Here is a 112,219-nt window from a genome sequence, read left to right on the forward strand (position 1 = left end):
ATCGCTCCAGATCGATCCGCCAGGTCTCGTTCACCGCCATCGCAAAGGATCCGTCAGCCTACACTGACACATCCGAATCAATGACGATTCCTGTCGGTTCCTTCAACCTGCCAAAGTAGTGCTAGCTGATCCTCTTCGATTTTGGTCCGGGGCCGATCCGCAGTCACGCCGGCGCGTATCGCAGCCCGTCGTTCACCATCGAGGCCAAGGGCCGCCCCGACGATTTCGTGCTGAAGCCGCAAGAATTCTACGAGATACCGACGGGCTCTGGTATGGGGTCGAGCCGATCTGCCGCGTCCTGCCGATCGCCCCATCCACTTATACCACGAGCGCATCGCGCAGCGACAGGATCCCACACGCCTGTCGGCGCGCGCACGGCAGGATGCGGCCCTCAAGCCCGAGATCGCACGCGTGTTCGCAGAGAACTTCGCGGTCTACGGCGTGCGCAAGGTCTGGCGGTAGATGATGCGGGAGGGCATGTCCGTCACCCGCTGTACGGTTGCTCGGCTGGTGCGCGAGATGGGCTTGGCAGGAGTGATCCGGGGCAAGCCGGTGCGCACGACCATCAGCGACAAGGCGGCGCCGTGCCCGCTCGATCACGTCAACCGCCGGTTCTATGCGCCAGCGCCGAACATGCTGTGGGTGTCGGAATCTACTTACGTCGCGACCTGGGCGGGCTTCGTCTACGTCGCCTTCGTCATTGATACCATGGCAGCGTGACTCACAATCCGATGCCTCTGGCAGACCCGGCGCGGTTCAGTCACCGTCCCTCCGCCTTGTAGAGGCCATTGATGGGTCTCGGCCAAAGCACTGTCGTAGCTATCGCCGACGCTACCGACCGACGGCTCGATCCCGGCTTCGGCGAGGCGCTCCACATAGGCGGTGCAGGCATATTGGGCGGATTCAACCGGTCGCTATGAATGGATGAGGCCGCCCCGATGGGTCGGCCGGCGGCCCGAGGTGAGCAGCGTCCGTGACCAGTGTCTCGCCCGGCGCGCGGTTCCATCGATGGTCGGTCGGAAGCTTGTGGATCGGAGGCGGCCCCGGGGAGCCGTGTCGCCGTCGGTGATCAGAGCTGTGCGGGCAGGGAACCAGCCTTTGCGGGCAGCCGACCCTGACTCTTCGGTCGGCTTCCTATGGGCTGACATACGAGCTTATCGGAGAACCTCATATAGATATTGACACGGTGGTATTATAGACGAATTGTCACATACAAGACGCAGCGTCGGACAGGGTGAGGGAAGTGTCATGCAAATTTTGTCACAGCGCAGCTTAGGGCTGAAACTCAATCAGAGCCAGAAGGCGAGCGCGGTCGCGATGGCGACGCCTGACAGGAAGTTGGCGGCGAGTTTATCATAGCGGGTGGCGACACGGCGGAAGTCCTTGAGACGGCAGAAGGCGTTCTCGATCAGGTGGCGGCCGCGGTACCGGTCTTTGTCGTAGCGGATTGTGCGTTTGCGGTTTCGCCGTCCGGGGATGACGGGAACGGCTCCGGCGTCACGTAGCGAACGGCGCAGCCGGTCGGCATCGTAGCCTTTGTCAGCAAGGAGGTAACGCATCCGGCCAGCACGTTCGAGAAGCGCGGGCGCTGCCTTCACGTCGCTGACATTACCGGCCGTCAGCATCAGGGCATAGGGACGGCCGATGACATCGGTCAGCGCGTGGATCTTAGTCGTCCATCCGCCGCGCGAGCGACCGATCGCCTGGATCTGGCGCCCCCTTTTCCGCCGAAGGCTGCGCGTTGCGCCTTGATATAGGTGCTGTCGATCGCGGTACTCTTCGTGACCACGCCAGCATCCGCCAGCGCGTCGAGAAGCTTGAGCCAGAAGCCACGGCGCGACCAGCGGTTGAACCGGTTGTAGATCGTCGTGGATGGCCCGTAATCAGCCGGGCAGTCGCACCAGCGACAGCCGACCTTCAGCACATGCACGATCCCGGAAATCACCCGCCGGTCGTCTACCCGTCGCGCGCCGGGCTGGTTCTTCGGCAGATGCGGTTCGATCGCCGCCCACGCTCTATCCGACAACCAGAACAGCGCCATGACTCACTCCTCCTGACCCGCGCGCCACTGAATCAGAAAAACCATCATCCCTCAAGATGCTGATTGGGTTTCGACCCTAGTAAAGCGGACCGACGCTAAGCCAACAGCCCCTGCCGTAAAAACCACCATTGGACGTTCAGACCGTCGGCGGCGCCTTCCAAGACAGAATATTTGTTCATCACTACTTTGGCGGCGGCTACGACGGCGCAGACTCGCCCCTGCCTGACAAGTTCTGACAAGCACCGTAGGCCGTAATCTCGATCTTCAATTGCCCACTTAATCCCCGGCGTGAACGGCTAGGAATGACCGGGATTAGGGAGCGAGTCGGACATTAGCGACGCGTCAGCGAACCAGCTGCTGTGCGGAACAATCCGTGAAGATCCGCGGATTTCCAGCTACGGTCTTGCAGCAAATATCCAGTAAGTTGCACGACCGCGCAGATAAAAGGCAGGCTAAGTGCCTGAAGACGCTGGTGACCCCTACGAGAATCGAACTCGTGTTTTCGCCGTGAGAGGGCGACGTCCTAACCGCTAGACGAAGGGGCCAATCGGTGGAAGCGGGCCTCTATCGGGGGGCGGGTTAGGCGTCAAGTGCGGCGTTGCGGTTAATTGTCACCGCTGCTGAAAAATCGGTGTTTCGGTGTAATGATACGGTCGCAATCCGGGCCTAGGCGACCACCGCGGGACATGCGCCTGGCCAATTCGCAATGATGAGGAACCGCCTGTCGATCGGAAGGGGATCGGCATGAGGGATGGCGCGCGTCCCCGATACGCGGCTGCGGCCGCTTTCAGTGAGGAACCTCCGTGACCAAGACCCCCCGTTTCAAATCGATGCTGCTGCTCGGCGCTGCCATCGCCGGCATGACCGTGGCCGCTGCGCCAGTCTATGCTCAGGATACTGCCGAGCCCCAGGCCGAGGACACCGGCCTCGCGGAAATCGTCGTGACCGCCGAGCGCCGCTCCGAAAATCTTCAGCGCGTGCCGCTGTCGGTGGCGGTGATCGACAGCGACCTGGCGCGCGATACCCAGGCGGGCGGCGACGACACGCTGCTGTCGCTCGCAGGGCGCGTCCCCGGCCTCTATGCCGAGACGACCACCGGCCGCATCTTCCCGCGCTTCTACATTCGTGGCCTCGGCAATATCGACTTCTATCTCGGCGCGTCGCAGCCCGTGTCGATCATCCAGGACGACGTGATCCTCGAGCATGTCGTGCTGAAGTCCAACCCGGCCTTTGACGTGCGCCAGGTCGAGGTGCTGCGCGGTCCGCAGGGTTCGCTGTTCGGCCGCAACACCACCGCCGGCATCATCAAGATCGACACGATCCGCCCGAACACCGAGTCGTTCGACGGTCGCGTCACCGCGTCCTATGGCAGCTATAACAGCATCGCGATCGACGCCGGCGTCGGTGGGCCGCTGATCGAGGGCAAGGTCGGCTTCCGCCTGTCCGGCCTGTACCAGCATCGCGACGACTGGGTCGACAATGTCTATGCCGGCCCCAGCGCCGACGGCACGGTCGTCCCGCGCAAGAAGGCGATGGGCGGCTTCGACGAGCGCGATCTGCGCGCGCAGCTGCTGTTCACGCCGACCGAGCAGCTGTCGATCCTCGCCTCGGGCCATGTCCGCGATTATGATGGCACCTCGACCCTGTTCCTGCGCGGCGCGCTGAAAAAGGGTTCGAACGACGTCAGCGGCGTCGCGCGCGACAAGGTTGCGTTCGACGAGGCCGCGAACAATCCGCAGGGCTATACAACCTATGGCGGGTCGCTGAACGCGGCGTACGAGTTCGGCGGCGTCACGCTCACCTCGATCACCGGTTATGAGACCACCGCCGGTTACAGCCGCGGCGATACCGATGGCGGCGCGGCCGCGAATTTCGGCGGCGTCGGCTTCGGTCAGTCGATGGGCAAGGTCCAGGGGCTCGACCAGTGGACGCAGGAACTGCGCCTCGCCAGTGACGGCACCGGACCGTTCAAGTGGCAGGTCGGCGGCTTCTACTTCGATTCGCGCGACACCACCGACTTCTACCAGCGCGCCTGGTTCCTCACGACCAACCGCAACCCGAACAACTGGGTGCGGCTGCACAATGTCAACACCAGCTGGGCGCTGTTCGGTCAGGCAAGCTATGCGGTGACGCCCGAGTTCACGATCACCGCGGGCGGCCGCGTGACCGAGGACACCAAGGAAACCCGCCTGCTCAAGACCGCCGACACCGCGGCGGGCGTCGTGACCTATACCGGCCGCCGCTATGTCCGCCTGTCCGACACCAAGCCGAGCTGGGACCTGTCGGCGCTGTATCAGGTGAATCCGGACTTCAGCCTGTATGCGCGCGTCGCCTCGGGCTTCCGCGGGCCGACCATCCAGGGGCGTTCGGCGGTGTTCAACTCGGACTTCACCACCGCGGATTCGGAAACGATCCTGTCGTGGGAGGCCGGCTTCAAGAGCAACCTGCTGGGCAACACGCTGCGGCTGAACGGCAGCGCCTTCTACTACACCGTCGACGACATCCAGCTGAACGGCAATGATTCGAACGGCAACGGCGTGCTGTTCAATGCCGACAAGGCCAAGGCCTATGGCGTCGAGCTGGAGGCCGACTGGCGCCCGGTCCAGAACCTGACCTTCTCGGCGGGCCTCAGCCTGCTCCACACCGAGATCCAGGACAAGCGCGTCTATGCCCAGGTCTGTGCGCTGAGCGGCAAGGTCGTCTGCACCGTCAACGATCCGACGATCACCCGCACGATCTTCGGTGCGCCGGCGGTCTTCGCCCAGATCGACGGCAATCCGCTGCCCAACGCGCCGGAATATAATATCAACTTCTCGGCGCGGTACGACCTGCCGGTCAGCGATGACGGCAAGCTCTTCATCGCCACCGACTGGACGGTGCAGGGCAAGCAGAATTTCGTGCTGTACGACAGCGACGAGTTTACCGCGAACGGCAACTTCGAAGGCGGCCTGAAGATCGGTTACGCCGGCGGTGACGGCGCCTGGGAAATCGCGGCGTTCGCGCGCAACATCACCAACGAGAAGAATCTAAAGGGCGTGATCGAGAATTATATGGCGGCCGTGCTGAACGAGCCGCGCATCATCGGCGTCTCGTTCAACGGCCGCTTCCGCTAAGCCTCGCGCAAGCGGACAGCCACAATGAAGAAGGGCCGGCGGATCGCTCCGCCGGCCCTTTCTTTTTGCCGTGGATCCGGATCAGGCCGCGGCCTTGCGCCGCTCAGCCATTTCGGCGTTCAGCATCTCGGCCAGCAGGAATGCCAGTTCGAGCGACTGGCCGGCATTGAGGCGCGGGTCGCAGTGGGTGTGATAGCGATCGGCCAGGCCCTGCTCGGTGATCTCGACCGCGCCGCCAGTGCATTCGGTGACGTTCTGGCCGGTCATCTCGGCATGGATGCCGCCGGCGAACGTTCCCTCGGCACGGTGAACCGCGAAGAAGCCGCGCACCTCGGCCAGAATCCGGTCGAACGGCCGCGTCTTGTAGCCGTTGGCGGCCTTGACGACATTGCCGTGCATGGGGTCGCAGCTCCACACCACCGAATGCCCCTCGCGCTTCACCGCGCGGACCAGCGTGGGCAGGGCGGCCTCGATCTTGTCATGGCCATAGCGGGTGATCAGCGTCATCCGCCCCGGAATCCGGTGCGGGTTGAGCGTGTCGAGCAGCTTCAGCAGCGCGTCCGGCTCGAGGCTGGGGCCGCACTTCATCCCGATCGGGTTGCCGATCCCGCGCAGGAACTCGACATGCGCCGATCCCTCGAACCGGGTGCGGTCGCCGATCCACAGCATGTGGGCGCTGGTGTCGTACCAGTCACCGGTCAGGCTGTCCTGCCGCGTCATCGCCTGCTCATAGGGGAGCAGCAGCGCCTCGTGGCTGGTGTAGAAGTCGGTCGCCTTCAGTTGCGGCACGCTGTCGGCGTCGATCCCGCACGCCTGCATGAAGTCCAGCGCCTCGCCGATCCGAGCCGCCATCTCGCCATAGCGTTTCGCCCAGGGGGTGTTGCCCATGAAGTCATGGGTCCATTTGTGGACCTGGTGCAGGTTCGCATAGCCGCCGCTGGCGAAGGCGCGCAGCAGGTTGAGCGTCGCCGCCGACTGCGAATAGCCCTGGATCATCCGCTGCGGATCGGGGATGCGCGACGCCGCGGTGAAGGCGATGTCGTTGACATTGTCGCCGCGGTAGCTGGGCAGCTCCACGCCATCGATCGTCTCGGTATCGGCCGAACGCGGCTTGGCGAACTGCCCCGCCATGCGGCCGACCTTCACCGTCGGCAGCTTGGACGCATAGGTCAGCACCACTGCCATCTGCAGGATGACGCGGAACGTGTCGCGAATATTATTGGGGTGGAACTCGGCGAAGCTTTCGGCGCAGTCGCCGCCCTGCAACAGGAATGCCTTCCCCTCCGCGACACGCGCCAGGTCGGCAGTCAGGCTGCGCGCCTCGCCGGCGAACACCAGCGGCGGGAAGTTGGCGATCTGCGTCGTCGCCGCCTCCAGCGCCTGTGCGTCGGGATAGGTCGGCAACTGGCGCGCTTCGGCCGTTCGCCAGCTGGCCGGGGTCCATTTGGCGTCGAGATCATTGGCGGCGGCGCTCACCTGCACATACCAATCCTGGTGATGCGCGATGCCGTTCGCGGCGATCTGGTTGACGACGACCGCATTCGCGCGCTTGCCATCGTCCTCCCAGCCCTGGACCGTGCTGCCGGGTGTATCATACCAGGCACCGAATGCGGCGCGTGAAAGGGACCGTTCCTCACGGAAGCGGCGGATCTTGGTTCCTGCAAGTGTCGTTGTCATAGCGACACGCTCTTACCCTTATGGGGTAAATGATAGCAAGGGCCAATCTTCACTCTAACCCCATTTGGGTTATTGGTGCTGCAGACGCCAACGGCTAGGGTCACGCCATGAGTGCGAACGTGGTTCAAGCGCGGACCGGAGACATGCCGCCGCTGTTGCGCGCGTTGCTCGTCGAGCGGTTTGGCGCCTCGTCGCTGGCCTATCATAATCTGGGCCATATCCTGCACATGCTGGAAGGGCTGGAGACCATGTTCGCGGACGCGCTGAACGACCGCGACCTGCGCATCCTGCGGTACGCGATCTGGCTGCACGACGCGTTCTACGATCCGATGGCCAAGGACAATGAGCGTCGCAGCGCCGATCTGGGGCTGGCGCTGTTGGAATGGCCTGAGGACGAGATGCGCGATCTGGAGTGCTGCGTGATGGCGACCAAGGGGCATGCCACCGATCACCCGCTCGCCCGGATCCTCGTCGATCTCGACCTGTCGATCCTCGCGGCGGACAGGCCCGACTATCGCCGCTATGCCCTCGCGATCCGCGACGAATATGCGATGCATTCGGAGGATGCCTATCGTTCCGGTCGTATCGCCGTGCTCGACGGCCTGTGCTCGGTACCGCTGCTTCGCCGGCTGTCCGTGGCCAGGGGGCTTGGCGAGACCAAGCTGGAGGGCCGTGCGCGCGCCAACATGCGCTGGGAACAGGCGCGGCTGCGCGAGGGCGGGGCGATCGTCGATGCGCTGGGGCGCGACTGATCCGGCACGTTTGACATGCGGCGCACCGACCCGCATGATCGCCGCCATGTACGCATCAGCGACATTCCTGCGGTTTCGCATGCATTCCGGACAGCTCGCCGCGCGCGGCTAGCCCGGGCTTCGTTCGCGGGCGGACGCCCATGAGGTCCGGGTTCTTCAGAGATATTGACGGTGTCAGGCCCGATCGGCCGCGCCGACCCCCATGACCGAATGGAATTGCCATGCCTGATGTACAGCGGGTGCGGGACGATGATCGTCCCGCCATCCACCTTATCGACCGCGAATGCGACGCCCTTTATGCCCTGGCGCTCGACGCCGGTGCACGCCAGTCGGGACAGGCCGCGTTGCTGCTCGCCGAACTCGACCGGGCCGAGGTTCACCGGCTCGACGCGCTGCCCCCGGACATCGTGACGATGCACAGCCGTGTCGAGTTCGTCGACGAGGGCAGCGGCGCCACGAGGACCATCACGCTCGTCTATCCCGGCGAGGCGGATATCGCCGCCGGCAAGGTTTCGGTGTTCACCCCGATCGGCGCCGGTCTGATCGGCATGCGTGCGGGGCAGACGATCCTGTGGCCGGACCGGGACGGCGCATCGCACCGCTTGCGCGTCGTGAAGGTCGACCGGCCCTGAGGCTGTCGACTCCGTGCTCGCGCGTCGCCGCGTCAGGGGGTGGGCAGCCAATTCCCGTGAAAGCCTGGCGGAATGCGGTGGGGGATGCGGACGGTGGCGACCGGCGCATCCTCGAACCGCTGCGCGTCGAGGATGACGAGGTCGGTGGTCTCTCCCGGATGATTCACCACCAGCCCGATCAGCCAGCCTTCGCCCTCCGCCGCCGCCTCATGGGCGGGCACGAACACGAACTCGCCCGGATAGCGGCCCTCGCCGAGTTCGTGGACGCGCCGAGCGTCCTCGACCAGATCGTGCATGATCAGGTGCGTGGCGGGCAGGAATGACGCATGCTGATCGCGCTCCAGCCCGATGGACCAGGCATAGCGATAGGGCTGGCCGAAGCGGCGCTCGTCGGGGCGGGGGAATTCCTGGGGATGATCGTCGACGACGCGACGCGTAACGGTGCCGGCGACGGGATCGACCGTCCAGCGCTCGAATGCGCTGTGCCGCGAATCCGGCCCGGCGCTGCCGTCGGTAAACATCGTGCGATGCGCCACGACGTCGAGCGTGACGGTGCCGTCCTCGCAATCGAACGCGTTGGCGACGTGAAAGACATAGCATGGATCGACGTCGCACCACATTACCGCGTCGCCCTTGCCCTCGCGCGGCAGCAGCCCGACCCGAGCGCGGTGCGACGGGTTCCAGCGATAGGGAAAGCTCGCCCCGCCGATCAGCGCCTTGATCGAGAAGGTAACCGGCAGGTCCAGGATCACCACATAGCGCCCGGTGATCGCGCAATCATGGACGGATGGCCCATGATCGACCGCGATCGGTTCCTCGCGGCGCACCTTGCCCTGCGGCGTCACCACAGTGTGCCAGATCCGGCCCTGGTCCGCGCCCTTGTAGCAGACGGCGTGCAGTTCGCCGCTCAGCGGATCCAGGTGCGGATGCGCCGAGAAGCTGTGCGTCAGGGTCCCGCCGAACGGATCATAGGCAATGCTCTCCAGCGTCTCGCCCAGTTCGATCGGCGCGCTGCCCGCCTCGACCAGCGCCCAGGTCCGCCCGGCGATCCCGACCACATTGGTGTTCACCGCACCGACATCGCTGCGTGGATTGGCGATCGGGGGCTCTCCAAGCGTTTTCGATACCTCGGCGGATCGCGTCCAGCGGTTGCGATACCAGCGGGCCCTGCCACCCTCGATGCGCAGTCCGTGCACCATGCCGTCGCCGGTGAACCAGTGATGGCCCGCGGTGGCGGGCCGTATCGGGTTGGGGCCAATCCGCAGATAGCGCCCGTCCAGCGCTGGCGGGATCGTGCCGGTCACCGGCAGATCCTCCAGGGTCAGCTCCTCGACCATCGGCTGATGGATACCTTCGACGAACGGACTGGATGCGGAGGGGGTCAGCGCACGGCTCATCTTCGCCAGCGCCAGAACGCCGCCGGTTACTGCCGAGCGGATCGCAGTCTCTACGGTGCTTGCCATTTTCGGGCTCCGGACTAAATGTTGACGTTGTTTACATACGCTCAATGATAACAGTGTCAACATGTTGGATGCGACGTGCGAAAATATCATCATGGCGACCTGCGATCGGCGCTGATTGAGGCTGGGCTGAAGCTGCTGGCGGACCGTTCCGCCGACGAGCTTGGCCTGCGTGAGGCGGCTCGATCGGTCGGGGTCAGCGCGACTGCGGTCTATCGGCATTTCCCCGACAAGGGTGCGTTCCTGGCCGCGCTGGCGGCAGAGGGACTCCGGCAACTCGGCGCGGCGCAGCGCGATGCCGCAGAGCGGGTCGGCGGGGGGAGTGCGGGTTTCGCTGCCACGGGCGCGGCCTATGTCCGCTTCGCCATCGCCAATCCGGCGCTGTTCCGACTGGCCTTCTCCGCCAGCGGGGTCCAGGATGCGTCGTGCCTGGCACCGGGAGGAGGGGAGGCGCCGTCAAACGACGCGGCGCTGCTGCTGCGCGACCATTCACGCAACCTGTCGACCGATCAGGCAGCGTCCCGCCAGATTGCGCTTCGCGCCTGGGCGCTGGTCCATGGCCTGGCGTTGCTGATCCTCGACGGTCAGGTCGTGCTCGACGATGCCGAGATCGATTCGGTCGTCTCCGGCTTCGCGCCGGTGAAAAACTGAAGGGGCGGCGCCGCCCCGCTCAATAGCCCGCGGCGAGGTCCACTTCGTTCTTCAGCGGCCGGCCAGCGACATAGGCCTGGAGATTCTCGACGAACAGGGTCGCGGCGCGCATGAACATCCGCGTCTGGCTGCGGCCCGACAGATGCATCGAGTGGATCGCATTGGGCGCCCGCCACAGCGAATGTTCGGGCGGCAGCGGTTCCGGCGTGACCGTATCGAGAAAGGCGCCGCCGATCCGCCGCCTGGTCAGCGCATCGACCAGCGCGTCCTGGTCGATCAGGTCGCCGCGCCCGACATTCACGATCCATGCGCTCGGCTTCATCGCCGCCAGTTCGTTCGCTCCGATCATGTGCCGGCTGCCGTCGGTCGAGGGGGCGGCGAGGAACACCCAGTCATAGCTGCCCAGCCGCGCCTGCCACTGGTCGGGCGTCAGCGTGCCGTCGGCGCCCGAGCGGGTGACCGCGGTCACCCGCGTCCCGAACGCGGCCAGGCGCTCGCCGATCAGTCGGCCGATCGTGCCGTATCCGATCACCAGCGCATCGCTGTCGAACAATTCCTGCTTGCCCGGCGCGTCGACGGGCCATTGCTGGCGGTCCGCGGCCCGCACCACCTCGTCGAAGCGCTTCGCTGCGACCAGGGCGCCCATCACGGCATATTCGGCCACCGTATGCGCGTTCACGCCGCTGCCATTGGTCACGCGCGTGCCACGCTGCTGCAGCAGGTCGGTGTCCAGTGCGTCGAGCCCGGCATAGATGGTGGACAGCCATCTCAGCTGCCCGGCAGCCTCGACGCTGCGCGCCCATTCCTCCGGCCGGTTGTTGTCGAGCCAGCCGATCTCGGCATCGGCCACCATGGCGCGCGCCTCGTCGGTCGTGGCGAACCAGTGGACCTCGATTCCGGCAGGGATGTGGGACTCGACGAGCGGACGGGCGAGCGCGGGGAGGACGGCCTTCATCGAGAGAGGGTAGCGCAGCGGTCGCCCACTGCAATCCTCTCCCCGTGAAAGCGGCCTCGATCAGTTCCTTCCGTCTCCGCTCGGACGGGTATCGGAGGGCTGGGGCGTCGGCGACGGACTTCCGCTGCGGTCGCCGCGGCCGTCCCGGTCGCGATCGCGGTTGCCGTCGCGGTCCCGGTCGCGATCCCGGCCGCGCGGCGTTGCCGAAGGTGTCGGGCTGGGCGTCGGGCGAGCATCGCGGTCGGGCCCGCGATCCCGGCCCTGACCTGCGCGTTCGCCGCCCCGGTCGGGACGATCGCCGTGCTGACCGGCCTGCTCGCGGGCGCGATCGGCGCGTTCGCGGCGGTCGCGCGCCTCCCGCGCAGCCTCCTCGGCCTCGCGAACGCGTCCGGCGTCGGGCGTCCGGCCGCGGCCGTCGCGATCGAACTCGCGCACCGGACGGTTGCCGTCATACGCATAGGCGCGGCCGTCGCGCTGCACCAGAAAGGGGTTCTGCTCGCCGCGACGGAAATAGGCGACGTTGCCGCCGTCGCGATCGGCGGTCCGGACGATCCTGCCGTCGCGGGTCCAGGCCCAGCCATCGCCGTGCCGGATCCGCTGGACACCCGTCCCGCTCCGGATCTCGTCCTCGATATCGCCCGCCTCGACCAGGGGTGCGCTTTCCGCCGCCGATGCACCGGACGCCGGTGCCGGCACTGCCGCCACGGTGACCGCTTCGATCGTCTGGTCGTCGGCATCCTCGACGACCGGCGCCGCGTCGTTGAACGCGGCGTCGTTCAGCGCGGCGGCGTTGCCGGTATCGACCATCGCATTGTCGGTGGTCTTCTCAGCGCCGCAGCCGGCAAGCGCCAGCGCGGGTACGAGTGCAATCAGGGGAAGGCGGGGCAGGGGCATGTCAGTCTCCACATGGACCGACCGAATCTGCGGCGGCCTTCAGGCAGGGAGTGAATGCGCCAGCACCCGCTTCTATCCCTGCGCCGGCATGTCGCCGTCGCTCAGGGCGGGCTTCCAGTCCCATCCCAGCGGATCGCCGTCCATCACCTCGACCCCCGCGGTGGACAGTTCGTCGCGGATCGCATCGGATCGGGCAAAGTCCTTGTCGGCTCGCGCCTGCTTGCGCTCGGCCAGCCGCGCATCGACCGCGTCTGCGCTGAGGGTCGCGCTGTCCGGCCGCACGCGCAGCGCGGCGCGATCCAGCTCGAGCAGCTTCAGGCCCAGCACGCGGTCGAACGCGCCCAGCGTTGCCAGGCGATCCTCGACCGACAGCGCCTTGTCGTCGATCAGCTCGTCGAGCAGCGGCAGCGCGCGCGGCGTGGCGAGATCGTCCGACACCGCCTCGTCCAGCCGGGTCAGATAGGATTGCGCGGCAACGCCGTCGCCCGCTGCCCTGGCCTTCAGCTTGCCCACCGCCATCACCAGCCGCTTCAGCCGGGTCAGCGCGGCACCCAGATTCTCGGTGCTGAACTCCAGCTCGCTGCGATAATGGGCGCTGATGCACATCAGCCGATAGGCGATCGGATGCACGCCGCGCCCGACCAGCGCGTCCAGCGTGGCGATGCCGCCCTTGGACTTGGACATCTTGCCGCCGCGGTCGACCAGGAAGTTGTTGTGCATCCACACGCGCGCGCCGCTGTCGGCGCAGCCGCAATGTGCCTGGTTCTGCGCGATCTCGTTGACGTGGTGGATCTCGCGGTGGTCGATCCCGCCGGTGTGGATGTCGAACGGCAGGCCCAGCAGCTCCTTGCTCATCACCGAGCATTCCAGGTGCCAGCCCGGTGCGCCGCGGCCCCAGGGTGAGTCCCACTCCATCTGTCGCGTCTCGCCCGCCGGCGTCTTGCGCCAGATGGCGAAGTCCTGCGGATGGCGCTTGCCCGCGACCGGATCGATTCGCGCCTCGCCCTGATCGTCCTGCGATCCGGCCAGTCGCCCGTAATCGGGGACGGTGCTGCTGTCGAAATACAGTCCCGAGTCGAGTTCGTAGCAATGCTTCGCCGCGATCTCCTCCGCGAACGCGATCATCTTCGGCACATAGTCGGTCGCCAGCGGCATGTGGGTCGGCGTGCGGATGTTCAGGTCGGCCAGGTTGCGGCGAAACACATCGGCATAGTGCCCGGCGATGTCCCAGGCGCTCTGGCCGCGCTTCTTCGCCGCCGCCTCCATCTTGTCGTCGCCCGCATCGGCGTCCGACGTCAGGTGGCCGACATCGGTGATGTTGATGACATGGGTGAGCGGATAGCCTTTCCAGCTCAGCACCCGGCCCAGCGTGTCGGTGAAGACATAGGCGCGCAAATTGCCCAGGTGCGGATCGGAATAGACCGTCGGTCCGCACGAATAGACGCGCACGCCCTTGTTGCTGTCGAGCGGTTCGAACCGCTCGAGGCTGCGGGTGATCGAATTGTAAAGCGTGAGTTCGGCGCCGTGCATGGCGCGTGTCTTACCGGCGTGCGCGCGCCGCGCAATGGCGTATCCGACGCGGGACCTGCCGCCGGGTCGGCGTCAGCCGGTCAGGCAGCCGCGGATTCGAAGGGGCGGGGTGCGATGATGCCGATACCGGGACGCTGGCTGGCGATCAGCGGCAGCGCGGTCGAGCAATAGGCGCATTCGACGGTGGAGCGCCCGACCAGCCAGTGGGTCTGCCCGCAATCGGGGCAGCTGGTGGCCTGGTCCTGCCGATATCCGATCCGGGATGACGTCTGCGACTGTCGAACACCGAAATCGTACATGCCAGATCTCCGTTATGACCTCTGCCGAAACGGAAGGAATCGGCTTTTGTTCCGCACGTGCCGGAGGTGAGTCGGTTCGAAGCGTCGATGAAGCGTGTGGCGAAGCTTCGAAGGAAAGGTGAACCCTGGATAACGGCTGCATTCAGCGAAACTGCATGAACGATTCGCTAGACCGCTCGACAACGGGAGCGATCATCGCACCCCTGGGAGCTTGACCATGAAGAAGATCCTGTACTCCGCGGCGATCGCTGGAACTGCCCTGATGGGCGCGCTGACCGCAACTCCGGCTTCGGCACAGGCCTATGGCTATTACGACGCGCCGTCTTCCTATTATGACGAGGGCTATCGCGGCGACTATTATGACCGCGGTTACGATCGTCCGGCATATCGCGAGGACTATCGCGAGGTGCGCCGTGACCGTCGCCGCTATTATCGTGGCGACCGCTGCACCTCGGGCACGACCGGCACGATCGTCGGCGGCGTTGTCGGCGCGCTGCTGGGCGGCGAGATCGGCCGCGGTTCGAGCCGCTGGAGCCGCCGCAGCACCACCGGCACGATCATCGGTGCGGGCGCAGGCGCGCTGCTGGGCAACGAGGTTGAGAAGAGCAGCTGCCGCGACAATTATTACCGCCGCTGAATCGTCACGCTCAGTGGCAAGGGAAAGGCGTCCGGGGATGACCCGGACGCCTTTTCCGTTTCGCCTCGCGAAGATGGAGGCCCGACCGGGAATCGAACCCGGGTGCAAGGATTTGCAGTCCTCTGCGTCACCACTCCGCCATCGGGCCTCGGAGCGAGCGGGCGGAATGCGCAGGACGGCTGCGTCCTGTCAACCACAGTTGCGATAAAATCGGAGCGGACATCGCTTGGCGTCGGCCAAGTCGCGTTATACATAGCCCCGAACCCAACAAGTGTATTGCATGGCTAATACGGCTGTGCCAGACAGGCGGAGTGAATATGACCCCGACGACCGATGCCGCGCACGCGATGCGCCACGCCATGGTAGCCAGCCAGCTGCGCACCAACTCGGTCAACGACGCGCGCATATTGGAAGCGATGTCGACCGAACCGCGCGAGCGTTTCCTGCCCGAGCAGCATCGCGAGATCGCCTATCGCGACACGCTGCTGCCGCTGAACGGCGGACGGCGCCACAATTCGCCGCTGGTGATCGGCCGCCTACTGACCGAGGCGCACGTCGCCTCGGGTGAGAAGGTGCTCGTGATCGGTGCGGCCGGCGGCTATTCGGCGGCGATCCTGGCCGATGTGGCCGGCAGCGTGACCGCGCTCGAATCCGATCCCGAACTCGCGGCGCTGGCGCGTGAGGCGCTGGCGGGCAAGGCCGGCGTGACGCTGGTGGAGGGACCGCTGAACCAGGGCTGGGCGGCCGACGCCCCCTATGACCTGATCGTCATCGACGGCGCGGTCGAGGAAGTGCCGGAGGGCGTGATGGCGCAGCTCAAGGATGGCGGCCGCGTGGCGACCGGCATCGTCGATCGCGGCGTCACCCGGCTGGCCACCGGTCGCAAGTCCGGCAGCCACTTCAGCCTGGTGCCCTTTGCCGACATCGAATGTGCGGTGCTTCCGGGGTTCGAGAAGGCGAAGACGTTCCAGTTCTGACCAGTTTCCGAGCGGTGCAAAGATGAGGCTCATGCGACTTTCAACCCTGTATCTGGGCGTGAGCCTGGCGGCGATCGCGGTTCCCGCGGCGGCGCAGACCAGCACTTCGCGGACACCGGCCCCGGCGCGCGTTCAGGCGGAACCGCCCGCGCCCGCGCCTCAGCCGACCATGTCGCTGCGCGATGCGCTGATCATGGCTTATCGCGGCAACCCCGACCTGCAGGGCGAGCGCGCGAACCTTCGTGCGACGGACGAGGGCGTGCCGATTGCCCGGTCGGCGGGCCTGCCCGGCGTGAGTTCCTCCGGCGGCTTCAATGAGACGCTTCACAACACCAATCAGGGCCTCGGCCCCGCCCGCACTGCCCAGGCGGGCCTTGACCTGTCCGTGCCGGTCTATGCCGGAGGCGCGGTGCGCAACTCGGTCCGCGCGGCCGAAACCCGGGTCGAGGCGGGCCGTTCGCAGCTCCGCGCGACCGAGGCGGACATCTTCACCCAGGCCGTGACCGCCTATGTCGACGTCATCCGCGACGAGGCGATCGTCCGGCTGAACCAGCAGAATGTGCGCGCGCTGGAAGTCAACCTCCAGGCCAGCCGCGACCGGTTCGAGGTGGGCGACCTCACCCGCACCGACGTTGCCCAGTCGGAGGCACGACTTGCCCTGGCGCAGGGCCAGTTGCGCACGGTGGAGGCGCGGCTGATCGGCAGCCGCGAGACGTTCATCCGCGTCATCGGGACCCCGCCGGGGGTGCTGGCCCCGCCGCCGCAGCTGCCGGGCCTGCCGAACGACGTCGAGGCCGCGGTCGATATCGCGATCGCCAACAACCCGAATCTCCAGGCGGCGCAGAAGCTGCGCGAGGCCAGCGGCTATGACGTCCGCGTCGCACGGGCAGGCCGCCTGCCTCGGGTCAGCGTCGTGACGAGCGGCGGCTATTTCAACAATCTCGGCTCGCTGACCGATCAGGCGGTGCGCGCGGGCGTCGCCGGAGACGGCTGGTCGACCACTGCAGGCGTCAACCTGACCATGCCGCTGTTCCAGGGCGGCCGCCCGGCCGCCGAAGTACGTCAGGCCCAGGCGCGCCAGGAAATCTCGATGGAACAGGTGACCTTCGTCGAGCGCGGCGTGGTTGCCCAGACCCGGTCGGCCTATGCCGGCTACCAGTCGTCGCTCCGCGTGATCGATTCGTCGCGAGTCGCGGTCGATGCCAATCGGCTGAGCCTGGAGGGCGTCCGTGCCGAGAACAGCGTGGGGACCCGTACCATCCTCGACATCCTCAATGCCGAGCAGGAATTGCTGAACTCGCAGGTCACCTATGTCACGGCCGAGCGTGATGCCTATGTCGCCGGTTTCACGCTGCTTGCATCGATGGGCAAGGCCGAGTCGCAGGATCTCGGGCTGGACGGCGGTCCGCTCTACGATCCCCTGTCCAATTATCGCGAGGTGCGGGGGAATATCTCCGACTGGGCGGACGGGCCGGCACCCAAGGCACGCGGGACGCGGACCAATCAGACGCCCCCTCAAGACCCGACGGTTACGCCCGTCTCGGATCCTTTGTTGACCAGGCCGGTTGACAGTCGCGCCAACAATCCCTGATCAGGGGTTCGCGTCGCGTCTGTCGCACGAAAGATGCTGGTGACTATGGGGGATGTCAGTTCCGAACCGTCGATGGAGGAGATTCTCTCGTCCATCAAACGCATCATCGCCGAGGAAGGCGATGCGGCAATCGGGACCCGTTCGCGCCGGTCAGCCCCTGCACAGCGTACCGATCCACCGCGCGATCCGAGTTCCTCGATCCTGGACGAAGTGCTCGAACTCAATCAGCTGGTCGAGGAGCGGCTGAAGCCTTCACCCTTGCCGATCGGGTCCGCGGCCGCTTCGGCTGCGGAGGCATCGCGGCGGTCGTCGCCCGACCCGATCCTGTCCGATCGCGTCGCCGAGGCCAGCCGGGTGCCGCTGGAGGCGCTGTCGCGGATCGCGGTCAAGCCCGAGTCGGCCGGCGCGATGACGCTCGAGGACACGGTGCGCGAGATGTTGAAGCCGATGCTGCGCGACTGGCTGGACCAGAACCTGCCGCAGATCGTCGAATCGATGGTCGCCCGGGAAATCTCGCGCATTACCGGGCGCTGATCCCGGCCCGGTCATCGGGCCATCTTGTTTCAATCGTCACCATCTGCTTCAACCGCAGGTCATGAAGCACTTCCTGCTCGCGGGCGTCGCGCTCGCTTTCGCTGCCGCGCCCGCCGCGGCCCGTGACCTGACCATCGAGGATGTCGCCCAGCTGTCGCGCGTCGGCGCGCCGGTGGTCTCGCCCGACGGCCGCTGGCTCGTCTGGCAACAGCGCGAGACCGACCTTCCGAACAATCGTGGCAGGTTCGACCTGTGGAAGCTCGACCTCAACACCAAGGGGGCGGTCCCCGAAAAGCTGGTGGCGGAGCCCGACGTGAACGAGACCGGGCCGCAGTTCGGCCCCGACGGCCGCGTCTATTTCCAGTCCGACAAGGGCGGCACCGACATGATCGTGTCGGTCGCGGTCACCGGCGGTCCGCAGACGGTGCTGGTCACTCCGCCCGGCGGCTTCAGCGGCTTCAAGCTGTCGCCCGACGGCAGCCGCGCGCTGGTCTGGGCCGATCGCAAGCCGGGTGCGCCGACGATCGAGCCGGCCATGGTCAAGAAGGACCCCAATGCCGGGTCGGCGCGCGTCTATGACAAGATGTTCGTCCGCCACTGGGATACGTGGTCGAACGGCGATCGCTCGCAACTGTTCGTCGTGCCGCTGAACGGGCAGGGCAACGCAGTCCCGCTCAGCGGCACGCTGGACGGTGATACCCCGTCCAAGCCGTTCGGCGGTGGCGAGGAGCTTGCCTGGTCGCCCGACGGCAAGACCGTCTATTTCGCGCTGCGCGAGGCGGGCCGGATCGAGCCGCTGTCGACCAATCTCGACATCTTCTCGGTCGCGGCCGACGGATCGGCTGCGCCGGTCAACCTGACCGCCGACAATGACGCGACCGACACGTTGCCCGCGGTCTCGCCCGACGGGAAATGGCTCGCCTGGGCGGCGATGAAACGTCCCGGCTACGAGGCCGATCGCCAGGTGCTGATGCTGCGCGAGATCGCCACGGGCAAGGTGAGGGCGCTGACCGAGGCTTGGGACCGTTCGGTCGCGTCGATCGCCTGGTCGCCCGACAGCCGCAAGCTCTACGTGACCGCGCAGGACACGCAGGAGGAGCCGATCTTCTCGGTCGACGCGAAGAGCGGCAAGGTCAGCCGGCTGACGCAGGAGGGCGTGGTCTCCGCCGTCGTCCCGACGAAGAAGGGCGTCGTCTATTCGATGAACAGCCTGCTGGCGCCCGACGATTTCTACAGCCTGTCGGGCAAGGCGCCGGTTCGGCTGACCCAGGTCAATGCCGCGCGGTTGCAGGGGATCGACCTGCCGGCCGTCAGCCGGTTCAGCTTCCCCGGCGCCAATGGCGACACGGTCTGGGGCTATGCGGTGAAGCCGGCGGCGCTGAAGGAAGGCACCAAGGCGCCGATCGCCTTCATCGTCCATGGCGGTCCGCAGGGATCGAGCAACAACAGCTGGTCCTATCGCTGGAACCCGGCGGTGTTCGCGGGTGCGGGCTACGCCGTCGTCTCGGTCGATTTCCACGGGTCGACCGGCTACGGCCAGGCCTTCACCGACGCGATCAACAAGAACTGGGGCGGCTGGCCGCTCGAGGACCTGCAAAAGGGGCTGCAAGCCGCGACCGACAAATATGGCTGGCTCCAGGCGGACAATGCCTGCGCGCTCGGTGCCTCCTATGGCGGCTATATGATGAACTGGATCGAAGGCCAGTGGCCCGACCGGTTCAAGTGCATCGTCCAGCATGACGGCGTGTTCGACGCGCGCGCCATGGCGTACGAGACCGAGGAACTGTGGTTCGACGAGTGGGAACATGGCGGCAAGCCCTATTACGAGGCGGCCGAGGAATATGAGAAGTGGAACCCGGTCCACCATGTCGCCAAGTGGCAGACGCCGCAGCTGGTGATCACCGGCGAGAAGGACTTCCGCATTCCCTACACCCAGGGGCTGGCCGCCTTCACCGCGCTCCAGCGCCGTGGCATCGAGTCGCGACTGGTGGTGTTCCCCGACGAGAACCACTGGGTACTCAAGCCGAAGAACTCGATGCAATGGTATCGCGAAGTGCTCGGCTGGCTCGGCAAGTACACCGACACCTCAATGTGATCTGACGACCGGCCCGGTGGAGCAGGCTCTGCCGGGCTGGGCCGCTAAGCCTTGCACCACCGTGCTCCGGCGAAGGCCGGAGCCCAGTTTCAGTACCTGCGAGGTTCGTCGGCGCCAAACGCTCTCCCGACTGGGTTCCGGCCTTCGCCGGAACACGGGATATCCGATAGGGCAGCGAAATCGAACGGCCACTGCGCTGGCCGGTGAGTGCGGCTCATATTATCACCACCTTTGGCCGTTCATTCGAACGCTCGCGCCGGAAGCCGCCCTTCCAGTGAAACCAGGAAGCATGCTCCAAAGGATGACCGAAAGTGGTGGAAAGCGGTCATCATTGCGCCGGTGCCCAGGCCGCTTCACAAAGAGCAGATGGGCGTCCAACAAAACCGCACGGATCAACATCCCCGCGTTGCTGAGTGGCTCCAGATTGAGGTGGCACTGGAGCGACAACTGCAACCTCTTGGCAATGCCGCCATAGCGGCATTGGGACTGTCGCGGGCAGAGCGTGTGCTCGATCTTGGCTGCGGTATCGGGCGCACGTCGCAAGCTATCGCAGGAGCGGTCGGTGGAGATGGCTATGTGCTTGGGATCGACGTCATTCAGTGCGCCATAGACGTGCAACAATCACGTATCGACAACCCGTCGCAACTTGTTTTCGAGTGCGGCGATGTAGAGACTTACCGGTTCGAACCCGGCTCGTTCGATGCGGCATTTTCGCGCTTCGGAACCATGTTCTTCAACGAGCCAGTGGCTGCATTTGCGAACGTGAGAAAGGCGGTCCGGTCCGGGGGGCGTCTCGCCTTCGTATGCTGGCGCGACCTCGCGGCTAACGAACTCGACCATTTGCCACTTCGCGCGGTGGCGCATCTGCTGCCAGGTGAACTGGTGGACGAGACACAGGGGGCGGGGTGGTTTTCGCTGTCCGATCCCAAAGACATACGAAGAACGCTAGACGCGGCTGGCTTCATAGAGATCGATGTGCACGCTCACGATCTATTGGTCAGCGCCGGCGATCTGCCATCCACCGTGGCCGTTTGCTCTCGCGTCGGGGCGCTCGGCGCAATCCTGCGACGGCACCCTCATTTAAGGTCACGCACGGCCTCGGCTCTTAAGCGGGCATTGCGGGAACGGGATGGGCGATGCGGTACAGATTTGCGCGCTGCGGTCTGGATCGTCGTCGCTCACGTCCCCTGAACGATTGGTATAGGGGCGGGAACGGACATGCCGCTTTCCCTCCGACGGCCTTGGTCGGACGCTTACGGATGTCCAAAGGGGCAGCGAAATCGAACGGTCACTGCGCTGGCCGGCGGGCGCGGTTCAGCCCTCCGCTTCGATACTGTCGAGGATCTTCGCGCCTGCCATGAAGACGGCGATCGGGCAGACGAGGAACAACAGCCAGCCGCCATAGCCGGGATAGCGGTCGAGATAGTGCATGCCGCGCTCGACCGCGCCCGTGCCCAGGCCATAGATGACCAGATAGGCCTCGAACTTGGTCTTGATGGTGAACAGGCGGCCGATCTTGTTAAGCATGATCACTGCCTAGCAAGCCGCGGGCCAGTTACGGTTTTCCGCCGAATCCGGCCGCGCGAAGAGGGTTACCTGTCAATTAACTCGACAGTTCCGAGCGTTTCCAGCAGCGCGCGGCGTGCCGCCTCGATCCGGGCGATCAGCGCCGGATCGCCGATCTCGTCCTGACGGATCGTTTCGGGCCAGTGCGCCTCGACCACTGAAGCGATGGCATCCAGCCTGGCGGCGTCGACGAGGAAGCGGGGATCGACCGTGGCCGGGTCCGCGACCACGCGCAGCCTGAGACAGGCGGGGCCGCCGCCATTGGCCATCGACTGGCGGACATCCACCACTTCGACCCGGCGGATCGGGCCGTTGCCGGCGACATGGTCCTGCAGCCAGGCCCATACGCTTTCGGTCCCGCGCGCCTCGCTCGGCACGATCAGCGCGGTTTCGCCCGAGGGCAGGGTGACCAGCTGGGCATTGAACAGATAGGATCGGATCGCATCGGCTAGGCTGATCTTCGCGGCGGGCACCTCGACGATCTCGACCTCGGGAAAGGCGGCGCGCAGGTTGCGGTAGAAGCCGTCGCGGTCCTCGAACGCCTGTTCGTGTGCGAACAGCACGCGGCCATTGGCGACCGCGACGACATCATTGTGGAACGCGCCCGCCGCGATCGCCGCGTCGGACTGCTGCACCAGCAGGGTGCGCGCCGGGTCCAGGCCATGGCGGCGGACGATCGCCGCGCTGGCATCGAAATGCTGGCGCGCGGGAAAGGCGCCGCCGGCAATGCCATAGACGAAGATCTCGACGCCCGGGGCATCGTGGCGCGTGCACAGCCGCATGTGATTGGCCGCTCCCTCGTCACCGAACGGGGCGGGGACGGGGCCGTGGACGACGAAGGCCGGATCGGCAAAGGCGACCCGTAACTGCGCCAGCGTCTCGGGCCATTCATGGCTGCGATGCGGCATGGTGAGCAGATTGGCGACGCTCAGATGACAGCGGCCATCGGCGGTGTCGGCTGCAGGCGACACGGTGGCGGCGTTGGCCGCCCACATCGCCGAGGCCGACAGCGCCTGCGCCCGGGTGTGCGGCGCGGCCTGGTCGTAGCGGGTGGCGAGGCTAGCGAGCCAGCGATGGTCCGGCCGCGCATGCGGCAGCAGGATGCCCTGGGTCAGCCCGAGCGCCAGATTGGCGCGCATCTTGGCGATCCCCTGCAACGCCGCCGCCCGCGGCTGCGAGACCCCGCCGCGGTTCTTGGTAGCAGCGAGGTTGCCGGGGCTGAGCCCGGCATAATTGTGGCTGGGGCCGATGATGCCGTCGAAATTGATCTCGGTGATCATGCCGCGATCCCCGTGCCGCGGACGCAACGCGCTCCCCTCCCTGCAACGGAGGGGTTGGGGGTGGGTAGGCCCGAGAGGTTCGCAATGCCGGCCACCAATCCGAAGTCCGACAGCGACCCACCCCTGGCCCCTCCCTTCCAGGGAGGGGAAGCGCGCTCATGGGCAAGCTCACCGAGCCACATGCGTCACCTCGCTGCCCGGCTCCACCCCCAGCGCCTGCGCGCTGGCCGCATCGATGGTCACCCCGTCGTCGCCGATGCTGACCGCGCCCTGCGCCACGCGGAACTCCGCCAGCCGCCCGACGGACACCAGGGCCGCGCTGCCGCCCTCGCCGATCTCGACGACCTTCGCGGTCTGGGCCTCGCGGATGGTCTTCACCTGGTTGGTACGTGCGGTCATGGTCGGGCCGCCATCGAAGATATCGATATAGTTCTCGAAGTGGAAGCCCTCGCCCTCCAGCATCCGCATCGCGGCGCGGCCGCTGGGGTGGGGGAGGCCGATGACCGCGCGCGAGGTTTCGGGCAGCATCGCGGTATAGACCGGATGCTTGGGCATCAGGTCGGCGATGAACTGGTTGCCATGGATCGCATTGAACTGGTCCGCCTCCTGGAAATTCATCCCGAAGAAGCGACCGGCGACCCCGTCCCAGAAAGGCGATCCGCCGCCCTCGTCGATCACGCCGCGCAGCTCGGCCAGGATGCGGTCGGCGAAGCGCTCGCGGTGGTTGCGGATGAACAGATAGCGGCTGCGCGCGAGCAGCAGGCCCAGGCCCCCGGCGCGCTCGCCGGGATGGAGGAACAGGCCGCCCACCTCGCTGCACCCGCCCAGATCGTTGGTCAGGTTCAACAGTTCGGAGCGGAAGGTGCGGTTCAGCTCCTGGCTGTACTTGGTGTCGATGCCGATGCGGTAGCTGTAGAAGGGCCAGTGCTGGCCGACCCGGGTGAAGATCTGGCAGGTGCCGCGGACCTCGCCCGTCTGGCTGTTTTCCAGCATCAGCACGAACAACTCGTCGCTCACGCTCTCGTCGTCGCGCGCGAACGAGGCGGCGCTGCGCTCCAGCTTGGCGCTCAGCGACTTCCTGTCGGGCGGCAGGTTGGTGAAGCCGCCGCCGGTCAGCTTGGCCATCTCGTACAGGTGCTGAAGATCGTCTTCGCGCGCGGCGCGGATGATGAAGGTCATTAAAGGCCCCGTTCGGCTAGTCGCAGGATGGTGAGTGCCGACAGCGCGGCGCGCTCCGGCAGGCTCTCCGGGATCAGATATTCGTCGGGCGAATGGATCGCACCGCCGCGCGCGCCCATGGTGTCGACCACCGGCACGCCGCACGCGGCGATGTTGTTGCCGTCGCACACGCCGCCGGAATCCTTGGTAGCGATGTCGAGGCCCAGGTCGGCGCCGACCCGCTTGACCAGCGCGAACAGCTTCTCGGCGCCCGGATCGATCGGCTTGGGCGGCCGGTTGAAGCTGCCGTGCACCTCGATCTTTACGTGATGCTTGGTGGCCACAATCGCGACTGCGGTGTCGAGCGCGATGCGAGCCCGGGTAATGGCTGCGGCATCGCGCGGGCGGAAATTGACGCGCAGGATGGCGAGATCGGGCACGACATTGTTCGGCCCGCCCCCCTCGATCCTTGCCGGATTGACCGCCAGGCCGGGCGAGCGCGCCTCGGCCAGCCGCAGCGCCAGATCGGCGGCGGCGACCAGCGCGTTGCGCCCCTCCTCGGGATTGCGGCCGGCATGGGCGCTGCGCCCGCGAACGATCAGCGAGAAATTGCCGGTGCCGCCGCGCGCGCCGGCCAGCGTGCCGTCGGGCAGGGCGGAGGGTTCGTAGGTCAGCGCGGCATGCTTGCCCCGCGCGCGATCGGCGATCAGCGCGGCGGACGAGAAGGATCCGGTTTCCTCGTCCGAATTGATCAGCACCTCATAACCGATACGCTCCGCCAGCGGGCTGGCCTCGACCGCCTCCAGCGCGGCGAGCATCAGCGCGAGGCCGCCCTTCATGTCGGCGCAGCCCGGCGCATTCCAGCTGCCATCCTCGCGCCAGCTGGCGTTCTGGAACGGGTGATCGGCGCCGTAGACGGTGTCCATATGGCCGGTCAGCAACAGCTGGAGCGGAGCATCGGGGCGGACGGTGAGATGCAGGTGCCGGCCATGCGCCAGCGCCTGGACCCTGCCGTCGGGCAGGACGCTTTCGACCGGCGCCGGCTCGACGAGGTCGAGCGTGCCGGGCAGGGCCGAGAAACTGTCGGCGAGCATCGTCGCCAGCCTCGCCAGGCCGTCCAGGTTTCGCGTGCCGCTGTTCACGGCGACCCAGGCCTGTGTCCTCTCCATGATGGGCGCCGCGCCGACATGGTCGATTGCGGCGGATTCGATCGCGCTTATCGCATTCATGACGCGTTCTAGCGCGCCCTTCGTCAGAAATCCACGACGAGCGCGGCGCGACTGGTGGTGTCGGTGGACACGCGGCCGAACGGCGGCGCGCTTTCATACTGCATCGTATAGGACAGCTGCGCCGACAGGGGACCGATCAGCTTTGCCAGCAGCGAGGACTTGCTGGTCACCGTACTGTTGGCCTTTTGCAGATAGGCGGAGGCGTTCTGTCGGACCGTGAGGCCGGGCGACAGCTTCCAGTCGACATCGACGCTGCCACGCGCGGCCGGGTAGCTCTCGATCGCCCCGTCGGTGAACCTCGTATGCCGGAACGCCGGACCCAGTTCGAGGTCGAGCCTCAGCCCCTGCTTCTTGATCGCGCTGTAACCCGCGCCGGTCGAGACCGAGAAACGGTCGTAGAAGCCCAGGAAACGGTCGCTCTCATATTGCGCCGATCCATAGAGATAGGCGCGCTCGTCGAACTTCCAGTTCGGTTCATAGGCGGCCAGATAGCGCTCGCGGTTCACGATCCCCAGGCTTTCCTGGTAATCGGCCTGCAGCTTCAGCTTGTGGCGCCATTCAAGGCCCTCGCGGCGCAGGTCGATCACCGCGGTCACGCCGACATTGTTGGCGTTGCCGGTGGTGACATAGGCGCCCAGTTCGGCGCGGCCCTTCACCAGATCGAACACGCCGGCGTTGCGGATCCGCTGCATGCTCTTCTCGCGCCGGTCGTTGCGCCAGTCGGTCGCGATGCGCGCGATCGCGTCGCCATGTTCGGGCACGGCATTGCGGGCATATTTGACGATCGTGCTGACCTCGCCCTCGTTGCCCGACGCCATGGCGGCATCCAGCATCGCCTTGATCGGCTCCGGGATCGTCTCGGGATCGCCCTCGGCATTGGCGAGCAGGAGCGGAAAGGCCAGGAGCAGGGCGCGCATGGGTTCTCCGTTAACGCGAACAACAGGGCACGAAAAGGGCGCGATCAGCGCGCTTCGGCGGCAAGTGCCTCAGCAAAGACGGACAGAAGGTCGGTGTACAGTTTCCGCTTGAACGGAACGATCAGTTCGGGAAGCTCCCGGGGGTCCACCCAGCGCCATGCCCTGAACTCGGGATGCTCGGTCGCGATGTTGACGTCGTCATCATTGCCCAGGAAGCGGAACAGGTACCAGCGTTGCCGCTGTCCGCGCCATTTGCCCTTCCACACCTTGCCGATCAGCTCGTCGGGCAGGTCATACTGCAGTTCCTCCGGCGCTTCGGCGACCAGTTCCACAAGGTCGGCCGGGACACCGGTTTCCTCACCGAGTTCGCGCACCGCCGCGGCATGGGCGGTCTCTCCGGGGTCGATCCCGCCCTGGGGCATCTGCCAGGCCTCGATCGTCGAATCCATCCGCTGGCCGACGAACACCTGTCCGTCGCGGTTCATCAGCATCACGCCGGCGCAGGGCCGATAGGGGAGCGCAGGGTCGGTCATGGCGGTCGCCTTTAACCATTTGCCGCGGCAAGCGAAAGAGTCGCGAGCGTCGCGGGCCATTTTCAACGGCTTACCAGCGACATTGCGGGCGCCTACATTGGCCGGGTGATCCCGATCGTTCACCATCCGGCCTATGTCGCTCCCGCACCGTCGCGAAGTCCCTATCAGTGGAACAAGAACGGGCTGGTGCGCGACCTGCTGCGCGCCCGCGGCGATGTCTTCGAGTGGCATCGGCCCGACGCGATGCCGCGACGCTGGCTGGAGGCGACGCACGATCCCGACTATGTCGCCGAGGTGATCGAGGCGCGGGTGCCGCTGCACAAGGCACGCCGCATCGGCTTTCCCGTCACGCCCGAGGTGGCACTGCGCGCGCAGGTCGTGCCGGGCGGAACCTGGCTGGCCGCGCTGCTCGCGCTCGAGCGCGGCTATGCGGCGAACAGCGCCGGCGGCAGCCATCATGCACTGGCGGACACCGGCGCCGGCTTCTGCGTGTTCAACGACCTTGCGCTGACCGCGGTTCGCCTGGTCGAGCACGGAACGGTCGATCGCGTGCTGATCGTCGATTGCGACGTGCACCAGGGCGACGGCACCGCCGCGCTCACTGCGGGCCGGACCGACATCGCGACCTATTCGATTCATGCAGAGAAGAACTTCCCGGTGCGCAAGGCGGTCTCGACGCTCGACGTCCCGCTGGCCGACGGCACCGGCGACGACGCCTATCTGGCGACCCTGGCCGACACGCTGCCGCCGCTGGTCGCGTCGTTCGAGCCGGACCTGATCCTCTATCAGGCCGGCGTCGATCCCTATGCCGACGACCGGCTCGGCCGGCTGGCGCTCAGTCGCGAGGGGCTGGTCGAGCGCGATCGCTGGATCGGCCGCCATTTCGCCCACCTCGGTCTGCCGCTCGCGAGCGCGCTGGGCGGCGGCTATGGCCAGGATGCGATGGAGGTCGCCGAGCGCCACGTCGCCTCGATCCTGGCGCTGGCCGAGGGCGTTGCCGAGGGACGCGCGGCCATCGCGGCGCACGCTTTGCAAGTGTGAAGGAAACTTCCTACGGTGTCGGTAACGCGCCGCAGGGTTGAAGAGCGCGAGGAAGCACGCACGCAGGGGAGGAGCCAATGGCCACCGCCACGCATATGCTGACGCCCGACGAAGCTTCCGCGGATCCGCCGCCGGAGGCGATGGTGGTCCGCTTCGCCGGAGACTCCGGCGACGGCATGCAACTGACCGGCGGCCAGTTCACCCTCTCCACCGCGCTGGCCGGCAACGATCTGGCGACCTTCCCCGACTTTCCCGCCGAGATCCGCGCGCCGCAGGGTACCTTGTTCGGGGTCTCCGCCTTCCAGATCAACTTCGGATCGACGCAGATCGACACCGCCGGCGACGCGCCCGACGTGCTGATCGCAATGAACCCCGCCGCGCTGAAGACCAATGTCGGCGTGCTGAAACCCGGCGGGCTGATCATCGCAGACGAGGGCGAGTTCGGCCAGCGTAACCTCGACAAGGCCAGATACCCGGCAAACCCGCTCGAGGACGGCTCGCTGGCGCAGTGGCAGTTGATGCGACTCAACATCTCGCAGCTGACGCTGGAAGCGGTGAAGCCGTTCGGCCTGGGCAACAAGGAGGCGTTGCGCTGCAAGAACATGTGGACGCTGGGACTGGCGCTGTGGATGTTCGACCGCGACCGCCAGCCGATCGTCGACTGGCTCAAGGCCAAGTTCGCCAAGGCGCCACTTCTGGCCGAAGCCAATATCGCCGCGCTGAATGCCGGCCATGCCTATGGCGAGACGGCCGAGCTGGCCGGACCGATGCGCCGGCATCATGTGCCTGCGGCGCCTGCCGAGCCTGGTCTGTATCGCACGGTGACGGGGGCCGAGTCGCTCTCACTCGGTCTAATCGCCGGGGCGCAACTTGCTGATCTCAAGCTGTTCTTCGGCGGCTATCCGATCACGCCTGCATCGGCGATCCTTCACACGCTGTCGCGCTACAAGGAATATGACGTCACCACCTTCCAGGCGGAGGACGAGATCGCCGCGATCGCTTCGGCGATCGGTGCTGCCTATGCCGGTTCGCTCGGCATCACCTGCTCTTCGGGTCCCGGCATCGCGCTGAAGGGCGAGGCGATCGGGCTCGCGATCATGACCGAATTGCCGCTCGTGATCGTCAATGCCCAGCGTGGCGGCCCGTCGACCGGCCTGCCGACCAAGACCGAACAGTCGGACCTGTACCAGGCGGTCTATGGCAGGAACGGGGACGCGCCGGTTCCGGTGCTGGCGGCGCGATCAGCCGCCGACTGTTTCGACGTCGCGATCGAGGCGGTGCGGATCGCCACGCGGTACATGACGCCGGTGATGCTGCTGACCGACGGCTATATCCAGAATGCGGCGGAGCCGTGGAAGGTGCCCGACATGGCCGGCTATGCGCCGTTCCCCGTCGAGCACCGAACCGAGTTGCCGCCTGAGGGCGAGACGTTCCAGCCCTATGCCCGCAACGAAAGCCTGGCCCGCCCCTGGGTGAAGCCCGGCACGCCGGGCCTGCTCCACCGGATCGGCGGGATCGAGAAGGCCCAGGGGTCGGGCAATATCGATTACTCGCCCGCCAACCATCAGGCGATGACCGACCTGCGCGCCGCCAAGATCGCCGGCATCGAGCTGCCCGATCAGCAGGTCGAGGCAGGCGATGCGAGCGGCCGGCTCGTCGTGGTCGGATGGGGATCGACCTACGGCCCGATCCATCAAGCGGTCGGCCGCGCCCGCCGACGCGGCCTGGACGTCGCGCATGTGCATATCCGCCATATCTGGCCAATGCCCGGTAATCTTGGCTCATTGTTAAAGGGTTATGATCGAGTCCTCGTCCCAGAGATGAACAAGGGCCAGCTCAAGACGCTCCTGCGCGACCAGTTTCTCGTTGATGCACGACCGTACAACAAGGTGTCGGGCCAGCCCTTCACCATCGCCGAGATCGAGGCTGCGATCGAGGGAGCCCTGGCATGAACGAGATCACACCTGTCCGCCCCAGCACACCCAAGGATTGGGAAACCGACCAGGAGGTGCGCTGGTGTCCCGGCTGCGGCGATTATGCCGTTCTCAAGGCGGTCCAGCGGACGATGCCCGACATCGGCGCGACGCCGGAGAATACCGTGTTCGTCAGCGGCATCGGCTGCTCGTCGCGCTTTCCCTATTATATGGAGACCTATGGCTTCCACACGATCCACGGCCGTGCGCCGGCGGTCGCGACCGGAGTCAAGCTGGCCAATCCCGATCTCGACGTGTGGATCATCAGCGGCGACGGCGATGCGCTGTCGATCGGCGGCAACCATACGATGCACCTGTTGAGACGGAACCTGAACTGTCAGTTCCTTCTGTTCAACAACGAGATTTATGGCCTGACCAAGGGGCAATATTCGCCGACCAGTCGGGAGGGCACGCGGTCGCCCTCGACACCGTTCGGATCGGTCGACCGGCCGGCGAAACCCTGCGCCTTCGCGCTCGGTGCAGGCGCCCGTTTCATCGCGCGCGGGATCGATGTTCACAAGGGCTTGCCGGCGATACTGAAGGCCGCCCATGGCCATCAGGGAACGGGGTTTGTCGAGATATTCCAGAATTGTATCGTCTATAATGACGATGTGTTCGAAGCATTCACCGCCAAGCCGAATGCCGCGCTGAACCAGCTGTGGGTCGAGCATGGCGAGCCGTTGTTGTTCGCCGGAGGGGCCAAGGGGCTGGCGCTCGACGCTCGCACGCTGTCGCTGCGCGTCGTCGATGTGGCGGACGGCAACTGGCAGGCGGCCGAAGTGCTGGTCCATGATCGCACCAACCGCATGATCGCGCATCTGCTGGTCGAGATGCAATTCGGGGTGTTCCCGATGGCGCTGGGCGTGCTGTACGACGATCCCGCACCGACCTTCGAAAGCGCGGTGCTCGCCCAGAACCGCGCGGCAAGCGAGGGCAAGATCGCCGACCTGCAAAAGCTGGTGTCCAGGGGGCAGACCTGGATGGTGGAGAAGGAACCGCGGCCGGAATGAGACGGGTTTAGAAGAGAATTCTCGCACAAAGTCGCAAAGGCACGAAGAGGGCCGTGGAAGCCGATATCGAAGAACTTGCGCGCGTGGCGGTGGATTGCGGGTTCAAGCTCCAGGAGGCTTTGGGACCTGGCCTGCTGGAATCAGGTTACGAGGTCTGCATGTTCCACAGCCTGGTCGAGCGCGGCCCTGCCGTGGAGCGGCAGAAACCGGTTCCAATCCGCTTTCGCGGCCTGTTGATCGAGCAAGGCTTTCGTGCTGATTTGCTTGTCGAGGCAGATTACTGATCGAACTGAAATCCACCGAGGCGCACGCGCCGGTCCACGCCAAGCAGGTGCTCACCTATCTACGCTTGCTCGACCTCCCGCTGGGGCTTTTGATGAATTTCGGCGCGCCGACCTTCAAGGATGGCGTCCGGCGCCTCGGGGACAACTATTTCGCACCCCGCAAGTGAACTTCTTCGTGCCTTTGTGTCTTTGTGCGAGACTATAATTTCACAAGCGAACCCCTCCCGAATGACCCCCTCCATCCTCTGGCTGCGCCAGGACCTTCGTCTGCAGGATCAACCGGCACTGGTGGCCGCCGCCGCGGAAGGAGCGGTGATCCCGGTCTATGTGCTGGACGACGAGACGCCCCGGAAATGGCGGATGGGCGGGGCGTCGCGCTGGTGGTTGCACCACTCGCTCGCCGCGCTGGCAAAGGCATTGGCGGCGAAGGGGTCGCGGCTGATCCTGCGGCGCGGACGCACGGCGGAGGTACTCGCCGCCCTGGCCGATGAGACCGGCGCTGCGACGATTCACGCCAATCGCCATCATGAACCCTGGTGGGTCGAGGCGGAGGAGGCGCTCGGCGATCGGCTGTGCCGTCATGACGGCAACCATCTGGCCCCGCTGCGAGAGATCGTCACCGGCTCGGGCGGTCAGTACCGGGTCTATTCCGCCTTCTGGCGCGCGCTGAGCCAGCGCATGCCGCCCGCCGATCCACTGCCGGTGCCCAGGCAAATCCCGGCTCCCGCGCACTGGCCGAAGAGCGACCGGCTGGCGGACTGGGACCTGCTCCCGACCAAGCCGGATTGGTCCAATGGCTTTGCGGACTGGGAGCCGGGCGAGGTCACCGCGCTGCGCCGCGCTGACGAGTTCGTCGACGAGGTGGTCGATTACGAGGCGCGCCGTGACCTGCCCGATGTCGAGGGGACCTCGCGCCTGTCGCCGCACCTTCATTTCGGGGAAATCGGCCCGCGTACGCTGTGGCACACGCTGGATGGCGCGCGGAACGCGGAGAAGTTCCGCAAGGAAATGGCCTGGCGCGACTTCGCCGCCAGCCTGCTGATCGCGCTGCCCGACTATGGCGACACCAATGGCCGCCCCGCCTTCGATGCGATGAAGTGGCGGCGCAGCCCGTCCGACCTGAAGGCCTGGCAACAGGGGCGCACCGGCTATCCGATCGTCGACGCGGGCATGCGCCAACTCTGGACCACGGGTTGGATGCACAACCGGGTTCGGATGATCACCGCCAGCTTCCTGATCAAGCATCTGCTGATCGACTGGCGCGAGGGCGAGCGCTGGTTCTGGGACACGCTGGTCGATGCCGATTACGGGAATAACAGCGTCAACTGGCAATGGGTGGCCGGAACCGGCGTGGATTCGAACATGTGGGGCCGGATCATGGCGCCGCTGGTCCAGTCGGAGAAGTTCGACGCCGCAGGCTATATCCGCGAATGGGTCCCCGAACTGCGCGACCTGGGCGACGCCGATATCCATGATCCTGTGTTCCGGCCGAAGGACTATCCCGACAAGATCATCGGCCACCGCGAGGCGCGCGAGCGGGCACTGGCGGCGGGTCGCGCGCTGCGCTGACGCGGCTCAATTTTCCTGTTTCGCGCGTCGCCGGACCGGTGCATGGATCGCGCCATGAATGCGCCGATGGGCAACAGGGATCGCGACCGCGCGGGGCGGGGAGTGCTCGATTGGTTCGGGCCGATTTTCATCAGGCTGATCGACCGGATCGACCAGGGGCTCGACGCCGGCAGCATCGATGTGACGCTGCCGGACGGCGAGCGCCGCATCCTGGGCGGGCGGGCAGAGGGGCCGCTGGCGGTGGTCGAGATCCGCAGCTGGCGCGCGATCCTGCGCCTCGTCACCTCGGGATCGTCCGGCTGGTACGAAGGCTGGGCGAAGGGCGAATGGGCCAGCCCCGATCCGGTTCAGGTGTTCGCGATCTTCAGCCGCAACCGCGCCGCACTGGCGTCGGGATCGCGCGCCTGGGGCATCACTCGCCTGGCGAAGCGCGTCCAGCACTGGCTGCGACGCAACAGCAGGTCCGGATCGCGGCGCAACATCCATTTCCATTACGATCTGGGCAACGACTTCTACCGCGAGTGGCTCGATCCCTCGATGACCTATTCGAGCGCGATCTTCGACGGTGGCGAGCCGCTGGAGACCGCCCAGCAGCGCAAGCTCGACGCAATCCTTGAGCGGACGGGCACCCAGGCGGGCGACCATATTCTCGAGATCGGCTGCGGCTGGGGATCCTTCGCGGAGACGGCGGGCAGGGCGGGGCGGCGCCTGCACGGCATCACCCTGTCGACCGAGCAGAAGGCCTGGGCCGAGGGGCGGATCGCGGGCGCCGGGATCGACGGGGTCGATTTCTCGCTGACCGACTATCGCGACGTCACCGGCAGCTATGACGCGGTCGCCAGCATCGAGATGGTCGAGGCGGTCGGCCGCGAATACTGGTCCAGCTATCTGTCGACGATCGCGCGCGTGCTGAAACCCGGCGGGCGAGCGGCGATCCAGTATATCAGTTTCGACGACGCGATGTTCGACGGCTATGCCGGCAATGTCGACTTCATCCAGCGCTATGTCTTCCCCGGCGGGCTGCTGATCCGCGAGAGCGAGTTTCGCGCGATTGCCGCCCGCCACGGCCTGGCCTGGACCGATCGCCGCGCCTTCGGCCTCGACTATGCCGAGACGCTGAAGCAGTGGCGCGAGAATTTCGACGCGGCGATCGCAACCGATCGGCTCCCTGCCCAGTTCGATTTGCGTTTCAAGAACTTGTGGCGCTATTATCTGATGTATTGCGAAGGCGGATTCCGCGGCGGCGGGATCGACGTTGCGCAGGTCACGCTGATCCGGGAATAACCCGGCGGCGACATCGAGGGAGTGGGATATGCGGGCAGCGTGGCTGTTGGCGGGCGCACTGGCGCTTGCCGGATGCGTGCAGGATCGCGCGGCGCCGGGAGGGTCGGCCGCGATCCGCTCGACGCTGGTCCCGATCGACCCGAGCGACACCGCCGGACTGCGCAAGGTCGGCGCGGAAATCCTGTTCTGGAGCCAGGCGCAGCGCGACGCCAATTTCCCCCATATGGAGCGCATCTTCCCCGGCAACATCGTCCGCCGAGGTGCGAGGGTGCGACCGCTTCCGGCCGGCGTGCCGCTGCCGGTGGCGGATGGCGACATCGACGCATTCATGGCGCAGCAGAATGTGGCGGGCCTGATCGTCCTCCAGGACGGCAAGGTGCGGTTGGAGCGCTATGCCCGCGGCTATGGCCGGGAAGGACGCTATACCAGTTTCTCGGTGGCCAAGTCGTTCACCTCCGCGCTGGTCGGCGCCGCGATCCGCGACGGCCATATCCGCAGCGTGACCGAGCCGGTGACGAAGTATATCCCGGAACTGGCCGGCAGCGGCTATGACGGCGTCACCATTGCCCAGTTGCTCACCATGACGTCGGGCGTGCGGTGGAACGAGGACTATACCGACCCGAAATCCGATGTGGCGCGGATGTTCCTGGAGCCCGTGCCGGCGGGCGAAGATCCTACCGTCTACTATATGAAGACCCTGCCGCGCGAGTTCGAGCCGGGCAGCAAATGGGTCTACAAGACCGGCGAGACCAATTTGATCGGCGTGCTGGTCATGCGCGCGACGGGCAAGCCGCTGGCGACCTATCTCAGCGAGAAGGTCTGGCGGCCGTACGGCATGGAGCAGGACGCCTTCTGGATGGTCGACCCCTCGGGGCGCGAGGTCAGCGGATGCTGCCTCTCGGTCAGCCTGCGGGACTATGCCCGGATGGGCCAGTTCGCGATGGACGGCGGCAAGGGAGTGGTGCCGGCCGACTGGTTCGCCGACTCGACCCGCGCCCATGCGTCGATCGGCGTCCCGGGATATGGCTATGGCTATCAATGGTGGACCTACCCCCAGGGCAGGTTCGGCGCGCAGGGCATTTTCGGCCAGACCATCCGCGTCGACCCGAAATCGCGCGTCGTGATCGCAGTGTCGGCGGCGGCGCCCAAGGCAAGCGATCCGGGCTACGGCCGGGCACGCACGGCGTTTCTCGATCGGTTGTTCGAGGCTGCAGCCCGCTAATGCATATTCTTGCAGTATGCGGCAGAGCCTAATCGCTCGTTATCAAATAGTGAACGGTTGATCATAGACAAGTTATGGACTGGAAACGTGAAATTGGAATTGCTCATCTTGTGAAGCAGAAGGTGGCTCAAGTGGATACCGCCTGCCTATGGCCTCATCCATTGCCGGAAGTGGCAGCAAGTGACACCGACCTCATCTCGCTTGAGGCGCATTTGGGAGTATCTCTGGATCCCAAATTACGAACGTTTTTGCTGCATGCCGATGGTTGGCGGTCATTTTATCAATCGGTAGATGTGTTTGGCTTGAACGATTTCCGGGGTGGAGAGCGAAAGCACAGAGCCGAAATTCTGCTTGAGACGCTGGAAGATATTTGAGGTTTGTGCGATTTTCGAGCCGATGAGCTAATGCCTTTTGCAGTTTGTAGCGACGATATTGATGTCTTCGTGATCTCAAACCAAGTGTCCCACACCCCAGGTAAGATTCTGTGGTTTGCAGGAGGATTGATCGATACATTCCCCGATTTTGAGGAGTGGTTTCTCGCTATGGTCGACTACAATCGACGACTATACTTTCGTTTGCGGAGCTGACTGAAACGAAATGATGCAATTTCCTTAGCGCGAGCGACGGAAATAACACGGCCGGAGACGGGTGACCTTACCGCGCGAACCCTGCGCCACGAGCCACATGAGGGCGTGGCGAGCAACTTATGGGCTGGCGACCTGAATGAGCAGTTGGCTGGCGGACTCAGCCGCGGACGTCTCGAGCGATGGGCGCGCGGCGCGCCTTTCAGGTCATTCGACCCGTTCGAAATGCCCGGCGTCGAAGCCCGATACTGCCAGCGCGACGATGCGGTCGGCGACGACTTCGGGACCCTTCAGCGTCGCCGGATCCTCGCCCGGGAAGGCGCGGGCGCGCATCTGGGTTCGGGTGGCGCCGGGGTCGAGCAACGCGGTGCGGATCGCGCTGAGGTTGCGGACCTCCTCGCCATAGCTGAGCACCAGATTCTCGAACGCCGCCTTGGACGCGCCGTACATGCCCCAATAGGCGCGCGCGGTGCGGCCGACGCTGGAGGTCAGGCCGATCACCTTGCCCGCCTCGGCGCGGCGCAGCATCGGGTCGAACGCGGCCAGCAAGGCCGCCTGCGCGCTGACGTTGAGCGTCAGGACGCGGGCAAAGTCCTTGCCGTCGATCGCGGGGACCGCACTGAGATTGCCCAATGTCGCTGCATTCAGCACCAGCAGGTCGAGCGCGGGCCAGCGGCCCTCGATCGCCTGGGCCAGCTTCGCGATGCTGTCATTCTCGACCAGGTCGAGCGGGGCGATGGTCGATGACCCGCCCGCCGCATGGATCGCATCCTCGACTTCCTCCAGGCCGCCCGCGGTGCGTGCGGTCAGGATGACATGCGCGCCGGCCGCGCCCAGCGCAGTGGCGGTCGCGGCGCCGATGCCGCGGCTCGCGCCGGTGACGAGCGCGATGCGGTTGGATAGGGGCTTGTCGGTCATGGGATCCAGATAGAGAGAGTGCGGCTCAGCTCACGCGTTCTTCGAGCAAAGCGAACTGGTCCGCGGGCGGCGCCAGTTCGTCCTGATCGGTCAGCGTGGTCGGATAGTCTCCGGTGAAGCAGGCGTCGCAATAGCCCGGCTTGTCGCTCGAACGGTCCTGCTCGCCAAGCGCCTTGTACAGGCCGTCGATCGACACGAACGCCAGGCTGTCGCAATGGATGAAACCGGTCATCCCTTCCACGTCCAGCTTCGACGCGAGCAGCTTCTCGCGCTCGGGCGTATCGACGCCGTAGAAGCAGCTGTGCCGCGTCGGCGGCGATGCGATGCGCAGATGCACTTCCTTCGCACCGGCATCGCGCATCATCTGCACGATCTTCAGGCTGGTGGTGCCGCGCACGATCGAATCGTCGATCAGCACGACGCGCTTGCCCGCGATCAGGTCCTTGTTGGCATTATGCTTCAGCTTCACGCCCAGATGCCGGACCTCGGCGCTGGGCTGGATGAAAGTCCGACCGACATAGTGCGAGCGGATGATGCCCAGCTCGAACGGAATGCCCGATTCCTGGGCATAGCCGATCGCGGCAGGGACGCCGGAATCGGGCACCGGAACGACCAGGTCGGCCTCGACCGGCGCCTCGATCGCCAGCTGCGCGCCGATCGCCTTGCGCACCGAATAGACCGATCGGTTCTGCGAGATCGAATCCGGGCGCGAGAAATAGACATATTCGAAGATGCAGGGACGCGCGGCCTGCGGCGCGAACGGGCTGTGCGACTGGATGTCCTTGCCCTTCACAATCACCAGCTCGCCCGGCTGCACGTCGCGGACATAGTCCGCGCCGACCACGTCGAGCGCGACGCTTTCCGACGCGAAGATGATCGCATCGCCCAGCTTGCCCATCACCAGCGGACGGATGCCCAGCGGATCGCGGCAGGCGATCATGCCCTCGGGCGTCATGCAGATCAGCGAATAGGCACCCTCGACCTGCTTCAGCGCGTCGATGAACCGGTCGATCAGCGTGCGATAGCTCGAGGTGGCGACCAGGTGGATGATCACCTCGGTATCCGAGGTCGACTGGAAGATCGCGCCGCGGCGCACGAGGTCGCGGCGCAGGCGCATCGCGTTCGAGATGTTGCCGTTATGCGCGATCGCGAAGCCGCCCGTCGCCAGTTCGGCATAGAGCGGCTGGACGTTGCGCAGCGACGTCTCGCCCGTGGTCGAATAGCGCACATGGCCGCACGCGGTGGTGCCGTGCAGCGGCCGGATCGTCTCGTCGCGGTCGAAATTGCCGGCGACATGGCCCATCGCGCGATGCGTATGGAACATGCGGCCGTCGAAGCTGGTGATTCCTGCGGCTTCCTGGCCGCGATGTTGAAGGGCGTGAAGGCCAAGGGCAACCATGGCGGCTGCGCCCTCTGCGCCGGACACGCCGAAGATGCCACACTCCTCGCGGAGCTTGTCGTCGTCGAACGGATTGGTGGTGAGCATCGTACCTATGGGTTCGGTTACGGTTGCCGCCCTATATAGGCTGGGTTCCGGTTTGTCGCCCGTTCGTCACAAAATCTTTGTTCGCCCCGGAAACCCGGCTTCGCTAGGGGAATGGGCATGGCCGACGAACGCGAAACCGGGCTGGTGCTCGATCCGAAATATGATGCCTCCGGACTGGTGACGGCGGTGGCGACCCATGCCGATTCGGGCGAGGTGTTGATGGTCGCGCATATGAACGCGGACGCGCTGGCCGCGACGCTGGCGACGGGCGAGGCGACCTTCTGGTCGCGCAGCCGTGCCCGGCTGTGGAAGAAGGGCGAGACGTCGGGCCATGTGCTGAAGGTGCGCGAGCTGCGCGTCGACTGCGACCAGGATGCGATCTGGATGCGGGTCGATCCGATGGGCCCGGCCTGCCACACCGGTGAACCCAGCTGCTTCTACCGCGTGGTGCGCGACGGCCGGCTAGAACGCGTATGAAGCCGGCGGCGCTGATCGCGCTGCTGGTTCTCGGCGCCTGTTCGGGCGCGGGCGACAGCGGGAAGAGCGCGAAGCCGGGGCAGCCGCAGGATCTCGAGTCTGCCGCGGTCGAGCGGGGCCTGGTCCGCGATCCTGGCGATCGCGACCTTGCCGGCGTCTATGCCCGCGACACCGACCGGCTGTGCATCGTCGCCGATGGCGACGCGTACCGGATCGGCGCGTTCGTCGATTATGGCGACCGCAACGGGTGCAGCGGGCAGGGGAGCGTGACGCGCGCCGGCAGTGCGCTTCGGGTCGAGCTGAACGGCCAGGGCGGCCGCACCTGCGCGTTCGAGGCGAAGCTGGACGGCGAGCGCATCGATTTCCCCGCCGCGCTTCCCGAGGCATGTGCCGGGCTGTGCAGTGGAAGGGCGTCCTTCTCGGCGCTGGAAGCAGAGCGGATCAGCGACTCCACCTCGGAAGCACGGGCGCTGCGCGACCCGAATGGCAAGGCGCTCTGCGGCGGTTAAGGGGCCCGAGCCTTTATTCCCTTCCCGCTTGCGCAAGGGGAGCAGGTGTTGACGTTCACGTAAAGGGAAACTAGCTTCCGACCCATGGGAGCAGCTATCCATATCGAGGCGCTTGCGCCGATCGAGCCGCGGACCGACCGCGACAGCTTCAGCATCTCGGACCTGTGCACCGAGTTCGGGGTCACCGCCCGGGCGCTTCGTTTCTACGAGGACGAGGGGCTGATCGGACCCGAGCGGCGCGGCACCGCGCGCATCTATTCGCACCGCGACCGGGCGCGGCTCGCCTGGATCCTGCGCGGCAAGCGCGTCGGGTTCAGCCTGGCCGAGATCCGCGAGATGATCGACCTGTATGACGTGGGTGACGGCCGCAAGGTTCAGCGCCAGGTCACGCTGGAGCGGTGCCTCGACCGCATTCGCCTGCTCGAGGCGCAGAAGCGCGACATCGATGCCCATATCGAGGAACTGACCCAATTCGTCGACCTGCTCAAAAGCAGCGACTCCGCACATTGAGGACGAGGACAGCCTGAAATGCCGATCTACACGCCGCCCGTGCGCGACACGCGCTTCATTCTCGATTCCGTCATCGGACTCGATCGCTACGCCGACCTGCCGGGGTTCGAGAATGCGACTCCCGATGTCGTGACCGCCGTCCTGGACGAGGGCGGCAAATTCGTCTCCGAAGTCCTGTTCCCGCTCAACCATTCGGGTGACCAGGAAGGCTGTACCCGTCATGACGACGGCAGCGTCACGACGCCCAAGGGCTTCAAGGAGGCATATCAGGCGTTCGTCGACAGCGGCTGGGGTACGCTGAGCGCGCCGGCGCAATTTGGCGGGCAGGGCATGCCGCACGTGGTGTCGACCGCGTTCCAGGAATATATGATCTCGTCGAACATGGCCTTCGCCATGTATCCGGGGCTGGCGCACGGCGCGATCGCGGCGCTGCTGGTGAAGGGCTCGCCCGAGCAGCAGCAGAAGTATCTGCCCAGGATGGTCACCGGCGAATGGCTGGGGACGATGAACCTCACCGAGCCGCAATGCGGCACCGACCTGGGCCTGATCCGCACCCGCGCCGAACCGCAGGCGGATGGATCGTACAGCATCACCGGCACCAAGATCTTCATCTCGTCGGGCGAGCACGACCTGACGAGCAACATCATCCATCTGGTGCTGGCGAAGACGCCGGGCGCGCCGGAGAGCAGCAAGGGCATCTCGCTGTTCGTGGTGCCCAAGTTCCTGGTCGGCGACGACGGGTCGATCGGCGATCGCAACGCGGTGTCGTGCGGGTCGATCGAGCACAAGATGGGCATCCACGGCAACTCGACCTGCGTCATGAACTATGACGGGGCGACCGGCTGGCTGGTCGGCGAGGAAATGAAGGGCCTGGCCGCGATGTTCATCATGATGAACGCCGCGCGCCTCGGCGTCGGGCTCCAGGGGCTGGCCGTGGGCGAGACCGCCTATCAGAACGCGGTGCAATATGCCGGCGACCGTCGCCAGGGCCGTGCGTTGACCGGGCCGAGCGAACCTCAGGAAAAGGCCGATCCGCTGTTCGTCCATCCCGACGTGCGCCGGATGCTGATGGAGGGCAAGGCGCTGACCGAGGGGCTGCGCGCCCTGTGCCTGTGGGGCGCGTTGCTGGTCGATCTGGAGCATGCCGCCGCCACCGAGGAAGAACGCCAGCAGGCGGCCGACCTGATCGGGCTGCTGACCCCGGTGATCAAGGGCGTCGGCACCGATATCGGCTATAATGTCGCGACCAATGCGCAGCAGGTCTATGGCGGCCATGGCTACATCGCCGAATGGGGCATGGAGCAATATGTCCGCGATGCCCGGATCGCGATGATCTACGAAGGGACCAACGGGATCCAGGCGATGGATCTGGTGGGTCGCAAGCTGGCACAGAATGGCGGGCGTGCGGTCCAGGCATTGTTCAAGCTCGTCAGCGAGGAAACGGCTGCCGTCAAGGGCGACGAGTCGGTGGCGGGCTTCGCCGAGGCGCTGGAAAAGGCGAATGGCCAGCTCCAGGCGGCAACGATGTGGCTGGCGCAGAATGGCTTCCAGAACCCGAACCATGTCGGCGCGGGCGCCTATTCCTACATGCAGTTGACCGGAATCGTCGCGCTGGGCCTGATGTGGCTGCGCATGGCACGGGCGGCGAGCGCGGCGCTTGCGGCAGGCGGCGGCGAGGATGCGAAATTCTACGAGGCCAAGCTGGTCACCGCCCGCTTCTTCGCCGAGCGGATCATGCCTGATGCCGGCGCGCTGCGTCGCAAGATAGAGGCGGGCGCCGACGCGCTGATGGCGCTGGACCCGGAAATGTTCCGCGCCGCCTGAGATCGGCGCTCTGGACAGGCGCCGCCCGGGAGTGGGGGCGGCGCCCGTTCAGGAAGCTGCTTGAGAAAGCGGCGTGCCCAGGCATAAGCGGCGCATGGCTATCGACATCGTTTCCCTCAACCCGCTCGAGCGCGGGCAGCTTCACGTGATGCGCCTGCGGGCGCTGATCTCTTCGGCAGTGCTGCTGGTCCCGGCCATCGCGCTTCCGCTTTTCGTGTTCGCCGACGAACTCGAAATGCTCGAAATGCCGCTGTGGCTTCCGGCGCTGGCCGCCGCGCTGATCGGGTGCTGGATGATACTCAGCGCCGGGCGGCGCTGGCGGCGCTGGGGCTATGCCTTTACCGGGCGCGAACTTCATGTGGCGCATGGCTGGCTGGTGCATGTCCACACGATCGTGCCGGTCTCGCGCGTCCAGCATATCGATGTCAGCCAGGGCGCGTTCGAACGCATCTTCGGCGTGTCGACGCTGAGCCTCCACACCGCCGGGACCGAGGCGAGCGTGGTGGTGCTGCCCGGGGTGACCCGCGACACGGCCGAGGACATCCGTGACGCGATCCGCATCCAGATCGGCAGTCTCGACGCGTGAGTGCTGACCTGCACGACGCCGATGCGCGCCGCCGGCTCCATCCGGTCACGATCTTCCTCGGGTGGATCCGCCGCCTGCCGTCCTATGTGTTCGCGATTCCCGCGCTTGCGGTCGCGCGAGAGGGCTGGGTGGTCCTGGCGGTCGGCGTAGGAATTTTCCTATTCTCCATCATCGGCGCCTGGATTGCATGGCGGACCTTCACCTACCGGATCGACGAGGATGCGCTGGTGATCGAGCGCGGGCTGATCCAACGAAGCCGCCGCGCCATTCCGCTCGAACGGATCCAGGACGTGTCGATCGAACAGAAGCTGTTGCAGCGGCTGTTCGGCGTCGTCTCGGTCCGGATCGAGACCGGCGGCAGCGACTCCGACGAGGGGACGCTGGACAGCGTAAGCACCGCCGAGGCCCAGCGGCTGCGTGAAACGCTGAAAGGCAGCGCGCGCGCCGCGGCCCGGCCGGTGGAGGCCGGTGGAGGCAGCGCGCCCGCGATCATCGCACCCGACACGCCCCTTTTCGCCATGTCGCCGGGTCGCATCCTGTTGTTCGGCGCATTCAGCTTCTCGCTGGTGTGGATGGCGGCGCTGTTCGGCATCTTCCAGTTCGTCGACGACCTTCTTCCCGTCGACCGCCACGATATCGAACGCTGGGTCGACAGCGCCGGAGCACAGGCTTCGGCGGGGATCGGCCTGATCGTCGTGCTGGCGATCGCGCTGTTACTGCTGGTGCTCGGCTTTCTCAGCGGGCTGGTGTCGACCTTCGTTCGGGAATTCGGATTTCGCCTGACGCTGGGCGAGGGCAGGTTCCGCCGGGTGCGCGGGCTGCTGACGCGCAGCGAGGTGGTGATCGCGATCCGCCGGATCCAGCTGGCCGTCGTCCAGCGTCCGCTGGTTTCGGGGCTGTTCGGCTATGCCGGGTTGCAGTTCCAGTCGCTGGGCGGCAGCAACGACAAGGGCGGGCGGCAGGAAATGGCGCCGTTCGCGACCGATGAGGAGATCGGGCGCATCGTCGATGCCGCCGGGATGCCGCGATTCGAGGCGCCGGGACTGAAGCCGGTCGCCTTCGCCCATGTGATCCGATCGTTCGTGTCGAAGGCGGTGCCGTTCATCATCGCGGTCGTCGCGATCGGCAGCTTCGTCACGCGCTGGGCGCTGCTCGGCCTCATCGCGGTGCCGGTGATCGTGGGGGTATCGCTGCTGCTTCGCCGCTTCCACCGCTATGCGCTGCGCGGGACGAGCCTGCAGGTGATGCGCGGCGTGCTGAAACGGCGCGACTGGGTCGTGCCCTATGGCAGCGTTCAGGTGGTGACGGTGCGCCGCGGCCCGCTCCAGCGGCTGCTGGGCGTCGCGACGGTCCAGGTCGACACGGCAGGCGCCCAGCGCCACCGCCCGCATGTCGAGGATGCCCATCTGACGGACGCGATCGAGCTCGCCAGGGAACTGACCGCGCGCGCCTGACCGGGCGGGAAGGTGCCCCGGCGTGCGCCGGGGCACGATCGCTCAGACTTGCTGGAACGCGCCCGTCGTCGGCGCACCGGCATGAGTGGCGCCGAGGAAGGTCAGCAGGTCGTCGATCAGCCGATCGCGCTCGGGCACGAACAGGCCGTGCGGCGCGCCGTCATATTCGATCAGCTGCGCGCCCGCGATGTTGGCGGCGGCGTTGCGGGCAATTTGGACCGGTACGATGGCATCGCCGGTCCCGTGGATCACCAGGGTCGGCACGCCGAACGAAGACAGGTCGCCGCGGAAATCGGTTTCGCCGAACGCATCGACACAGGCGACGGCCGGCTTCAATCCCGACTGGTTGGCGATGCCCCAGGCCCAGTCGAGGACTTCCTGGCTGACCGGGCTCGACAGCATGCCGACGCCGAAGAACTGCTTGAAGAAGGTGGCGAAGAAGGCCGGCTTGTCCTGCATGATGCCGTCGATCATCTCGTCGAACTGTTCGCGCGGCAGGCCGTCGGGATTGTCGCCGGTCTTCAGCATGAAGGGCACGATCGAGCCGACCAGCGCGGTCGAGACCACGCCCTTGCCCTGATGGCGGGACATGTAGCGCGCGACTTCGCCGCCGCCCATCGAGAAGCCGACCAGGCTGGCATCCTCGTCCGCCTCCATCGCGTCCATCACATCGGCGAGATCGTCCGAGAGCGTGTCGTAATCATAGCCGTCAAAGGGTTGATCCGACCGGCCAAATCCGCGCCGGTCGTACGATATGGCGCGAAAGCCGCTTTCCGCCAGCGCCAGTGCAACGGGGTCCCAGCTGTCCGCCGACAGGGGCCAGCCATGGATCAGGATCACGGGGCGGCCGTCGCCCCATTCCTTGACGTACAGCTCGGTACCATCGCGGGTTTCGATATAGGGCATCGGGAAACTCTCCGGTTCGGGGAGGTCCTGAAACGGCACGCCCGCGGCGACGTTCCGCCGGTCGCTTCGGCGCTGGCGCGGCGCATCGCACGGTGCCAGCATGTTGTCGCAAAATTGGAGAGCGATATGCGAGTCGGGTTATTGGCAGGCGCCGCGCTGCTTGCGCTGGCGGGCTGTACCACGGGCGGCGGCAACAGCAGCGACAATGCAACCGTGGCTCAGCAGGCCCCGGCGGCGACCGACTGGGCGCGCTTCCGCGACGCCGCGATCGAGAAATGGTTCGCGGTCGACCCGTCCTTCGCAGTCTATCAGGGGCGCCATGATTTCGACGGCAAGCTTGCCGACTGGAGCGCGGCGGGGCTGAAGGCGCGTGGCGATTTCCTCCGCGCGACGATCCAGGGCGCGCGCGGCTTCACCGGGCTGACCGGCGACGATGCGTTCGAGCGCGATTATGTGATCCAGGTCGCCGAAGGCCAGCTGTTCTGGCTGGAGGATGCCGACCAGCCGCATCGCAATCCGGCCTGGTATGTCGGCGGCGGGCTGGACCCCAACACCTATGTCTCGCGCAACTATGCCGCGCCCGAGGTGCGGATCAAGGCGATGACCGCCTTCCTCCAGAATGTGCCGACGGCGGCAAGGAATATCCGTGCCAATCTGAAGGCGCCGATGCCGGCCAGCTTCATCGCCTATGGCCGCGCCGCATTCGCGGGTTTTGCCGATTATTATGGCGGCGACGCGGTCCGCGCCTTTGCCGCGGTCAAGGACCCGGCGCTGCAACAGGCGTTGAAGTCGGCCGGGACCGAGGCGAGCAAGGCGATGCGCGAGCTCGATGCCTGGCTGGCGACGCTGGAAGGGAGCGCGACGCAGGACTATGCGATGGGCGGCGATCGTTTCTCGCGCATGCTGAAGGCAACCGAGGCGGTCGACATCCCGCTCGACCAGCTGGAGGCGATCGGCAAGGCGGACCTGAAGCGCAACCGCGATGCGCTGATCGCCGAATGCGCCAAATATGCGCCGGGCGCCGACATTCCGGCCTGCGTCGCGAAGATGAATGCGGAGAAGCCGCAGGGTGGTCCGGTCGCCGCGGCGACGCGCCAGATTCCCGAGCTGCGCGACTTCGTCGTCAAGCACGACCTGGTGACGATCCCCGGCACCGAACAGGCGCTGGTGCGGGAGAGCCCGCCCTATAATCGGCAGAACTCGGCCTATATCGATCCGCCCGGACCGTTCGAGAAGGGCATCCCGTCAATCTATTACATCTCGCCGCCCGATCCGAAATGGAGCGCCGCCGAACAGGCAGCCTATATTCCCGGCGAGGACGACCTTCTGTTCACCACGGTGCACGAGGTGATGCCGGGCCACTTCCTGCAATTCCTCCACGCCAACCGGTCCAAATCGCTCTTCGGGCGGCTGTTCGTCGGCTATGCCTTTGCCGAGGGCTGGGCGCATTACAGCGAGGAGATGATGTGGGAAGCCGGGCTGGGCGAGGGAGACCGCGCGGTCCATATCGGCCAACTGTCCAACGCGCTGCTGCGCAACTGCCGCTTCCTGTCGGCGATCGGGCTGCATGCGCAGGGCATGACCCAGGCCCAGTCGGAGACGATGTTCCGCGAGCAATGCTATCAGGATGCCGGCAATGCCCGGCAGCAGGCGGCGCGCGGCACCTATGACCCTGCCTATCTCAACTATACGCTGGGCAAGCTGATGATCCGCCGCCTGCGCCAAGACTGGACCGCCACCCATGGCGGGCGTCAGGCTTGGAAGGCCTTCCACGACCAGTTCCTGGGCTATGGCGGGCCGCCGATCCCGCTGGTCCGCCGGGCGATGATGGGCGAGGAGACGGCAAGGGCGGTCTTCTGACCGCCGACCCGGCGGATTCATCCACGCTTCCGCCGGGAACTCCGTGGCGTTTCGACGGGTTGTTGGATCGACCAGACGAACGGAATGGAGACGAAGATGGGCAAGGGTATCCTGTTGTGGCTGTTGGGAATTCCGATTCCCATCATCATCCTGCTGCTGATTTTCTTTCGTTGATAGATGGCCGGCTTCACGCGACGTGATCGGATAAATTCACAACGGGCACAGCTGCACTCTTGCTGCGCTGCAACATAATCATTATACTGCTCTGATGGATAACGTTCAGGACAACGCTGACAGCCCGCCCGCCAATCCTGCCATGACGCTGTTCGAGGCGGTGGTGCGGCAACGCTGCGTCTCGGTGACGTACAACCGCAAGCGGATGATCCTGGCGCCGCACATCGTCTATACCCGCAATGCCGGCATGTATATCGATGCGATCACCGTCTCGCTGGAAGGCATGCTGCCGCGCGAGGTGAAGCTTGGCACGTTCAAGGTCGATGGCCTGAGCGAGATCAAGCTGATCGAACGTCCGTTCGAGATCAATCCGATCTTCGAACCGGAAGCGATGAAGTATGAGAATGCGATCCTGATGAAGGTCGAGCCGAACAGCGAGGCAGCGGCCGCCTGAGCGGCTTTGCATTCAATCAGGACGCGTCCGGCAGCCCCTGATAAGTATCGATCAATTCGAAGATGCGGGTCAGCGCGACCTGTTCCTCCGGCGTGATCTCCGGGCGCCAGATCTCGAAGAGCAGCACGACCCGGGTCGCATCGCCGCGATTCCATGCCTCGTGCTCGAAGCTGTCGTCGAAGATCAGCGTCTTTCCCTCGCGCCATTCGCGCGTCTCGGCCCCGACGCGGATGCCGCAGCCGGGCGGGACGATCAGCGGCAGGTGGCAGATCAGCCGCGTGTTGAGGACGCCGTGGTGCGGACGGATATGCGTGCCGGGTCGCAGGACCGAGAACAGTCCCATCGGCGACCATTTCGCGATCATCGGCCGAGGCGTTTCCGCCAGCGCCGCCATGGTGACCGGGCAGCGCGCTGCATTGGCAGCGACCGGCTCGCCATTCTTCCACAGGAAGAAGGCGCTCCAGCTGGGGTCGTCGAGTAGCGAATTAGCGGGGGCAGGGCGTCCTTGCGCGCGCTCGACATAGGGCTGGAACCCGTCCTCGCCGCCAGCCAGCACCGCCTCCAGTTCAGCGCGGATCGCAGGTACCTGCGCCTCGAGCCGCGGCAGCCAGTCGAATTCCTCGCGACCGTAGAAGGGGCGCTGCGGCAACCCGGGAAAATAGAACATCGACGGCTGCTGAAGATAGAGCTGGGTGCGGCCGAGCAGCAGGTCGACGGCATCGGCCATGCGCCGCCCGCCCTGTCCGCCGTCGATCCCGGCGAGCAGATGAGCTTCGAACCTTTGTCCGGCATCGGCAAGAAATCGTCGCGCGCCGTCGATCATCGTCGCCAGACCCGGTGCGGCCTGACCCGTGCCCGCCAACGCAAGCGCGGCGCGGAAGAAATGGGTGGCGGCGCGGTCGTCGCCGTCGATCCGCTTGCGATCCCCCATCATCAGCAGTGCGCCGATCGCTCGCGGGTCCTCGGCCAGCGCAGCCTCCAATGCGCTCGTCTCGGCAGCGACATCGCCCAACTGGCGACAGGCCTGAGCCAGCATCGCCCATGGGCGGCGCGCGCCGGGCGGCGGGGGCAGGGCGACCGCGCGCTCGAACAGCGACCGGGCATCCGCGGCGCGTCCGGCGCGGAACGCCTGGATGCCCGCACCGGTCAGCGCCTCGAACTGGGATCGGGGATCAACGTTCATGTGAAGCCGATGCTGCCCGGCAAGGCGCGGATCGTCAATTGCGGCCGGATCCCATGAGCGGTGCGAAAAAATCCCGGTAATCGACGATTGAGTGGCCCGCCCGACTATGCTGTTCATTGCGAATGAACTTCATGCAGTTCCTCAAGTCGCTCGACGATCTGCTCTACGAGGTCATGAGCTGGGTGGTGTTCTACCCGATCACCTTCTGGGGCACGTTGAGCCGGCCCTGGGCGATGATGGACTATGCCGATGCGCAGCTCGAGCTGCCCGAGGCCGATCAATATGGCGAAACGCTGAGCCCGCCACTCTTCCTGTTGCTGACCTTGCTGCTCAGCCACGGGATCGAACTGACCCTGGTCGGTGAAAGCAGCCTGATCGCGAGCAAGCATGGCCTTGCGGCGCTGATCAGCGACGATACCAGCCTGTTGATGATGCGATTGCTGGTGTTCAGCATCTTTCCCCTGATCATGGCAGTCCGGCTGGTGCGGCGTCAGCATCAGGGCTTGACGCGCGATACGCTGCGCCAGCCTTTCTATGCGCAATGCTATCTTGCCGGGCCGTTTGCGCTGATGATCGGATTGGGCGGCCTGGTGACGCAGACGCCCTGGTCCTGGGGGCATGGTGCGGGCCTGATGCTGATGGCGGCGGCATTCCTCTGGTATGGCGGGCTGCAGGTCAGCTGGTTCGCCCGCAAGCTGGAACTGCCGATATGGCGCGGATTCCTGACCGCATCGATCGGGATGATCGAGAGCCTTGTCGCGATCGCCTTGCTGGCGCCGTTACTGGTTTAGGAAAGCCAAGCCGGATCGCCGAGACGCCAGTGCAGCCCGGGCCTGCGTCAGAACTTGCCGCCGCCGCCGCGCCAGTTCCCGACTTCGCAACGGCCGCTGAACGGCTGCATCCCGCGAATTGTGATCGCACCGCTGCGGCGATCGATCGTCACCGTGGGACGGTTCAGCCCGTTCAGGCGATAGCGACCGGTGATGCGATCGGGTGCCATCACCAGATCGGTCAGGTCCCACCAGCCATTGTCGCCGCCGGAGCGGATTGCAGGGATCATCGTCCCGCCCAGATGGATTCGGCCGCGGCCATGCCAGATCTCGATCTGGACATCGGAATTATAGCCTTCGCGGCCGAGGCCAGTTTCGGAATAGGGCTCGTAGCGGTGGCTGTCGTAATTGTAGCGATAGCCGGAGCGATACTCGGTCGCGAGCTTCGTTCCGCCGCCGAAGCAGATCAGCGTGAGCGAATCGTCGCCATTGTCCCCATAACCGCCGCCGCGCGGCGGGGGCGGGCCCCAGTCCGGTCGGTCACTGCCGGGACGGCCGGGGCCGTTGCCGGGCCGGTCATTGCCCCAGCCGGGCCGCTCGTCCTGCGGCGGTCGTTGTGGCGGGCGCTGCTGCTGACGGTCGGAGCAATTCCCCTCGGGCACGCGGCCGATGCTGGCATAGCGGCCATCGCGGGTGGCGACCTGAACGCAACTCCGTCCGTTCCACCAATAGGTCCAGTTAGCGCCCTGTGCCTGGGTGCTCCCTGCGGAGTTCCAGCCCCGCGCCTGCATCTGCGTCTCGGCACCCGCGGCGCGGGCGCCGACCAGATCGGCAAGTTCGGGGGGAGTCTGGGTCGATTGCGCGGCGGCAGGCAGGGCTGCCGCGGACGCGACCAGCGCAGCGCCGGAAAGCGCCAGGGTTTCGAAGGTCGCCATCTTGTTCTCCTGCCAGTTCCGGTCGTGCGCCAGTCCCGCGCGCAGCCAAGGCTAACATGAGCCAGTGATGGTGAGAACGGTGTCCGAACCGGAAGTGCCGGCTGCAATCGATAACATCATGCGATTCGTCGATAAGGTGTTCTATTCTTGACCGCTATCCTCGGTTCTATTCCGATCCCAGGCTCACGAAGCTGTCCATCACGCGCTTGCGTCCCGCCTGTTCGAAATCGATTTCCAGCTTGTTGCCTTCGATTTCCGCGATCGTGCCATAGCCGAATTTCTGGTGGAACACGCGCAGGCCCACCGACAGGTCGCTGCGCGGCTTCGCGCCGAAGCTCACCGCGCTGGCGCGGCTCTCAACGATGCGCGGCTGCTCGCGGGTGAAGGTGCGCGAGGTGAAGCCGCCGCCGGGGTTCCTGGTATCGACCCCGGCCGCACGCTGCCAGCCGGGGCCGCGACCGGTGCCGCGGCCGACATCGGCGAACGGGTCGGCACGATCGGACCAGTTGGCCTGCCACAGGCTGGCGCCGCCGGTCATGGTCGATTCGGACTCGGTATGCGCCTCGGGCAGCTCGGCGATGAAGCGGCTGGGCAGCGAACTGGTCCACTGGCCATAGATGCGGCGATTGGCGGCATGGAGGATGATCGCCTGGCGCCGCGCGCGGGTGATCGCGACATAGGCGAGGCGGCGCTCCTCCTCCAGCGAGGCGAGCCCGCCCTCGTCGAGCGCGCGCTGCGACGGGAACAGCCCTTCCTCCCAGCCGGCGAGGAACACGGTGTCGAACTCCAGCCCCTTGGCGGCATGGATGGTCATGATCGTGACCTTGGGTTCCTCGGCCTGCGCCTCGTTGTCCATCACCAGGCTGACATGCTCGAGAAAGGCGGTGAGCGATTCATACTCCTCCATCGCCCGGACGAGTTCGTTGAGATTCTCCAGCCGCCCGGCCGCCTCGGCGGTGCGATCCGCCTGCCACATCGCGGTATAGCCGCTCTCGTCCAGGATGATCCGGGCGAGTTCGGGATGGGGCAGGGTGTCGCCCATCGCGCGCCAGCGGGCGATGTCGCCGACCAGATTGCCCAGGCTGCGGCGCGCCTGCGGCGTCAGTTCGTCGGTGTCGAGGATGCGCGCGGCGGCAACGGTCAGCGGCAGCTGTCCGGCGCGGGCAAGCTGGTGGACCTTGGCCAGCGCCTTGTCGCCCAGGCCCCGCTTGGGCACATTGACGATGCGTTCGAACGCCAGATCGTCGGCGGGTTGCGAGACGACGCGCAGATAGGCGAGCGCGTCGCGGATTTCGGCGCGTTCGTAGAAGCGGAAGCCGCCGACGATGCGGTACGGCATGCCGATCGCGATGAACCGGTCCTCGAATTCGCGCGTCTGGTGCTGGGCACGCACCAGGATCGCGGTGCGATCGACGCTCAGGCCGCCGCGCTGCAGCCCCTCGATCTCCTCGCCGACCCTGCGCGCTTCCTCCGGGCCGTCCCAGATGCCGAGCACCTTGACCTTCTCGCCGTCCTGATGCTCGGTCCACAGCGTCTTGCCCAGGCGTCCGGAATTGTTGGCGATGACGCCCGATGCGGCGGCCAGGATGTGCGGGGTCGAGCGATAATTCTGTTCGAGCCGGATCACCTTGGCGCCGGGAAAGTCCTTCTCGAACTTCAGGATGTTCTCGACCCGAGCGCCGCGCCACGAATAGATCGACTGGTCGTCGTCGCCGACGCAGCACAGGTTCTTGCGCTCCTGCGCCAGCAGGCGGAGCCAGAGATACTGGACGCTGTTGGTGTCCTGATATTCGTCGACCATCACATATCGGAAGCGCTGCTGATACTGCTGCAGCACGTCGCGGTGCGTCTTCAGGATGGTCAGCATGTGGAGCAGCAGGTCGCCGAAGTCGCACGCGTTCACCGCGCGCAGCCGGTCCTGATACTGGGCATAGAGCGACTGGCCGCGGCCGTTCGCATAAAGCTCGGACTCGCCGGCATCGAGGTCGGACGGCACCAGCCCCTTGTTCTTCCACCCGTCGATCAGCCCGGCGAGCTGGCGCGCGGGCCAGCGCTTCTCGTCGAGGTCGTTGGCGACGATCAACTGCTTGAGCAGCCGCATCTGGTCGTCGGTGTCGAGGATGGTAAAGTTGCTCTGCAGCCCGACCAGCTCGGCATGGCGGCGCAGCATCTTGGCGCCGATCGCGTGGAAGGTGCCGAGCCACGGCATCCCCTCGACCGCGTCGCCGACCAGCCGGCCGACACGCTCGCGCATCTCGCGCGCCGCCTTGTTGGTGAAGGTGACCGACAGGATTTCGCTGGGATAGGCCTTGCGCGTCCACAGCAGGTGCGCCAGCCGCGCGGTGAGCGCCGCGGTCTTGCCGGTGCCGGCGCCGGCAAGCACGAGGACCGGCCCTTCGGTGGTGAGCACGGCATCGCGCTGCGGCGCGTTCAGGCCCTTCAGATAGGGCGGATCCTGGCTTTCGGCGGGGAGACTCATCGGCGAACAGTTAGGGAACGCGGCCCCCGAGGGCAAGTTGCCGCGTCAGCGCCGCTTCGCGCACCAGATCGGATACATGCCGTTGAACAGCCGCGGGTTGCGGATTTCCCAGGCGTGGAGCGCCGCGAGATCGCGCAGGTGCGGATCGTCCGGATGGTCGGTCAGCCATGCGTCGCGCGCCGCGCGGCCGGGCAGGTCGATCTGCAGCAGGTCCAGCCCCAGCGCGGCGAGCGCCCGGCCGATCCGCGGCAGATCGAACGCATCCTCATGCGCGTGCAGCAGCAGGTCGTGGACGCCGCCCATCGAGTGGAAATCGACCGATCGCACGATCGGGTGGTCGGGCTCGTCGATGAACCGGGCGCGCACGTCGCGCACCAGTGCCGGCGTGACGGGCCGATCGACCAGGTCGGCGATCCGCGCTCGCGCCGCCCGCACCTGCATCCGGGAAAAGCGGCTGTAGAGCATGACCCGCATCGTCCCGCCGGGTTTCAGCGCAGCGGCCAGCGCGGCCCAGCCGGCCTCGGGATCGGCGAGATGATGGAGCACGCCGCTGCTGGCGATATGATCGAACGGGCCGACCTCGCCCGCACGGTGAAGGTCGAGCTCGCACAGCGTCAGGTTCGGCGCGTCGCACCGCTCGCGCGCATAGGCCAGCGATGTCGGGCTCAGGTCGATGCCGGTTACCTGCGCCCCCGGCGCGTCGGTGGCCAGCCGCTGCGCCTCGCGACCGGTGCCGCAGCCGGCGACGAGCAGATGCGCGCCGTCGGCCAGCGGCGCCAGCCCGTGATCGGCACGGAGCCGGTCGAGCCCGCCGGGCGGATCGCGCATCGCGCGCTGCCACACCGGATAGGGCCAGCCGGCATATTGCGCCGCGACCGCCCGTGTCACCGGATCGGCATGGTCGGGGGCAGCATGGCCGGGCAGGGGCGGGAGATAGGCCGCGGCGAAGTCGGCCGCATCGGACAGCGCGTCTTCCTCCAGTGCATCGAACAGCCAGGTGCCGCCATGATGGCCGGCCTGTGCGATCAGCGCCGCGGCTGTGTCGGGAAAGTCGCCATGGCGGCGCTCGAGCAGCAGCCAGCGGCGCAGCGCGGTCAATGGCCGTTCGATCTCGACCAGCGTGAGCTGCGTCTGGCCGAGCAGGTCGCGGGCGAAGCCGTCCGCCTCCAGCCAGCGCGCGAAGACTTCGGGCGCGGCATCCGCGGCGGGCACTCTCCCGGCGTCGCGCAGCACCTGCCAGCCGGCACGTTCGATCCAGCGCGGATCGACATCGCGGTCGAGCAGCAGCCCGTGTACCACCGCCTCGTCCGCGGCACACGCACGGTCGGGACGGTGGCGGAACCTGCGCACCAGGGAGCTTTTTTCGGCGGGCGTCACCCTCGCGTGGCTAGACCATCGCCCCGCGCCGGCCAAGTAAATCGACCGCCTGCGCAACGATGCAGCTACCTGTCATCGATCCGTCATCACATTGTCATACGGCGCGCCCAGAGGCGCGCTCATCATGGCGACACTCGCACTGGACCAGGCTCCACAGACCGAAACGTCCACCGCGCGACGATTCGACCACGAAACCCATCCGATCGCGAAGCTGTTGTTCGCCGCATTGATGATCGGCGGGCTGGTGTTCGCGGGCTGGAGCGTGCTGACCGACACCGCCGGCGTCGGCGAGCATCTGGCGGTCGGCGTGTTCGCGTTCCTGGCGGTTGCGCTGCTGATCGCGCTGGGGTTCGAGTTCGTGAACGGGTTTCACGACACCGCCAATGCGGTCGCCACGGTAATCTACACCAATTCGATGCCGGCGCATGTCGCGGTCGTCTGGTCGGGCATCTTCAACTTCCTGGGCGTGATGTTCGCCAGCGGCGCGGTCGCCTATTCGATCATCACGCTGCTGCCGGTCGATCTGATCCTCAACGTCGGATCGGCGGCGGGCTTCGCGATGATCTTTGCGCTGCTGATCGCGGCGGTGCTCTGGAACCTGGCGACCTGGTATGTCGGCCTGCCCAACAGTTCCAGCCACACGCTGATCGGATCGGTCCTGGGCGTCGGCTTTGCCAACCAGATCATCCAGGCGGGATCGCGCGGCGGCACCGCCGGGGTCGACTGGAGCCAGGCGCAGAAGGTGCTGACCGGATTGTGGATGGCGCCGCTGATCGGCTTCTTCGCCGCGATGCTGCTGTTCTTCGTGTTGCGCATGCTGGTGCGCAATCCCAAGCTGTACAAGGCGCCCGAAGGCAACGCCCCGCCGCCGCGCGGCATCCGTGCGCTGCTGATCTTCACCTGCACCGCGGTGTCGTTCAGCCACGGGTCGAACGACGGACAGAAGGGCATGGGCCTGATCATGCTGATCCTGATCGGCTGTGCGCCGACCGCCTATGCGCTCAATCGCACCCAGGCAGACAGCGCGACGCCGGCCTTCGTGCAGACGGCGAATGCCGCGACCGCGATATTCGACGCGCGCGCCGGCTCGATCAGCCTGCCGATCGACCAGGCACGCGTCGAACTGACGACCGCGCTGCAGAATCGCAAGGTCCATGGCCAGCAGACCTGGGCCGCGCTGGAAACGCTGTCGCGCGACCTGACGCAGCGGGTTCAGGGCTATGGCTCGCTGAGCAAGGTACCGGCGGAAGCCACGTCGAACGTGCGGACCGACATGTATCTGGTGCTGGACAGCACCAAGCTGATCACCAAGAAGCCGCCTGCGGATGTGAGCCAGGCCGACACGGCTGCGTTGACCGCCTATCAGGGCAAGCTGGAGGCCGGAACGCGCTATATCCCGCTCTGGGTGAAGATCGTGGTCGCGATCGCGCTGGGGCTTGGCACGATGATCGGCTGGAAGCGGATCGTCATCACCGTCGGCGAGAAGATCGGCAAGACGCACATGACCTATGGCATGGGCGCGTCGGCCGAGATGGTCGCCGCCTGCACCATCCTGGCCGCCGACCGGCTCGGGCTGCCGGTGTCGACCACGCATATCCTGTCGTCCGGGGTCGCCGGTGCGTCGGTCGCGAACGGCGCGGGCCTGCAGACGCGCACGCTGCTCCAACTGGCCGCGGCATGGCTGCTGACGCTGCCGGTCGCGATGCTGTTGTCCGGCGGGCTCTACTGGCTGTTGCTGACGATCGTCCGCGCAAACGGCATCGGCTGACGCGGCTCCCGGCGGCGCCAATCGCGATGCGTCTGGCTGCTGGTACGGAAAGCCGGTACACTGCACGGATCATGACTGGCGACACGGACGACGATCATTGCGAGTGCGAGGTGCATGGGCATCAGCCTATTAGCTTCGTCTGCACTCATATCGTCGGCCAGTCACCACCGGACACGGCCGGGTTCGTCTCGTTTCCGCAAGCGCATGAGGGCGACTTCAGGGATGCCTGGTGCGAGGCTTGCGACGCCTATCTGCAGAGCAAGGGCGGCGAGTGGATCGAAGACACCGTGGAGGTGCCCGGCGGGATCGCGATCATCTGCGCCCAGTGTTATCGCCAGCGCGAGGCTGATGCCGTCTTGTCGGGACGAAGAACAATTCGATCCCACTGAGTGTGTCACGCCGCCTAGCGGTGGCCGACCTGGTCGATCAGGTGCGATCCATATCTGATGCTGAGCACGAACTGTTTCGCGTCGGTGCGCAGATCGGTCTTCAGCAGCTTTACCGGGTTGGCGATGTAAACGAGGAAGCCCGCCAGCAGCGCCAGCGCCAGAGCGGAAAGAAGCCGTTTACCCGTGGATTGCTCGCGCATGTCCGCCTCCATTGGTGCCGCCTGATCGGAACGCTAGGCAGCAGAGCCTGTCGGCAGGATGAACAAGCCTTGACCCCGACCCCGGTCGGCGCGACGAGGCGTGTCACGGGAGAGTTGAATGTCCGCAGCCGCCATAGCCTCCGCGAGCCCTGCCTCGCACCGCCGCATCCTGTTCGCCAGCCTGGTCGGCACGGCCGTGGAATTCTACGACTTCTATATCTATGCGACCGCGGCGGCGCTGGTGTTCCCGACGCTGTTCTTCCCCTCGGCCAACCCCGAACTTCAGGTGCTGGCGTCCTACGCCACCTTCAGCGTCGCCTTCTTCGCAAGACCCGTGGGCGGAATCCTGTTCGGCCATTTCGGCGACCGGATGGGGCGCAAGACGACGCTGGTCGCGTCGCTGATGCTGATGGGCATCTCCACCGTGCTGATCGCCTTTCTGCCGACCTATGCGATGGTCGGCTGGGTCGCCCCGGTGTTGCTGTGCCTGCTGCGCTTCGGGCAGGGTCTGGGCCTGGGCGGTGAATGGGGTGGGGCGAGCCTGCTGGCGGTGGAGAATGCGCCGCCGGGCTGGTTCTATCGCTATGGCGGCTTTCCGCCGATGGGGGCGCCGGTGGGATTTATCGCCGCGAACGGCTTCTTCCTGATCCTGGGCGTGATCCTGAGCGACGATCAGTTTCGCGACTGGGGCTGGCGGCTGCCGTTCCTGGCCAGCGCGGTGCTGGTCGGGCTGGGGCTGTGGGTGCGGCTGAAGATCACCGAGACGCCCGACTATCTGAAGGCGGCGGAAAAGGCGCCGCCGCCCAAGGTCCCGATCGGCGAATTGCTGCGCGACCATCTGCGCCCGACCATTGCCGGGACGATCGGCGCGGTGGCATGCTTCGCGCTGTTCTACATCTCGACCGTGTTCATCATCGGCTATGGCACCAAGGCGATGGGCTTCGATCGCGAGACGTTCCTGGCGGTGGAACTGGTCGCGATCCTGTTCATGGCGGCGGGCATCGTCGTTGCCTGCACGCTGGCGGACAGGTGGAAGGCGGGTGGGGGCGGCGTGCTGTTCATCGGGTTCGGTGCGACGATGCTGGCGGGCCTGGCGATGTGGGTGCTGATCGGCAGCACGCTGGGCAGCGTGTTCGCCTGGCTGGTGTGCGGGCTGTTCGTGATGGGGCTGGTCTATGGCCCGCTGGGCGGCTGGCTGCCCAGCCTGTTCCCGGCGCGGGTGCGCTATACGGGCGTGTCGGTGACGTTCAACCTGGCCGGGATCATCGGCGGCGGCCTGACCCCGCTGATCGCCGAGACGCTGGTGAAGCAGGGCGGGATCGGCCTGGTCGGAGCCTATCTGGCAGGCGCGGGCCTGCTGAGCATGGTCGGTCTCGCGCTGATCGGGAAGGCTAGTCTGCGGAAGGCATAGGGCGCAGCAGGGTCAGCCTGGCCTTGCCATGGACCCGGCTGACATCGACCTCGAATCCGGCAGGCGCGACTTCCTCGTCGCGCTGGGTCTCGATGCTGATCCAGGTGGCGGGGCCGGTCCAGCCGAGGCGGGCGAGCTTGTCCAGCGCGACCAGGCCGGCGCCGGTGCCATAGGGCGGGTCCATCAGGATCAGGTCGACCGGCTTCGGCGCGGGGCCAAGCGCCATGACCGATCCGGCGCGGACATCGGCGCCCTTCGCTTCCAGCTTCGCGATGTTGGCGCGCAGCGCGTCGAGCGCCGCCTTGTCCTGTTCGACGAACAGGCACGAGGCGGCACCGCGCGACAGCGCCTCGATCCCGAGCGCGCCCGATCCGGCGAACAGGTCGGCGACGGCCAGCTCCTCGAAGCTGCCGACGCGGCTGGTCAGCATCGAGAACAGCGCCTCGCGGGTGCGATCGGCGGTGGGGCGGGTGGTATCGCCCTTGGGCGCGACCAGCGGACGGCCGCGCCAGGTTCCGGCGATGACGCGCATTACTTGCGGCTCCGAGGCGGGCGTTTGTCGGGTGAGGGCTTGCCGCGGCCGCCGGCAGGGCCGCGCGATGGACGCGGCGTGCGCGGGCGATCGACGAAATCGCTTTCGCGCGGCGACAAGGTGTCGCGGTGGGCCTTGGCGCGCGCAGCGCGGGCGGGCTTCTCGACGGTGCGCGTTTCCTCGCGCGCAGGGCGATCGGAGCGACCGGGGGTGACGCGCGGGGTGAATTTGCCGGTGCGTGCTTCGCTGGGCGCGTGACGGCGTTCGCGATCGGGGCGCTCACCGCTACGCGGCTCGCCCCGAAGGGGCGCGCCCGCAGTCCGGCCCGGGCCGCTTTTCGGTGCAAAGCTGCCCGCGCGGCCTTCGCCTGCGGGACCGCGCCGCTCGCGAACGGGCCGCTCTTCCTTACGGCCTTTGCCGGCGGGGGCGCGATCGTCGCGCCCGAAGCGCTGGTCCGGGCGCGAGTCGCTGCGCGCCGGCGCATCGGAGACGCCGCCGGACGCGCCGCGTGGCGTGAAGCCGCTGGCGCGCGGTTCCGCCACCCGCGGGCGATCGTCGCGCGCGGGACGGGCCACAGGCCGGCTGGTCGGGCGCTCCGGCTCACGCGCCGGACGGCCGCGACCGGGGCGATTGTCGGGGCGCGGCACGCGGACGACATCGACGGGCTCCGGCCGGGGGGCAGGGGCCTCGACGCGCTGGCGCACCGCGAACTGAAGGTTCGACGCCGCCTTGCCGCCGCCGGGCTTGCCCAGCACGGTGCGGAAGGTGATCAGGTCGGCCTGACGGATCTCGTCGACGTCGCCGACCGGCAGGTCGCCCAGCCAGAAGGGGCCATAGCGGGTGCGGATCAGGCGGCTGACCTGCAGCCCGAGATGTTCGAGCACGCGCCGCACCTCGCGGTTCTTGCCCTCGGTCAGCGTCATCTCGATCCACAGATTGGCGCCCGTGCGGCGTTCGAGATTGGCGTTGATCGATCCGTAGCGCACGCCCTCGATCTCGATGCCCAGCATCAGATCCTCGAGCTGTGCCTGGCTGACATCGCCATAGGCACGCGCGCGATAGCTGCGCTCTACACCACTCGACGGCAGTTCCAGTTCGCGCTTGAGCTCGCCGTCGGTCGTGAGAAGCAGCAGCCCCTCGGTATTCAGGTCGAGCCGGCCGACCGGCATCACGCGCGGCAGGCCCTGCGGCAGCCGGTCATAGATGGTCAGGCGGCCCGCGGGATCCCGCTCCGCCGTCAGCAGCCCGGCCGGTTTGTGATAGCGGAACAGCCGGGCGGGCGCGGCTTCCTTGACCGGTTGCCCGTCGACGGTGACGCCGTGGAGCGAGGTGAGGAGGGTGGCGGGGGTTTCGAGGCGCACGCCGTCAAGCGCGACCCGCCCCTCGGCGATCATCCGCTCGATCTCTCGGCGTGACGCGATTCCGGCACGGGCGAGCAGCTTCGCGATGCGCTGCTGATTTCTATCACTGGTGGAAGGCACCCCGCGCCTATAGCGATTTATCGTCCGCAGACAAAATTTTTGCGGCACCGGAAATCGGCATAAACGTTACACCGTCGTTCCAGCGTATCGGGTGAGTGCGGTCCAGATGTTGTTCGGGAAGAAGAAGCGACGGATCGAACAGGTTCTGGTGGTCGAGGACGAGCCGCTGGTCGCCTTCGACACCGAGCATTTCCTGCGCGACTCCGGGTTCGGCATCGTCGGCACCCTCGACAAGGTCGCCGACGCGCTGCGCGTGATCGAGGAGGCGCCGGAGATCGATCTGGTGCTCCTCGACGTGCACCTGGCCGACGGCAGTGGGGTCAGCGTCGCCCAGGCGGCCTTTTCCAAGGGAATCAAGGTTCTGTTCGTGACCGGCCAGTGCCCCGGCGACGCGCGGGCGCTGGCGGCGGGATGCCTGGCCAAGCCCTATCCGCAGCGCGACCTGTTGGATGCGATCGACGCGATCGAGGCGGTGGCGGATGGAAAGAAGCCGCGAAAGATCCCGGTCAGCTTCAGCCTGTTCCTGCAAGCCGCCTGAGCGAACGGCTCAACGCAGCGCCGCCGCGACGGCGTCGTGAAAGTGGCGCACGCCAAGTTCGAGCGTGCCGAGCGTCAGCCGGTCGATGGCGCCCGATGCGATACCCTGCTGCCCCAGTTCGGCTGCCCGGAAATCCTCGGAGGCGAATACGCCGCCATCCAGCAACGCCCAGCTGCGTTCCCAATGGGCCAGCGCCTTTTCGGTGCGGGGCGGTTCGGGGATCAGCATGAAATCCTCGACCAGTACCCGGTCGACCGCCTGCGGCATCAGCACCATCAGGTTGATATAGTCGGGACTGACCACCAGCACGGTCCCCGGAAACATCTGATAGGTATAGGTGATCGCGCCACGCAACACAGTCCAGTCGCTCGACGACAGCGCCTCGCTTGCCGAATCGCGGCCGACCGCCGAGCGCTGGTGCCAGCCGATGGTGTCGGCGGTCGTCAGCCCGTCCTTGAAGAAGGGACCGATCGTCGCCGCATGGAGCCGGGTGACGTGGTAGGATTCGAGGAACGCATCCATGATCAGCTTCCAGTTCGCCTTCACGTCATGCGTGCGGCGGCGGAAAAGATGCTGGCCAGCGAGATCGAACGCCTCGAAATCGCGGGCGAGCAGGTCGGGCTCCGCAAAGTCGGCGTCCTCGTCGAAGGCGAACCAGATCAGCCCGCCGGCCTCGAAGCTGGGCAGGCGCTTCAGGCCGTGCGCGCCCTTGTCGAGCCCGGGGAAACTGTCCGGGCGGGGCAGGCCGACCAGCCGGCCGTCCAGCGCGTAGGTCCAGGCATGATAGGGGCAGACAAGCCGCGGCGACTGTACCGCCTCGCACCCTTCGACCAGCCGGGTGCCGCGGTGACGGCAGACGTTGAGGAACACATGCGCCTGTCCGTGCCTGTCGCGCGTCACCAGCAGCGGCTTGCCGAAGCCGTCATGCGGGATCGCCATGCCGGGCTCGGGCAGCAGCGCGGACGGCGCGATGACCAACGGCAACCGCCCGAACACCCGCGCCTGTTCCGCGTCATATTGGGCCTGGCTGACATAGGCGGCGGCGTCGACATGGGTGATGCCGGTCGCACCACGCGAACCGCCTGTCGCAAGCGATGCCGCCAGCGCCAGCTGACCCTGGGTGGGGGTGCGTGCGTTCATGCTCCTCTCCTCTGGCTTTCGCCGGGTTTGCCGCTAGTTTCACGACGTTTTCCGGGAGGGGCAAGACCGAATGAACGACGTGGTGGCGCGAGAGGGCGGGAGTCCGACGGAAAGGAAGCCGTCTGGGCTGGCGCTGCTGCGCATGGCGCTGTCCAATCGCAAGACCGGCGTGATGCTGGTGTTTGGCTTGACCTCGGGCTTGCCCAACAGCTTGCTTCTCGGGACACTGAACGCTTGGCTTGGTGACTCGAAGGTCGACCTTGCGACCATCGGTATCTTGTCGTGGATGGGACTTGCCTACGCTTTCAAGTTTCTCTGGTCGCCGCTGGTCGATCGAGTGCGTCTGCCGGGTCTCGAGGCCATCGGCCGGCGTCGAAGCTGGATCCTGCTGTGTCAGATCCTACTAAGCATTGCTTTCGTCATTTTGGCCATGTCCGATCCGGTCGTAGCGATCGGCTGGTTTGCCTTGGTCGCCGTACTTGCGGCATTTGCCTCGGCGACCCAGGATGTCGTGATCGATGCCTGGCGCATCGACGTCGCGGATGAGCGCGCGAATGTCGGCATACTCTCGTCGGTCTATCAACTTGGCTACCGGATCGCGACGCTCATTGGTGGTGCGCTCGCGCTGGTGATGGCCGCGCAACTCGATTGGCCCACCGTATACATGGTAATGGGCGCGTTGATGCTAGTAGGCACGCTCGCCACGCTGGCGGCCCCGGACACGCCCCGACCTGAGGTCGAAGACGCATCGACAATTGCCGATCCGCGAATGGCGGATGCAAGGACCCGCATGATCGCGCTGACCATCGTTGGTCTCAGCTGGGCTTGGGCGCTTTTTACCATCGGCAACTTCATGTATCACGCGCTGCACGACGTTCCTGCGCCCAGCGTTGCACAGTTCACGCTCTACACCGGTCCCTGGATCATTATCACGACGGTCGTCGTACCCGCACTCACCGCCGCTTGGGTGAATTGGCACCGTACCAGGATTTCCCCTGTCACGGGGGAGATTTCGAGTAGCGCGGTGAGACATGGCTTTTCTGCTCTCATCCTGCCGCTTTCGGAGTTGATTGAACGTCTTCGCTGGGGCGTCGTGATCGTATTGGGCCTGATCCTGAGTTACCGGCTGTGTGACTCGATCTGGGGGCCGTTCGCCTTCCCCTTCTATCTGCAGGAGCTGCACTATACGAAGGAGGAGGTCGCGTTCGCATCCAAGATTTTCGGCGTCGCAATGACCATTGGTGGCGTTTCGTTGGGCGGCATCCTGTATGCGACGCTCGGTCGGATGCCGACACTATTGATTGGGGCGATTCTCGCAGCCCTGACCAATCTGCTCTACGCCGACCTCGCCTCTGGCGCTCCTGTGATTGACGCATTTGCCAACGCGACCGGCCTTAGTAGCCTTTACCCCGACCCCAGAATGCTGCGTCTGTTGATCGGAATCTCGGGGGAGAATATCGCGGGCGGTCTCGCGAGCGCGGCATTTGTCGCTTATCTGTCATCGATCGCGAGCAAGGAATTCAGCGCCGTACAATACGCGCTGTTGTCGTCGATGACCCTTTTGGTCGGTTCGCTCGGGCGAGCAGCTCTTGGGGACGCGATTAAGGTCCATGGCTATGCCCCGGTTTTTCAGTTTACCGCGCTGCTGGGGATGATCGCGGTGATATTTTGCGTCATCGAATGGTTCCGCGTCCGCTGGATGGCCGTTCCGGCGGAGCCAAACTGACGCCATGCCCTATCTGGCCATCGTCGCGCTGCAGGTCGCGTGCATCGTCCATCTGTTCCATACCGGGCGCAACACGCTGTGGCTGACCGCGCTGATCTTCCTGCCGGTGGCCAGCGCCATCGCCCATGTCGTGATCGAGGTGCTGCCGGGCATGCAGGGGAACCGCCATGTCCGCACCGCCAGGGCGAACGTGATCCATGCCCTGGATCCGGAGCGCGAGGTGCGTGCCGCGCGCGAGGCGCTGGACCTGGCCGACACCGCGGCGAACCGGTTGCGGCTGGCTGATGCGCTGGCTGCGCTTGGGCGGCACGACGAGGCGATCCCGCTGTTCCGCGAAGGCATCAGGCGCAGTGCCGGCGATCCCGATCCGCGAAACCAGGCCAAGCTTGCGCTATCGCTGTTCGAGGACGGGCAGGCGAGCGAGGCGCTGACGCTGCTCGACGCGATCGGCGAGCGCGGGTCGCAGAGCGAGCGTGACCGCAACCTGTTGCTGCGTGCCCGAGTGCTCGATCATCTGGACCGAAAGGACGAGGCGCTGCGCATCTATGAGGATATCGTCACGCGCCTTCCGGGCGAGGAAGCTCGGTGCCGCTATGCGGCGCTGCTGATCGAACGGGGCTGGGACGCAAAGGCGTTGCGCGTGCTTGAAGAAGTCGAGCAGCGGATGCGCCACCTCGACCGGCACCAGCGCGCCGCGGAGGCGGGCATGTATCGCTGGGCGACCGAACAGCTCAAGACGATGCGGGGCGGAGCATGACCGCGCGTCGATGGATCATCGCCGGCGTCGCGACGCTGATCCTGCTTGCGGGCGGCTGGTACTTCGGGTCTCCTTGGCTGACGCTGTACCAGATCCGCAACGCCGCTCAGGCGGGCGACGCGGCGGCCTTGTCGGGCCATATCGATTACGAGGCCCTGCGCGACGATGTCCGCCGGCAGCTTCGCGACAGGCTGCGCGCGGAGGGCGTGACGCGGGGACGACTGGGCGAAAGCCTGGTGGTCGGCGCGATCGCCGATGGCGTTGCCGACGCCGTGGTCCGTCCGGAAGGGCTGGAGGCAATTTTCGCAGCCGAGGCCGCATCGCCCAATACTCCGTTCCGGATGCGTGCCGCCGACATGAAGATGCGCCGTGACGGGTTTGATCAGTTTCGCCTGGTGAAACGCGACGGGCAGGGCGGCGAATTGGTCTTTCGCCGCCACGGTCTCGGGTGGAAGCTTGCGGCGGTGAAACTGCCGGCGGACTTCAGGCCTCTGTCGAACTGATGGCCGGGCTTGCTGGAATCGGCAGGCCCATATCGGCAAAGGCGTTCGAAAGCGCATGCGCCGTCGTCAGCATGCTCGCGGCGTCGCGCAGGCCGGTCAGGTCCGCCAACAGCAATCCCGCAGCGCCCGGGTTGGTGCGGACGCGGCCGATGACGGTCAGGATGCCCGCCTCCGCTGCGGTCATCCGGGCGCAGCACCAGGGCGCGATCTGGATCGGCCGGGCCGAGGCCGCCGACATCTCCGTCATCAGCGCGCGCAACAGCAGCAACGGCCGCTGAAACCACTTGCCGAAGGCGGTGACGAACGCATGCGCGGCGCAGGCATCGCTCAGGCCGTGCGCGCCCATCTGGCGAACCCCGAACAGCAACAGCCGCGCCCCGGGATCGTCCGGCTGGAGCATGGGCAGGGCAGTGGTCAGCGTGGATGTTGCGGTCATTCGGCGAGACTCCGACAGGTGCGAAGGCCAGTCTCTCGAAACCGCTATTGATAGTCAATCGCAATAAACGCCGGTGCGACGATCGGGCCCTTCGTTGCGACGACATGCATCATTCAGTCCGGGATTTCTCCATTCGCTTCCAGAACGCTCCCGGCGAGATAGAGCGATCCAAGGATCAGCACGACGCTGGGCTCCCCGGTGCGCGGCAGCATCGCGAGGGCGGAGGGAACATCGTCCGCCATTTCGGTCACGGGGATGTTCATCTCGCGACCCAGCTCGGCCAGGTGCCCGGGATAATGATGCTCGTGTCCGGGCACAGGGATCGCCGTGAGCGATGCAGCGATGTTGGAGAAGCGCCAGATGATGTCCTCGGCATCCTTGTTGAGCAGGATGCCCAGGATCAGGTGGATCGGTCGTCCTGCGGCGATCGCCCAGATCGCATCGCGGGCGACGTCGGCGGCGGCGGGATTGTGCGCGCCGTCGAGCCAGATCTCGGCGGCCTCGGGAGCCTGCGCCGACAGCGGGCCGTCGGAAAGGCGCTGCATTCGCGCCGGCCAGCGGGCATCGGGGCCCGCCGCGACCATGGCGTCGGGAGAGATGCGCAGCGGATCCTGGAAGCGCATCATCGCTATCGCCAGCGCCAGGTTCGCCGGCTGGTGCGGTCCGGCCAGCGCCGGAAGCGGTGCCACCAGCGGCCCGCGCGCATCGGCATAGCGCAATTCGCGACCGACCACGCTGAACCGCCACGCGCTACCCTCGGCAAGCATCGTCGCTCCGGCGGCATGGGCGACACTGGCGACGCGCGCGGCGATGGGGTCGGCGTAGCGCATCGTCACCAACCGGGTGCCGCGCTTTGCGATGCCGGCCTTTTCGGCCGCGATCGTCTCCGCATCGTTGCCGAGAAACGCCTGATGATCGATGCCGAGCTGGGCAATGCCCGCCACTGCCGGCGGCGGCAGGACATTGGTGGCGTCAAGCCGCCCGCCCAGGCCGACCTCGACCACACAGGCATCGGCCGGGGTGCGGGAAAAGGCGAGGAAGGCGGCGGCAGTCGTGACCTCGAAGAAGCTTGCGCCGATATCGCCGCCTGCGTCGAGCACCTCCTCCAGCAGGGGCGCGAGCGCCTCGTCCTCGATCAGCGACCCTGCCAAGCGGATGCGCTCGTTGAAACGCACCAGATGCGGGCTGGAATAGACGTGAACGCGCTTGCCCGCCGCCTCCAGGCCCGCGCGTAGAAAGGCGCAGGTCGATCCCTTGCCGTTGGTTCCGGCAACATGGAACACCGGCGGAAGCGCGCGGTGCGGATTGCCGAGCCGGTCGAGCAGCGTGGTGATGCGGTCCAGCCCGAGGATGTCGGCACCGGGGCCGAGCGCCGACAGGCGATCGAGCTGGCGCTGGACGGCGGGATCGGCGGAGCGGGCATGATCTGGCATGTCAGGAGCTTCTCATGTGCCGACGGCTGGGGAGTCGGCCTGCTTGGTTAGCGCAACCTCGCCTCAACCCGCTCGTCACCCCGGCCGAAGTGCCGGGGTCCACCGGTCGGCAAGTCCCGGAGCTGCGGGAAGGGCAGGCAGGTCGCCTTGATGATTTCGGCGCGCCCGGTCCGAGAGCGTCGGATGGAGGATGGGTGGACCCCGGCACTTCGGCCGGGGTGACGGGGAAATGGGGGTGATCGCGCCGCATTTCCAACAATGCGGAGGTCGTCGAACACCACCTTGCCTATGCCGCCTTGCGGCCCTCGCACAGCAGGCCGATCAGCTGCCCCAGCGTCTCGCGAAGCTGGTGGCGATGGGTGACCATGTCGACCAGCCCGTGCTCGCGATAATATTCCGAGGTCTGGAAGTCGTCGGGCAGTTTCTCGCGGATCGTATTCTCGATCACGCGGCGACCGGTAAAGGCCAGGGTCGCGCGTGGCTCGGCGATCTGGACGTCGCCCAGCATTGCATAGGCCGCCATGACGCCGCCCGAGGTGGGATCGGTCAGCACGACGATATAGGGCAGGCCGGCGTCGTGCAGCATCTCGATCGCAACGGTGGTGCGCGGCATCTGCATCAGGCTGAGAATGCCTTCCTGCATCCGTGCGCCGCCCGAAGCGGTGAAGACGATATAGGGTGCGCGTGCGCCGATCGCCGCCTCGACGCCGGCGATGAACGCCTCGCCCACGGCCTGACCCATCGATCCGCCCATGAAGGCGAAATCCTGGACGCCGACCACGGCGTGGCGGCCCTGGATCGTCCCGCTCGCATTGAGGAAGGCGTCGGGCTCGCCGGTATCGGTCCGCGCGGTCTTGAGGCGATCGACATAGCGTTTCGAATCGCGAAACTTGAGCGGGTCGTCTGCGACGCGCGGGCTGGCCAGGACGGTGAAGCTGCCTTCGTCGAACAATGCCGCGAAGCGTTCGGCCGGGCCGATCCGCTCGTGAAAGTCGCAATGCGGGCAGACGCTCTCATTGTCCTGCAATTCCTTCAGGAACACCATCGTCCCGCATCCCTTGCACTTATGCCAGAGATTGTCGGGGGTCTCGCGCTTCGTGACATAGGCGAGCGCGTTGCGGACGCGGCTGATCCAGGTCATGCTTCTTCCTTGGTCGCGGCGTCGATCGCCGCCTTCAGCGAATGGATATAGGTGCGAACGGCCTCGGGCGCATCCGCGCCATGTCGGCCGACGAGTTCGACGATCGCCGATCCGACGACGACGCCGTCTGCGACGCGGGCGATCGCGGCAGCCTGGTCGGGCGTGCGAACGCCGAAGCCGACCGCGACCGGCAGGTCGGTGGCGGCCTTGAGACGGCCAACCGCATCCTCGATCGAGGTCTGCGCGGCCTGCTGCAGCCCGGTGATCCCGGCGACCGAGACATAATAGAGGAAGCCGCTGGCGCCCTCGAGCACCGCAGGCAGGCGGGCGGCGTCGGTCGTCGGGGTGGCGAGGCGGATATTGGCGATACCGGCAGCGCGCAGCGCCTCGCCTAGGCTGTCGTCCTCCTCGGCAGGGATGTCGACGCAGATCACCCCATCGACCCCGGCATCGGAGGCAGCCTGCGCGAACCAGTCGGGGCCGCGGCGGACCATCGGATTGGCATAGCCCATCAGTACCAGCGGCACGTCCGGGTGACGCTGGCGGAAGCCGGAGGCGATCGCGAGAACGTCGGCGGTCGTCGTGCCGACGCCCAGGCTGCGCAGATTGGCGGCCTGGATCGCGGGCCCGTCGGCCATCGGATCGGTGAACGGCATTCCCAGTTCGATCACATCGGCACCGCCGGCGACCAGCGCGTCGAGATTGGCAGCGGTATCGCCATCACCCGCGGTGATGAAGCAGACCAGCGCCGGTCCCTTGGCGAATGCGGAGGCGAGGCGGGTCACAGGTCGAACCCCAGAGCCTCGGCGACGGTGAAGATATCCTTGTCGCCGCGACCGGACACGTTGACGACGATGATCTGATCGTCGCGCATTTCCAGTGCCTTGGTTTCCAATGCTGCCAGCGCGTGCGAACTCTCCAGCGCGGGAATGATGCCTTCCAGCTTGCAGCATAGCTGGAACGCGTCGAGAGCCTGGGTGTCGGTGACGGGCAGATAGTCGACCCGGCCGCTTTCGTGCAGCCAGCTATGCTCCGGCCCGATGCCGGGATAGTCGAGTCCGGCGGAGATCGAATGCGCCTCGGCGATCTGGCCGTCCTCGTCCTGGAGCAGGTAGGTGCGATTGCCGTGCAGGATCCCCGGCACGCCGCCGGTCAGGCTGGCGGCATGCTGGCCGGTCTCGACGCCATGGCCTGCCGCCTCGATGCCCAGCATCGCGACGTCGCTGTCGTCGAGGAACGGGTGAAACATGCCGATGGCGTTCGATCCGCCGCCGACCGCCGCGATCAGCAGGTCGGGCAGGCGCCCCTCCGCCTTCAGGATCTGCTCGCGCGTCTCGGTGCCGATCACGCTCTGGAAATCGCGGACCAGTTCGGGATAGGGATGCGGGCCTGCCGCGGTGCCGATGATGTAGAAAGTGTCGTGGACGGTCGCGACCCAGTCGCGCATCGCCTCGTTCATCGCGTCCTTCAGCGTCTGCGCGCCCGAGGTGACCGGCTCGACCTTGGCGCCGAGCAGCTTCATGCGGAAGACGTTGGGCTTCTGCCGCTCGACATCCTTGGCGCCCATGAAGATGGTGCAGGGCAGGCCGAAGCGCGCGGCGACGGTGGCGGTGGCCACGCCGTGCTGGCCTGCGCCGGTCTCTGCGATGATCCGCGTCTTGCCCATGCGGATCGCCAGCAGGATCTGGCCGATGCAGTTGTTGATCTTGTGCGCGCCGGTGTGATTCAGCTCCTCGCGCTTGAAATAGATCCTGGCTCCCATGCCGGCGGACGCACGCTCGCGGTAATGCTCGGTCAGCCGCTCGGCATAATAGAGCGGGCTGGGGCGGCCGACGAAATGTTCGAGCAGGTCGTCGAACTCCGCCTTGAAGGCGGGATCCGCCCTGGCGGCGCGATATTCGCGCTCCAGGTCGAGGACGAGCGGCATCAGCGTCTCGGCGACGAAGCGTCCGCCGAACTGGCCGAAATGCCCGCGATCGTCGGGCTGGGCCCGGTAGGAATTCGGTGTGCTCATGATCAGCCAATCGCCTTAAGGAATGCAGTGATCTTGTCCATATCCTTCACGCCCGGTGCGGTCTCGACGCCCGACGAGACGTCGACCAACAACGCACCGGTGGCGGATATCGCCTCGCGCACATTTGCCGGATCGAGGCCGCCCGACAGCGCCCAGGGCAGCGGATGGGCGAACCCGTTCAGAAGGTCCCAGTCGAAGCGCAGGCCCATGCCGCCGGGCAGTGCCGCGCCCTCCGGCGTCTTGGCGTCGTACAGGATCCGGTCGGCCGCACCGCGAAGCCGGGCCGCAGCCGCCAGATCCTCGCGGCGCTTGACCGGAACCGCGGCCCAGACCTCGCGCCGCGCCCGCGCGCGGATCGCGGCGACGCGTTCGGGCGCGGTCTTGTGAAGCTGCACGATGTCGATCGCAGTTAGCGCCGCCTCGATCGTCGCGTCGTCCGGGTCGACGAACACGCCGACCCGGCCCACGCGGCCGGGCACCCGTCCGGCGAGCGCCTGGGCGAACTCGAACTCGAGATGGCGCGGGCTGGGCGGGAAGAACACGAAGCCGACATGGCTCGCGCCGCCGGCAATCGCCGCGTCGAGCGTGTTGGCAGTGTTCAGGCCGCAGATCTTTGCAGTCACAGGCATGACGGGGCCATAGGCCTCAGGCGAGTGGCTTGACCAGCACCGTCATGAAGAATGGTGGATCCATCGGAACCGGAAAGTCGCGGCGTTCGCCCGAGGGGGCGTAGCCAAGCCGCTGATACCAGGCGATCAGTTCGGCGCGCTGCTCGATGACCGTCATCTCGATCCGGGCCGCCACGAAGCCGTTGCGCGCGGTTCGCTCCGCCGCCGAGACCAGTTGCCGTCCGATGCCCGCCGCCTGAAGCGTCGGATCGACGCAGAGCAGCCCGAGATAGGCAGTGCCGTCGCCGCGATCCTGGACATTGACGCAGCCGACAAGGCGGTCGGCGTCGAACGCCACCAGCAGGCGACTGGCGGGCTCGCTCATGAGCGCCGCCAGCGTCGCCGGATCGGTCCGGTCGCCTTGAGGGATCAGATCCGCCTCATGGGTCCAGCCTGCGCGAGCGCTCTCGCCGCGATAGGCGCGTTCGATCACCCGGTGGAGATCGGGGAGGTCGGCGAGATGGGCCGGGCGGATCACTGGACTGGCGCTCATAAGGACCCTGACGTGCCGTCCTTAAAGCGTCGCTTCGATCGCGCGCGCGGCGATATCCGGATCCTCGGCCTGGGTGATCGGACGTCCGATCACCAGGATCGAGGCCCCTGCATCCAGCGCGCCGCGCGGCGTGACCACGCGCTTCTGGTCGCCATGATGGCCATCGGCGGGGCGCACGCCAGGCACGACGAAGAAGCCATGCGGCCACACGGCCTTCGCCGCTGCGACCTCGGCGCCCGAACAGACGATCCCGTCCACCCCCGATTCTCGAGCCAGTTCGGTCAGGCGAAGCACCTGCTCGTGCGGATCGGGCTTCAGGCCGATCGCGCTGAGGTCGCTGGGGTCAAGGCTGGTGAGCATCGTCACCGCGACCACCTTGGTGCCGGTGGGCGCAGCAGCCTTGGCATCCTCGAGCATCGCCCGGCCCCCGGCGGCGTGCACCGTCAGGATCGCCGGGTTGAGCGGGCGGATCGCCTGCACCGCCTTGGCGACGGTATTGGGAATGTCGTGGAATTTCAGGTCGAGGAAGATCGGCAGCCCGACCTCGGCCATTTCGTGCACACCGTGCCGGCCATTGGCCACGAAGAATTCGAGGCCCAGCTTGATCCCGCCGACATGGTTGCGGACGCGCGTCGCGATCGCCTTTGCCTTGTCGAGTTCGGGCGTGTCGAGCGCGACATAAATCCGGCCGCTCACGCCGCGCCCTCCGGGAACAGCGATGCGGGCGGCGGAGAGGGCGGGGGCGGCGGAGAGATCCGTGCCGGTTCGGGCATGGCGATGGACGGGGCGGGCGTCGGGTTGACCGCGCGCAGATCGGCAATCGCGCGTTCCAGGCCGGCGATCCGCTGGCGGCTGCGCCAGCGCAGGCCGTGATAGACCAGCAGCATCGGCAGGAAACCGAGCAGGAATACAAGGACGATCAGCAGCGGAAGGCTGATATCGGCGATCAGGCCGCCCCAGAGGTGGAGGCTGACCCGCTCTTCGCCATTGTAGATCACGAATGCAGCGGCCAGGCCGCCCAGCAGGAGCCAGAACAGAACCTTCAGAAACCGCATTCCGCTCCCTTCCTTGTGACGCGTTCGGCTGTCTTAAGCCGCGATGTCCGATTTTTCCAGTGCGGCCCTCGGCACCCGCGTCCCGTCACGCGACTCGAACGGGATCGCGTCGGCAGCGGATCAGCCCGATGATGAGCGTCGGCACCTTCGCTTGCGCCATAAGTTCGCCGCATGGGCGAGGAGCCTGCGGGTATAACCCGTTTCGATTCAACCACTTGCAAGCCGAGATCAGACGGACGTTCCGTCCGTCTGATTGATCTTAAGATTGCGAGTTGATGAAGCTTACAAATCAGATTAATCCCGTGGTAGCGTTATCAAACGCGCCGCAACTAAACATCAGTCTTGCGACATGAGCGCGAGCGGGAGGGGACCATGAGAGTGGAAGCGACAGTTTCGTCAGCGAAATCCTGGACGATGGCGCGCATGTTGCTGCGGAGCGGCGGCTCCTGCCTCGCCGTTGCAGCGATGGCCGTCGCCGCGCCCGGCTGGGCGCAGACTGTGGCCGAAGGCGCGCCGGACCCTGCGCAAGCCTCGGCCGCTGTCGACGTTCAGGCGGATACCTCGTCCGAAGGCGACATCGTCGTCACGGGACGCCGCGCCGCGCTCGAGGCCGCTGATGAGCGCAAGCGTCGCAGCGAGACCATCATCGACTCGGTGGTCGCCGATGATGCCGGCAAGCTGCCGGACAATTCGATCACCGAAGTCCTCCAGCGCGTGTCGGGCGTATCGATCGTGCGCTTTGCGGCGCTGGGCGACCCGGATCACTTTTCGGTCCAGGGTTCGGGGGTACAGGTTCGCGGCCTGACCGGGGTCGCTTCGCGGCTCAACGGTCGCGAGATCTTCAGCGCAAACAACGGCCGGGCGATCTTATGGAGCGACGTCACGCCCGAGCTGATGGCTGCGGTGGACGTGTACAAGGCATCGACCGCCGATCTGATCGAGGGCGGCACCGGCGGCCAGATCGATCTGCGGACAAAGATGCCGTTCGACTTCGACGGCGGTTTCCACATCGCCGGCACCGCCGAGCTGAGCATGGGCGACATGGCGCAGGAGGCCGATCCGATGGGATCGGTGCTTTTCACCGACACGTTTGACACAGGTATCGGCAAGATCGGCATCCTGGCCGACTTCGCCTACAGCCAGTTCAGTTCGCTCTCGCAGTTCATCCGGACCGAGCCCTATTTCCGCACGCGGATCAACAATTCCGATTATTACATCCCCGGAGGCTTCACCTTCGGCGACGAGGCGTTCCAGTACCGTCGCTATGGCATCTATGGCGCGGTGCAGTGGGCGCCGTCCGAAGACCTGACCATCTCCGCGACCTTCTTCCAGTCGCGGTACAAGAGCAAGTCGAGCGATTATGGCGCGCAGGTGTCGTCGCAGACGCTGGCGGTCGATCCGGCGACCAGCCAGTTCGATTCCAACGGCCTGCTGCTGAAGACCGATTCGCTGTTCAATCGCGACACCGCGACCTTCCTGCCGAGCACGGGCCAGGTCACCAGCAGCGGCAACAAGGGCTATGTCGCCAGCAACACCGTCACGCGCGACTATTCGCTGTCCTTCGCCTGGGCGCCGAGCGACGGACCGCTGTCGGTGCGGGGCTCGCTCCAGCGGGTCGATTCCAAGCAGGTCTATGACCGGCTCGACATCTTCCGCGACCTGGGCTTCGGCCAGGGCTTCGGCATGGACCTGACCGGCGACCTGCCGCGGATCACCGTGTCGCAGGCCACGCAGGCATCGTTCGCCGACCCGGCCAATTACTTCTGGTCGGCATCGATGCCGCATAACGAGAACAATACCGGCCGGCTCGATGCGGGACAGCTGGATGCCGAATATAGCTTCGACGAAGGCTTCTTCCGGTCGATCAAGGTCGGCGGTCGCTATGCCAAGCGTACCGAGCGCGATTATGCCAACGGCTATAACTGGTCCGCGCTGGGCCGCGGCTGGAACGGCGATCCGCAGCTGACCTATGCCAATGCGGCGCCGGGCGATGTCGCGCTTCACGTCTTCGACGATTTCTTCCGCGGCAACACGACCCTTCCGGGCAATCTGTACTTCGCGACCGAGGAACTGGCGTCACGCTTCGATCGGCTGCAGCTCACCAACCCGCCGCCCGCCGGCTTCTGTAATCCCCCGGCGACCCAGGATAACTGCTCGGCGGCCGGGCCCCTGCCGGTCACCGGCTATGGCGGCCAGTCGGGCATCCGGCCGGTCGGCTTCGTCTTGCCCGACGACCGGGTCGACAACCGCACGGAAAATCTGGCCGGCTATGCGCTGGTCCGGTTCGGCGGACGGGACGCCGGCTCGGCGATTTCCGGCAATGTCGGCCTGCGCGTGGTCAACATCAAGAATGCGGGCGAAGGCTATATCCGGCAAAACGGCAACACCTTCATCCGCAACGGCCAGACGGTGACGCTGAGCAGCGATGCGGTTCCGCGCAGCGGCAAGGCGGAGTTCACCCGGTTCCTGCCTTCGATCAACCTCGACTATTCGCCGACGGACCGCGTCAAGATCCGCGCGGGCTATAACGTCACGCTGGACCTGCCCAGCTTCAACGCCTTGCGCGCGTCCGGCTCGGTCGGCGTGGCGACTACCAGCAACCCGGTGCAGGGACAGCCGGGAATCTTCACCAACTTCACCGCGGAAACCGGCAATCCGCTGCTCAAGCCGACGCTGTCGAACAATTTCGACCTGTCGCTGGAATACTACGCCAGTGCCGGCACCTCCTTCCATATTGCGCCCTTCTACAAGCGCATCACCAATCTTCCTGTATTCTCGCTGACCCAGCGCGACGTGACGGTCGTATTTGCCGACGGGACCAGCGAACTCGTTTCCGCGGCGGCATCCGACTATTCGAACTCGACCGAGGCGGCGACGGTGAAGGGCGTCGAGGTCGGCGGACGATTCTTCCTCGACATGCTGCCGGGCGCCTGGGCCGGGTTCGGGTTCGAGGGCAACTACACGTTCATCGACAGCAAGAGCCCGGGCGACGTCTATCGCGACATCAATGGCGGCCTGCACAACGACGCGCCGCTGGTGGGTCTGTCGAAGCATAATTTCAACGCTGCCCTGCTGTACGAGCGCAACCCGTTCTCGGTCCGGATCGCCTATTCGTGGCGCTCGCGATATCTCCAGTCGACCAACAGCAACGGGACGAATCCGGCCTATAGCTATTACAGCGCGCCGGGGGTCATTACCGACCTCGACGGTGGCCCGACCACCGCGACGCAGATCGCGCTGCCGGTCTATGGCGACGCCTACGGCACGCTCGACGCCGGCGTCCGCTTCAAGGTGACCGAGCAATTCTCGTTCGGGATCCAGGGGACCAATCTGACAGCCTCGACCCAGCGGACCGTCATGGGCGGCTATCCCGGCGGCGATCTGGTCGGGCGCAGCTGGTTCCAGAGCGATCGGCGGATCAGCATGGGGATCAACCTGGCGTTCTAGATCGAAACGACGTCCGGGCGGGCTGGCGCCCGGACGTCGTTCAACCTCGATCCCTTGATCAAATATCCGAGACGGAAAGCCGACCATGACCCATCGCGCCATTCGCCGCGCCACCGTGCGGCTCGCCATCGCCGCTGCGCTGCTTGCCCCGGTCTCGGTGCATGCGCAGACATCACAACCGGCTCCGGCCCGAACGATCGAGATCGACGTCCGCAGCGCCGGCGCTCCGCTCGACCGGTCGTTCGACCTGTCGGTCGGCGCCGATTATCCCGGAACGCTGATCCGCAAGGACAGCCTCGACCAGCTCCGCACCGCGACGACCGAGCTCGGATTTCGCTATCTGCGGTTTCACGGGATCTTCCACGACGTGCTGGGCACGGTGAAGAGTCGTGACGGCAAGATCATCTATGACTGGACCCGCATCGACGAACTGTACGACGCCCTGCTGGCGCGCGGGATCAAGCCGTTCGTCGAACTGGGCTTCACGCCCGAGGCGATGGCGACGTCCGGCCAGACGATCTTCTACTGGAAGGGCAACACCTCCCATCCGCGCCTCGAGGCCTGGGTGCCGCTGGTCGATGCATTCGTCCGGCACCTCCGCGACCGTTACGGCGAGAAGGAGGTCCGCAGCTGGTATTTCGAGGTGTGGAACGAGCCGAACCTCGACGGCTTCTGGGAAAAGGCCGACAAGCCGGCTTACTTCAAGCTTTATGAGGCGACCGCGCGGGCGATCAAGGCGATCGACCCCACGCTGAGAGTCGGCGGCCCGGCGACGGCCGGCGCGGCCTGGGTTCCGGAGTTTCTCGCCTTCGCCGCCGATCGCAGGATCCCGGTCGATTTCGTCGCCACGCACACCTACGGCGTCGATGGCGGCTTCCTCGACGAGAAGGGGCAGGACGATAATCGCCTGTCCACCCGTCCGGATGCGATCGTCAGCGATGTTCGCAAGGTCCGCGCGGAGATCCAGGCCTCCGCCTTTCCCGACCTGCCGCTGTTCTTCACCGAGTGGAGCGTCAGCTACAATCCGCGCGATCCGGTCCATGACAGCTATATCAGCGCGCCCTACATTCTCACCAAGCTGCGCGACACGCGCGGCCTGGCCCAAGGCATGAGCTACTGGACCTATAGCGACCTGTTCGAGGAAGCCGGGCCGCCGCCGACGCCGTTCCATGGCGGGTTCGGACTGATGAACCGCGAAGGTATCCGAAAGCCGGCCTGGTTCGCCTATAAATATCTCCACGAGCTTCGCGGCCGCGAAATCCCGACGCGCGACGACCAGGCGCTCGCCGCTACCGAGGGCGGGCGCACCGGCGTGCTGGTCTGGAACTGGCGCCAGCCGGCCCAGGACGTCAGCAACCGGCCATTCTTCACCCGGATCCTGCCGTCGGAGCGCCTGCCGGATGCGCGACTCGCCTTCACCGGCCTGAAACCGGGATCCTACCGCCTGACCGTGCGCCGCACCGGCTTTCAGGCGAACGATGCCTATAGCCGCTACCTCGAAATGGGATCGCCGAAGACGCTGACCACGGCCCAGCTGGCCGATTTGCAGCAGCGCACCCGCGACCGGCCCGAGACCGAGCGGGTCATCCGCGTCGGTTCCGACGGGCGATATTCGATGACGGTGCCGATGCGGACCAACGACGTGGTCTTCGCCATGGTGGTGCCGGTGAAGCGCTGACCGGCGACCGGGCGGCGATTACGGCTACCCGATCTCGGCCCGCAATTCCTCGAACAGGCCGGGGACCGACTTCAGGCGGGGTTCCTCCTCGTCGAGGATCGCGTGGAACGCCGCGCGCTTGATTTCGGCGATGCGGGTCTGCGGCAGGCAGTTGGACGGGGGCAGGGTGGACAGGATGATATCGACCAGCCGGTCGGCGCCGTGCAGTCGGCCCCACAGATAGTCGTTCTCCCGATAGGCACGGCTGAAGAACGCGCCGAAGCTGTTGAACTGGATGCCCTTCAGCGATTTCTCCGCCCCGCCGGTGCGGATCGCGCAGGCGTCGTCGGGGGCGATGCGATCGACCCGGATCGGATCGAATTCGTCTACACCCTCGCCCTGCAGGATCGGCAGCGTCGCAATGTCGAAAAAGGGAAAGCCGAGATGCGCGAGCAGCAGCGGACGGCGCAATTCGCGTGAGAGTTTCGAGAATCCCTCGGACATGCGGGCATCGGCCTCGGCATCGAGCGCGCGCAGGCGCATCCTGGCCGCGATCTCGTCGAGCACCGGGCCGGCGTCGTCGGTCATCGCCCGCACCGCCGGCTTCAGGTCGGCGAAGGTATCGGTGCGCTTGCAGTCGAGATAGGCGGCAAGCGATTCATAGATCGCCTCGCGCATCGGCAGCAGTTCCTGGTGCGATCCGGGCAGGTCGATATCGGTCAGCCGCCGTGCCAGCAGGCGCAGGCGGCGGATACGAAAGGCCAGGTCGTGCTCGCGCAGGAAGTCGAGCGTTGCCGGGCTGGCACCGCTCGACATCGTTGCGCCGAACCGGTCCTGTTCCCGGGCGTGAATGGTGCGGGTGACGGCTTCGCGCAATTCGCGCAGTCGTTCCGGGCCCTTCTGCTCCCCGATCGCATAGAGCAGCCGCGCGGTCCGCTCCGCGGCGCCGTTGACCTTCAGCAGGCCATAGGCGGTATGGCCATAGCCGGCCTTGGCGGCCGCCGCGACCTGGGCCCTGCGGCGCCACGCGGCGAGGCGCTTTGGCGTCGGATAATCGAGGAACAGCGTATAGCCGAACAGTGCCTCGACCTGGGTTTCGACTTCGGCACGGATCTCGGTCAGGATCGCCAGCATCTGTTCGATGCGGTCCGACCTCGTGGCAATTTCCTCCAGATTGTCGCGGATCGGCTGTTCGCGCGGCAATTCGGAAAGGGCACCGATGATTGTCTGGAAGAACCCGGGCTTCTCGTCGCTGCGTTCGCCATAAAGCTCGAGGCGGCCGTCCGGGAACGGATCGACGAAGACGAAGCGGCGGTCGACCTGGCGGCGTGCCGGCCGCTCGCGCAGCGCTTCGATCGCCGGACGAAAGGGCGCGTTGGCCAGCACCGACCCGTCGATCAGCACTGCCTTCTCCGCACGGTTATCGGCCCATTGATGGGGCAGAGCGCGTTCCAGAAACGCGTCGCGCCCCTTCCAGTCGATATCGCGTTCGGCCATCGCCTCGTCCATCTCGGCGACGGTGAAGGGCGGGAAGGCACCGGGAAAGCTCGACGTGGCTCGGGCCGCGAAGGCGAGTTCGCAGCGATCGGCGAAATCGCCGTCCGCTTCCTGGCCGTGATCGGTGAAGGCGAACACCAGGCGGTGCTCGGTCTCGGTCACCTGGGGCGGGCTGTTGAGCCGCAGCCGTTCGGAGTGGCCGCGAAAATCGGTGACCGTCACGAACAGGTCGAGCGGCTGGCCTGCGGGGAGCAGCCGCTTGCCCGACGGCGCCTGGCGCATCGCGTCGAATGCGTTGAGCAGCATGTGCAGCAACTGCTTGCCGCCAAAGGGCGGTTCGAACCATCGCGAACGAACGAACTTCTCGAGCTTCGCGCGGACTTCCTCGCGGGCGGCGACCTCGACCGTCGCATCGATCGTCTTGCTGCGGTTCGAGATCAGCCAGGCGAGCGGGGTGGCCCAGATCTTGGCAAGCCGGTGCGAGGGCGCCTGGCTGGGCGCGAGCAGCGCCTCGACATCCGCGACCTCCATCCACAAGTCGGTCAGCGGGTCGAGCGACTGGCCGGTCGCGATCGCCTGAGCCAGGAAGACCGAGTTGATCCCGCCGGCACTGGCCCCGGCGATGATATCGACCATCACCCGCAGGCGGATGCCGGTCGCTTCCTGGATCTCGGCGAGCATCGCATGATAGACCGCTTCGCTGCCGCCGCCCGCCTCGTCCCCGTCGCGCGAGGCACGGCTGGCGCGGGCCAGGTGCCAGATCTCCTTGGTGATGCCATGCATGTAGACGGCCAGGCTGATCCCGCCATAACAGACCAGCGCCAGGCGCAGTTCGCGCTCGTGAATCGTCTCGCTCACGCCTTCTCCAGCGTCGCCCAGATCGGCAGGTGATCGGACGCCGTGCGCGATGCCGGGCTGTCATGCACCCCCGCATCGGTGAAGCTCAGGTCGCGCGATGCCATGATCCGGTCCAGCCGCGCGATCGGCTTGCGCGCGTGAAAGCTGCGCCCGGTCGCTGCGAAGGTGAAGTGCTGGCCGAAGTCCTTCAGGCAGCCCGAATTCGCGCTCCAGTCGTTCAGGTCGCCCATCAGCACCGTCGGATACTGGTTGGTGCTCGCCTGGAGATGGGTGATGATCGCATGGGCCTGACGCCGGCGCCACAGTCCCGACAGGTCGAGGTGCATGCCGACGATCCGCACGACCTGTCCGTTCAGCCGGACATCGGCCATCACCGCGCCGCGCGGCTCGAGCGCGGGCAGGTGGATCTGCTCGCAATCGAGCACCTGCGCTTCCTTGCGCACCAGGATCGAATTGCCGTGCCAGCCGATGCTGGCCGCCCGCGCGCCGAAGGGGATCGCCTTGTACGTACTGTGCTCGGCCAGGAGATGCCCCGTCATCACTGCCGCGCGAGCGCCGAAGCGGCGATCCGCTTCCTGCAGCGCGACGATGTCGGCGTCGATCTCGCACAGCACCTGAAGCGTCCGCTCGGGCTTGCGTCGCCGATCGGTGCCGATCGACTTGCGCATATTGTAGCTGGCGACCTTTAGCATCGCCGCCATCTATGCGGGGTTGAGCCTTGCCCGCGCAAGAGGGTCAGGCGCCCGGATCCTGCTGGCGGGCCTGCGCGGCGGCCGCGATCAGGCTGCGTCCCGTCTGTTCGGCTGCATCGGGCGTCATGGCCGTCGCGACCCCGTCCGGCCCGTCGAGCATCACCTGTCCCTGCTCTGCGGTGGCGATGCCGGGCTCGCTGCTGGTCGTGATATGCATGGCCGCCTCGTCTGTTTCCTCTGTTTCGTCCCGGTCGATCGCCGGCTTTCGCGAAGAAACACGCGCGGAGGCTGAAATATCCCGCCTTTTTCAGCGCCCGCCGGCTTCGAGCAGACGGCGGGGTGCCGCCAGTTCCCAGCTGCGGGCGATGCGATCCCCGACATGGATCCAGTCGGTATCCTCGGCGGCAAGGTCGATCGCCACCCAGCCGGCGCGAAAATAGGCGGGGCGGCTGTACCGGTCGGGCAGGTTCTCGATCAGGGCCGCTGCCTCCTCGGCATCGCCGGCCTTCACGATCACGACGGTTCTGCCGTCCCCGTGATGATCGTGGCGGAACTGCGCGAACATCTTCTCCGCCGCGAAGAAGGTCGGCTGGCTGTGGCTCGGCCGCTCCTCGCTTTCGGGGAGTGCCAGCGCGATCTCGCGCACTTGGGCCAGGGCGGCGTCGGGGTCGGGGCTCAGCGGCATAGGAACTCGGCAAGAACCCGCGGGTACAGCCGATGTTCCTCCTTCAGCACGCGTTCGGCCAGCGTATCCGGCGTATCGCGCGCCTCGATCCGGACCTCGGCCTGGCCGAGCACTTCGCCACCGTCCAGTTCCTCGGTCACGACATGGACCGAACAGCCGGCGACCATGTCGCCCGCCACCAGCGCGCGCCGGTGCGTATCGAGCCCCTTGTATTTCGGCAGCAGCGACGGGTGGATATTGAGGATGCGCCCGCGCCACCGCCCGACAAAGTCGTCGGACAACAGCCGCATATAGCCCGCCAGCGCGACGACTTCGACGCCGGCATCGCGCAGCGCCGCATCGATCGCCGCCTCATATTCCGCCTTGGGAATGCCCTTGGGCGAATGCGAGAAGGTCGCGATGCCGTGTTCGCGCGCCCATGCGAGGCCCGCAGCCTCGGGCTTGTCGCTCGCCACCAGCGCCACCTCATAGGGCGAAGCCGGCGCGCGCGACGCCTCGACCAGCGACATCATGTTCGAGCCGCGGCCGGAAATGAGAATGCCGACCTTCTTCAACGCGCCCGTCCCGCATGTGCGATCGAAAGCGACCTGCGCACCTCACGCATTATGCGTTGCGCTCCAGTCGGCGCGGGCGCCCCAGACTTCCTGGCTCCCGCGAACGGTGCAGCCACGCTGCCCCTCGGTCACGGTGCCGATGCGGTGGACCGTCTCGCCAGCAGCCTCCAGCGCCCCCGTCACTGCGGCGACATCGGCTTCGGCGACGATTGCGACCATGCCGATCCCGCAATTGAAGGTGCGCGCCATTTCCTCTGGCTCGATATTGCCCTGCGCCTGGAGGAACGCCATCAGCCGCGGCTGGACCCAGGCATCGGCATCGACAATCGCATGGCCGGTCGCCGGCAGGACGCGGGGAATATTCTCCAGCAGGCCACCGCCGGTGATGTGCGCCAGGCCGTGAATGGTCCCCGCCTGGACCAACGGGAGCAAGCTCTTCACATAGATGCGCGTCGGCGCCATCAGCGCGTCGATCAGGATCACTTCCTGGTCGAACAGGGCGGGGCGGTCGAGCTTCCAGCCCTTGTCGGCCGCCAGGCGACGGACCAGGGAGAAGCCGTTGGAATGGACCCCGGTCGAGGCGAGCCCCAGGATGACGTCGCCCGCCGCAACCTTGGATCCGTCGAGCAGCCGGTCGCGCTCGACCGCACCGACGCAGAAGCCGGCCAGGTCATAGTCGCCATCGGCGTACATGCCCGGCATCTCGGCCGTCTCTCCGCCGATCAGCGCGCAGCCCGCCTGGCGGCATCCTTCGGCGATCGAGGCGATGACGGTTTCCGCGACCGCGGCCTCCAGCTTCCCGCTGGCATAATAATCGAGGAAGAACAGCGGCTCGGCGCCCTGGACGATCAGGTCGTTGGCGCACATCGCGACCAGGTCGATGCCGACGCCGTCGTGACGGCCGCTGTCGATCGCCAGCTTCAGTTTGGTGCCGACGCCGTCATTGGCCGCGACCAGCAACGGATCCTTGTAACCGGTGGCCTTCAGGTCGAACACGCCGCCGAACCCGCCAAGATCGGCGTCGGCACCGGGCCGGCGCGTCGAGCGGGCGAGGGGGGCGATGGCGCGGACCAGGGCATTGCCGGCTTCGATCGAGACGCCGGCCTGGGCGTAGGTGTAGCTTTCGGGATCGCTCATGTCCGGAGCGCCTAGAACAACTGCCGTGCGAATCAAGTCGTCCGTTGCCCGCTTTGTCCGATACTCAGGCCTTCGCGCGGACAAATGGCTTGGTTTTCGCCCCCCGCTTCGCCAAAAGGCGCGGAATGATCCGTCGGCGCTCCCCCATTGTCTATGGCCTCGCTTCCGCCCTGCTGATCGCTGGTGCGGCGGGCGGCGTGATGGCGCAACGCAGCCGGCCCGATCCGACTACCAGCGAGCCGCCCAGTTTCGAGGTGTCGGGCGTCGAGGTCGATGTCCGCGGCCCGAATGCGGAGGCGGCGCGCGTGGGCGGCTGGCGCATTGCGCAGCGCAAGGGCTGGGAAATGCTGTCGAAGCGGCTGACCGGCAAGGCATCGACCCTTCCCGACTCGACGCTCGACGGGATGGTGACCGGCATCGTCGTCGAGCATGAGCAGATCGGCCCTGCGCGCTACATCGCGAAGCTCGGCGTACTGTTCGACCGCAACAAGGCCGGCGCGCTGCTGGGCGTCTCGACCCAGGTGTCGCGATCGACCCCGATGCTGCTGATCCCGGTCCAATGGTCGGGCGGGACCGGCCGCGTGTTCGAACGCGAGACTGCGTGGAATGCGGCCTGGAGCCGGTTCCGCAGTTCCAACAGCACGGTCGATTATGTGCGTCCCCGGGCGACGGGCCCGGATTCACTGCTGATCAATGCCGGACAGATCACGCGCCGCGGCCGTGGCTGGTGGCGCGCGATCGTCGACCAATATGGCGCCGCCGACGTGCTGATTGCCGAAGTCCAGTTGCGGAGCGACTATCCGGGCGGACCGATGACCGCGGTGTTCACCGCCAGCCACGGGCCCGATCGCGTGCTGGTCACGCAGTTCGCGCTGCGCGTCGACAACAGCAACGGCCTCGACTCGATGCTCGACCAGGGCATCCAGCGGATCGATCAGGCCTATCAGGCCGCATTGTCCTCCGGCCAGCTGAGGCTCGATTCGATGCTGGCCTTCCGCCCGGTCGAAGCGACGCCGGTCGAAGAAGAGACCGAGGAAGAAGCCGCCGAAACCCCGACACCGACGCCTGGCGTGGTGGAAACCGGGGCGAGCTATACCGTGCAGATCGATACGCCCACCGCGTCCGCGGTCAACGCGGCCGAATCGGGCGTGCGTGGCATTCCGGGCGTGCGCAGCGCCAGCACGACCAGCCTCGCGCTGGGCGGCATCTCGGTCATGAGCGTGCGCTATGACGGTTCGATCGGCGGCCTGCGCTCGGCGCTGGAGAGCCGCGGCTGGCAGGTCCAGGAAGGGGCGGGCGTCCTGCGCATCCGCCGTCCAGGCGGGGGCGGCGGGGCAGCGCCCGCCAGTTCTCCGTCGAGTGCGCCGAAGGGCGAATGACCCAGCTCGCGCTGCCGCTCGTTATCCCCGAGACGAGCGAAACCGAATTTATCGTGAGCGATTCCAATGCGCGCGCGGTGCAGATGCTCGAGCGCTGGGCGACATGGCCGGTGATGGCGGGTCTGCTGACCGGGCCGCGCAAGTCCGGCAAGAGCCTGTTGTCGCGCATCTTTGCGGCCAAGACCGGCGGCGCGCTGATCGACGATGCCGATCTGGCGAACGAAACCGCGATCTTCCACGCCTGGAACACGGCGCAGGCCGATCACAAGCCGTTGCTGATCGTCGCCGAGGAGTTGTGGCAGATCAAGCTGCCCGACCTGAGGTCGCGCATGGCGGCGACGCCGCTGATCCGGATCGGGCCGCCCGACGATCCGCTGGTGCCGCTGCTTCTGGTCAAATTCTTCGACCGGCGCATGCTGCTCTACAAGCCCGACCTGATTCATTGGCTGACCCGGCGCGTCGAGCGGAGCCATGTCGCGCTGATCCGCGTTGCCGACGCTCTGGAGAACGATGCCTATGAGCGGCGCAGCCCGCGCTTGTCGATCGCTCATGCGCGCGTAACATTGGCACGGCACGGCTTGCTGTCCGATCATGGGAGCGAGACAGAATGACGACCACCGCCACGATCACCGAGGGCACTGACGCACCGGTCGTCGATCCGCTTCAGGGGAAGCGCTATTTCAACCGCGAGTTGAGCTGGCTGGCGTTCAACCGGCGGGTGATGGAGGAGGCGTGCAATCGCGCGCATCCGCTGCTGGAGCGGCTGCGCTTCCTGTCGATCTCGGGCAGCAATTTCGACGAGTTCTTCATGGTCCGGGTGGCCGGCCTGAAGGCGCAGGAACTGCAGAAGGTCGAGGCCTGGTCCGCGGACGGACTGACCCCGACGCAGCAGCTGGAGGCGATCGTCGAGGAAGCCGCCACGCTGGTCGATAACCAGCAGGCTGTGTGGACCGATATTCGTCGCGACCTCGCCGAGACCGGAATAGAGGTGCTCGATGCAGCCGAGATCACCGGCGATACCGAGCATTGGCTGGAACAGCATTTCCTGGAGCAGGTATTTCCGATCCTGACGCCCCAGGCGCTGGATCCGGCGCATCCCTTTCCGTTCATCCCCAACCAGGGGTCGAGCGTGATCTTCGACCTGATCCGGCGATCCGATCACGAGCCGATCCGCGAACTGGTGCTGCTTCCCACGACCATGCCGCGCTTCGTCCGCCTGCCGGGCAAGAAGGTCGCGCGCTATGTGACGGTCGAAACGCTACTCAAGCGCTTCTCGCACCTGCTCTTCCCCGGCTACGACGTGTTCGGATCCGCTGCGTTCCGGGTGCTTCGCGACAGCGATATCGAGATCGAGGAAGAGGCCGAGGACCTGGTCCTGACCTTCCGCAGCGCGATCAAGCGCCGCCGCCGCGGCCGCGTCATCCGCCTGGAGATGGAAGAGGGGATCGACGGGGCGCTCGAAGACGTGCTGCTGGAGGAACTGGGCGGCAGCGAGGCGCTGCTGACCGAAACCGGCGGCTTCCTGGGCGTCGGCGACCTGGCGATGCTGGTCGACGAGGATCGGCCCGACCTGAAGTTCCAGCCCTATACGCCGCGCTTCCCCGAGCGGATCCGCGAATATGGCGGCGACTGTTTCGCCGCGATCCGCGCCAAGGACATCGTCGTCCATCACCCCTATGAGAGTTTCGACGTCGTGCTGGCGTTTCTGGGACAGGCGGCAGCCGATCCGGATGTCGTCGCGATCAAGCAGACGCTGTACCGCGCCGGCAAGCAGTCTGCCGTCATCAACGCGCTGATCGCCGCGGCCGAGGCGGGCAAGTCGGTGACCGCGGTCGTCGAATTGAAGGCGCGGTTCGACGAGGAACAGAATCTGCTCTGGGCGACCGCGCTGGAGCGGGCAGGCGTCCAGGTCGTCTATGGCTTCATCGACTGGAAGACCCACGCCAAGATCTCGATGGTGGTGCGGCGCGAGGACAAGGGGTTCCGGACCTATTGCCACTTCGGCACGGGCAATTATCACCCGATCACCGCGCGCATCTATACCGATCTCAGCTTCTTCACGGCCGATCCGCGCGTCGGCCGCGATGCTGCCAAGGTGTTCAACTATGTCACCGGCTATGTCGAACCGGTCGGGCTGGAACTGCTCGACATCTCGCCGCATGGCCTGCGCGCGCACCTGATCGAACTGATCGACGAGGAGATCGGCCATGTCCGCGCGGGCAATCCCGGGACGATCTGGGCAAAGATGAACTCGCTGGTCGACCCGACGGTGATCGAGAAACTCTATGAGGCGAGCAGCGCGGGCGTCGAGATCGACCTGGTCGTGCGCGGCGTCTGTTGCCTGCGCCCCGGCGTTCCCGGCATGTCGGACAATATCCGGGTAAAGTCGATCGTCGGGCGCTTCCTGGAGCATAGCCGGGTCTGGGCGTTCGGAAACGGCAAGACGCTGCCCAATGACGGCGCGAAGCTGTTCATCTCATCGGCCGACTGGATGCCGCGCAATTTCGACCGGCGCGTCGAATATATGCTGCCGATCCGCAACCGCACGGTACACGACCAGATCCTCGACCAGGTGATGGTCGCCAACATCAACGACAACGAGCAGAGCTGGGAATTGCTGAGCGACGGCAGCTATCGCCGGATCGAGCCGGGCGACACGCCGTTCAACCTGCATCGCTATTTCATGACCAATCCGTCGCTGTCCGGGCGCGGCGCGTCGCTGGAGAAAACCCGCTCGGTACCGAAGCTGACGGTGAAGCGTTCGCGCAAGAAGAGGAAATGAACACCATCCCCTTCCGCAAGCCCCGACAGGCGGCAGCCACGATCGCGAACCGCGTCGGTATCGTCGATATCGGGTCGAACTCGATCCGCCTGGTCGTCTATCAGGGCGCGGCGCGGCTGCCGGTGATCCTGTTCAACGAAAAGGTGCTCGCCGGACTCGGGCGCTCGCTGAACCAGACCGGGGCGATCGACGCCGCCGCGATGACCATGGCACGCGGCGCGCTCGCCCGGTTCGCGGCACTGGCGCGCGAGATGCAGGTCGGCGAATTGCGCGTGGTCGCCACCGCCGCGGTTCGTGAGGCGAGCAACGGGCACGAGATCATCGAGGCAGCCGAGCGCCTCGGGCTCGATGTCGAGCTGCTCAGCGGCGAAGAGGAGGCCATGGCCTCGGGCATGGGCGTGCTGTCCGGCATTCCCGATGCCGACGGGATCGTCGGCGACCTGGGCGGCGGGTCGCTGGAGCTGGTGCGTGTCGTGGCCGGGGCGGTGACCGATCGGGTTTCCTTCCCGCTCGGCGTGCTGCGTCTGGCGGCGATCCGCAGCAAGGCGAAGGGTACGCTGGACCGTCGCGTCGGCAAGTTGATCGCCGAAGCCGGGTGGAAGGGGCGGGGCAGGGACCTGCCCTTCTACATGGTCGGAGGATCTTGGCGCGCGCTGGCGCAACTGGACATGTCGATCACCGGCTATCCACTGCCGATCGTCCATCAATATCCCATTTCCGCGCTTCAGGTCGCGCGGCTGGGGCGGACCATCAGCCACGTCTCGAGGGCGCGGCTGAAGGAAGTGCCGAACCTGTCGGGCGGGCGGATCGCGACGCTCGGCGATGCGACCGCGCTGCTGGCCAGCGTGCTGAAGCATCTCGGTTCGACCCGCACGATCGTGTCCGCCTATGGCCTGCGCGAAGGGCTGCTGTTCTCGCGGCTGACGCCCGAGCAGCGGCGTGAGGATCCGCTGATCGTCGCGGCACGGGAGGAGGGCAAGGTGCTCGGCCGTTTCCCCGAGCATGGCGACCTGCTCGGTGCGTGGATCGAACCGTTGTTCGAGGCCGAGCCGGCCGATCTCGCGCGGTTGCGCCACACGGCCTGCCTGCTCGCCGATGTCGGCTGGCGTGCGAACCCCGAATACCGCGCGGACCGCGGCGTAGAGGTCGCGCTGCACGGAAATTGGGTGGGGATCGACGGCACCGGCCGCGCGGTGCTCGCCCAGGCGCTGCATACCGCGTTGGGCGGGCGAACGGACGCGCCGGACCCGATCGGCAATCTGGCGCCGCCGGAGATGCTCGACCGCGCGCGGCTATGGGGACTTGCGATCCGGCTGGGGCAGCGGCTGAGCGGCGGCGTTGCCGCGCCGCTGCGCCGTTCCAGGCTGATCCCCGACGGCCAGTCGCTGCGGCTGATGCTCGAACCGGGCGACCGCCCGCTTTATGGCGAGGCGGTCGAGAAGCGCCACCGGGCACTGGCCTCGGCGCTGGGCATGACCCATGCGATCGGGGCCTGACGGCGCGCCGACGGCCGGGTCGTCGATCAGCTGCAGCGGACCGCGGTGATCACGCCATTATCGTCGACATCGACGTTCAGCCGGTCTTCGCGATAGTCCATCGTGACCGCCATGCCGGGCGCGATCCAGCGGATCGCCTTGGCGCCGGACAGCCGCGCGACCTCGCGCTCGACGGATGCGCTGCGCGTCTTGCCGACATAATGGCTGACCTTTTCCGCGCCGCACGGCGTCAGCGCGGCCGGCGGCACGGCAGGGCCCGGCTCGGGGCGCGTCGCGACCGGCGTGCAACCCATCAGGGTCACGGCGGCGAGCGGCAGGGCGATACGGATCATGACGGCTCCTCGGTTCGGGTCATCTTGAGCTTTCCACCCTTCACGGTGAACCCAAGCTGACCCTCGACCAGGGCGAGGGCGTCGCGGCCGAACTGTTCGAACCGCCAGCCGGTCAGGATCGACAGTCCCTCGCGCTGTCCGGCGGCAAGCGCTTCCAGATCCTCCGATCGCGCCAGCAGCCGTGCCGCCACGTTGATTTCCTTGGCGCGGATCTTGAGCAGCAGCTTCAGCAGGTCGGCCACCAGGGCGCCGTCCTTGCCCAGCGCCGGCTTGCGATCGTCGCGCGCCGGCATTTCCTCCGCGGTCATCGGCGTGGCACCCTCCAGTGCCGCCATCAGCCGTCCGCCGATATCGTTGCCGGCCCATGCAGGCGAGAGCCCGCGCACCTTGCCCAGGTCCGCCTGCTTGCGCGGCGGGTTTCCGGCCAGGTCGGCCATCGTCTCGTCCTTGATGATCCGGCCGCGCGGCAGGTCCTTGCCCTGCGCCTCCAGTTCGCGCCAGCGCGCCAGCGCCTTCAGCCGGCCGAGCACTTCGGGCTTGCGGCTGGAGATGCGGACGCGGTGCCACGCTTCCTCGGGATCGTTGCGGTAATTCTCGGGATCGGCGAGCCGCTCCATTTCCTGGTCGAGCCACACGCCGCGACCGGTCTTGCGCAGCTTTTCCAGCATCCGCGGAAAGATCTTCGACAGGTGCGTCACGTCGGCGATCGCATAGTCGATCTGGCGCGTGTCGAGCGGGCGGCGGCTCCAGTCGGTGAAGCGCGCGCCCTTGTCGACCTGGATGCCCAGATAGGTATCGACCAGGTTCGAATAGCCGATCTGTTCGCCCTGGCCGAGCGCCATCGCCGCAACCTGCGTGTCGAACAGCGGGTGCGGCGTCGTGCCGGTCAGGTTGTAGACGATCTCGATATCCTGGCCGCCGGCATGGAAGACCTTCAGCACGTCCTCGTTCTCGGTCAGCAGGTCGAGCAGCGGATCGAGGTCGATGCCGGGCGCCAGCGGGTCGATCGCCGCCGCCTCCTCGTCGTCGGCGATCTGGATGAGGCAGAGCTCGGGCCAGTAGGTGTTCTCGCGCATAAATTCCGTGTCGACCACCACATAGGGTTTGGTGGCGAGGCGGGCACAGAGGTTGGCGAGGGTTGCGCTGTCTTCGATCAGACCATGAATATGCATCATGGCCCCATAGACATGTCTTCGGGTTGACAAAAGGGCCCTTGGCGCTGATGCGCCCGCCTTTCCGTACGCCATTCGAGACGAGAGCCATGCACGCCTATCGCACGCACACCTGCGCAGACCTTCGCGCCGCCGATGTCGGCCAGGAAGTCCGGCTTTCGGGCTGGGTCAACCGGACGCGCGAGCATGCCAATGTCCTGTTCGTCGACCTGCGCGACCATTATGGCATCACCCAGATCGTGGTCGAGACCGGCTCCGATCTCTATCCGATCGTCGATGCGTGCGGCGCCGAGTCGGTGCTGACCTTCACCGGCAAGGTTGCGGCCCGTTCGCCCGAGACGCTCAACCCCAAGCTGGCGACCGGCGAGATCGAGATCTATCCCACCACGGTGACGGTCCAGTCCTCGGCGGCGCAGCTGCCGCTGCCGGTGTTCGGCGATGCCGAATATCCCGAGGAAATCCGCCTCAAGAACCGTTTCCTCGACCTGCGTCGCGAACGGCTGCACAAGAACATCGTGCTGCGCTCGAACGTGATCTCGTCGCTGCGCCAGCGGATGATCGGGCAGGGCTTCACCGAGTTCCAGACCCCGATCCTCACCGCGTCCAGCCCCGAAGGCGCGCGCGACTATCTGGTGCCCAGCCGCGTTCATCCGGGCAAGTTCTACGCGCTGCCGCAGGCGCCGCAAATGTTCAAGCAGCTGCTGATGGTCGCCGGCTTCGACAAGTATTTCCAGATCGCGCCGTGTTTCCGCGACGAGGATGCGCGCGCCGATCGCAGCCCGGGCGAATTCTACCAGCTCGATTTCGAGATGAGCTTCGTCACGCAGGACGATGTCTTCGCCGCGATCGAGCCGGTCCTGCACGGCGTGTTCGAGGAATTCGCCGATTTCGACGGCAAGGGCCGCAGCGTCTCGCCGCTGCCGTTCAAGCGCATCCCGTACCGCGAATCGATGCTGAAATATGGCAGCGACAAGCCCGACCTGCGCAACCCGCTGCTCGTCCATGACGTGGGCGACTTCTTCAAGGGATCGGGCTTCGGCCGCTTCGCGTCGATGGTCGAGGAAGGCAATGTCGTCCGCGCCGTCGCCGCCCCCAATACGCACGAGAAGAGCCGCAAGTTCTTCGACGAGATGAACAGCTGGGCGCAGTCGGAAGGCTTTCCTGGCCTTGGCTATGCGACGCAGAAGGACGGCGTGTTCGGCGGCCCGATCGCCAACAACCACGGCCAGGACGGCATGAAGGCGATCGCCGAGGCGATGGGCCTGGGCCCGAACGACGGCATCTTCTTCGCGGCCGGTGCAGAGGGCAAGGCCGCCAAGCTCGCCGGCCTTGCCCGCACCCGCGTGGCCGACCAGCTCGACCTGATCGACAAGAGCCGGTTCGAATTCTGCTGGATCGTCGACTTCCCGATGTTCGAATATGACGAGGACGCCAAGAAGGTCGACTTCAGCCACAACCCCTTCTCGATGCCGCAGGGCGAGATGGAGGCGCTGGAGACCAAGGACCCGCTCGACATCCTCGCCTATCAGTATGACATCGTCTGCAACGGCGTCGAGCTGTCGTCGGGCGCGATCCGGAACCACCGTCCCGAGATCATGTACAAGGCGTTCGAGATCGCCGGTTACACCCAGGAGCAGGTCGACACCAATTTCGCGGGTATGATCAACGCGTTCAAGTTCGGCGCGCCGCCGCACGGCGGCTCGGCCCCGGGCGTCGATCGCATCGTCATGCTGCTGGCCGACGAGCCGAACATCCGCGAGGTGATCGTCTTCCCGATGACGCAGAAGGCGGAGGACCTGATGATGCAGGCCCCCGCCGAAGTCTCGCCGAAGCAGCTCAAGGAACTGCACATCAAGCTGGCGAACGACGGCCCCAAGGCCGGCTGACGCTTGACCGCTGACGGCCTTCCGCCCCCTTCCGCTTGCGGGAGGGGCCGGGGGCGGGCATGTCTGCGGACATGACCATCGACCTCAGCGATTACGAAGCCGGCGAGGCGTACGACGGCAATTACGACAAGAAGCTGGCAAAGCTGCAGAAGCGGCTGAGCCATATCCAGACCGCGCATATCGTCCACAAGCGGCGCGCGATCATCCTGTTCGAGGGCTGGGACGCTGCGGGCAAGGGCGGGATCATCAAGCGGCTGACCGCCGAGTGGGACCCGCGCTATTACGAGGTCTGGCCGATCAGCGCGCCGACGCCCGAGGAACTGTCGCATCATTTCCTGTGGCGCTTCTGGCAGCGGCTGCCAGCGCAGCACAATATCGCGGTGTTCGATCGCAGCTGGTACGGGCGCGTGCTGGTCGAGCGGGTAGAGGGCTTTGCCGGCGAGAGCGAATGGCGCCGCGGCTATGACGAGATCAAGGCGTTCGAGGCGCAGCAGGCCGAGACCGGCGCGACGCTGGTCAAGGTCTTCGTCCATGTGACTCAGAAGGAACAGGACAAGCGGCTGGCCGCCCGGCTCGAACATCCGTGGAAGCGATGGAAGACGGGGCTCGAGGATTATCGCAACCGGTCGAAGCGCGATGCCTATCTGGCGGCGATGCACGAGATGTTCGAGGAAACCTCGACCAAGGCGGCGCCGTGGATCGTGATCGACGGCAACGACAAGAAGGCGGGCCGCATCGCCGCGCTGACCGCGATCGCCAATCGGCTGGAGAAACAGGTGCCGATGGATCCGCCCGAACTGGACCCCGAAGTCGAGAAGGTGGCCCGCAAGGCGCTGAAGCTCTAGCGGCCGCTCAGCCGGGCGTGCGGTCGCCGTAACGGTTCTTCCCCGGCGTTCCGTCGGCGACCAGCAGCAGCAGCATCACCAGCAGGCTGCCCAGATAGACCAGATTATTGAGCAGCAGCAGCCCGAACAGGAACAGCGGCGGCTCGCCTGCGCTCGACGGGCTGGTCACAAGCAGCGGCGTACCGGCCAGACCGATGCCGAGCGTCACCAGCGTGGGCAGGAGCCACCATCCGCTGCGATTGCTGTCGTGGAGTCGGCGGATCATTGCCGCACCGGTCAGCAGCAGGAACAGGATCACGATGATGCCTGCACCGATGGCGAATTCCTGCATGCCCCCCATCAGCTCAGGATGATAGCCGTCGATCTCGACCGAATAGCTGCCAGGCCCCTGGGTGACGGTGGCCTGATCCGGGTGCTCCGCGGCGAAGCGCTGCATGTTCGCAAAGGTCTGGCTGAACCACCACGACGCCGGGATCGCGGTCGCCAGGATCTGCAGCAGGATCATCACGATCATGTAGGGCCAGAACTGCGCCGGCGACGATCGCCCGCCCAGCTGGAACAGCCTGGCCAGATTGTGCCGAAACGATCCGATCATGCCTGTTCCCCCCGCCTGAAGCGGGAGAGTGACAGGGCAGGGGGCAGGTGGCAACCGCTCCCTGCCGCCATCGGCGAACCGGTCAGGCCGGGACGAAGGCGCCCGAGTCGTCCATCAGGTGGAGCACGCCCTCTGCAACGGTGAAATAGGCGCCGTGCAGCGTCAGCGTGCCGGCAGCCTCGCGCTCCGGGATGCAGGGGAAGGTGCGCAGATTTGCAAGCGAGACGCGCACCGTCTCGAGTTCCATCGCCCGGATCGCCTCGGGCCCCTCGCCATATTCGGCGATGATCCGCTCGCGCGCCTCGTCCAGCATGTCGACCCAGTGGGCGATGAAGCCGCCGCGACCCGCCGGTGCGCCCTTGAACTGCTGCGACAGCGCGGCGTGGACGCCGCCACAGCTGCCATGGCCCAGGATGACGATGTCCGAGACTTCCAGCTGCGTGACCGCGAATTCCAGCGCCGCGCTGACGCCGTGTCGGCCGCCGCCCAGCTCGAACGGCGGCACCAGATTCGCGATGTTGCGCACCACGAAGACCTCGCCGGGCGAGGTGTCGAACACGGTTGCGGGGTCGACTCGGCTGTCGGAACAGGCGATCACCATCACGCGCGGGCTCTGCCCCTCGCGCAACTGTGCCCAGCGCTCGCGCTGCTCCTGCCATTCGCCGCTACGGAAACGGCGATAGCCGTCGATCAGTTCTTTCAGGTCGCTCATACGCTTTCCTGTAGCGTGTGTTGTATCCCCTTCAAGCCATCGCTAGATGCGCAGGCATGAACGACCTGTCCCAGACTCCGCGTCCCGAGCGTCAGCGCAAGCCCGACTGGATCCGTGTGAAGGCGCCGACATCGGCCGGTTTCGCCGCGACGCGCGAGCTGATGCGTTCGAAAAGCCTGACCACCGTATGCGAGGAGGCTGCCTGTCCGAACATCGGCGAGTGCTGGAGCAAGAAGCACGCGACGGTGATGATCCTGGGCGACACCTGCACCCGCGCCTGCGCCTTCTGCAACGTCAAGACCGGCATGCCGCGCGCGGTCGACCCGATGGAGCCGCAGAATGTGGCCGACGCGGCTGCGCAGATGGGGCTGGAACATATCGTCATCACCTCGGTCGACCGCGACGACTTGAAGGACGGCGGCGCGTCGCAGTTCGTCAAGGTGATCGAGGCGATCCGCCGCTCGAACCCGACCACCACGATCGAGATCCTGACCCCCGATTTCCGCAACAAGCACGAGGCGGCTGTGGAGGCGATCGTCGCCGCGCGGCCCGATGTGTACAATCACAATCTGGAGACCGTTCCGCGGCTCTATCCGACGATCCGCCCCGGTGCGCGCTATTACGCGTCACTGCGCCTGCTCGAGTCGGTCAAGAATCTGGACCCGACGATCTTCACCAAGTCGGGCATCATGCTTGGCCTGGGCGAGGAGCGGCTGGAAGTGCACCAGGTGATGGACGACATGCGCTCGGCCGACATCGATTTCCTGACGATGGGCCAGTATCTCCAGCCGACGCCCAAGCACGCCAAGGTCGCCGAGTTCGTGACGCCGCAGGCGTTCCAGGCGTTCGGCGCGATCGGCCGGGCAAAGGGCTTCATGCTGGTCGCATCGACCCCGCTGACCCGGTCGAGCTATCATGCCGGCGACGATTTCGCGAAGATGAAGGCCGCCCGCGACGCCAAGCTCGGCAAGGTCGTGGCAGGGGCCTGATGCCCAAGCATAGCGAGACGCGGGCGCTGCCCTATTCGCCCGAGCAGATGTTCGAGCTGGTCGCGGATGTGGCCCGCTATCCCGAATTCCTGCCCTGGGTCACCGCGGTGCGCGTCCGCTCACAGAGCGAGACCGAGATGGTGGCCGACCTGATCGTGGGCTTCAAGGGTCTGCGCGAGAGCTTCGCCTCGCGCGTGACCAAGGAACGGCCGGGTCATATCCGCGTCGATTATGTCGACGGGCCGCTGAAATATCTCAACAACGACTGGACCTTCCGCCCCGACGGCAAGGACGGAACGCTGGTCGATTTCAGCGTCGATTTCGCATTCAAGAACCGGGTGTTCGAGATGCTGGCCGGACAGGTGTTCGATCGGGCGGTGCGCAAGATGGTCAACGCGTTCGAGGAACGCGCCGCACGGCTTTACGGCGCTTCGGGCGGGGCGGCCGACTCCGGCATCAGCAGTTCAAGCGCGACCAGCGCCGCCTGAAGGCGAACGCCGCCGCGGCCATTATTGTCAAGCTTGCGCGAGTTCGCGACGATCTTCTCGGGATCGGCACCCTTCTCGGCGCGTGCGAACACGACCGTTCCGACCGGCTTCTTATCGCTGCCGCCATCGGGACCGGCAATCCCGGTGATCGCCACCGCCACGTCGGCGCCGGTCTTGTTCAGCGCATTCTGGGCCATGGTCCAGGCGACGGCGATCGACACGGCGCCGAAGGTTTCCAGCACGTCGCTGCTGACCCGCAGCAATTCGGTCTTGGCACTGTAGGAATAGGTGACGAAGCCACCCTCGAACACGTCGGACGATCCCGGAATCTCGGTCAGCGCGGCGGAGACGAGACCGCCGGTGCAGCTCTCGGCGACGGCGACGCGGCGCCCGGCGGCGCGGTTTGCGTCGATCACCTTGCGCGCGGCGTCGACGAGTTCGGCGGGAAGCAGGGTATCCATGATGGTCTCAACGTGCCTTTCGCGGGCATATGGTGATCGGCAACGGCTTTTGCTGCTCTTTCGAACCCAATTCGGCAACCAGCGTCAGGACGCTGGCCAGATTGCGCGGCGGAAGCGGATCGAGCGCGCGGAACAGGCCGTCCATCGCATAGCAGCGTACCGTGTCCACCCGCTCGAGATTGCCGAGCACCATCATCTGCGCCAGCGAGGCGAATCCGGCCGACGAGCCGGGGACCGCAGCCGCTGCTGGCGGCAGGCCCAGCAGCTTGGCGATGCCGCTGCCGGCCGCGCCCTCGGCGTTGCGCGCGGCCTGCTCGTACCGGCCGAGCATCGCCCGCCCGCCCGCGCCGGGCAGAAAGGCGCTGGAGACGAAATAGGGCCCGCAGGCCTGGGTGACGCCGCGGATCGCGCCGGGCGCGATCAGCAGCATCACCGCCTCGGCCTCGGGCGCGTCCAGGCAGGGAATCGCGCGGCCGCCCAGAGTCTGGGCATGGGCGACGGTTGCGGTCAGTGCCGCCCATGTCGCGGCGACGGCGATGAAACCCTTGCGAATCATACTCTTACTCCGCTGCTCCGCCTGCCGGCCGTGCCGATACCGCTCAGCGTGACGGCTTGCAAATGGTGAAGGGCGGATCCTTCTCGGCGGCCATGCCCAGTTCCATCAGCAGCACGACCAGCCCGACCAGATTTTCCGGCGGCAACGGGTCGAGCAGCTTCAGCGCACGATCGACCTTGCCGCAGGTTTCGGGGGTCATCTTCTTCGCTTCGCTCGCGATCAGCATCTCGCCCATCGGGCGAAGCGATGCAGAAGCGCCGGGGACGATATCGTCGTCATCCGCGTCCACCATGCGCGCCATCGCCCGATCGGCAAGGTCGCCCGATCGCTCGGCCAGCACATCGAACTTGGCGGTCAGCGCCTTGCCCGAGGTCAGCATATAGGCGTTCGACGGCAGCAGCTTCGAACAGATGCGGTTCAGGCCGCGAAACGCCCCCGGAGCCATCACCATCACGACCGCGCCGGCTTGCTCATCGGACAGGCACGGTTGATGCGCCGCCGACTTGGTGATGGACTGAGCATGCGCGCCCGTGGCGGCAATCGCTGCCCATGCCGCGACCGCGGTCAGCATATTCTTCCTGATCATGCCTGCTTCCCCTTGTGTCAGTCCGGATCGGCGATCCGGATCGTTGCGATTGCCTGCGCAGCCATGCCCTCGCTGCGGCCGGTAAAGCCAAGTCGCTCGGTCGTCGTCGCCTTCACGCTCACCCGGCGCGGCGGCAGGTTCAGGATCGACGCAATGCTCTCCCGGATCGCCTCGCGGTGCGGACCGATCTTCGGTGCCTCGCAGATCAGCGTCAGGTCGATGAAGTCGATGATTCCGCCCGCGGCGGCGACCAGTTCGGCAGCATGCTCCAGGAACCGCGCGGAGGCTGCGCCGCGCCAGCGCGCGTCGCTCGGCGGGAAGTGCATGCCGATATCGCCGGCGCCGATCGTTCCGAGCAGCGCATCGGTGATCGCATGCAGCGCGACATCGGCGTCGCTATGGCCCGACAGGCCGCGGCTGTGCGGGATCCGGATGCCGCCGAGCCAGAGTTCCTCGCCCTCGGCGAAGCGGTGAACGTCATAGCCCTGGGCGCTGCGCACGCGCAGCGTGGCAGCATGGCGCGCCTCGGCTGCGGCGAAGTCGGCGGGGTGCGTGATCTTCTCCAGCATCGGGTCTCCCGGAACCAGCGTCACCCGGTGACCGATCTGGCGCAGCATCTGCGCATCGTCGGTCGCCTCGCGATCCTCCGGCCAACCGTCATGGGCGGCGAGAATCGCGTCCATCCGGAACGCCTGCGGTGTCTGGACGCGGACCAGTGCGTCGCGCGGCACCGTGTCCCTCAGTTCCCGGGTGTCGTCACTGCGGGCGAGCGTGTCTGCGACGGGCAGGGCAGGGACCGCGCCCTGGCTGGTCTCCAGCGCGGCGATCAGGCTGTCGATCACGGCGCCGGGCAGAAAAGGGCGGGCGGCGTCGTGGATCAGCACGCGATCGGCCTGGACAGCGTCCAGTCCGCGCCGGACCGACTCGCGCCGGGTCGCGCCGCCGATGACATAGGCAGCGCCGCGCACCGCTGCGAACAGGGCGTCGCGCTGTCCCTCGCCGATCACCACCAGAACCTCGTCGATCCCCGGGTGCGCCGAGAGTGCGGCATGGCTGTGCGCCAGCATCGGACGGCCTGCCAGCGGGGCATATTGCTTCGGGACGCCGCCGCCCGCGCGCGTGCCCTGGCCAGCAGCAACGATGATCGCGACGGTCTTCGGCTTCCCCATGGCGGCGCCGTAGCGCATGGCGGTTTCGCCCACCAGAGCGTTGATCGCCCCCTGCGATCCGCAATCATCCCGAACTTGCCAATATGCGTATGGGCGCGTAGAGGCCTGTGCCTAATTTTCAGGCAGATCATGACGACGCTCGCTCCCATCCAGATCGGTCCCGTGCGGATCGACGTGCCGGTGATCCTCGCCCCGATGACGGGCGTGACCGACCTGCCGTTCCGGCGGGTCGTGCGGCGCTATGGCTCGGGCCTGAACGTCACCGAGATGATCGCCAGCCAGGCCGCGATCCGCGAGACTCGCCAGTCGATCCAGAAGGCCGCATGGGATCCGATCGAGGAACCCGTGTCGATGCAGCTGGTCGGCTGCACCCCCAAGGAGATGGGCGAGGCGGCGAAGCTCAGCGAGGATCGCGGTGCGGCGATCGTCGACATCAACATGGGCTGCCCGGTGCGCAAGGTGACCAATGGCGATGCCGGATCGGCGCTGATGCGCGACCTGCCGCTGGCGGCTGCGCTCGTCGAGGCGGTAGTGAAGGCGGTCAAGGTCCCCGTCACGCTGAAGATGCGGATGGGGTGGGACCATTCCAGCCTGAATGCGCCGGAGCTTGCCCATATCGCCGAGGATCTGGGCTGCCGGATGGTGACGGTCCATGGCCGCACCCGCAACCAGATGTACCGCGACACCGCCGACTGGGCGTTCATCCGCAAGGTGAAGGACGCCGTGTCGATCCCGGTCATCGCCAATGGCGATATCTGTTCGGTCGAGGATGCGCGCACCGCACTGGAACAGTCGGGCGCGGACGGCGTCATGATCGGCCGCGGCGCCTATGGCCGGCCGTGGATCCTGCGCCAGGTGATGGATGCGCTGTCCGGCCAGGGCGAGCGCGCCGATCCGTCGCTGGACGAACAATATGACATCATTCGATCGCATTACATCGACTCGCTCAGCCTCTATGGCAACGAGGTCGGCGTGAACATGATGCGCAAGCATATCGGCTGGTACACCAAGGGCCTGCACGGCTCGGCCGAGTTCCGCAACGCCGTGAACAAGGTTGCCGATCCCGTCACCGTCCTGGGGATGCTCGACGAATTCTACGCGCCATGGCGTTCGCGCGCGGCCGCCTGATCCGAAAGAAGCCGGCGCCGATGCCGGGACCTGGCTTTGCCGACCTGTTCGCGGCGCTGCCGGTCGCCGTGCTCGTGATCGATCCCGATGGGCGCATCGCGCACGCCAATGCGGCGTGCGAACTGCTGCTGAACCATAGCGAGACGGCGATGGCCGGCCAGCCCTATGATACGGTGCTGCTGCCGCCCGACGACTATGCCGATCGCCGCGACGGCCATGGCTTCGCGGCCTATGACGTCGAGATCGAGGCGATCCGCGGCCAGCGCATCCGCGTCGATTTTGTCGAGACGCCGGTCGCCGATCATCCCGGCTGGCGCATCGTCACGCTTCATCATGCTCCGCGCCGTACCGGCCACGGTGCCGATCGCGCGGCAGGCGCGCGCGCCGCGGTAGGCGCGGCGGCGATGCTGGCGCACGAGATCAAGAACCCGCTGTCCGGTATCCGCGGCGCGGCGCAGCTGCTGGGCATGGGCGGAGGCGACAGTCCCGAGCTGACGCAGCTGATCACGACCGAGGTCGATCGCATCGCCGCGCTGATCGACCGGATGCAGGATTTCACCGACACCCGACCGCTCAAGCTGACGCCTACCAACGTCTATCCCCTGCTGGACCACGCCAGGCGCGTCGCGCTGACCGGTTTCGCCCGCGGCATGGTGGTCGAGGAGCGGTTCGACCCCTCGCTTCCCGGAGTGTTGATCGACCCGGACGCCTTCCTCCAGGTGCTGCTCAACCTGCTCAAGAACGCTGCCGAGGCGCTGGACGGTCTCGCCCAGCCGCGCATCACCCTGGGCACCGCCTATCGCCACGGCATGTCCGCCAGCACGGGGCAGGGGCGGCCGCGCCAGCCGCTGCCCATCGAGATCTCGGTCACCGACAACGGCCCGGGCGCCCCCGCCGATATCGCCGAACATCTGTTCGAGCCGTTCGTGTCGGGCAAGCCCGAGGGCAAGGGGCTGGGCCTGCCGCTGGTCGAGAAGCTGGTCAGCGACATGGGCGGGATCATCCAGTACGCCCGCGAACGTACCGGGCACAGCGAATCCACCGTCTTCCGCATCCTGCTGCCAAGGGCTCCCAAGTGACCATGTCCGGCTCCATCCTGGTCGTCGACGACGACAGCGCCATCCGCACCGTCGTCGCCGCCGCACTTAAGCGCGAGGGGCACCGGGTCACCACCGCCGCCAGCATTGCCGAGTTTCGTCGCGAATTCCGCCTTGCGCGCCCGGATGTGCTGGTGACCGACGTCGTGCTGCCCGACGGCAACGGCCTCGACCTCGTCTCCTCGCTTCTGGGAGAGCATCCCGACCTGCCGGTCATCATCTTCTCGGCCCAGAATACGCTGGCAACCGCCGTCCGGGCGACCGAGGTCGGCGCCTTCGACTATCTGCCCAAGCCGTTCGATCTCGACGCGCTGGCGCAGGCGGTGCGCGGCGCGATCGCGAAGGGGCGGCGCGGTCCTGCCGGGGCGGCCGAGGCCGAACTGATCGGCGGGCCGTCGCTGATCGGCCGCTCGCCGGCGATGCAGGAAGTCTATCGGGTCATCGCCCGGGTGGTATCGAACGACCTGACGGTGCTGGTCATGGGCGAGTCCGGCACCGGCAAGGAGCTGGTGGCCCAGGCGATCCACGACATGGGGCCGCGCAAGCGGGCGCCGTTCGTCGCGCTCAACATGGCCGCAATCCCGCGCGAACTGATCGAGGCCGAGCTGTTCGGCCACGAACGCGGTGCGTTCACCGGAGCCGCGGCACGCGTTGCCGGCAAGTTCGAACAGGCGGCGGGCGGAACCCTGTTCCTCGACGAGATCGGCGACATGCCGATGGATGCGCAGACGCGGTTGCTGCGCGTGCTCCAGTCGGGCGAGTTCACCACCGTCGGCGGCGCCCGGCCGATCCGCGCCGATGTCCGCATCGTCGCCGCGACCAACAAGGAACTGTCGACGCTGGTGGCCGCGGGGCAGTTTCGCGAGGATCTGTTCTACCGGCTGAACGTCGTGCCGATCGCGCTGCCGTCGCTGCGCGAGCGTCGCCAGGACATCGCCCTGCTGGCACGCCACTTCCTCGATCGCGCTGCCGAGGACGGCCTGCCGCGCAAGCAGCTCGACGCCGACGCGGTGGCGGTGCTCGAACGCTATGACTGGCCGGGTAACGTCCGCCAGCTCGAGAATCTGATGCGCCGCATCGCCGCGCTCAGCCGCGACGAATGGGTCGATGCCGCCGGCATCCGCCGCGCGCTGGGCGAGGCGAGCGTCCATGGCAGCGCGCCCGATGCACGCGATCCCGGGATCGAAACGGCCGTGCGCGCCCGGCTGGACCGGATCGCGATCGAGGATCCGGACGCGCTGGACGATGGCGGCCTGTACGACCGGATCATCGGCGAGGTCGAACGCCCGCTGATCGAGGCGATGCTTGCCCGGCACGGCCACAACCAGCTTCGCGCCGCGCGGGCGCTGGGCATCAATCGCAACACGCTGCGCAAGAGGCTCGACACGCTCGGCATTGACGTGGCGGGCGGCGTGAACGGCGCAGGTCGCCCGGATGGTGCTGAATAGCGACAGGTTGACGCCGATTATGTGTTTTTTCGGCCACAATCCTGTTGTAGCCATGTCACGATGGATGCTGCGACGACGCCAGTAACTGTGGAGCCACCGCAAACGAAGCGATGGTTCGCGGTTACCCCTGCGATCGAATTTGCCGTTCTGGCGCTGGCGATCGCCGTCGCCGGTGGCACCTGGGCCGTATTGTCCGGCCAGGATCAGACCGACCAGTTGCTTACCCCGCCGCTCGTGGCGCTGCTGCTGATCGCCAATCTGGCGACCTTCGGGTCGTTGATCGTGTTGATCGGCAGGCGCGTGGCGAAGCGTCGTGCGTCAGCGACGCTCGGCGGAGGCGCACTCCATGTCCGTCTGGTCGCCATCTTCTCGCTGCTCGCCGCCGTGCCGACGGTGCTACTGGCGGTCATCGCCTCGCTGCTATTCCAGTATGGCGCCGAATTCTGGTTCTCCAGCCGCACCCAGGGGATGCTCGAAAACACCCAGAAGCTGGCGCAGGAATCCTATGCGCAGCTGCTGAGTTATGTCGAGAACGAGAATGTCGCGATGGCGAATGACGTCTATCGCATGATCAACGAGGAGCGCTGGGCGACCGACAGCCAGGAGTTCAAGTCGACATTCGGGTTGGACGTGTTCCAGCGCAGCCTCGCCAATTCCATACTGTTCTCCGTCAGTCCCAAGGGTGAGATCATCACCCATGCTGTCGTCAAGAATTCGGATCGCAGCCCGGCGCTCGATATCCAGCGCAGCGACATTCAGGCAGTACTGAGCGGGAAGCAGAGTGTTACCGGCACCAATGCGCAGCGGACCTATTCGCTCACTCGGGTGCTCGGGACCGATTACCTGCTGTTTTCGACCCGGGAGATCGGCGCTGCCCAGATGGCTGGACGGCTTGAACGGGTGCGTGCCGTCTATACCGATTACGAAGCGTTGCTGACGCGCACCCGGGCGCTGCAGCTTCAGTTCAACATCGCGCTGCTGATCATATCGCTCATCGTGATTTGCATCGTCGTCGTGATCGCGCTGCGTGTCGCAGACCGGCTGGTCCGCCCGATCACCGAACTGGTCGGCGCCGCGCGCGGTGTCGCCGAGGGCGATCTGGGTGTGCGCGTGCCGGAGCCCAAGATGCAGGACGAGGTCGGCGTTCTGGCCGGCGCCTTCAACCGGATGACCGAGCGCCTGCAGGGTCAGACCAACGCGCTGGTCGCCGCCAATGCCGAGTCCGAGAGCCGACGTGCGCTGATCGAAGCGGTGATGACCGGCGTCAGCGCCGGCGTGCTTTCGATCGACGGCGCGCGACATATCCGGCTGATCAACACCTCGGCCATGGCCATGCTGCGCCAGGATGCCGGTGCTGTCGGCAAGCCGCTGGGCGCCATTGCGCCCGAGCTCGACGCGCTTCTGGACGGCAGCGACCGCGAGGCGGTGGTGCAGGTATCGCCGGGCGTCGATCCGCGCACGTTGGCGGTGAAGATCACCCGCGACGACGATGGCCAGGTGCTGACGTTCGACGACATTACCCAGCAATTGCTCGACCAGCGCCGCGCCGCCTGGTCCGACGTCGCCCGGCGTATCGCGCACGAGATCAAGAATCCGCTGACCCCGATCCAGCTGGCGGCGGAGCGGCTGCAGCGCCGCTATGGCAAGAAGATCGAGGCCGAGGACGGCACGTTCACCCGGCTGACCGAGACGATCGTCCGGCAGGTCGGCGACCTGCGGCGCATCGTCGACGAATTCTCGTCCTTCGCGCGCATGCCCAAGCCGATCTTCCGCCCGGAGTCGCTGATCGACATCGCCCGCCAGGCGATGTTCCTGCACGAGGTCGCGCATCCCGCGATCCGGTTCGAGATGGACGTGCCCGACGGCCTGCCCAACCTCGTCTCCGATCGCCGCCAGATCGGCCAGGCGCTCACCAACATCGTCAAGAACGCGGTCGAGGCGATCGAGGGACGCGGCGAGGGGGCGGCGCTGCCTCAGGGCGAGATCGTTCTGCGGATCAACGACAATGACGGGCATCGCCTGGTCCTGACGGTGACCGACAACGGCATCGGCCTGCCGGTCGAGCGCGACCGCATCTTCGAACCCTATATGACGACGCGCAGCCGCGGCACCGGCCTGGGCCTGGCGATCGTCAAGAAGATCATCGAAGAGCATTTCGGCACCATCGCCTTCACCGACCGCGAGGGCGGCGGAACGGTGGTGACCATCTGCTTCGACACCGACCTGCTCGCCACCATGGCGGGCAGCGACACCGAACCCGCCGACGGGGCCGATATACGGCCCGCGGCGCTTACCCGTGGGAACGCGAAGTCATGAGCCTGGATATTCTGGTCGTCGACGATGAGCGCGACATCCGCGAACTGGTGGCAGGGGTGCTGGAGGACGAGGGCTACGACTCGCGCGGTGCCGCCGACAGCGACCAGGCGCTCGAGGCGATCGCCGAGCGCCGCCCCAGCCTGGTCCTGCTGGACGTGTGGCTGCAGGGATCGCGGCTCGACGGGCTCGAACTGCTCGACGAGATCAAGCGGCGCGACCCGTCGGTCCCGGTGCTGGTCATCTCCGGTCACGGCAATCTCGACACCGCGGTCGCCGCGATCCGTCGCGGTGCGGCCGACTTCATCGAAAAGCCGTTCGAGGCCGAGCGGCTGCTGCTGATGGTCGAGCGCGCGACCGAGACCGAGCGGCTGCGCCGTGAAGTCGCCTCGCTGCGCGCCTCGGCCGGGCGCGGCACCGACCTGACCGGCGTCTCGGGCGCGATCAATTCGGTTCGCGCCACGCTGAAGCGGGTCGCGCCGATGGGCAGCCGGGTGCTGATCACCGGCGGCGCCGGCGTCGGCAAGGAAGTGGCCGCGCGGCTGCTCCATGGCTGGAGCCAGCGGGCCAATGCGCCGTTCATCATCGTCAGCGCCGCCCGGATGACGCCCGAGCGGGTCGAGGAGGAATTGTTCGGCGTCGAGGAAAATGGCGATCTCGTTCGTCCCGGCCTGCTCGAACAGGCGCATGGCGGCACGCTGTTCCTCGACGAGATCGCTGACATGCCGATCGCGACCCAGGCACGGATCCTGCGCGTGCTGACCGACCAGAGCTTCAGCCGGGTCGGCGGCACCCGGATCGTCAAGGTCGATGTTCGCGTCGTCTCCGCCACCTCGCGCGACCTGACGACCGAGATCGCGGAGGGACGCTTTCGCGAGGACCTCTATTACCGGTTGAACGTGGTGCCGGTCGCGCTGCCCCATCTGACCGACCGTCGCGAGGACATCCCGGTGCTGGTCGAGTATTTCGTTGCCCATTACGCCAATGAGCGCCGCGTGCCGACGCCCGAGATCGCACCCGATGCGATGGTCGCGCTGCAAAGCTATGAATGGCCGGGAAATGTCCGCCAGCTGCGCAATGTCGTCGAGCGCACCGTGATCCTCGCGCCGGGCGACCGGATCGGACGGATCGACCTCGATCTCCTCCCTCCCGAGGTGCTGGGCAAGCCGGAAACGGACAGCGGCATGGGCACCAACGCGATCATGGGCGCGCCGCTGAAGGAAGCGCGCGAATCCTTCGAGCGCGAATATCTGCGCATCCAGATCCGCCGCTTCTCGGGCAACATCTCGCGCACCGCCAGCTTCATCGGGATGGAGCGATCGGCATTGCACCGGAAGCTCAAGCTGCTCGGCATCACAGAAACGCGCGAGGAGTGACCGCAAGCCGGCGGGGCACAGGCTCGCTATACGGTCGTATAACAAGCCTGCATCGCGTCGGGTTCAGGGGGTGGCGAGCTTCATCATCGCGATGCCCGCGACGATCAGCAGCGCCGCCGCGATGCGCATCGCGCTCGCGCTTTCGCCCAGCATCACGATCCCGACGATGAAGGCGCCGACCGCGCCGATGCCGGTCCAGACCATATAGGATGTGCCGAGCGGCAGCTGCTTCATCGCCCAGCCGAGCAGGCCGAAGCTGACGAACATGAAGGCGAAGGTGGCGACGGTGGGGATCGGACGGCTGAACCCGTCCGACATCTTCATGAAGTACGCCCACACCACTTCGAACAGACCGGCGACGAACAATGCGATCCAGGCCATCCAGCCCTCCTCTTGAAAGGGCCGGGCCGTCCCGGACTTCTGCCCGCAGGATCGCGGGGGAGGGCGTGGCCTCGCATCCGCGATCTAGGCAATACGGCGCGGCGGTTCAAGCAAGCAGAGGTGGACGCAGACTGCCGGACATCCTAGATTGAGGCCGCGCGCCAGCGGTGGCGCGATCCGACGCCGGGAAACGGCGCCCAGCGGGACAGATCCCGCCAAGAACATTGGAGCCTTTCGATGGCCGAAAAACAGACTTCGCTGCAGGACCTGTTCCTGAACTCGCTGCGCCGTTCCAAGACGCCCGTCACCATGTTCCTGGTCAAGGGCGTGAAGCTCCAGGGCATCGTGACCTGGTTCGACAATTTCTCGGTCCTGCTGCGCCGCGACGGCCAGTCCCAGCTGATCTACAAGCATGCGATCTCGACGATCATGCCCTCGGGGGCGGTCGATCTTGAGGCGCTGCTCGACCAGCTCGGCGAGTATCAGGCGAAGAACCCGGTGCTGCAGGAAATCTTCCTCAACGCGGTGCGCAAGCAGCAGGAAAACGTCACCATGTTCCTGGTCAACGGCGTGATGCTGCAGGGCCAGATCGCCGCGTTCGACCTGTTCTGCATGCTGCTCCAGCGCGAGGGCATGGCCCAGCTGGTCTACAAGCATGCCGTGTCGACCATCCAGCCGGCACATCCCCTGAACCTCGCCGAGGAACAGAATGGCGAGGACTGAGTAGGTCCCCGATGAGCACCGGTTTCGAACGTGACGCCAGCGAGTTCACTCGCGGCGCAAAGGCTGTCGTCGTCTATCCCGAGATCGGGGTCAGCTCGCGCGATGCCGAGGCGCGCCTGGAGGAGACCGCCGGCCTCGCCGTCGCGATCGGCGTCGAGGTGGTCGAGAAAACCTCGTTCCGCCTGCGCCAGCCCAAGGCGGGGACGCTGATCGGCTCGGGCCAGGTCGAGGCGCTGGCGGTAACCGTGCGCGACCGCGAGCTCCAGCTGGCGGTGTTCGACGCGTCGCTCACCCCGATCCAGCAGCGCAACCTGGAAACCGCGCTGGGCTGCAAGGTCATCGACCGCACCGGCCTGATCCTCGAGATCTTCGGCGAGCGCGCCCGCACCGCCGAGGGGCGCCTGCAGGTCGAGCTCGCCCATCTCGATTACCAGGCGGGCCGGCTGGTGCGCAGCTGGACCCACCTCGAACGCCAGCGCGGCGGTTTCGGCTTCCTTGGCGGCCCGGGCGAGACGCAGATCGAGGCCGATCGGCGGCTGATCCGCGATCGCATGGCGCGGCTGAAGAAGGAGCTGGAACAGGTCAGCCGCACCCGCAGCCTGCACCGCGACCGCCGCCAGCGTGCACCCTGGCCGGTGATCGCGCTGGTCGGCTACACCAATGCCGGCAAGTCGACGCTGTTCAACCGCATGACCGGGGCCGACGTCATGGCGGAGAATCTGCTGTTCGCCACGCTGGACCCGACGCTGCGCCAGATCCAGCTGCCCGGCATCGACAAGGCGATCCTGTCCGACACGGTCGGGTTCGTCTCCGAATTGCCGACGCAGCTGGTCGCGGCGTTCAAGGCGACACTGGAGGAAGTGGTGTCGGCCGACCTGCTGATCCATGTCCGCGACATTGCCCATCCTGACACCGACGCCCAGCGCGCCGATGTCGAGAAGGTCCTGGAGGAGATCGGCGTCGACGAGACCACCCCCCGGTTCGAGGCGTGGAACAAGATCGACCTGCTCGAAGGCGAGGCGCTGGAGGACGCGCAGGTCGATGCCGGTCGCCGTGACGATGTCGTCGCGATCTCGGCCTGGACCGGGCAGGGGGTCGACGCGCTGATCACCGCCGTCGCCGCCAAGCTGACCCACGGCCATCGCCGCTTCCGCATCGAGCTGGACCCGGCGGATGGGGCAGGGGCCGCATGGCTGCACCAGCATGGCGAGGTGATCGACCAGTCGATCGAGGGCGACAAGGCGATCTACGAGGTCCGCATGGCCCCGCGCGATCACGAGCGGTTTCTGCAGCGCGGCTGAACCTCCCCTCCCGCTTGCGGGAGGGGCTGGGGGAGGGCGTGTCCTCCCCACCCAGGTGAGTGACGGGTAACAGGCCCTCCCCCGACCCCTCCCGCAAGCGGGAGGGGAGAAGTCTCACTCCTCCGCCTTAACCCGCTGCCACAGCGCTTCTTGCGCGTCGAGGTCGAGCGTCGCGAACGCCTCGCCCGCTATCGCCTCCATCGCCCGGAAGCGCCGCTCGAACTTGGCGTTCCCCGCCCGCAGCGCGGCCTCGGGATCATAGCCCAGCTTGCGCGCCCAGTTGACCACCGCGAACAGCAGGTCGCCAATCTCCTCCTCGCGCGTGTCGTCGCCAGCGGCTTCGACCTCGGCCAGTTCCTCCTCGACCTTGGCGCGGGCGTCTCCGGGGTCGTGCCAGTCGAAGCCGGTGCGCGCGGCGCGCTTCTGCAGCTTCTCGGCGCGCAGCAGGGCGGGGAGGCCCAGCGCCACGCCGTCCATCGCGCTGCTGGCCCCCTTGCGGTCGCGCTCCTCGGCCTTGATCTGTTCCCACAGATGGTGGCCGCCCGCCTCGGCGCCCTGGAAGATGTGCGGATGGCGCCGCTCCATCTTGGCGCTGATCGCGTCGATCACGTCCTGCAAGCTGAAGTCGCCAGCCTCCTCGGCCATCCGGCTGTGGAACACCACCTGGAGCAGCAGGTCGCCAAGCTCGTCCTTCAACTCGGCCATGTCGCCGCGCTGGATCGCGTCGGCGACCTCATAGGCTTCCTCGATCGTATAGGGCGCGATCGTCGCGAAGGTCTGGACCGTATCCCATTCGCACCCGGTCTGCGGATCGCGCAGCCGCGCCATGATCTCGACGAGGCGCTGGATGGAGACATGGGTCATGCGGCGGGCCTTTCGAAACACGGGATGCGGGGCTGGTATCAGCAGCAGCGGCGCGAGGCCATCGCGTGTCGATCGGGGAGGGGGCGAGGGTGCTTGCCGCGCCCCGCCGCCTCTGCCACGCACGGGCCATGCAGTCGGTCACCTTTACGCCAACCCTCCAGGACCTGATCCAGGTCTATCGGCTCAACCTGATCACCAGCTGGAAGTCGTGGCGGGTGATACGAGCCTATCTGATCGGCGCCGCAGTCGTCGGGGGCGCGGCTGCGCTGGCGGCGTGGCAGCTGAAATTCGCCCCGGTGCCGCTCGCGGCGCTGGCGGGGATCGCCTATTGGCTGGCGGCGCTGACAGGTATCTTCATCTCGGCCTATCTGCAGATGCCGCGCCGGGTGCGGCGGATCTTCGACCAGCAAAAGGCACTGCATGACGAGACGGTCATCGCATGGTCCGACAACGAGATCGTCGTAACCTCCGCGCGCGGTCACGCGCGGTTCGAGTGGCGGGACTTCACCTCGATCGTCGCGGGTCGCCATGCGATCCTGTTCCGCCAGAGCGACGCGATCTTCAATTTCCTGCCGACGCTCGTGCTGACCCGCGACCAGATCGATGAAATCCTGACCTTTGGCGGCGCGGCGGGTCAGCGGATCATCGACGGCTGAGCCCCGGACTTGCCCGATCAGATGCCCTTCGATTGGCGTGCGGAACCCGCGTCGCGCGGGCCGGGATGGGCGCAAGGTGGTGCTTTTCGCGACCGCATGGGCAGGGAAGCAATGGTCGGCGCCACCTGCAGACTGCTGCGCGCGACAATCGCCTATGACGAGAAGGGCCAGCGGCAGGGCGTATTCGCCGCGGGCGAAGCGTTTGAGGTCCGGGCGCTCTCGTCCGCTGGGCCAGCGCTGATCTACTTCGAGGGCGTCGACAGCCTGGGTGGCTGGTGCATGAGCGCCGTGCCTCCGGAAGATGTTGCGCTTATCCGATCAGGACCTGGCGAACCGCCCGATCTCGGCCAGAGTTGACACATAACTCTACATATGTCGTAATATCGCGATGATCCGCAAGCGTCAGCCTTCGAAACAGATGCTCACGCTGCTCGGCGCCATGGCGGAAGACCCGCTGGCCTGGGTTCATGGCTTTGACCTCATGAAGCGGACGGGCCTTTCGTCCGGCACGCTGTATCCGCTCCTCATCCGGATGACCGGGCAGGGGCTCGTCGAGGCCGAATGGCACGACCCCGTTCAACCGGGCCGTCCCGCACGCCATGCCTATCGTTTGACCGCCGCCGGCATCGCGCTTGCCGCTTCGGCTGCTCCGAGCGGCGCCCCATCGGGACTGTCGCTCGCGTGAGCACCGATGTGCCGCATCTGATCATGGCGCTGGCGGAGCGATGCATGCCGAATGCCCGGCTCGAATGGGGGCGGGCGATGCGCGCCGAGCACGAGCAGGCGGTACTGGACGGCAGGTCCATGAGCTTCGCGATGGGCTGCCTGGTCACAGCGATGCTGGAGATGCCGCGCCATCGCGCAGGACGGTTCGCCATCGCGATGCACGCGCTCCCGCTTGGCATGATCGTGCCGATTGCGGTGTTTCATCTGGGATGCGCGGTGTCGGGCGTCAGGCTGATACTGTCCAGCCACGATCCCTATTCCGCGAACCTTGCGGCGGGCGGTGTCGCTGGGCGCGCGGCTTCCGAGGCATATCTTGCCGCGGCGCCAGCATTGACGGTGCTGCTGCTTCTCCTCGGGCTCGCGCATCTGCGCATTGCTTGGGTGATGCTCGACGGCCAGTGGCGACGGGCAGGGGTGCTGTGGATGCTGGCGGCGGGTCTGGCCGCCGCGATCGTCGCGATCATCACCGCTATCGACTCCGGCATGCGCGGCAGCGCGATCCAGGTCGCCGCGCTGGCGATCGAGCTTGTGGCCATCCCAGTACTGGCGACGTGGCAAAGAGCCATTTCCACCGATCTCATGGAGGTTCGATGAAGACCCTGGTAGTGCTCGTCGCGGTTGGCGGCATCGGCCAATCGGTGCCGACCATGGAGGCCGCGCGTCTGATCGCCGGCTCGACCTGCTACGAGATCACCGCAGGCGGTACGGTGATCGGCACGACGAAGCAGACGATCACGGCAGCCCAGGACGACGGCAAGTCCACCTGGGACATCGTCGTGCATCAGAAGGTCGGCAACGGCGCCTTCGACATGCGCGATCATTTCGTCGTCGATCGCGAGACGCTGTTGCCGATACGCATGGACAGCCAGCGCGGCCAGGCCGGGACCGAAAAGGGCTGGCACCGGATCAGCGTGACCTATGACCGCGATCGCATCCGCGGCAGCCGACGGACTGCGGCAGGTACGGTTCCGATCGACGTTCCGCTAACCGGTCCGACCTGGGACGGAAATCTGTGGGGCCTGACCTTCGCCGCGCTGCCGCTGAAGGAAGGCGGACACTATGATGTTCCGTTCTGGCAATATGACAATGGGTTCGGCACCTTCACCGTGCGCGTCGTCGGCAGCGAGGCGGTCGATACGCCGATCGGCAAGGTCGCGGCCTGGATCGTCGAGGCCGGTCCCGATCCAGCGAAACTGGCGCGCTATCGGATTGCGAAGTCGCCACGACAGGAACTTGGCTATAGCGCGGGCGTCCACGTGCAGCGCCTGGGTGGCAGCTGCAACTGAATCCCGGTGCTTGCAGACGCGGTCAGGGAGCGAAGGGAAGCCAGTTTCGCGGCGACCCGATGGCATCGGTCTCGGCCCTGCCGCGCTAACGCGTCAGAACGATAATATACATTATGTTAAATCTGGATAGGGATTGGCGGGGTCAGCGGTCGGTTTCGTCCGCACCGGACTTCGACCGTTTCCTGGCGCCATGCGCAGCAGCGCCGGTCTTCACCGGCTCCAGCACCAGTGTGTCGCCCTCGACGCGCCAGGATTTGAGCCGCGACAGGAAGTTCATGCCCAGCACGTCGAACTCGCCGAAGTTCGGTGCGACCACGACGTCAAGGTTGCGGGTCAGCAGCGGTCCGATCTGGACCCGGTCGGCGCGGCCGCTTTGGGCCTGGATCGATCCGTTGGCGGTTTCCAGCACCACCGGCATGCGTCCGGGTTCGATCGCGGATTCGGCCGCGGTCTTTACCGAGATCGCCGTGATCGTCGCGCCGCTGTCGATCAGCATGCGGCGCTCGATGCCGTTGATCCTGACCTTTGCCCAGAAATGGCCGTCGCGGCTCATCGGGATGCGGACCGTGTCGCCCTCCACGACCTGCTTCTCCACGCCGATCCCGTCGGAGACGCGCGACAGGAATGCCGCAATCTCGCGCTGGTGGGTGAAGGCAATGAAGCCGATCAGTCCGATCGCCGCCCAGGTCAGCAGCCCCTGGACCAGGCCGCGAAGGCTGAACCCGCCCGACACCAGGCGCGCGGCGAACAGCAGCACGAGCACCGCGACGATCAGGACAAGTAGCTGATTATCCATGGCAATGCCCTAGCCTGCCGCGGCTGAACAAAAGCCGAACGGCGGGGTCAAGCCCTGCCCGCGCCACCCGCATCGATCCTGAGCACGATGTCGGAGCGCGGCCGATCGTCGCGCGGGCCGGCGTCATCGTCGGCCGGAACGCTATCCGCCGGCACGATGCCGATCGCCCGACCGATCGCATGGCGATTGTCGGCGATCAGGAACACGATGATGAAGATTCCGACCCAGATCAGGCCGAGGCGCAGCATCTTGCCCAATTGAAACCGCTGGCCCCAGAAGGCGCTGCTGACCAGCACCAGCGCGGCGAGCAGATAGACCAGCCGCATCGTATCGAACTCGGTCACAGCACAATCTCCAGCCCGTCGTGGCCGGGCTCGACGCCCGGCGGCAGTTCGGCGGCCAGCGTCGCATAGTCGAGCGAATTGTCCATATGGACCAGAACGGCGCGGCGCGGCCCGAGTTCGCCGATCCATCCCAGCGTCGCCCCGACATGCGGATGCGTGGGGTGCGGCGCATGGCGCAGCGCGTCGACCACCCACAGGTCGAGATCGCGGTAGATGCCGCGCATCTCGTTCGTCATGACATTGAAATCGGTCGCATAACCGATTGAAGTACCGTGACTTTCGAACCGGAGCCCGGCTGAGGTGATCCCGCCATGCGGCTGATCCGCGACCCGCACTGTGATATCGCCGATCGTCAGCGCGTCGGGCAGCTCGGCGCCGTCTACGGTCGCCTCATATCCGCCGCGGCCGAAAAAGGCATAGGCGAAGCGGGTGCGAAGCTGGTCGAGCGTGAACGGCCGGGCAAAGCCGGGGATCGCCCTGCCCGTGTGATGCGCGACCTGACGCAGATCATCCATGCCGTGGAAGTGATCGGCATGGTCGTGGGTCCAGATCACCGCGTCGAGATCGATCGTGTCGGCGGCGAGCAACTGCTCGCGCATGTCCGGGCTGGTGTCGACGAGGATGCGGGTCGTGTCGGTCGAGATCAGGATAGACGCGCGGCTGCGACGATTGCGCGGATCGGCGGGATCGCAGGCGCCCCAGTCATTGCCGATGCGCGGGACGCCGGACG

General features: G+C 66.5%; 106 protein-coding genes, 2 tRNA genes and 3 pseudogenes (1 of these 111 cut by a window edge). 57 read left to right on the top strand and 54 right to left on the bottom strand.

Translation table 11 applies throughout. The annotated features are described in order from the left end of the window. Window positions 1-271: 271 nt before the first annotated feature. Window positions 272-714 (top strand): annotated as a pseudogene (locus tag TPR58_RS10900) (IS3 family transposase); the annotation flags it as partial. A gap of 575 nt (window positions 715-1,289) precedes the next feature. Here the strand turns inward: TPR58_RS10900 and TPR58_RS10905 are convergent. Next, window positions 1,290-2,041, bottom strand: a pseudogene (locus tag TPR58_RS10905) (IS5 family transposase). Between the two features lie 470 nt (window positions 2,042-2,511). Then, window positions 2,512-2,586: transfer RNA gene (locus TPR58_RS10910), tRNA-Glu, on the bottom strand. Window positions 2,587-2,901: 315 nt separating this feature from the next. On the opposite strand from TPR58_RS10910, the gene TPR58_RS10915 reads away from it, so the two are divergent. Further along, on the top strand, window positions 2,902-5,154 hold the full coding sequence (locus tag TPR58_RS10915) for a TonB-dependent receptor (RefSeq protein ID WP_346246970.1): 2,253 nt from the start codon (window positions 2,902-2,904) through the stop codon (window positions 5,152-5,154). A gap of 81 nt (window positions 5,155-5,235) precedes the next feature. Here the strand turns inward: TPR58_RS10915 and TPR58_RS10920 are convergent, their stop codons facing one another. Then, on the bottom strand, window positions 5,236-6,831 hold the full coding sequence (locus TPR58_RS10920; protein WP_346246695.1) for a class II 3-deoxy-7-phosphoheptulonate synthase: 1,596 nt from the start codon (window positions 6,829-6,831) through the stop codon (window positions 5,236-5,238). A 107-nt stretch (window positions 6,832-6,938) separates the two neighbouring features. Between TPR58_RS10920 and TPR58_RS10925 the strand changes: the two genes are divergently transcribed. After that, complete coding sequence (locus TPR58_RS10925) at window positions 6,939-7,583, top strand: HD domain-containing protein (RefSeq protein WP_346246696.1); 645 nt, start codon at window positions 6,939-6,941, stop codon at window positions 7,581-7,583. A gap of 221 nt (window positions 7,584-7,804) precedes the next feature. Beyond that, window positions 7,805-8,215 (top strand): nucleoside diphosphate kinase regulator, encoded by a 411-nt coding sequence (gene rnk / locus TPR58_RS10930; protein ID WP_346246697.1) that lies wholly within the window; start codon window positions 7,805-7,807, stop codon window positions 8,213-8,215. Between the two features lie 32 nt (window positions 8,216-8,247). Here rnk and TPR58_RS10935 read toward each other — a convergent pair whose 3' ends face one another. After that, window positions 8,248-9,678, bottom strand: coding sequence for an 8'-apo-carotenoid 13,14-cleaving dioxygenase (locus tag TPR58_RS10935; RefSeq protein WP_346246698.1), 1,431 nt, complete (start codon window positions 9,676-9,678; stop codon window positions 8,248-8,250). A 75-nt stretch (window positions 9,679-9,753) separates the two neighbouring features. On the opposite strand from TPR58_RS10935, the gene TPR58_RS10940 reads away from it, so the two are divergent. Continuing rightward, a complete protein-coding gene (locus TPR58_RS10940; RefSeq protein WP_346246699.1) occupies window positions 9,754-10,326 on the top strand; it encodes a TetR/AcrR family transcriptional regulator in 573 nt (190 codons plus the stop codon). A 19-nt stretch (window positions 10,327-10,345) separates the two neighbouring features. On the opposite strand, the gene TPR58_RS10945 is transcribed toward TPR58_RS10940, so the two are convergent. From TPR58_RS10945 to TPR58_RS10960, 4 genes are all read right to left on the bottom strand, one after another. Beyond that, window positions 10,346-11,281, bottom strand: coding sequence for a D-2-hydroxyacid dehydrogenase (locus tag TPR58_RS10945; RefSeq protein ID WP_346246700.1), 936 nt, complete (start codon window positions 11,279-11,281; stop codon window positions 10,346-10,348). 60 nt (window positions 11,282-11,341) lie between these two features. After that, window positions 11,342-12,175 (bottom strand): hypothetical protein, encoded by an 834-nt coding sequence (locus TPR58_RS10950; protein WP_346246701.1) that lies wholly within the window; start codon window positions 12,173-12,175, stop codon window positions 11,342-11,344. Window positions 12,176-12,247: 72 nt separating this feature from the next. Next, the gene (gene cysS, locus TPR58_RS10955) at window positions 12,248-13,705 is read right to left on the bottom strand and encodes a cysteine--tRNA ligase (RefSeq protein WP_346246702.1); all 1,458 of its coding nucleotides are present in this window, start codon (window positions 13,703-13,705) and stop codon (window positions 12,248-12,250) included. Window positions 13,706-13,785: 80 nt separating this feature from the next. After that, on the bottom strand, window positions 13,786-14,004 hold the full coding sequence (locus tag TPR58_RS10960) for a hypothetical protein (RefSeq protein WP_346246703.1): 219 nt from the start codon (window positions 14,002-14,004) through the stop codon (window positions 13,786-13,788). A 217-nt stretch (window positions 14,005-14,221) separates the two neighbouring features. Here TPR58_RS10960 and TPR58_RS10965 point away from each other — a divergent pair, with 217 nt between their 5' ends. After that, window positions 14,222-14,641 (top strand): glycine zipper 2TM domain-containing protein, encoded by a 420-nt coding sequence (locus TPR58_RS10965; protein ID WP_346246704.1) that lies wholly within the window; start codon window positions 14,222-14,224, stop codon window positions 14,639-14,641. A gap of 74 nt (window positions 14,642-14,715) precedes the next feature. On the opposite strand, the gene TPR58_RS10970 is transcribed toward TPR58_RS10965, so the two are convergent. Next, window positions 14,716-14,789 (bottom strand) — tRNA-Cys (locus TPR58_RS10970). A 169-nt stretch (window positions 14,790-14,958) separates the two neighbouring features. On the opposite strand from TPR58_RS10970, the gene TPR58_RS10975 reads away from it, so the two are divergent. The 5 genes from TPR58_RS10975 to TPR58_RS10995 all read left to right on the top strand — a co-directional run bounded on the left by TPR58_RS10975 (window position 14,959) and on the right by TPR58_RS10995 (window position 21,029). Beyond that, window positions 14,959-15,618, top strand: coding sequence for a protein-L-isoaspartate O-methyltransferase family protein (locus TPR58_RS10975; RefSeq protein ID WP_346246705.1), 660 nt, complete (start codon window positions 14,959-14,961; stop codon window positions 15,616-15,618). 31 nt (window positions 15,619-15,649) lie between these two features. Next, the gene (locus tag TPR58_RS10980) at window positions 15,650-17,209 is read left to right on the top strand and encodes a TolC family outer membrane protein (RefSeq protein ID WP_346246706.1); all 1,560 of its coding nucleotides are present in this window, start codon (window positions 15,650-15,652) and stop codon (window positions 17,207-17,209) included. 45 nt (window positions 17,210-17,254) lie between these two features. Next, window positions 17,255-17,743, top strand: coding sequence for a DUF2497 domain-containing protein (locus TPR58_RS10985; RefSeq protein ID WP_346246971.1), 489 nt, complete (start codon window positions 17,255-17,257; stop codon window positions 17,741-17,743). A gap of 61 nt (window positions 17,744-17,804) precedes the next feature. Continuing rightward, a complete protein-coding gene (locus tag TPR58_RS10990; RefSeq protein ID WP_346246707.1) occupies window positions 17,805-19,838 on the top strand; it encodes a S9 family peptidase in 2,034 nt (677 codons plus the stop codon). Between the two features lie 366 nt (window positions 19,839-20,204). Next, a complete protein-coding gene (locus TPR58_RS10995; protein WP_346246708.1) occupies window positions 20,205-21,029 on the top strand; it encodes a class I SAM-dependent methyltransferase in 825 nt (274 codons plus the stop codon). 123 nt (window positions 21,030-21,152) lie between these two features. On the opposite strand, the gene TPR58_RS11000 is transcribed toward TPR58_RS10995, so the two are convergent. From TPR58_RS11000 to TPR58_RS11025, 6 genes are all read right to left on the bottom strand, one after another. Then, window positions 21,153-21,365 (bottom strand): hypothetical protein, encoded by a 213-nt coding sequence (locus TPR58_RS11000; RefSeq protein ID WP_110151733.1) that lies wholly within the window; start codon window positions 21,363-21,365, stop codon window positions 21,153-21,155. A gap of 65 nt (window positions 21,366-21,430) precedes the next feature. Next, on the bottom strand, window positions 21,431-22,684 hold the full coding sequence (locus tag TPR58_RS11005; protein WP_346246709.1) for an N-succinylarginine dihydrolase: 1,254 nt from the start codon (window positions 22,682-22,684) through the stop codon (window positions 21,431-21,433). Window positions 22,685-22,852: 168 nt separating this feature from the next. Beyond that, window positions 22,853-23,863, bottom strand: a complete 1,011-nt coding sequence (locus TPR58_RS11010; protein WP_346246710.1) for an arginine N-succinyltransferase — start codon at window positions 23,861-23,863, stop codon at window positions 22,853-22,855. Then, window positions 23,863-25,071, bottom strand: a complete 1,209-nt coding sequence (locus TPR58_RS11015) for a hydrolase (protein ID WP_346246711.1) — start codon at window positions 25,069-25,071, stop codon at window positions 23,863-23,865. Before TPR58_RS11015 ends, TPR58_RS11010 begins: the two co-directional genes overlap by 1 nt. Window positions 25,072-25,094: 23 nt before the next feature. Then, window positions 25,095-25,988 (bottom strand): DUF481 domain-containing protein, encoded by an 894-nt coding sequence (locus tag TPR58_RS11020; RefSeq protein WP_346246713.1) that lies wholly within the window; start codon window positions 25,986-25,988, stop codon window positions 25,095-25,097. A gap of 44 nt (window positions 25,989-26,032) precedes the next feature. Further along, window positions 26,033-26,521, bottom strand: a complete 489-nt coding sequence (locus TPR58_RS11025; RefSeq protein ID WP_346246714.1) for an RNA pyrophosphohydrolase — start codon at window positions 26,519-26,521, stop codon at window positions 26,033-26,035. Between the two features lie 105 nt (window positions 26,522-26,626). Here TPR58_RS11025 and TPR58_RS11030 point away from each other — a divergent pair, with 105 nt between their 5' ends. The 8 genes and pseudogenes from TPR58_RS11030 to TPR58_RS11065 all read left to right on the top strand — a co-directional run bounded on the left by TPR58_RS11030 (window position 26,627) and on the right by TPR58_RS11065 (window position 35,278). Then, window positions 26,627-27,562 carry a histone deacetylase family protein gene (locus TPR58_RS11030; RefSeq protein ID WP_346246715.1) on the top strand — a complete coding sequence of 312 codons (936 nt, stop codon included), beginning with the start codon at window positions 26,627-26,629 and terminating at the stop codon, window positions 27,560-27,562. Between the two features lie 77 nt (window positions 27,563-27,639). Further along, window positions 27,640-29,514, top strand: coding sequence for a 2-oxoacid:acceptor oxidoreductase subunit alpha (locus tag TPR58_RS11035; protein ID WP_346246716.1), 1,875 nt, complete (start codon window positions 27,640-27,642; stop codon window positions 29,512-29,514). Then, window positions 29,511-30,545: a 2-oxoacid:ferredoxin oxidoreductase subunit beta gene (locus TPR58_RS11040; protein WP_346246717.1), complete on the top strand. Its 1,035-nt coding sequence runs from the start codon at window positions 29,511-29,513 to the stop codon at window positions 30,543-30,545. The genes TPR58_RS11035 and TPR58_RS11040 overlap by 4 nt, the downstream gene beginning before the upstream one ends. A gap of 89 nt (window positions 30,546-30,634) precedes the next feature. Continuing rightward, window positions 30,635-30,996 (top strand): annotated as a pseudogene (locus TPR58_RS11045) (GxxExxY protein). A 61-nt stretch (window positions 30,997-31,057) separates the two neighbouring features. Beyond that, window positions 31,058-32,398 (top strand): cryptochrome/photolyase family protein, encoded by a 1,341-nt coding sequence (locus TPR58_RS11050; protein ID WP_346246718.1) that lies wholly within the window; start codon window positions 31,058-31,060, stop codon window positions 32,396-32,398. A 54-nt stretch (window positions 32,399-32,452) separates the two neighbouring features. Further along, window positions 32,453-33,682, top strand: a complete 1,230-nt coding sequence (locus TPR58_RS11055; RefSeq protein WP_346246719.1) for a class I SAM-dependent methyltransferase — start codon at window positions 32,453-32,455, stop codon at window positions 33,680-33,682. A 28-nt stretch (window positions 33,683-33,710) separates the two neighbouring features. Continuing rightward, the gene (locus TPR58_RS11060) at window positions 33,711-34,904 is read left to right on the top strand and encodes a serine hydrolase domain-containing protein (RefSeq protein WP_346246720.1); all 1,194 of its coding nucleotides are present in this window, start codon (window positions 33,711-33,713) and stop codon (window positions 34,902-34,904) included. Window positions 34,905-34,978: 74 nt separating this feature from the next. Then, entirely contained in the window at window positions 34,979-35,278 is a 300-nt protein-coding gene (locus TPR58_RS11065; RefSeq protein WP_346246721.1) for an SMI1/KNR4 family protein, read from the top strand. 417 nt (window positions 35,279-35,695) lie between these two features. Here the strand turns inward: TPR58_RS11065 and TPR58_RS11070 are convergent, their stop codons facing one another. Next, window positions 35,696-36,406: an SDR family NAD(P)-dependent oxidoreductase gene (locus TPR58_RS11070; RefSeq protein WP_346246722.1), complete on the bottom strand. Its 711-nt coding sequence runs from the start codon at window positions 36,404-36,406 to the stop codon at window positions 35,696-35,698. Window positions 36,407-36,431: 25 nt separating this feature from the next. Beyond that, window positions 36,432-37,892 carry an amidophosphoribosyltransferase gene (gene purF, locus TPR58_RS11075; RefSeq protein ID WP_346246723.1) on the bottom strand — a complete coding sequence of 487 codons (1,461 nt, stop codon included), beginning with the start codon at window positions 37,890-37,892 and terminating at the stop codon, window positions 36,432-36,434. 117 nt (window positions 37,893-38,009) lie between these two features. On the opposite strand from purF, the gene hisI reads away from it, so the two are divergent. From hisI to TPR58_RS11105, 6 genes are all read left to right on the top strand, one after another. Further along, window positions 38,010-38,369, top strand: a complete 360-nt coding sequence (gene hisI / locus TPR58_RS11080) for a phosphoribosyl-AMP cyclohydrolase (RefSeq protein WP_346246724.1) — start codon at window positions 38,010-38,012, stop codon at window positions 38,367-38,369. Further along, window positions 38,366-38,878 carry a hypothetical protein gene (locus TPR58_RS11085; RefSeq protein WP_346246725.1) on the top strand — a complete coding sequence of 171 codons (513 nt, stop codon included), beginning with the start codon at window positions 38,366-38,368 and terminating at the stop codon, window positions 38,876-38,878. The genes hisI and TPR58_RS11085 overlap by 4 nt, the downstream gene beginning before the upstream one ends. Window positions 38,879-38,962: 84 nt before the next feature. After that, window positions 38,963-39,388, top strand: coding sequence for a MerR family transcriptional regulator (locus TPR58_RS11090; protein ID WP_346246726.1), 426 nt, complete (start codon window positions 38,963-38,965; stop codon window positions 39,386-39,388). 18 nt (window positions 39,389-39,406) lie between these two features. Next, on the top strand, window positions 39,407-41,212 hold the full coding sequence (locus TPR58_RS11095) for an acyl-CoA dehydrogenase C-terminal domain-containing protein (RefSeq protein WP_346246727.1): 1,806 nt from the start codon (window positions 39,407-39,409) through the stop codon (window positions 41,210-41,212). 94 nt (window positions 41,213-41,306) lie between these two features. Next, the gene (locus TPR58_RS11100) at window positions 41,307-41,798 is read left to right on the top strand and encodes a PH domain-containing protein (protein WP_346246728.1); all 492 of its coding nucleotides are present in this window, start codon (window positions 41,307-41,309) and stop codon (window positions 41,796-41,798) included. Continuing rightward, window positions 41,795-43,252 (top strand): PH domain-containing protein, encoded by a 1,458-nt coding sequence (locus TPR58_RS11105; protein ID WP_346246729.1) that lies wholly within the window; start codon window positions 41,795-41,797, stop codon window positions 43,250-43,252. Before TPR58_RS11100 ends, TPR58_RS11105 begins: the two co-directional genes overlap by 4 nt. Before the next feature lie 42 nt (window positions 43,253-43,294). Here TPR58_RS11105 and TPR58_RS11110 read toward each other — a convergent pair whose 3' ends face one another. Continuing rightward, the gene (locus tag TPR58_RS11110; protein WP_346246730.1) at window positions 43,295-44,158 is read right to left on the bottom strand and encodes an alpha/beta fold hydrolase; all 864 of its coding nucleotides are present in this window, start codon (window positions 44,156-44,158) and stop codon (window positions 43,295-43,297) included. A 126-nt stretch (window positions 44,159-44,284) separates the two neighbouring features. Here TPR58_RS11110 and TPR58_RS11115 point away from each other — a divergent pair, with 126 nt between their 5' ends. Both TPR58_RS11115 and TPR58_RS11120 read left to right on the top strand, forming a co-directional pair. Next, on the top strand, window positions 44,285-46,018 hold the full coding sequence (locus TPR58_RS11115) for a DUF885 domain-containing protein (protein WP_346246731.1): 1,734 nt from the start codon (window positions 44,285-44,287) through the stop codon (window positions 46,016-46,018). A gap of 268 nt (window positions 46,019-46,286) precedes the next feature. Then, entirely contained in the window at window positions 46,287-46,646 is a 360-nt protein-coding gene (locus tag TPR58_RS11120) for a WYL domain-containing protein (RefSeq protein WP_346246732.1), read from the top strand. Between the two features lie 16 nt (window positions 46,647-46,662). On the opposite strand, the gene TPR58_RS11125 is transcribed toward TPR58_RS11120, so the two are convergent. After that, window positions 46,663-47,829 carry an aspartyl/asparaginyl beta-hydroxylase domain-containing protein gene (locus tag TPR58_RS11125; protein ID WP_346246733.1) on the bottom strand — a complete coding sequence of 389 codons (1,167 nt, stop codon included), beginning with the start codon at window positions 47,827-47,829 and terminating at the stop codon, window positions 46,663-46,665. 122 nt (window positions 47,830-47,951) lie between these two features. Between TPR58_RS11125 and TPR58_RS11130 the strand changes: the two genes are divergently transcribed. Then, window positions 47,952-48,620, top strand: a complete 669-nt coding sequence (locus tag TPR58_RS11130) for a hypothetical protein (RefSeq protein WP_346246734.1) — start codon at window positions 47,952-47,954, stop codon at window positions 48,618-48,620. 47 nt (window positions 48,621-48,667) lie between these two features. Here the strand turns inward: TPR58_RS11130 and TPR58_RS11135 are convergent, their stop codons facing one another. The 3 genes from TPR58_RS11135 to TPR58_RS11145 all read right to left on the bottom strand — a co-directional run bounded on the left by TPR58_RS11135 (window position 48,668) and on the right by TPR58_RS11145 (window position 53,363). Then, a complete protein-coding gene (locus TPR58_RS11135) occupies window positions 48,668-49,534 on the bottom strand; it encodes a hypothetical protein (protein ID WP_346246735.1) in 867 nt (288 codons plus the stop codon). Between the two features lie 166 nt (window positions 49,535-49,700). After that, a complete protein-coding gene (locus tag TPR58_RS11140; RefSeq protein WP_346246736.1) occupies window positions 49,701-52,013 on the bottom strand; it encodes an ATP-dependent helicase in 2,313 nt (770 codons plus the stop codon). A 45-nt stretch (window positions 52,014-52,058) separates the two neighbouring features. Next, a complete protein-coding gene (locus TPR58_RS11145; protein ID WP_346246737.1) occupies window positions 52,059-53,363 on the bottom strand; it encodes a methyltransferase in 1,305 nt (434 codons plus the stop codon). 151 nt (window positions 53,364-53,514) lie between these two features. On the opposite strand from TPR58_RS11145, the gene TPR58_RS11150 reads away from it, so the two are divergent. Together TPR58_RS11150 and TPR58_RS11155 are read left to right on the top strand one after the other, a co-directional pair. After that, a complete protein-coding gene (locus tag TPR58_RS11150) occupies window positions 53,515-55,158 on the top strand; it encodes an inorganic phosphate transporter (protein WP_346246738.1) in 1,644 nt (547 codons plus the stop codon). A gap of 71 nt (window positions 55,159-55,229) precedes the next feature. Beyond that, window positions 55,230-55,547 carry a hypothetical protein gene (locus tag TPR58_RS11155; protein WP_346246739.1) on the top strand — a complete coding sequence of 106 codons (318 nt, stop codon included), beginning with the start codon at window positions 55,230-55,232 and terminating at the stop codon, window positions 55,545-55,547. 14 nt (window positions 55,548-55,561) lie between these two features. On the opposite strand, the gene TPR58_RS11160 is transcribed toward TPR58_RS11155, so the two are convergent. Beyond that, complete coding sequence (locus TPR58_RS11160; protein WP_346246740.1) at window positions 55,562-55,747, bottom strand: hypothetical protein; 186 nt, start codon at window positions 55,745-55,747, stop codon at window positions 55,562-55,564. Between the two features lie 118 nt (window positions 55,748-55,865). Here TPR58_RS11160 and TPR58_RS11165 point away from each other — a divergent pair, with 118 nt between their 5' ends. Then, complete coding sequence (locus TPR58_RS11165; protein ID WP_346246741.1) at window positions 55,866-57,158, top strand: MFS transporter; 1,293 nt, start codon at window positions 55,866-55,868, stop codon at window positions 57,156-57,158. On the opposite strand, the gene rsmD is transcribed toward TPR58_RS11165, so the two are convergent. Both rsmD and TPR58_RS11175 read right to left on the bottom strand, forming a co-directional pair. Next, window positions 57,139-57,690: a 16S rRNA (guanine(966)-N(2))-methyltransferase RsmD gene (gene rsmD, locus TPR58_RS11170; RefSeq protein WP_346246742.1), complete on the bottom strand. Its 552-nt coding sequence runs from the start codon at window positions 57,688-57,690 to the stop codon at window positions 57,139-57,141. The two genes, TPR58_RS11165 and rsmD, sit on opposite strands and share 20 nt — an antisense overlap. Continuing rightward, on the bottom strand, window positions 57,690-59,171 hold the full coding sequence (locus tag TPR58_RS11175; protein ID WP_346246743.1) for a pseudouridine synthase: 1,482 nt from the start codon (window positions 59,169-59,171) through the stop codon (window positions 57,690-57,692). Before TPR58_RS11175 ends, rsmD begins: the two co-directional genes overlap by 1 nt. Window positions 59,172-59,277: 106 nt before the next feature. Between TPR58_RS11175 and TPR58_RS11180 the strand changes: the two genes are divergently transcribed. Further along, a complete protein-coding gene (locus tag TPR58_RS11180; RefSeq protein WP_346246744.1) occupies window positions 59,278-59,709 on the top strand; it encodes a response regulator in 432 nt (143 codons plus the stop codon). Window positions 59,710-59,718: 9 nt separating this feature from the next. Here the strand turns inward: TPR58_RS11180 and TPR58_RS11185 are convergent, their stop codons facing one another. Further along, the gene (locus TPR58_RS11185; protein WP_346246745.1) at window positions 59,719-60,849 is read right to left on the bottom strand and encodes an aromatic ring-hydroxylating oxygenase subunit alpha; all 1,131 of its coding nucleotides are present in this window, start codon (window positions 60,847-60,849) and stop codon (window positions 59,719-59,721) included. Between the two features lie 70 nt (window positions 60,850-60,919). Here TPR58_RS11185 and TPR58_RS11190 point away from each other — a divergent pair, with 70 nt between their 5' ends. From TPR58_RS11190 to TPR58_RS11200, 3 genes are read left to right on the top strand one after another with little or no spacing between them, the layout of a single operon-like run. Next, window positions 60,920-62,575, top strand: coding sequence for an AmpG family muropeptide MFS transporter (locus TPR58_RS11190; RefSeq protein ID WP_346246746.1), 1,656 nt, complete (start codon window positions 60,920-60,922; stop codon window positions 62,573-62,575). A gap of 4 nt (window positions 62,576-62,579) precedes the next feature. Next, entirely contained in the window at window positions 62,580-63,332 is a 753-nt protein-coding gene (locus TPR58_RS11195; protein ID WP_346246747.1) for a tetratricopeptide repeat protein, read from the top strand. After that, window positions 63,329-63,835, top strand: coding sequence for a DUF2939 domain-containing protein (locus TPR58_RS11200; protein ID WP_346246748.1), 507 nt, complete (start codon window positions 63,329-63,331; stop codon window positions 63,833-63,835). The genes TPR58_RS11195 and TPR58_RS11200 overlap by 4 nt, the downstream gene beginning before the upstream one ends. Here the strand turns inward: TPR58_RS11200 and TPR58_RS11205 are convergent. The 9 genes from TPR58_RS11205 to TPR58_RS11245 form a co-directional block, all read right to left on the bottom strand. Further along, window positions 63,816-64,271 carry a DUF6628 family protein gene (locus TPR58_RS11205; protein WP_346246749.1) on the bottom strand — a complete coding sequence of 152 codons (456 nt, stop codon included), beginning with the start codon at window positions 64,269-64,271 and terminating at the stop codon, window positions 63,816-63,818. The genes TPR58_RS11200 and TPR58_RS11205 overlap by 20 nt on opposite strands. 113 nt (window positions 64,272-64,384) lie before the next feature. Next, window positions 64,385-65,704 carry a bifunctional folylpolyglutamate synthase/dihydrofolate synthase gene (locus TPR58_RS11210; RefSeq protein WP_346246750.1) on the bottom strand — a complete coding sequence of 440 codons (1,320 nt, stop codon included), beginning with the start codon at window positions 65,702-65,704 and terminating at the stop codon, window positions 64,385-64,387. Between the two features lie 286 nt (window positions 65,705-65,990). Beyond that, window positions 65,991-66,845, bottom strand: coding sequence for an acetyl-CoA carboxylase, carboxyltransferase subunit beta (gene accD, locus TPR58_RS11215; protein ID WP_346246751.1), 855 nt, complete (start codon window positions 66,843-66,845; stop codon window positions 65,991-65,993). Next, entirely contained in the window at window positions 66,842-67,630 is a 789-nt protein-coding gene (gene trpA / locus TPR58_RS11220) for a tryptophan synthase subunit alpha (protein ID WP_346246752.1), read from the bottom strand. Before trpA ends, accD begins: the two co-directional genes overlap by 4 nt. After that, complete coding sequence (gene trpB, locus TPR58_RS11225) at window positions 67,627-68,859, bottom strand: tryptophan synthase subunit beta (protein ID WP_346246753.1); 1,233 nt, start codon at window positions 68,857-68,859, stop codon at window positions 67,627-67,629. Before trpB ends, trpA begins: the two co-directional genes overlap by 4 nt. A gap of 2 nt (window positions 68,860-68,861) precedes the next feature. Beyond that, window positions 68,862-69,488 carry a phosphoribosylanthranilate isomerase gene (locus tag TPR58_RS11230; protein ID WP_346246754.1) on the bottom strand — a complete coding sequence of 209 codons (627 nt, stop codon included), beginning with the start codon at window positions 69,486-69,488 and terminating at the stop codon, window positions 68,862-68,864. Between the two features lie 16 nt (window positions 69,489-69,504). Further along, window positions 69,505-70,020: a GNAT family N-acetyltransferase gene (locus tag TPR58_RS11235; RefSeq protein WP_346246756.1), complete on the bottom strand. Its 516-nt coding sequence runs from the start codon at window positions 70,018-70,020 to the stop codon at window positions 69,505-69,507. 21 nt (window positions 70,021-70,041) lie between these two features. Then, entirely contained in the window at window positions 70,042-70,716 is a 675-nt protein-coding gene (pyrF, locus tag TPR58_RS11240) for an orotidine-5'-phosphate decarboxylase (protein ID WP_346246758.1), read from the bottom strand. Next, window positions 70,713-71,075, bottom strand: a complete 363-nt coding sequence (locus TPR58_RS11245; protein ID WP_346246759.1) for a LapA family protein — start codon at window positions 71,073-71,075, stop codon at window positions 70,713-70,715. Before TPR58_RS11245 ends, pyrF begins: the two co-directional genes overlap by 4 nt. A 423-nt stretch (window positions 71,076-71,498) precedes the next feature. Between TPR58_RS11245 and TPR58_RS11250 the strand changes: the two genes are divergently transcribed. Further along, window positions 71,499-74,522 carry a TonB-dependent receptor gene (locus TPR58_RS11250; RefSeq protein ID WP_346246760.1) on the top strand — a complete coding sequence of 1,008 codons (3,024 nt, stop codon included), beginning with the start codon at window positions 71,499-71,501 and terminating at the stop codon, window positions 74,520-74,522. Between the two features lie 85 nt (window positions 74,523-74,607). After that, window positions 74,608-76,200 carry a GH39 family glycosyl hydrolase gene (locus TPR58_RS11255; protein WP_346246762.1) on the top strand — a complete coding sequence of 531 codons (1,593 nt, stop codon included), beginning with the start codon at window positions 74,608-74,610 and terminating at the stop codon, window positions 76,198-76,200. Window positions 76,201-76,224: 24 nt separating this feature from the next. Here the strand turns inward: TPR58_RS11255 and TPR58_RS11260 are convergent, their stop codons facing one another. From TPR58_RS11260 to purM, 6 genes are all read right to left on the bottom strand, one after another. Further along, a complete protein-coding gene (locus TPR58_RS11260) occupies window positions 76,225-78,534 on the bottom strand; it encodes a patatin-like protein (RefSeq protein ID WP_346246763.1) in 2,310 nt (769 codons plus the stop codon). Then, the gene (locus TPR58_RS11265) at window positions 78,531-79,226 is read right to left on the bottom strand and encodes an endonuclease/exonuclease/phosphatase family protein (protein ID WP_346246764.1); all 696 of its coding nucleotides are present in this window, start codon (window positions 79,224-79,226) and stop codon (window positions 78,531-78,533) included. The genes TPR58_RS11260 and TPR58_RS11265 overlap by 4 nt, the downstream gene beginning before the upstream one ends. A gap of 43 nt (window positions 79,227-79,269) precedes the next feature. Next, a complete protein-coding gene (locus TPR58_RS11270; protein ID WP_346246765.1) occupies window positions 79,270-79,443 on the bottom strand; it encodes a hypothetical protein in 174 nt (57 codons plus the stop codon). Window positions 79,444-79,533: 90 nt separating this feature from the next. Then, window positions 79,534-79,911, bottom strand: coding sequence for an MmcQ/YjbR family DNA-binding protein (locus TPR58_RS11275; protein WP_346246766.1), 378 nt, complete (start codon window positions 79,909-79,911; stop codon window positions 79,534-79,536). After that, on the bottom strand, window positions 79,902-80,423 hold the full coding sequence (purN, locus tag TPR58_RS11280) for a phosphoribosylglycinamide formyltransferase (RefSeq protein WP_346246972.1): 522 nt from the start codon (window positions 80,421-80,423) through the stop codon (window positions 79,902-79,904). Before purN ends, TPR58_RS11275 begins: the two co-directional genes overlap by 10 nt. 84 nt (window positions 80,424-80,507) lie before the next feature. Next, a complete protein-coding gene (gene purM / locus TPR58_RS11285; RefSeq protein ID WP_346246767.1) occupies window positions 80,508-81,602 on the bottom strand; it encodes a phosphoribosylformylglycinamidine cyclo-ligase in 1,095 nt (364 codons plus the stop codon). Between the two features lie 125 nt (window positions 81,603-81,727). Between purM and TPR58_RS11290 the strand changes: the two genes are divergently transcribed. The 4 genes from TPR58_RS11290 to TPR58_RS11305 are packed head-to-tail and all read left to right on the top strand — an operon-like array spanning window position 81,728 to window position 87,259. Then, on the top strand, window positions 81,728-82,981 hold the full coding sequence (locus TPR58_RS11290; protein ID WP_346246768.1) for a heavy-metal-associated domain-containing protein: 1,254 nt from the start codon (window positions 81,728-81,730) through the stop codon (window positions 82,979-82,981). Beyond that, window positions 82,978-83,592: a P-loop NTPase family protein gene (locus TPR58_RS11295; protein ID WP_346246769.1), complete on the top strand. Its 615-nt coding sequence runs from the start codon at window positions 82,978-82,980 to the stop codon at window positions 83,590-83,592. The genes TPR58_RS11290 and TPR58_RS11295 overlap by 4 nt, the downstream gene beginning before the upstream one ends. After that, on the top strand, window positions 83,589-85,763 hold the full coding sequence (locus tag TPR58_RS11300) for an RNA degradosome polyphosphate kinase (protein ID WP_346246770.1): 2,175 nt from the start codon (window positions 83,589-83,591) through the stop codon (window positions 85,761-85,763). Before TPR58_RS11295 ends, TPR58_RS11300 begins: the two co-directional genes overlap by 4 nt. Beyond that, window positions 85,760-87,259: a Ppx/GppA phosphatase family protein gene (locus TPR58_RS11305; protein WP_346246771.1), complete on the top strand. Its 1,500-nt coding sequence runs from the start codon at window positions 85,760-85,762 to the stop codon at window positions 87,257-87,259. Before TPR58_RS11300 ends, TPR58_RS11305 begins: the two co-directional genes overlap by 4 nt. A 26-nt stretch (window positions 87,260-87,285) precedes the next feature. On the opposite strand, the gene TPR58_RS11310 is transcribed toward TPR58_RS11305, so the two are convergent. Both TPR58_RS11310 and rnd read right to left on the bottom strand, forming a co-directional pair. Then, entirely contained in the window at window positions 87,286-87,591 is a 306-nt protein-coding gene (locus tag TPR58_RS11310) for an I78 family peptidase inhibitor (protein ID WP_346246772.1), read from the bottom strand. Further along, a complete protein-coding gene (rnd, locus tag TPR58_RS11315) occupies window positions 87,588-88,763 on the bottom strand; it encodes a ribonuclease D (RefSeq protein WP_346246773.1) in 1,176 nt (391 codons plus the stop codon). Before rnd ends, TPR58_RS11310 begins: the two co-directional genes overlap by 4 nt. A gap of 89 nt (window positions 88,764-88,852) precedes the next feature. Between rnd and aspS the strand changes: the two genes are divergently transcribed. Together aspS and TPR58_RS11325 are read left to right on the top strand one after the other, a co-directional pair. Further along, a complete protein-coding gene (gene aspS / locus TPR58_RS11320) occupies window positions 88,853-90,649 on the top strand; it encodes an aspartate--tRNA ligase (protein ID WP_346246774.1) in 1,797 nt (598 codons plus the stop codon). A 71-nt stretch (window positions 90,650-90,720) separates the two neighbouring features. Beyond that, window positions 90,721-91,494 (top strand): polyphosphate kinase 2 family protein, encoded by a 774-nt coding sequence (locus TPR58_RS11325; RefSeq protein WP_346246775.1) that lies wholly within the window; start codon window positions 90,721-90,723, stop codon window positions 91,492-91,494. Window positions 91,495-91,501: 7 nt separating this feature from the next. Here TPR58_RS11325 and TPR58_RS11330 read toward each other — a convergent pair whose 3' ends face one another. Continuing rightward, a complete protein-coding gene (locus tag TPR58_RS11330; protein WP_346246776.1) occupies window positions 91,502-92,089 on the bottom strand; it encodes a DUF805 domain-containing protein in 588 nt (195 codons plus the stop codon). An 82-nt stretch (window positions 92,090-92,171) separates the two neighbouring features. Then, a complete protein-coding gene (locus TPR58_RS11335) occupies window positions 92,172-92,801 on the bottom strand; it encodes a carbonic anhydrase (protein WP_346246777.1) in 630 nt (209 codons plus the stop codon). Window positions 92,802-92,857: 56 nt separating this feature from the next. On the opposite strand from TPR58_RS11335, the gene lipA reads away from it, so the two are divergent. Beyond that, on the top strand, window positions 92,858-93,790 hold the full coding sequence (lipA, locus tag TPR58_RS11340) for a lipoyl synthase (RefSeq protein ID WP_346246778.1): 933 nt from the start codon (window positions 92,858-92,860) through the stop codon (window positions 93,788-93,790). Continuing rightward, window positions 93,790-94,278 carry a type II toxin-antitoxin system RatA family toxin gene (locus TPR58_RS11345; RefSeq protein WP_346246779.1) on the top strand — a complete coding sequence of 163 codons (489 nt, stop codon included), beginning with the start codon at window positions 93,790-93,792 and terminating at the stop codon, window positions 94,276-94,278. Before lipA ends, TPR58_RS11345 begins: the two co-directional genes overlap by 1 nt. Here the strand turns inward: TPR58_RS11345 and TPR58_RS11350 are convergent. Genes TPR58_RS11350 through TPR58_RS11365 form a run of 4 tightly spaced genes read right to left on the bottom strand, consistent with a single transcriptional unit; the run spans window position 94,212 to window position 97,050 of the window. Further along, window positions 94,212-94,742, bottom strand: a complete 531-nt coding sequence (locus TPR58_RS11350; protein ID WP_428835713.1) for a CinA family protein — start codon at window positions 94,740-94,742, stop codon at window positions 94,212-94,214. The two genes, TPR58_RS11345 and TPR58_RS11350, sit on opposite strands and share 67 nt — an antisense overlap. A 4-nt stretch (window positions 94,743-94,746) precedes the next feature. Then, window positions 94,747-95,295 carry a hypothetical protein gene (locus TPR58_RS11355; RefSeq protein ID WP_346246781.1) on the bottom strand — a complete coding sequence of 183 codons (549 nt, stop codon included), beginning with the start codon at window positions 95,293-95,295 and terminating at the stop codon, window positions 94,747-94,749. A 43-nt stretch (window positions 95,296-95,338) separates the two neighbouring features. Then, on the bottom strand, window positions 95,339-95,881 hold the full coding sequence (locus tag TPR58_RS11360; protein ID WP_346246782.1) for a hypothetical protein: 543 nt from the start codon (window positions 95,879-95,881) through the stop codon (window positions 95,339-95,341). 17 nt (window positions 95,882-95,898) lie between these two features. Next, the gene (locus TPR58_RS11365) at window positions 95,899-97,050 is read right to left on the bottom strand and encodes a bifunctional 2-C-methyl-D-erythritol 4-phosphate cytidylyltransferase/2-C-methyl-D-erythritol 2,4-cyclodiphosphate synthase (protein ID WP_346246783.1); all 1,152 of its coding nucleotides are present in this window, start codon (window positions 97,048-97,050) and stop codon (window positions 95,899-95,901) included. 129 nt (window positions 97,051-97,179) lie between these two features. Between TPR58_RS11365 and dusB the strand changes: the two genes are divergently transcribed. From dusB to ntrX, 5 genes are read left to right on the top strand one after another with little or no spacing between them, the layout of a single operon-like run. Further along, the gene (dusB, locus tag TPR58_RS11370; RefSeq protein ID WP_346246784.1) at window positions 97,180-98,178 is read left to right on the top strand and encodes a tRNA dihydrouridine synthase DusB; all 999 of its coding nucleotides are present in this window, start codon (window positions 97,180-97,182) and stop codon (window positions 98,176-98,178) included. Further along, on the top strand, window positions 98,154-99,257 hold the full coding sequence (locus TPR58_RS11375; RefSeq protein WP_346246785.1) for a two-component system sensor histidine kinase NtrB: 1,104 nt from the start codon (window positions 98,154-98,156) through the stop codon (window positions 99,255-99,257). Before dusB ends, TPR58_RS11375 begins: the two co-directional genes overlap by 25 nt. A 2-nt stretch (window positions 99,258-99,259) precedes the next feature. Beyond that, on the top strand, window positions 99,260-100,723 hold the full coding sequence (gene ntrC, locus TPR58_RS11380; protein ID WP_346246786.1) for a nitrogen regulation protein NR(I): 1,464 nt from the start codon (window positions 99,260-99,262) through the stop codon (window positions 100,721-100,723). 60 nt (window positions 100,724-100,783) lie between these two features. Beyond that, window positions 100,784-103,039: a sensor histidine kinase NtrY-like gene (locus TPR58_RS11385; protein ID WP_428835711.1), complete on the top strand. Its 2,256-nt coding sequence runs from the start codon at window positions 100,784-100,786 to the stop codon at window positions 103,037-103,039. Next, complete coding sequence (gene ntrX / locus TPR58_RS11390; protein WP_346246788.1) at window positions 103,036-104,412, top strand: nitrogen assimilation response regulator NtrX; 1,377 nt, start codon at window positions 103,036-103,038, stop codon at window positions 104,410-104,412. The genes TPR58_RS11385 and ntrX overlap by 4 nt, the downstream gene beginning before the upstream one ends. Window positions 104,413-104,475: 63 nt before the next feature. On the opposite strand, the gene TPR58_RS11395 is transcribed toward ntrX, so the two are convergent. Further along, entirely contained in the window at window positions 104,476-104,793 is a 318-nt protein-coding gene (locus tag TPR58_RS11395; RefSeq protein WP_346246789.1) for a DMT family transporter, read from the bottom strand. Window positions 104,794-104,940: 147 nt separating this feature from the next. Between TPR58_RS11395 and hfq the strand changes: the two genes are divergently transcribed. Further along, a complete protein-coding gene (gene hfq, locus TPR58_RS11400; protein ID WP_346246973.1) occupies window positions 104,941-105,516 on the top strand; it encodes an RNA chaperone Hfq in 576 nt (191 codons plus the stop codon). A gap of 11 nt (window positions 105,517-105,527) precedes the next feature. Beyond that, on the top strand, window positions 105,528-106,817 hold the full coding sequence (gene hflX, locus TPR58_RS11405) for a GTPase HflX (RefSeq protein ID WP_346246790.1): 1,290 nt from the start codon (window positions 105,528-105,530) through the stop codon (window positions 106,815-106,817). Between the two features lie 114 nt (window positions 106,818-106,931). Here the strand turns inward: hflX and mazG are convergent, their stop codons facing one another. Further along, the gene (gene mazG, locus TPR58_RS11410) at window positions 106,932-107,681 is read right to left on the bottom strand and encodes a nucleoside triphosphate pyrophosphohydrolase (RefSeq protein ID WP_346246791.1); all 750 of its coding nucleotides are present in this window, start codon (window positions 107,679-107,681) and stop codon (window positions 106,932-106,934) included. Window positions 107,682-107,809: 128 nt separating this feature from the next. Between mazG and TPR58_RS11415 the strand changes: the two genes are divergently transcribed. The 5 genes from TPR58_RS11415 to TPR58_RS11435 all read left to right on the top strand — a co-directional run bounded on the left by TPR58_RS11415 (window position 107,810) and on the right by TPR58_RS11435 (window position 110,349). Continuing rightward, window positions 107,810-108,337 (top strand): YcxB family protein, encoded by a 528-nt coding sequence (locus TPR58_RS11415; protein ID WP_346246792.1) that lies wholly within the window; start codon window positions 107,810-107,812, stop codon window positions 108,335-108,337. A 111-nt stretch (window positions 108,338-108,448) separates the two neighbouring features. After that, entirely contained in the window at window positions 108,449-108,694 is a 246-nt protein-coding gene (locus TPR58_RS11420; protein WP_346246793.1) for a hypothetical protein, read from the top strand. Window positions 108,695-108,725: 31 nt separating this feature from the next. Then, a complete protein-coding gene (locus tag TPR58_RS11425) occupies window positions 108,726-109,022 on the top strand; it encodes a PadR family transcriptional regulator (protein WP_346246794.1) in 297 nt (98 codons plus the stop codon). Beyond that, on the top strand, window positions 109,019-109,657 hold the full coding sequence (locus TPR58_RS11430) for a hypothetical protein (protein ID WP_346246795.1): 639 nt from the start codon (window positions 109,019-109,021) through the stop codon (window positions 109,655-109,657). Before TPR58_RS11425 ends, TPR58_RS11430 begins: the two co-directional genes overlap by 4 nt. Further along, complete coding sequence (locus TPR58_RS11435; RefSeq protein ID WP_346246796.1) at window positions 109,654-110,349, top strand: DUF3108 domain-containing protein; 696 nt, start codon at window positions 109,654-109,656, stop codon at window positions 110,347-110,349. Before TPR58_RS11430 ends, TPR58_RS11435 begins: the two co-directional genes overlap by 4 nt. Before the next feature lie 142 nt (window positions 110,350-110,491). Here TPR58_RS11435 and TPR58_RS11440 read toward each other — a convergent pair whose 3' ends face one another. The 3 genes in view from TPR58_RS11440 to TPR58_RS11450 are tightly spaced (at most 47 nt apart) and all read right to left on the bottom strand, a layout consistent with a single transcriptional unit that may run on beyond the window. Next, window positions 110,492-111,145 (bottom strand): retropepsin-like aspartic protease family protein, encoded by a 654-nt coding sequence (locus TPR58_RS11440; protein ID WP_346246797.1) that lies wholly within the window; start codon window positions 111,143-111,145, stop codon window positions 110,492-110,494. 47 nt (window positions 111,146-111,192) lie between these two features. Further along, entirely contained in the window at window positions 111,193-111,489 is a 297-nt protein-coding gene (locus tag TPR58_RS11445) for a hypothetical protein (RefSeq protein WP_346246798.1), read from the bottom strand. Next, window positions 111,486-112,219, bottom strand: partial view of an MBL fold metallo-hydrolase gene (locus tag TPR58_RS11450; protein WP_346246799.1) — the 3' portion only. 31 nt of this gene lie beyond the right edge of the window; the window shows 734 of its 765 coding nt (coding positions 32-765); its start codon lies off the right edge, out of view; its stop codon occupies window positions 111,486-111,488. Before TPR58_RS11450 ends, TPR58_RS11445 begins: the two co-directional genes overlap by 4 nt.

Source organism: Sphingomonas rustica (assembly GCF_039652585.1).
Classification (GTDB): Bacteria; Pseudomonadota; Alphaproteobacteria; order Sphingomonadales; family Sphingomonadaceae; genus Sphingomonas; species Sphingomonas rustica.

Bases quoted from the DNA above. Each gene is read 5' to 3' on its own strand.
- TPR58_RS10915 (WP_346246970.1), top strand. From the start codon at position 2,902: ATGACCGTGGCCGCTGCGCCAGTCTATGCTCAGGATACTGCCGAGCCC.
- TPR58_RS10920 (WP_346246695.1), bottom strand. From the start codon at position 6,831: ATGACAACGACACTTGCAGGAACCAAGATCCGCCGCTTCCGTGAGGAA.
- TPR58_RS10925 (WP_346246696.1), top strand. From the start codon at position 6,939: ATGAGTGCGAACGTGGTTCAAGCGCGGACCGGAGACATGCCGCCGCTG.
- rnk (WP_346246697.1), top strand. From the start codon at position 7,805: ATGCCTGATGTACAGCGGGTGCGGGACGATGATCGTCCCGCCATCCAC.
- TPR58_RS10935 (WP_346246698.1), bottom strand. From the start codon at position 9,678: ATGGCAAGCACCGTAGAGACTGCGATCCGCTCGGCAGTAACCGGCGGC.
- TPR58_RS10945 (WP_346246700.1), bottom strand. From the start codon at position 11,281: ATGAAGGCCGTCCTCCCCGCGCTCGCCCGTCCGCTCGTCGAGTCCCAC.
- TPR58_RS10950 (WP_346246701.1), bottom strand. From the start codon at position 12,175: ATGCCCCTGCCCCGCCTTCCCCTGATTGCACTCGTACCCGCGCTGGCG.
- cysS (WP_346246702.1), bottom strand. From the start codon at position 13,705: ATGCACGGCGCCGAACTCACGCTTTACAATTCGATCACCCGCAGCCTC.
- TPR58_RS10960 (WP_346246703.1), bottom strand. From the start codon at position 14,004: ATGTACGATTTCGGTGTTCGACAGTCGCAGACGTCATCCCGGATCGGA.
- TPR58_RS10965 (WP_346246704.1), top strand. From the start codon at position 14,222: ATGAAGAAGATCCTGTACTCCGCGGCGATCGCTGGAACTGCCCTGATG.
- TPR58_RS10975 (WP_346246705.1), top strand. From the start codon at position 14,959: ATGACCCCGACGACCGATGCCGCGCACGCGATGCGCCACGCCATGGTA.
- TPR58_RS10980 (WP_346246706.1), top strand. From the start codon at position 15,650: ATGCGACTTTCAACCCTGTATCTGGGCGTGAGCCTGGCGGCGATCGCG.
- TPR58_RS10985 (WP_346246971.1), top strand. From the start codon at position 17,255: ATGGGGGATGTCAGTTCCGAACCGTCGATGGAGGAGATTCTCTCGTCC.
- TPR58_RS10990 (WP_346246707.1), top strand. From the start codon at position 17,805: ATGAAGCACTTCCTGCTCGCGGGCGTCGCGCTCGCTTTCGCTGCCGCG.
- TPR58_RS10995 (WP_346246708.1), top strand. From the start codon at position 20,205: ATGGGCGTCCAACAAAACCGCACGGATCAACATCCCCGCGTTGCTGAG.
- TPR58_RS11000 (WP_110151733.1), bottom strand. From the start codon at position 21,365: ATGCTTAACAAGATCGGCCGCCTGTTCACCATCAAGACCAAGTTCGAG.
- TPR58_RS11005 (WP_346246709.1), bottom strand. From the start codon at position 22,684: ATGATCACCGAGATCAATTTCGACGGCATCATCGGCCCCAGCCACAAT.
- TPR58_RS11010 (WP_346246710.1), bottom strand. From the start codon at position 23,863: ATGACCTTCATCATCCGCGCCGCGCGCGAAGACGATCTTCAGCACCTG.
- TPR58_RS11015 (WP_346246711.1), bottom strand. From the start codon at position 25,071: ATGAATGCGATAAGCGCGATCGAATCCGCCGCAATCGACCATGTCGGC.
- TPR58_RS11020 (WP_346246713.1), bottom strand. From the start codon at position 25,988: ATGCGCGCCCTGCTCCTGGCCTTTCCGCTCCTGCTCGCCAATGCCGAG.
- TPR58_RS11025 (WP_346246714.1), bottom strand. From the start codon at position 26,521: ATGACCGACCCTGCGCTCCCCTATCGGCCCTGCGCCGGCGTGATGCTG.
- TPR58_RS11035 (WP_346246716.1), top strand. From the start codon at position 27,640: ATGGCCACCGCCACGCATATGCTGACGCCCGACGAAGCTTCCGCGGAT.
- TPR58_RS11040 (WP_346246717.1), top strand. From the start codon at position 29,511: ATGAACGAGATCACACCTGTCCGCCCCAGCACACCCAAGGATTGGGAA.
- TPR58_RS11050 (WP_346246718.1), top strand. From the start codon at position 31,058: ATGACCCCCTCCATCCTCTGGCTGCGCCAGGACCTTCGTCTGCAGGAT.
- TPR58_RS11055 (WP_346246719.1), top strand. From the start codon at position 32,453: ATGAATGCGCCGATGGGCAACAGGGATCGCGACCGCGCGGGGCGGGGA.
- TPR58_RS11060 (WP_346246720.1), top strand. From the start codon at position 33,711: ATGCGGGCAGCGTGGCTGTTGGCGGGCGCACTGGCGCTTGCCGGATGC.
- TPR58_RS11065 (WP_346246721.1), top strand. From the start codon at position 34,979: ATGGACTGGAAACGTGAAATTGGAATTGCTCATCTTGTGAAGCAGAAG.
- TPR58_RS11070 (WP_346246722.1), bottom strand. From the start codon at position 36,406: ATGACCGACAAGCCCCTATCCAACCGCATCGCGCTCGTCACCGGCGCG.
- purF (WP_346246723.1), bottom strand. From the start codon at position 37,892: ATGCTCACCACCAATCCGTTCGACGACGACAAGCTCCGCGAGGAGTGT.
- hisI (WP_346246724.1), top strand. From the start codon at position 38,010: ATGGCCGACGAACGCGAAACCGGGCTGGTGCTCGATCCGAAATATGAT.
- TPR58_RS11085 (WP_346246725.1), top strand. From the start codon at position 38,366: ATGAAGCCGGCGGCGCTGATCGCGCTGCTGGTTCTCGGCGCCTGTTCG.
- TPR58_RS11090 (WP_346246726.1), top strand. From the start codon at position 38,963: ATGGGAGCAGCTATCCATATCGAGGCGCTTGCGCCGATCGAGCCGCGG.
- TPR58_RS11095 (WP_346246727.1), top strand. From the start codon at position 39,407: ATGCCGATCTACACGCCGCCCGTGCGCGACACGCGCTTCATTCTCGAT.
- TPR58_RS11100 (WP_346246728.1), top strand. From the start codon at position 41,307: ATGGCTATCGACATCGTTTCCCTCAACCCGCTCGAGCGCGGGCAGCTT.
- TPR58_RS11110 (WP_346246730.1), bottom strand. From the start codon at position 44,158: ATGCCCTATATCGAAACCCGCGATGGTACCGAGCTGTACGTCAAGGAA.
- TPR58_RS11115 (WP_346246731.1), top strand. From the start codon at position 44,285: ATGCGAGTCGGGTTATTGGCAGGCGCCGCGCTGCTTGCGCTGGCGGGC.
- TPR58_RS11120 (WP_346246732.1), top strand. From the start codon at position 46,287: ATGGATAACGTTCAGGACAACGCTGACAGCCCGCCCGCCAATCCTGCC.
- TPR58_RS11125 (WP_346246733.1), bottom strand. From the start codon at position 47,829: ATGAACGTTGATCCCCGATCCCAGTTCGAGGCGCTGACCGGTGCGGGC.
- TPR58_RS11130 (WP_346246734.1), top strand. From the start codon at position 47,952: ATGAACTTCATGCAGTTCCTCAAGTCGCTCGACGATCTGCTCTACGAG.
- TPR58_RS11135 (WP_346246735.1), bottom strand. From the start codon at position 49,534: ATGGCGACCTTCGAAACCCTGGCGCTTTCCGGCGCTGCGCTGGTCGCG.
- TPR58_RS11140 (WP_346246736.1), bottom strand. From the start codon at position 52,013: ATGAGTCTCCCCGCCGAAAGCCAGGATCCGCCCTATCTGAAGGGCCTG.
- TPR58_RS11150 (WP_346246738.1), top strand. From the start codon at position 53,515: ATGGCGACACTCGCACTGGACCAGGCTCCACAGACCGAAACGTCCACC.
- TPR58_RS11155 (WP_346246739.1), top strand. From the start codon at position 55,230: ATGACTGGCGACACGGACGACGATCATTGCGAGTGCGAGGTGCATGGG.
- TPR58_RS11160 (WP_346246740.1), bottom strand. From the start codon at position 55,747: ATGCGCGAGCAATCCACGGGTAAACGGCTTCTTTCCGCTCTGGCGCTG.
- TPR58_RS11165 (WP_346246741.1), top strand. From the start codon at position 55,866: ATGTCCGCAGCCGCCATAGCCTCCGCGAGCCCTGCCTCGCACCGCCGC.
- rsmD (WP_346246742.1), bottom strand. From the start codon at position 57,690: ATGCGCGTCATCGCCGGAACCTGGCGCGGCCGTCCGCTGGTCGCGCCC.
- TPR58_RS11180 (WP_346246744.1), top strand. From the start codon at position 59,278: ATGTTGTTCGGGAAGAAGAAGCGACGGATCGAACAGGTTCTGGTGGTC.
- TPR58_RS11185 (WP_346246745.1), bottom strand. From the start codon at position 60,849: ATGAACGCACGCACCCCCACCCAGGGTCAGCTGGCGCTGGCGGCATCG.
- TPR58_RS11190 (WP_346246746.1), top strand. From the start codon at position 60,920: ATGAACGACGTGGTGGCGCGAGAGGGCGGGAGTCCGACGGAAAGGAAG.
- TPR58_RS11195 (WP_346246747.1), top strand. From the start codon at position 62,580: ATGCCCTATCTGGCCATCGTCGCGCTGCAGGTCGCGTGCATCGTCCAT.
- TPR58_RS11200 (WP_346246748.1), top strand. From the start codon at position 63,329: ATGACCGCGCGTCGATGGATCATCGCCGGCGTCGCGACGCTGATCCTG.
- TPR58_RS11205 (WP_346246749.1), bottom strand. From the start codon at position 64,271: ATGACCGCAACATCCACGCTGACCACTGCCCTGCCCATGCTCCAGCCG.
- TPR58_RS11210 (WP_346246750.1), bottom strand. From the start codon at position 65,704: ATGCCAGATCATGCCCGCTCCGCCGATCCCGCCGTCCAGCGCCAGCTC.
- accD (WP_346246751.1), bottom strand. From the start codon at position 66,845: ATGACCTGGATCAGCCGCGTCCGCAACGCGCTCGCCTATGTCACGAAG.
- trpB (WP_346246753.1), bottom strand. From the start codon at position 68,859: ATGAGCACACCGAATTCCTACCGGGCCCAGCCCGACGATCGCGGGCAT.
- TPR58_RS11230 (WP_346246754.1), bottom strand. From the start codon at position 69,488: ATGCCTGTGACTGCAAAGATCTGCGGCCTGAACACTGCCAACACGCTC.
- TPR58_RS11235 (WP_346246756.1), bottom strand. From the start codon at position 70,020: ATGAGCGCCAGTCCAGTGATCCGCCCGGCCCATCTCGCCGACCTCCCC.
- TPR58_RS11245 (WP_346246759.1), bottom strand. From the start codon at position 71,075: ATGCGGTTTCTGAAGGTTCTGTTCTGGCTCCTGCTGGGCGGCCTGGCC.
- TPR58_RS11250 (WP_346246760.1), top strand. From the start codon at position 71,499: ATGTTGCTGCGGAGCGGCGGCTCCTGCCTCGCCGTTGCAGCGATGGCC.
- TPR58_RS11255 (WP_346246762.1), top strand. From the start codon at position 74,608: ATGACCCATCGCGCCATTCGCCGCGCCACCGTGCGGCTCGCCATCGCC.
- TPR58_RS11265 (WP_346246764.1), bottom strand. From the start codon at position 79,226: ATGCTAAAGGTCGCCAGCTACAATATGCGCAAGTCGATCGGCACCGAT.
- TPR58_RS11270 (WP_346246765.1), bottom strand. From the start codon at position 79,443: ATGCATATCACGACCAGCAGCGAGCCCGGCATCGCCACCGCAGAGCAG.
- TPR58_RS11275 (WP_346246766.1), bottom strand. From the start codon at position 79,911: ATGCCGCTGAGCCCCGACCCCGACGCCGCCCTGGCCCAAGTGCGCGAG.
- purN (WP_346246972.1), bottom strand. From the start codon at position 80,423: ATGATGTCGCTGGTCGAGGCGTCGCGCGCGCCGGCTTCGCCCTATGAG.
- purM (WP_346246767.1), bottom strand. From the start codon at position 81,602: ATGAGCGATCCCGAAAGCTACACCTACGCCCAGGCCGGCGTCTCGATC.
- TPR58_RS11290 (WP_346246768.1), top strand. From the start codon at position 81,728: ATGATCCGTCGGCGCTCCCCCATTGTCTATGGCCTCGCTTCCGCCCTG.
- TPR58_RS11295 (WP_346246769.1), top strand. From the start codon at position 82,978: ATGACCCAGCTCGCGCTGCCGCTCGTTATCCCCGAGACGAGCGAAACC.
- TPR58_RS11300 (WP_346246770.1), top strand. From the start codon at position 83,589: ATGACGACCACCGCCACGATCACCGAGGGCACTGACGCACCGGTCGTC.
- TPR58_RS11305 (WP_346246771.1), top strand. From the start codon at position 85,760: ATGAACACCATCCCCTTCCGCAAGCCCCGACAGGCGGCAGCCACGATC.
- TPR58_RS11310 (WP_346246772.1), bottom strand. From the start codon at position 87,591: ATGATCCGTATCGCCCTGCCGCTCGCCGCCGTGACCCTGATGGGTTGC.
- rnd (WP_346246773.1), bottom strand. From the start codon at position 88,763: ATGCATATTCATGGTCTGATCGAAGACAGCGCAACCCTCGCCAACCTC.
- aspS (WP_346246774.1), top strand. From the start codon at position 88,853: ATGCACGCCTATCGCACGCACACCTGCGCAGACCTTCGCGCCGCCGAT.
- TPR58_RS11325 (WP_346246775.1), top strand. From the start codon at position 90,721: ATGACCATCGACCTCAGCGATTACGAAGCCGGCGAGGCGTACGACGGC.
- TPR58_RS11330 (WP_346246776.1), bottom strand. From the start codon at position 92,089: ATGATCGGATCGTTTCGGCACAATCTGGCCAGGCTGTTCCAGCTGGGC.
- TPR58_RS11335 (WP_346246777.1), bottom strand. From the start codon at position 92,801: ATGAGCGACCTGAAAGAACTGATCGACGGCTATCGCCGTTTCCGTAGC.
- lipA (WP_346246778.1), top strand. From the start codon at position 92,858: ATGAACGACCTGTCCCAGACTCCGCGTCCCGAGCGTCAGCGCAAGCCC.
- TPR58_RS11345 (WP_346246779.1), top strand. From the start codon at position 93,790: ATGCCCAAGCATAGCGAGACGCGGGCGCTGCCCTATTCGCCCGAGCAG.
- TPR58_RS11355 (WP_346246781.1), bottom strand. From the start codon at position 95,295: ATGATTCGCAAGGGTTTCATCGCCGTCGCCGCGACATGGGCGGCACTG.
- TPR58_RS11360 (WP_346246782.1), bottom strand. From the start codon at position 95,881: ATGATCAGGAAGAATATGCTGACCGCGGTCGCGGCATGGGCAGCGATT.
- TPR58_RS11365 (WP_346246783.1), bottom strand. From the start codon at position 97,050: ATGGGGAAGCCGAAGACCGTCGCGATCATCGTTGCTGCTGGCCAGGGC.
- dusB (WP_346246784.1), top strand. From the start codon at position 97,180: ATGACGACGCTCGCTCCCATCCAGATCGGTCCCGTGCGGATCGACGTG.
- TPR58_RS11375 (WP_346246785.1), top strand. From the start codon at position 98,154: ATGGCGTTCGCGCGCGGCCGCCTGATCCGAAAGAAGCCGGCGCCGATG.
- ntrC (WP_346246786.1), top strand. From the start codon at position 99,260: ATGTCCGGCTCCATCCTGGTCGTCGACGACGACAGCGCCATCCGCACC.
- TPR58_RS11385 (WP_428835711.1), top strand. From the start codon at position 100,784: ATGGATGCTGCGACGACGCCAGTAACTGTGGAGCCACCGCAAACGAAG.
- ntrX (WP_346246788.1), top strand. From the start codon at position 103,036: ATGAGCCTGGATATTCTGGTCGTCGACGATGAGCGCGACATCCGCGAA.
- TPR58_RS11395 (WP_346246789.1), bottom strand. From the start codon at position 104,793: ATGGCCTGGATCGCATTGTTCGTCGCCGGTCTGTTCGAAGTGGTGTGG.
- hflX (WP_346246790.1), top strand. From the start codon at position 105,528: ATGAGCACCGGTTTCGAACGTGACGCCAGCGAGTTCACTCGCGGCGCA.
- mazG (WP_346246791.1), bottom strand. From the start codon at position 107,681: ATGACCCATGTCTCCATCCAGCGCCTCGTCGAGATCATGGCGCGGCTG.
- TPR58_RS11415 (WP_346246792.1), top strand. From the start codon at position 107,810: ATGCAGTCGGTCACCTTTACGCCAACCCTCCAGGACCTGATCCAGGTC.
- TPR58_RS11420 (WP_346246793.1), top strand. From the start codon at position 108,449: ATGGTCGGCGCCACCTGCAGACTGCTGCGCGCGACAATCGCCTATGAC.
- TPR58_RS11425 (WP_346246794.1), top strand. From the start codon at position 108,726: ATGATCCGCAAGCGTCAGCCTTCGAAACAGATGCTCACGCTGCTCGGC.
- TPR58_RS11435 (WP_346246796.1), top strand. From the start codon at position 109,654: ATGAAGACCCTGGTAGTGCTCGTCGCGGTTGGCGGCATCGGCCAATCG.
- TPR58_RS11440 (WP_346246797.1), bottom strand. From the start codon at position 111,145: ATGGATAATCAGCTACTTGTCCTGATCGTCGCGGTGCTCGTGCTGCTG.